This window comes from Pseudomonas sp. NY8896 (assembly GCF_039634505.1).
In genome coordinates this window covers 4,464,074-4,576,959 of record NZ_CP132350.1, presented here as the reverse complement: position 1 = coordinate 4,576,959, position 112,886 = coordinate 4,464,074, and the positions used below count along the sequence as shown (strand labels likewise).

103 protein-coding genes, 1 tRNA gene and 1 pseudogene (2 of these 105 running past the window's edge) are annotated in these 112,886 nt (G+C 62.6%); 51 read left to right on the top strand and 54 right to left on the bottom strand.

From position 1 onward, the window contains the following. Nucleotides 1-1,325, bottom strand: the 5' portion of a protein-coding gene (gene acnB / locus Q9451_RS20510; protein ID WP_041166454.1) for a bifunctional aconitate hydratase 2/2-methylisocitrate dehydratase. The gene continues 1,285 nt to the left of window position 1, outside the view; the window shows 1,325 of its 2,610 coding nt (coding positions 1-1,325); it begins with the start codon at nt 1,323-1,325; its stop codon lies off the left edge, out of view. Nucleotides 1,326-1,730: 405 nt separating this feature from the next. Here acnB and Q9451_RS20505 point away from each other — a divergent pair, with 405 nt between their 5' ends. Continuing rightward, entirely contained in the window at nt 1,731-2,210 is a 480-nt protein-coding gene (locus Q9451_RS20505; RefSeq protein ID WP_171577252.1) for a DUF1289 domain-containing protein, read from the top strand. 68 nt (nt 2,211-2,278) lie between these two features. Here Q9451_RS20505 and queD read toward each other — a convergent pair whose 3' ends face one another. The 3 genes from queD to Q9451_RS20490 form a co-directional block, all read right to left on the bottom strand. Further along, on the bottom strand, nt 2,279-2,635 hold the full coding sequence (gene queD, locus Q9451_RS20500) for a 6-carboxytetrahydropterin synthase QueD (protein WP_012271598.1): 357 nt from the start codon (nt 2,633-2,635) through the stop codon (nt 2,279-2,281). Between the two features lie 323 nt (nt 2,636-2,958). After that, nucleotides 2,959-3,609, bottom strand: coding sequence for a hypothetical protein (locus Q9451_RS20495; protein ID WP_012271599.1), 651 nt, complete (start codon nt 3,607-3,609; stop codon nt 2,959-2,961). Between the two features lie 80 nt (nt 3,610-3,689). Next, on the bottom strand, nt 3,690-4,769 hold the full coding sequence (locus tag Q9451_RS20490; protein WP_012271600.1) for a patatin-like phospholipase family protein: 1,080 nt from the start codon (nt 4,767-4,769) through the stop codon (nt 3,690-3,692). 164 nt (nt 4,770-4,933) lie between these two features. On the opposite strand from Q9451_RS20490, the gene Q9451_RS20485 reads away from it, so the two are divergent. From Q9451_RS20485 to Q9451_RS20465, 5 genes are all read left to right on the top strand, one after another. Next, nucleotides 4,934-5,242 (top strand): PepSY domain-containing protein, encoded by a 309-nt coding sequence (locus Q9451_RS20485; RefSeq protein ID WP_012271601.1) that lies wholly within the window; start codon nt 4,934-4,936, stop codon nt 5,240-5,242. Then, nucleotides 5,242-5,556 (top strand): PepSY domain-containing protein, encoded by a 315-nt coding sequence (locus Q9451_RS20480; protein ID WP_012271602.1) that lies wholly within the window; start codon nt 5,242-5,244, stop codon nt 5,554-5,556. The genes Q9451_RS20485 and Q9451_RS20480 overlap by 1 nt, the downstream gene beginning before the upstream one ends. Next, nucleotides 5,557-6,225 carry a response regulator transcription factor gene (locus tag Q9451_RS20475; RefSeq protein WP_012271603.1) on the top strand — a complete coding sequence of 223 codons (669 nt, stop codon included), beginning with the start codon at nt 5,557-5,559 and terminating at the stop codon, nt 6,223-6,225. Beyond that, the gene (locus Q9451_RS20470) at nt 6,222-7,541 is read left to right on the top strand and encodes a sensor histidine kinase (protein WP_012271604.1); all 1,320 of its coding nucleotides are present in this window, start codon (nt 6,222-6,224) and stop codon (nt 7,539-7,541) included. The genes Q9451_RS20475 and Q9451_RS20470 overlap by 4 nt, the downstream gene beginning before the upstream one ends. A gap of 253 nt (nt 7,542-7,794) precedes the next feature. Next, the gene (locus tag Q9451_RS20465) at nt 7,795-8,949 is read left to right on the top strand and encodes an HPP family protein (RefSeq protein WP_012271605.1); all 1,155 of its coding nucleotides are present in this window, start codon (nt 7,795-7,797) and stop codon (nt 8,947-8,949) included. Here Q9451_RS20465 and Q9451_RS20460 read toward each other — a convergent pair. Further along, nucleotides 8,923-9,789, bottom strand: coding sequence for a LysR family transcriptional regulator (locus tag Q9451_RS20460; RefSeq protein WP_012271606.1), 867 nt, complete (start codon nt 9,787-9,789; stop codon nt 8,923-8,925). The genes Q9451_RS20465 and Q9451_RS20460 overlap by 27 nt on opposite strands. A gap of 179 nt (nt 9,790-9,968) precedes the next feature. On the opposite strand from Q9451_RS20460, the gene Q9451_RS20455 reads away from it, so the two are divergent. Then, nucleotides 9,969-11,858: a propionyl-CoA synthetase gene (locus Q9451_RS20455; protein ID WP_012271607.1), complete on the top strand. Its 1,890-nt coding sequence runs from the start codon at nt 9,969-9,971 to the stop codon at nt 11,856-11,858. A gap of 65 nt (nt 11,859-11,923) precedes the next feature. Here the strand turns inward: Q9451_RS20455 and zapE are convergent, their stop codons facing one another. Both zapE and Q9451_RS20445 read right to left on the bottom strand, forming a co-directional pair. Next, on the bottom strand, nt 11,924-12,994 hold the full coding sequence (gene zapE / locus Q9451_RS20450; RefSeq protein WP_012271608.1) for a cell division protein ZapE: 1,071 nt from the start codon (nt 12,992-12,994) through the stop codon (nt 11,924-11,926). A 127-nt stretch (nt 12,995-13,121) separates the two neighbouring features. Further along, nucleotides 13,122-13,364, bottom strand: coding sequence for a hypothetical protein (locus tag Q9451_RS20445; RefSeq protein ID WP_012271609.1), 243 nt, complete (start codon nt 13,362-13,364; stop codon nt 13,122-13,124). A 259-nt stretch (nt 13,365-13,623) separates the two neighbouring features. Between Q9451_RS20445 and Q9451_RS20440 the strand changes: the two genes are divergently transcribed. Continuing rightward, nucleotides 13,624-13,698 (top strand) — tRNA-Gln (locus Q9451_RS20440). Nucleotides 13,699-13,848: 150 nt separating this feature from the next. On the opposite strand, the gene Q9451_RS20435 is transcribed toward Q9451_RS20440, so the two are convergent. The 3 genes from Q9451_RS20435 to Q9451_RS20425 are packed head-to-tail and all read right to left on the bottom strand — an operon-like array spanning nt 13,849 to nt 18,973. Further along, the gene (locus tag Q9451_RS20435; RefSeq protein ID WP_012271610.1) at nt 13,849-16,236 is read right to left on the bottom strand and encodes a response regulator; all 2,388 of its coding nucleotides are present in this window, start codon (nt 16,234-16,236) and stop codon (nt 13,849-13,851) included. Nucleotides 16,237-16,249: 13 nt separating this feature from the next. Further along, nucleotides 16,250-16,711, bottom strand: a complete 462-nt coding sequence (locus Q9451_RS20430) for a response regulator (RefSeq protein ID WP_012271611.1) — start codon at nt 16,709-16,711, stop codon at nt 16,250-16,252. Between the two features lie 15 nt (nt 16,712-16,726). Beyond that, the gene (locus Q9451_RS20425; protein WP_012271612.1) at nt 16,727-18,973 is read right to left on the bottom strand and encodes an ATP-binding protein; all 2,247 of its coding nucleotides are present in this window, start codon (nt 18,971-18,973) and stop codon (nt 16,727-16,729) included. Nucleotides 18,974-19,240: 267 nt separating this feature from the next. Here Q9451_RS20425 and Q9451_RS20420 point away from each other — a divergent pair, with 267 nt between their 5' ends. The 7 genes from Q9451_RS20420 (at nt 19,241) to Q9451_RS20390 (ending at nt 25,585) form a co-directional block, all read left to right on the top strand. Next, a complete protein-coding gene (locus Q9451_RS20420; protein WP_012271613.1) occupies nt 19,241-19,768 on the top strand; it encodes a spore coat U domain-containing protein in 528 nt (175 codons plus the stop codon). A 30-nt stretch (nt 19,769-19,798) separates the two neighbouring features. Beyond that, nucleotides 19,799-20,335 carry a spore coat U domain-containing protein gene (locus tag Q9451_RS20415; protein WP_012271614.1) on the top strand — a complete coding sequence of 179 codons (537 nt, stop codon included), beginning with the start codon at nt 19,799-19,801 and terminating at the stop codon, nt 20,333-20,335. 18 nt (nt 20,336-20,353) lie between these two features. Next, complete coding sequence (locus Q9451_RS20410; protein WP_012271615.1) at nt 20,354-20,887, top strand: spore coat U domain-containing protein; 534 nt, start codon at nt 20,354-20,356, stop codon at nt 20,885-20,887. A 3-nt stretch (nt 20,888-20,890) separates the two neighbouring features. Continuing rightward, on the top strand, nt 20,891-21,394 hold the full coding sequence (locus tag Q9451_RS20405) for a spore coat U domain-containing protein (protein ID WP_012271616.1): 504 nt from the start codon (nt 20,891-20,893) through the stop codon (nt 21,392-21,394). A 40-nt stretch (nt 21,395-21,434) separates the two neighbouring features. Beyond that, nucleotides 21,435-22,211 carry a molecular chaperone gene (locus Q9451_RS20400; protein ID WP_012271617.1) on the top strand — a complete coding sequence of 259 codons (777 nt, stop codon included), beginning with the start codon at nt 21,435-21,437 and terminating at the stop codon, nt 22,209-22,211. Nucleotides 22,212-22,319: 108 nt separating this feature from the next. Beyond that, nucleotides 22,320-24,617 (top strand): fimbria/pilus outer membrane usher protein, encoded by a 2,298-nt coding sequence (locus Q9451_RS20395; protein WP_012271618.1) that lies wholly within the window; start codon nt 22,320-22,322, stop codon nt 24,615-24,617. After that, the gene (locus Q9451_RS20390) at nt 24,614-25,585 is read left to right on the top strand and encodes a spore coat U domain-containing protein (RefSeq protein ID WP_012271619.1); all 972 of its coding nucleotides are present in this window, start codon (nt 24,614-24,616) and stop codon (nt 25,583-25,585) included. Before Q9451_RS20395 ends, Q9451_RS20390 begins: the two co-directional genes overlap by 4 nt. Nucleotides 25,586-25,651: 66 nt before the next feature. Here Q9451_RS20390 and Q9451_RS20385 read toward each other — a convergent pair whose 3' ends face one another. After that, entirely contained in the window at nt 25,652-26,800 is a 1,149-nt protein-coding gene (locus tag Q9451_RS20385; protein WP_012271620.1) for a M14-type cytosolic carboxypeptidase, read from the bottom strand. 271 nt (nt 26,801-27,071) lie between these two features. Between Q9451_RS20385 and Q9451_RS20380 the strand changes: the two genes are divergently transcribed. Together Q9451_RS20380 and Q9451_RS20375 are read left to right on the top strand one after the other, a co-directional pair. After that, nucleotides 27,072-28,034, top strand: coding sequence for an ABC transporter substrate-binding protein (locus tag Q9451_RS20380; protein WP_012271621.1), 963 nt, complete (start codon nt 27,072-27,074; stop codon nt 28,032-28,034). Nucleotides 28,035-28,048: 14 nt separating this feature from the next. Then, entirely contained in the window at nt 28,049-29,011 is a 963-nt protein-coding gene (locus Q9451_RS20375; protein ID WP_012271622.1) for an aliphatic sulfonate ABC transporter substrate-binding protein, read from the top strand. Nucleotides 29,012-29,033: 22 nt separating this feature from the next. Here the strand turns inward: Q9451_RS20375 and Q9451_RS20370 are convergent, their stop codons facing one another. From Q9451_RS20370 to Q9451_RS20355, 4 genes are all read right to left on the bottom strand, one after another. Continuing rightward, nucleotides 29,034-29,807 (bottom strand): helix-turn-helix transcriptional regulator, encoded by a 774-nt coding sequence (locus Q9451_RS20370; protein ID WP_012271623.1) that lies wholly within the window; start codon nt 29,805-29,807, stop codon nt 29,034-29,036. Between the two features lie 36 nt (nt 29,808-29,843). Beyond that, nucleotides 29,844-31,076 (bottom strand): MFS transporter, encoded by a 1,233-nt coding sequence (locus Q9451_RS20365; protein WP_012271624.1) that lies wholly within the window; start codon nt 31,074-31,076, stop codon nt 29,844-29,846. A gap of 140 nt (nt 31,077-31,216) precedes the next feature. Then, entirely contained in the window at nt 31,217-31,447 is a 231-nt protein-coding gene (locus Q9451_RS20360) for a hypothetical protein (protein WP_012271625.1), read from the bottom strand. Further along, nucleotides 31,440-32,222, bottom strand: a complete 783-nt coding sequence (locus Q9451_RS20355) for a VacJ family lipoprotein (protein WP_012271626.1) — start codon at nt 32,220-32,222, stop codon at nt 31,440-31,442. Before Q9451_RS20355 ends, Q9451_RS20360 begins: the two co-directional genes overlap by 8 nt. A gap of 167 nt (nt 32,223-32,389) precedes the next feature. Between Q9451_RS20355 and Q9451_RS20350 the strand changes: the two genes are divergently transcribed. Then, nucleotides 32,390-33,097 carry a response regulator gene (locus Q9451_RS20350; protein ID WP_345960718.1) on the top strand — a complete coding sequence of 236 codons (708 nt, stop codon included), beginning with the start codon at nt 32,390-32,392 and terminating at the stop codon, nt 33,095-33,097. Further along, complete coding sequence (locus Q9451_RS20345) at nt 33,094-34,449, top strand: ATP-binding protein (RefSeq protein ID WP_012271628.1); 1,356 nt, start codon at nt 33,094-33,096, stop codon at nt 34,447-34,449. The genes Q9451_RS20350 and Q9451_RS20345 overlap by 4 nt, the downstream gene beginning before the upstream one ends. Here Q9451_RS20345 and Q9451_RS20340 read toward each other — a convergent pair whose 3' ends face one another. Further along, nucleotides 34,450-34,914: a nuclear transport factor 2 family protein gene (locus Q9451_RS20340; protein WP_012271629.1), complete on the bottom strand. Its 465-nt coding sequence runs from the start codon at nt 34,912-34,914 to the stop codon at nt 34,450-34,452. A gap of 200 nt (nt 34,915-35,114) precedes the next feature. Between Q9451_RS20340 and Q9451_RS20335 the strand changes: the two genes are divergently transcribed. Next, nucleotides 35,115-35,588: a hypothetical protein gene (locus Q9451_RS20335; RefSeq protein ID WP_060514139.1), complete on the top strand. Its 474-nt coding sequence runs from the start codon at nt 35,115-35,117 to the stop codon at nt 35,586-35,588. A gap of 80 nt (nt 35,589-35,668) precedes the next feature. Here the strand turns inward: Q9451_RS20335 and dkgB are convergent, their stop codons facing one another. Beyond that, nucleotides 35,669-36,472 carry a 2,5-didehydrogluconate reductase DkgB gene (gene dkgB, locus Q9451_RS20330; RefSeq protein ID WP_012271631.1) on the bottom strand — a complete coding sequence of 268 codons (804 nt, stop codon included), beginning with the start codon at nt 36,470-36,472 and terminating at the stop codon, nt 35,669-35,671. 165 nt (nt 36,473-36,637) lie between these two features. Between dkgB and Q9451_RS20325 the strand changes: the two genes are divergently transcribed. Next, the gene (locus tag Q9451_RS20325; RefSeq protein ID WP_223296406.1) at nt 36,638-40,858 is read left to right on the top strand and encodes an NEL-type E3 ubiquitin ligase domain-containing protein; all 4,221 of its coding nucleotides are present in this window, start codon (nt 36,638-36,640) and stop codon (nt 40,856-40,858) included. Between the two features lie 46 nt (nt 40,859-40,904). Here the strand turns inward: Q9451_RS20325 and Q9451_RS20320 are convergent, their stop codons facing one another. Together Q9451_RS20320 and Q9451_RS20315 are read right to left on the bottom strand one after the other, a co-directional pair. Continuing rightward, nucleotides 40,905-41,399 carry a DUF934 domain-containing protein gene (locus tag Q9451_RS20320; protein ID WP_012271633.1) on the bottom strand — a complete coding sequence of 165 codons (495 nt, stop codon included), beginning with the start codon at nt 41,397-41,399 and terminating at the stop codon, nt 40,905-40,907. After that, nucleotides 41,383-43,035 (bottom strand): nitrite/sulfite reductase, encoded by a 1,653-nt coding sequence (locus tag Q9451_RS20315; protein WP_012271634.1) that lies wholly within the window; start codon nt 43,033-43,035, stop codon nt 41,383-41,385. Before Q9451_RS20315 ends, Q9451_RS20320 begins: the two co-directional genes overlap by 17 nt. 213 nt (nt 43,036-43,248) lie before the next feature. Between Q9451_RS20315 and Q9451_RS20310 the strand changes: the two genes are divergently transcribed. Continuing rightward, on the top strand, nt 43,249-44,325 hold the full coding sequence (locus Q9451_RS20310; RefSeq protein WP_012271635.1) for an ABC transporter substrate-binding protein: 1,077 nt from the start codon (nt 43,249-43,251) through the stop codon (nt 44,323-44,325). A gap of 268 nt (nt 44,326-44,593) precedes the next feature. On the opposite strand, the gene Q9451_RS20305 is transcribed toward Q9451_RS20310, so the two are convergent. Together Q9451_RS20305 and metH are read right to left on the bottom strand one after the other, a co-directional pair. Continuing rightward, nucleotides 44,594-44,812 carry a DUF2970 domain-containing protein gene (locus Q9451_RS20305; RefSeq protein ID WP_012271636.1) on the bottom strand — a complete coding sequence of 73 codons (219 nt, stop codon included), beginning with the start codon at nt 44,810-44,812 and terminating at the stop codon, nt 44,594-44,596. Between the two features lie 170 nt (nt 44,813-44,982). After that, nucleotides 44,983-48,690 carry a methionine synthase gene (gene metH, locus Q9451_RS20300; RefSeq protein ID WP_012271637.1) on the bottom strand — a complete coding sequence of 1,236 codons (3,708 nt, stop codon included), beginning with the start codon at nt 48,688-48,690 and terminating at the stop codon, nt 44,983-44,985. Between the two features lie 183 nt (nt 48,691-48,873). Between metH and Q9451_RS20295 the strand changes: the two genes are divergently transcribed. The 5 genes from Q9451_RS20295 (at nt 48,874) to Q9451_RS20275 (ending at nt 54,258) form a co-directional block, all read left to right on the top strand. Then, entirely contained in the window at nt 48,874-51,174 is a 2,301-nt protein-coding gene (locus Q9451_RS20295; protein WP_012271638.1) for a fatty acid cis/trans isomerase, read from the top strand. A gap of 107 nt (nt 51,175-51,281) precedes the next feature. Further along, complete coding sequence (locus tag Q9451_RS20290; protein ID WP_012271639.1) at nt 51,282-52,316, top strand: acyltransferase; 1,035 nt, start codon at nt 51,282-51,284, stop codon at nt 52,314-52,316. A gap of 58 nt (nt 52,317-52,374) precedes the next feature. Continuing rightward, complete coding sequence (nfuA, locus tag Q9451_RS20285) at nt 52,375-52,959, top strand: Fe-S biogenesis protein NfuA (protein WP_012271640.1); 585 nt, start codon at nt 52,375-52,377, stop codon at nt 52,957-52,959. Between the two features lie 207 nt (nt 52,960-53,166). Further along, a complete protein-coding gene (locus Q9451_RS20280; RefSeq protein ID WP_003250418.1) occupies nt 53,167-53,775 on the top strand; it encodes an SCO family protein in 609 nt (202 codons plus the stop codon). Continuing rightward, nucleotides 53,776-54,258 (top strand): copper chaperone PCu(A)C, encoded by a 483-nt coding sequence (locus tag Q9451_RS20275; RefSeq protein ID WP_012271641.1) that lies wholly within the window; start codon nt 53,776-53,778, stop codon nt 54,256-54,258. 47 nt (nt 54,259-54,305) lie between these two features. Here Q9451_RS20275 and Q9451_RS20270 read toward each other — a convergent pair whose 3' ends face one another. The 8 genes from Q9451_RS20270 to Q9451_RS20235 all read right to left on the bottom strand — a co-directional run bounded on the left by Q9451_RS20270 (nt 54,306) and on the right by Q9451_RS20235 (nt 59,923). Then, nucleotides 54,306-54,533 (bottom strand): hypothetical protein, encoded by a 228-nt coding sequence (locus Q9451_RS20270; protein WP_012271642.1) that lies wholly within the window; start codon nt 54,531-54,533, stop codon nt 54,306-54,308. A 72-nt stretch (nt 54,534-54,605) separates the two neighbouring features. Continuing rightward, nucleotides 54,606-55,439 (bottom strand): AraC family transcriptional regulator, encoded by an 834-nt coding sequence (locus tag Q9451_RS20265; RefSeq protein ID WP_012271643.1) that lies wholly within the window; start codon nt 55,437-55,439, stop codon nt 54,606-54,608. Beyond that, on the bottom strand, nt 55,436-55,750 hold the full coding sequence (locus Q9451_RS20260) for an AzlD domain-containing protein (RefSeq protein ID WP_012271644.1): 315 nt from the start codon (nt 55,748-55,750) through the stop codon (nt 55,436-55,438). Before Q9451_RS20260 ends, Q9451_RS20265 begins: the two co-directional genes overlap by 4 nt. Continuing rightward, entirely contained in the window at nt 55,747-56,439 is a 693-nt protein-coding gene (locus Q9451_RS20255) for an AzlC family ABC transporter permease (protein ID WP_012271645.1), read from the bottom strand. Before Q9451_RS20255 ends, Q9451_RS20260 begins: the two co-directional genes overlap by 4 nt. 111 nt (nt 56,440-56,550) lie before the next feature. Further along, nucleotides 56,551-57,246, bottom strand: a complete 696-nt coding sequence (locus Q9451_RS20250) for a hypothetical protein (protein WP_041166456.1) — start codon at nt 57,244-57,246, stop codon at nt 56,551-56,553. A 138-nt stretch (nt 57,247-57,384) separates the two neighbouring features. Then, nucleotides 57,385-58,467: a hypothetical protein gene (locus tag Q9451_RS20245; protein ID WP_012271647.1), complete on the bottom strand. Its 1,083-nt coding sequence runs from the start codon at nt 58,465-58,467 to the stop codon at nt 57,385-57,387. 38 nt (nt 58,468-58,505) lie between these two features. Beyond that, nucleotides 58,506-59,132 (bottom strand): LysE family translocator, encoded by a 627-nt coding sequence (locus Q9451_RS20240; RefSeq protein WP_012271648.1) that lies wholly within the window; start codon nt 59,130-59,132, stop codon nt 58,506-58,508. A gap of 2 nt (nt 59,133-59,134) precedes the next feature. Continuing rightward, nucleotides 59,135-59,923 carry a YqcI/YcgG family protein gene (locus Q9451_RS20235; protein WP_012271649.1) on the bottom strand — a complete coding sequence of 263 codons (789 nt, stop codon included), beginning with the start codon at nt 59,921-59,923 and terminating at the stop codon, nt 59,135-59,137. Nucleotides 59,924-60,083: 160 nt separating this feature from the next. On the opposite strand from Q9451_RS20235, the gene Q9451_RS20230 reads away from it, so the two are divergent. Then, nucleotides 60,084-61,004 (top strand): LysR substrate-binding domain-containing protein, encoded by a 921-nt coding sequence (locus Q9451_RS20230; protein WP_012271650.1) that lies wholly within the window; start codon nt 60,084-60,086, stop codon nt 61,002-61,004. Here Q9451_RS20230 and Q9451_RS20225 read toward each other — a convergent pair. After that, on the bottom strand, nt 60,985-61,881 hold the full coding sequence (locus tag Q9451_RS20225; protein ID WP_012271651.1) for a LysR family transcriptional regulator: 897 nt from the start codon (nt 61,879-61,881) through the stop codon (nt 60,985-60,987). The two genes, Q9451_RS20230 and Q9451_RS20225, sit on opposite strands and share 20 nt — an antisense overlap. A gap of 119 nt (nt 61,882-62,000) precedes the next feature. Here Q9451_RS20225 and Q9451_RS20220 point away from each other — a divergent pair, with 119 nt between their 5' ends. From Q9451_RS20220 to Q9451_RS20190, 7 genes and pseudogenes are all read left to right on the top strand, one after another. Further along, nucleotides 62,001-63,191: an MFS transporter gene (locus Q9451_RS20220; RefSeq protein WP_012271652.1), complete on the top strand. Its 1,191-nt coding sequence runs from the start codon at nt 62,001-62,003 to the stop codon at nt 63,189-63,191. 66 nt (nt 63,192-63,257) lie between these two features. Beyond that, nucleotides 63,258-65,618 (top strand): DNA polymerase II, encoded by a 2,361-nt coding sequence (locus Q9451_RS20215; RefSeq protein ID WP_012271653.1) that lies wholly within the window; start codon nt 63,258-63,260, stop codon nt 65,616-65,618. Nucleotides 65,619-65,697: 79 nt separating this feature from the next. Then, nucleotides 65,698-70,194 (top strand): NEL-type E3 ubiquitin ligase domain-containing protein, encoded by a 4,497-nt coding sequence (locus Q9451_RS20210; RefSeq protein WP_012271654.1) that lies wholly within the window; start codon nt 65,698-65,700, stop codon nt 70,192-70,194. A gap of 230 nt (nt 70,195-70,424) precedes the next feature. After that, the gene (locus Q9451_RS20205) at nt 70,425-70,976 is read left to right on the top strand and encodes a DUF4174 domain-containing protein (RefSeq protein ID WP_012271655.1); all 552 of its coding nucleotides are present in this window, start codon (nt 70,425-70,427) and stop codon (nt 70,974-70,976) included. A gap of 174 nt (nt 70,977-71,150) precedes the next feature. Next, nucleotides 71,151-71,591 carry a hypothetical protein gene (locus tag Q9451_RS20200; protein ID WP_012271656.1) on the top strand — a complete coding sequence of 147 codons (441 nt, stop codon included), beginning with the start codon at nt 71,151-71,153 and terminating at the stop codon, nt 71,589-71,591. Between the two features lie 73 nt (nt 71,592-71,664). Then, nucleotides 71,665-72,498: a DUF692 domain-containing protein gene (locus tag Q9451_RS20195; RefSeq protein ID WP_012271657.1), complete on the top strand. Its 834-nt coding sequence runs from the start codon at nt 71,665-71,667 to the stop codon at nt 72,496-72,498. Continuing rightward, nucleotides 72,491-73,186: pseudogene (locus Q9451_RS20190) on the top strand (putative DNA-binding domain-containing protein). The gene Q9451_RS20195 and the pseudogene Q9451_RS20190 overlap by 8 nt, the downstream one beginning before the upstream one ends. 32 nt (nt 73,187-73,218) lie before the next feature. Here Q9451_RS20190 and Q9451_RS20185 read toward each other — a convergent pair. The 3 genes from Q9451_RS20185 to Q9451_RS20175 all read right to left on the bottom strand — a co-directional run bounded on the left by Q9451_RS20185 (nt 73,219) and on the right by Q9451_RS20175 (nt 75,833). After that, nucleotides 73,219-73,701: a DoxX family protein gene (locus Q9451_RS20185; protein ID WP_012271658.1), complete on the bottom strand. Its 483-nt coding sequence runs from the start codon at nt 73,699-73,701 to the stop codon at nt 73,219-73,221. Between the two features lie 108 nt (nt 73,702-73,809). Continuing rightward, nucleotides 73,810-75,096 (bottom strand): HAMP domain-containing sensor histidine kinase, encoded by a 1,287-nt coding sequence (locus tag Q9451_RS20180; protein ID WP_012271659.1) that lies wholly within the window; start codon nt 75,094-75,096, stop codon nt 73,810-73,812. After that, nucleotides 75,093-75,833 carry a response regulator gene (locus Q9451_RS20175; protein WP_012271660.1) on the bottom strand — a complete coding sequence of 247 codons (741 nt, stop codon included), beginning with the start codon at nt 75,831-75,833 and terminating at the stop codon, nt 75,093-75,095. The genes Q9451_RS20180 and Q9451_RS20175 overlap by 4 nt, the downstream gene beginning before the upstream one ends. A 221-nt stretch (nt 75,834-76,054) precedes the next feature. Between Q9451_RS20175 and Q9451_RS20170 the strand changes: the two genes are divergently transcribed. Further along, entirely contained in the window at nt 76,055-76,330 is a 276-nt protein-coding gene (locus Q9451_RS20170) for a DUF2790 domain-containing protein (protein ID WP_012271661.1), read from the top strand. 10 nt (nt 76,331-76,340) lie between these two features. Continuing rightward, nucleotides 76,341-76,856, top strand: a complete 516-nt coding sequence (locus Q9451_RS20165; RefSeq protein ID WP_041166457.1) for a thioredoxin family protein — start codon at nt 76,341-76,343, stop codon at nt 76,854-76,856. Between the two features lie 17 nt (nt 76,857-76,873). Here Q9451_RS20165 and Q9451_RS20160 read toward each other — a convergent pair whose 3' ends face one another. Next, entirely contained in the window at nt 76,874-77,638 is a 765-nt protein-coding gene (locus tag Q9451_RS20160) for a hypothetical protein (RefSeq protein ID WP_012271663.1), read from the bottom strand. A gap of 64 nt (nt 77,639-77,702) precedes the next feature. Further along, a complete protein-coding gene (locus Q9451_RS20155) occupies nt 77,703-78,980 on the bottom strand; it encodes a bifunctional O-acetylhomoserine aminocarboxypropyltransferase/cysteine synthase (RefSeq protein ID WP_012271664.1) in 1,278 nt (425 codons plus the stop codon). 208 nt (nt 78,981-79,188) lie between these two features. On the opposite strand from Q9451_RS20155, the gene Q9451_RS20150 reads away from it, so the two are divergent. Further along, nucleotides 79,189-79,353, top strand: coding sequence for a hypothetical protein (locus Q9451_RS20150; RefSeq protein ID WP_012271665.1), 165 nt, complete (start codon nt 79,189-79,191; stop codon nt 79,351-79,353). Between the two features lie 20 nt (nt 79,354-79,373). Here Q9451_RS20150 and Q9451_RS20145 read toward each other — a convergent pair whose 3' ends face one another. The 3 genes from Q9451_RS20145 to Q9451_RS20135 form a co-directional block, all read right to left on the bottom strand. Further along, the gene (locus Q9451_RS20145; protein WP_345960717.1) at nt 79,374-80,462 is read right to left on the bottom strand and encodes a hypothetical protein; all 1,089 of its coding nucleotides are present in this window, start codon (nt 80,460-80,462) and stop codon (nt 79,374-79,376) included. 75 nt (nt 80,463-80,537) lie between these two features. After that, nucleotides 80,538-81,545, bottom strand: a complete 1,008-nt coding sequence (locus Q9451_RS20140; RefSeq protein WP_012271667.1) for a 5'-nucleotidase — start codon at nt 81,543-81,545, stop codon at nt 80,538-80,540. A 58-nt stretch (nt 81,546-81,603) separates the two neighbouring features. Beyond that, nucleotides 81,604-81,849 carry a hypothetical protein gene (locus Q9451_RS20135; protein WP_041166458.1) on the bottom strand — a complete coding sequence of 82 codons (246 nt, stop codon included), beginning with the start codon at nt 81,847-81,849 and terminating at the stop codon, nt 81,604-81,606. Nucleotides 81,850-82,232: 383 nt separating this feature from the next. On the opposite strand from Q9451_RS20135, the gene Q9451_RS20130 reads away from it, so the two are divergent. Beyond that, entirely contained in the window at nt 82,233-82,718 is a 486-nt protein-coding gene (locus Q9451_RS20130) for a hypothetical protein (protein WP_012271669.1), read from the top strand. 49 nt (nt 82,719-82,767) lie between these two features. Here Q9451_RS20130 and Q9451_RS20125 read toward each other — a convergent pair whose 3' ends face one another. Both Q9451_RS20125 and Q9451_RS20120 read right to left on the bottom strand, forming a co-directional pair. After that, nucleotides 82,768-83,259, bottom strand: a complete 492-nt coding sequence (locus Q9451_RS20125; RefSeq protein ID WP_012271670.1) for a DUF1543 domain-containing protein — start codon at nt 83,257-83,259, stop codon at nt 82,768-82,770. A gap of 37 nt (nt 83,260-83,296) precedes the next feature. Then, the gene (locus Q9451_RS20120; protein ID WP_012271671.1) at nt 83,297-84,187 is read right to left on the bottom strand and encodes a LysR family transcriptional regulator; all 891 of its coding nucleotides are present in this window, start codon (nt 84,185-84,187) and stop codon (nt 83,297-83,299) included. Nucleotides 84,188-84,281: 94 nt separating this feature from the next. On the opposite strand from Q9451_RS20120, the gene Q9451_RS20115 reads away from it, so the two are divergent. Then, nucleotides 84,282-85,457: an MFS transporter gene (locus Q9451_RS20115; protein ID WP_012271672.1), complete on the top strand. Its 1,176-nt coding sequence runs from the start codon at nt 84,282-84,284 to the stop codon at nt 85,455-85,457. Nucleotides 85,458-85,628: 171 nt separating this feature from the next. On the opposite strand, the gene Q9451_RS20110 is transcribed toward Q9451_RS20115, so the two are convergent. Next, nucleotides 85,629-86,252, bottom strand: coding sequence for a glutathione S-transferase (locus Q9451_RS20110; protein WP_012271673.1), 624 nt, complete (start codon nt 86,250-86,252; stop codon nt 85,629-85,631). Nucleotides 86,253-86,527: 275 nt separating this feature from the next. Between Q9451_RS20110 and Q9451_RS20105 the strand changes: the two genes are divergently transcribed. From Q9451_RS20105 to Q9451_RS20095, 3 genes are all read left to right on the top strand, one after another. Continuing rightward, nucleotides 86,528-87,250, top strand: a complete 723-nt coding sequence (locus tag Q9451_RS20105) for a hypothetical protein (protein ID WP_041166459.1) — start codon at nt 86,528-86,530, stop codon at nt 87,248-87,250. A 126-nt stretch (nt 87,251-87,376) separates the two neighbouring features. Next, nucleotides 87,377-88,297, top strand: a complete 921-nt coding sequence (locus Q9451_RS20100; RefSeq protein ID WP_012271675.1) for a LysR family transcriptional regulator — start codon at nt 87,377-87,379, stop codon at nt 88,295-88,297. A gap of 173 nt (nt 88,298-88,470) precedes the next feature. Further along, on the top strand, nt 88,471-89,247 hold the full coding sequence (locus Q9451_RS20095) for an SDR family oxidoreductase (RefSeq protein ID WP_012271676.1): 777 nt from the start codon (nt 88,471-88,473) through the stop codon (nt 89,245-89,247). A 51-nt stretch (nt 89,248-89,298) separates the two neighbouring features. On the opposite strand, the gene Q9451_RS20090 is transcribed toward Q9451_RS20095, so the two are convergent. From Q9451_RS20090 to Q9451_RS20065, 6 genes are all read right to left on the bottom strand, one after another. Continuing rightward, nucleotides 89,299-90,234 (bottom strand): cyclase family protein, encoded by a 936-nt coding sequence (locus Q9451_RS20090; RefSeq protein WP_012271677.1) that lies wholly within the window; start codon nt 90,232-90,234, stop codon nt 89,299-89,301. A 98-nt stretch (nt 90,235-90,332) separates the two neighbouring features. Next, entirely contained in the window at nt 90,333-90,875 is a 543-nt protein-coding gene (locus Q9451_RS20085) for a WYL domain-containing protein (protein WP_012271678.1), read from the bottom strand. A gap of 106 nt (nt 90,876-90,981) precedes the next feature. Next, a complete protein-coding gene (locus Q9451_RS20080; RefSeq protein ID WP_012271679.1) occupies nt 90,982-91,968 on the bottom strand; it encodes a zinc-binding dehydrogenase in 987 nt (328 codons plus the stop codon). Between the two features lie 158 nt (nt 91,969-92,126). Further along, nucleotides 92,127-92,534, bottom strand: coding sequence for an SRPBCC family protein (locus Q9451_RS20075; protein ID WP_012271680.1), 408 nt, complete (start codon nt 92,532-92,534; stop codon nt 92,127-92,129). Nucleotides 92,535-92,555: 21 nt separating this feature from the next. Then, a complete protein-coding gene (locus Q9451_RS20070) occupies nt 92,556-93,353 on the bottom strand; it encodes an SDR family oxidoreductase (protein WP_012271681.1) in 798 nt (265 codons plus the stop codon). 86 nt (nt 93,354-93,439) lie between these two features. After that, the gene (locus Q9451_RS20065) at nt 93,440-94,351 is read right to left on the bottom strand and encodes a LysR substrate-binding domain-containing protein (RefSeq protein ID WP_012271682.1); all 912 of its coding nucleotides are present in this window, start codon (nt 94,349-94,351) and stop codon (nt 93,440-93,442) included. A gap of 118 nt (nt 94,352-94,469) precedes the next feature. Between Q9451_RS20065 and Q9451_RS20060 the strand changes: the two genes are divergently transcribed. After that, a complete protein-coding gene (locus Q9451_RS20060; protein ID WP_012271683.1) occupies nt 94,470-95,480 on the top strand; it encodes an aldo/keto reductase in 1,011 nt (336 codons plus the stop codon). 46 nt (nt 95,481-95,526) lie between these two features. On the opposite strand, the gene Q9451_RS20055 is transcribed toward Q9451_RS20060, so the two are convergent. Next, nucleotides 95,527-96,435, bottom strand: a complete 909-nt coding sequence (locus Q9451_RS20055; RefSeq protein WP_012271684.1) for a LysR family transcriptional regulator — start codon at nt 96,433-96,435, stop codon at nt 95,527-95,529. A gap of 154 nt (nt 96,436-96,589) precedes the next feature. On the opposite strand from Q9451_RS20055, the gene Q9451_RS20050 reads away from it, so the two are divergent. Genes Q9451_RS20050 through Q9451_RS20040 form a run of 3 tightly spaced genes read left to right on the top strand, consistent with a single transcriptional unit; the run spans nt 96,590 to nt 100,188 of the window. Further along, nucleotides 96,590-97,894, top strand: a complete 1,305-nt coding sequence (locus tag Q9451_RS20050; protein ID WP_012271685.1) for an MFS transporter — start codon at nt 96,590-96,592, stop codon at nt 97,892-97,894. 30 nt (nt 97,895-97,924) lie between these two features. Next, nucleotides 97,925-99,166 carry a Zn-dependent hydrolase gene (locus Q9451_RS20045; RefSeq protein ID WP_012271686.1) on the top strand — a complete coding sequence of 414 codons (1,242 nt, stop codon included), beginning with the start codon at nt 97,925-97,927 and terminating at the stop codon, nt 99,164-99,166. Further along, nucleotides 99,166-100,188, top strand: coding sequence for a histone deacetylase family protein (locus Q9451_RS20040; protein ID WP_012271687.1), 1,023 nt, complete (start codon nt 99,166-99,168; stop codon nt 100,186-100,188). Before Q9451_RS20045 ends, Q9451_RS20040 begins: the two co-directional genes overlap by 1 nt. Nucleotides 100,189-100,274: 86 nt before the next feature. Here the strand turns inward: Q9451_RS20040 and Q9451_RS20035 are convergent, their stop codons facing one another. The 3 genes from Q9451_RS20035 to Q9451_RS20025 all read right to left on the bottom strand — a co-directional run bounded on the left by Q9451_RS20035 (nt 100,275) and on the right by Q9451_RS20025 (nt 103,906). After that, nucleotides 100,275-100,541, bottom strand: a complete 267-nt coding sequence (locus Q9451_RS20035) for a hypothetical protein (protein ID WP_071984352.1) — start codon at nt 100,539-100,541, stop codon at nt 100,275-100,277. Continuing rightward, entirely contained in the window at nt 100,538-102,274 is a 1,737-nt protein-coding gene (locus Q9451_RS20030) for an S-type pyocin domain-containing protein (RefSeq protein WP_012271688.1), read from the bottom strand. Before Q9451_RS20030 ends, Q9451_RS20035 begins: the two co-directional genes overlap by 4 nt. A gap of 207 nt (nt 102,275-102,481) precedes the next feature. Beyond that, a complete protein-coding gene (locus Q9451_RS20025; RefSeq protein WP_012271689.1) occupies nt 102,482-103,906 on the bottom strand; it encodes a PLP-dependent aminotransferase family protein in 1,425 nt (474 codons plus the stop codon). 325 nt (nt 103,907-104,231) lie between these two features. On the opposite strand from Q9451_RS20025, the gene Q9451_RS20020 reads away from it, so the two are divergent. Next, nucleotides 104,232-105,644, top strand: a complete 1,413-nt coding sequence (locus Q9451_RS20020; RefSeq protein ID WP_012271690.1) for an amino acid permease — start codon at nt 104,232-104,234, stop codon at nt 105,642-105,644. A gap of 3 nt (nt 105,645-105,647) precedes the next feature. Here the strand turns inward: Q9451_RS20020 and Q9451_RS20015 are convergent, their stop codons facing one another. From Q9451_RS20015 to aroQ, 3 genes are all read right to left on the bottom strand, one after another. After that, nucleotides 105,648-105,827, bottom strand: coding sequence for a hypothetical protein (locus tag Q9451_RS20015; protein WP_041166684.1), 180 nt, complete (start codon nt 105,825-105,827; stop codon nt 105,648-105,650). An 86-nt stretch (nt 105,828-105,913) separates the two neighbouring features. Beyond that, complete coding sequence (locus Q9451_RS20010) at nt 105,914-106,762, bottom strand: shikimate dehydrogenase (RefSeq protein WP_012271692.1); 849 nt, start codon at nt 106,760-106,762, stop codon at nt 105,914-105,916. Further along, nucleotides 106,759-107,208: a type II 3-dehydroquinate dehydratase gene (gene aroQ, locus Q9451_RS20005; RefSeq protein WP_012271693.1), complete on the bottom strand. Its 450-nt coding sequence runs from the start codon at nt 107,206-107,208 to the stop codon at nt 106,759-106,761. Before aroQ ends, Q9451_RS20010 begins: the two co-directional genes overlap by 4 nt. Before the next feature lie 206 nt (nt 107,209-107,414). Between aroQ and Q9451_RS20000 the strand changes: the two genes are divergently transcribed. The 3 genes in view from Q9451_RS20000 to Q9451_RS19990 are tightly spaced (at most 16 nt apart) and all read left to right on the top strand, a layout consistent with a single transcriptional unit that may run on beyond the window. Further along, nucleotides 107,415-108,668: a TolC family protein gene (locus Q9451_RS20000; RefSeq protein ID WP_012271694.1), complete on the top strand. Its 1,254-nt coding sequence runs from the start codon at nt 107,415-107,417 to the stop codon at nt 108,666-108,668. Beyond that, nucleotides 108,661-109,875 (top strand): efflux RND transporter periplasmic adaptor subunit, encoded by a 1,215-nt coding sequence (locus tag Q9451_RS19995; protein ID WP_012271695.1) that lies wholly within the window; start codon nt 108,661-108,663, stop codon nt 109,873-109,875. Before Q9451_RS20000 ends, Q9451_RS19995 begins: the two co-directional genes overlap by 8 nt. A 16-nt stretch (nt 109,876-109,891) precedes the next feature. Continuing rightward, nucleotides 109,892-112,886: the 5' portion of a CusA/CzcA family heavy metal efflux RND transporter gene (locus tag Q9451_RS19990; protein ID WP_012271696.1), read on the top strand. 152 nt of this gene lie beyond the right edge of the window; the window shows 2,995 of its 3,147 coding nt (coding positions 1-2,995); the start codon lies at nt 109,892-109,894; the stop codon falls past the right edge of the window.

The following is a 112,886-nucleotide window of genomic DNA, read 5'->3' as shown; positions in this document are numbered from 1 at the left end:
ATCACCAGGTCAGCGGAGAAGCCCAGGCACGCCAGGTCTTTCAGCTCGTCGCGGGTCATCGGGCCCGTGGTGTCCTGGGAGCCGACGGTGGTCATCTTCGGCTCGCAGTAGGCACCTGGGCGCACGCCCTGGCCTTCTGGCAGGCCGCAGGCACGGCCGACCATTTTCTGCGCCAGGGTGAAGCCCTTGCCGGAATCGGCAGGCTGCTCTGGTTTCTTGAACAGGTCGGAAGCACCCAGGCCCAGTTCGGCGCGGGCTTTTTCGGTCAAGCCACGGCCGACGATCAGCGGAATACGGCCGCCAGCGCGGACTTCATCCAGCAGCACTTCGGTTTTCAGCTCGAAGTTGGTGACCAGTTCGTCGCTGCCGTGACGGCGTACTTCACCTTTGTACGGGTAAACGTCGATGACGTCGCCCATGCCCAGGTTGGTGCAGTCGAATTCGATCGGCAGGGCGCCGGCGTCTTCCATGGTGTTGTAGAAGATCGGAGCGATCTTGGTGCCGAAGCAGAAGCCACCGGCGCGTTTGTTCGGCACGTACGGGATGTCGTCGCCGAAGAACCACAGTACCGAGTTGGTAGCGGATTTACGCGAGGAGCCGGTACCGACCACGTCACCCACATAGGCAACCGGGAAACCCTTGGCCTTGACGGCTTCGATCTGGGCCAGCGGGCCGACCGAACCAGGCTGCGACGGTTCGATGCCGTCGCGGGCCATTTTCAGCATGGCCAGGGCGTGCAGCGGGATGTCTGGGCGCGACCAGGCGTCCGGGGCTGGGGACAGGTCGTCGGTGTTGGTTTCGCCAGGTACCTTGAACACGGTCAGGGTGTACTTGTCGGCGATGGCCGGACGCGAGGTGAACCACTCGCCAGCAGCCCAGGATTCCAGCACGGCCTTGGCATGCGCGTTGCCGGCCTTGGCTTTTTCGGCCACGTCGTGGAAGGCATCGAACATCAGCAGGGTGTGCTTGAGCTGCTCGGCCGCGACGGCGCCCAGTTCGGCGTCATCCAGCAGTGCGACCAGCGTTTCGATGTTGTAGCCGCCCTGCATGGTGCCCAGCAGTTCGGTGGCGTGCTTGCGGTCGATCAGTGGCGACTTGGCTTCGCCCTTGGCGACGGCGGAGAGGAAAGCGGCCTTGACGTAGGCAGCTTCGTCGACCCCTGGCGGTACGCGGTTGGTGATCAGGTCTACGAGGAAGGCTTCTTCGCCGGCCGGCGGGTTTTTCAGCAGCTCGACCAGGCCTGCAGTTTGTTCGGCGTTCAGCGGCTGGGGCACGATGCCCAGGGCGGCACGCTCTTCGATGTGTTTGCGGTAGGCTTCAAGCACAGTTATTTCCCTCATCAGTGGTCCCTAAAGGGGGTCCGGGACGCTTATCCAGCATTCAATGCACCCATGCGCTGCCACGGCTTTGTGGGCCGCCCAGCCAGAGTCGCAAAGAATCCTTACAGAAGCTGCTTTCAAAGTTTTACGCCTGCAGAACGGGGGCTGATGAGGGTTGGCGCGGGCATGCGAGGGAAGCATGACCCGGGCCAACGCCGTTCTACCGGATTAACTGTGCTCGTGACGCTTTGAAAACAGCTTCCAACGGACATTGTTGCCTTTGAAAAGGCCGGATGATTCTACGGCAAAAAAAGCCCGAAGGTAAGGCGGTGAACATGACTTTAACGAGTGACCCTGGTTAGACAAAGGGCTAACATGGGCCTGTGTTCCACCGCCAAGCTGTTGTTTTTCATGTCCAACAAGTCCATCAAAACCCCTTGCGTCGGCCTGTGCTCCACGGTGTACGGAGACACGGTGTGCCGTGGCTGCAAGCGTTTTCACCACGAAGTGATCAACTGGAACGGTTACGACGACACGCAGAAGCGCGCCGTGTGGTTGCGCCTTGAGCAACTGCTGGTGCAGGTGATGATGGCCAAGCTTGAGGTGTTCGACAAAAGCCTGCTGCGCCAGCAACTGGAGCAGCGCTCGATCCGCTTTGTCGAGCAGCAGTCGGAATATTGCTGGGCTTACCAGCTTATCGCCCGCGGGGCGCGGATGATCCGTGACCTGGAGGCCTACGGTATGGTGCTGTTGCCGGAATTTCGCGACTGGGAACTGCCGCAGTTGCGCGATGCCATCGATCGCGAGTTTTTCCTGCTTTCAGAGGCGCATTATCAGCGCTACATCGCCCCCAGCTTCCTGCGCGATGCCTTGGCGACGGGGCAAGGTTGACGCTGAGTGGGTGAAGCTACCGGCCCCTTCGCGGGGTTACCCGCGAAGGGGCCGACGTAGAGCCTGAATCAGTCGCCGGTATACTCGCAACCGCTGGTGCAGGTTTCGTGGATGCGTACCTTCGACAGCTCTGGCATCAACGGCTTGACCTGGTCCCAGATCCACTTGGCGATTACTTCGCTGGTAGGGTTTTCCAGGCCAGGGATGTCGTTCAGGTAGTTGTGGTCCAGCTGCTCGTAGATCGGCTTGAAGATCGCCTTGACCTCGGCGAAGTCGCGGATCCAGCCAGTGTGCGGGTCGAGCGGGCCGGTCAGGTGCAGGCCGACCTTGAACGAGTGACCATGCAGGCGGCCGCATTTGTGCCCTTCAGGGACGTGGGGCAGGCGGTGGGCCGATTCGAATGTGAATTCCTTGAAGATTTCCACGGGTGGACCTGTATAGCTGGTGGGGTAAGGGCTTGAGCGGAAATTGGTATTTCAATGTACTGCTCAATGTACTGATTGGTCGTCGCTGGGGTGAAAGAGGTCATTCACTGAGTGATGGCCGGCTGGCGCCAGGCAACCAAATTGGGCGCTATCTTAACCTGTTTTTTAGGGGGGGCTTCACGGAATCTGCGATAGAAGGTATTCCGGCCGGTCGCATTTTCGCGGTTGCGGGGTAGGATCCTGGGTAGTAAGTGGAAGAGCTTGTGCCATTGTAAATACAATGAAAAAGCCCGCTTGCTGGCGGGCTTTTGAAGATGCTGTAATCAGCTCTGCGCTGGTTTTTCCGGGGCGGCCGGTTTCAGCAGATTCTTCAAGTGCTCTGCGGTGCCCTGAGAGAGTCCATGACCCTCCCCAAACGTCGATTTCACGGCGTTATCCGCAGCCAGCATACGCTCAATTTTACCTTTGCTTTCTTCCGCATTGCTGATGAGTTTCCCAAGTACATCAATCAGCGCATCGCTGGTGCGCTTGTACCTTTTGTATGCCCATTCTCTGGCAACGGACGAATCCGCCTCATTCAGTTCCTTTTTGGCTTCGTCATTCGCTTCTCGGGCGCTGCCCTCCTTCATCAGGAGTCTGGTTTCCGTTTGATCCGCACGTAAAATAGCCTTGCATTGATCAATAAATGCGATGGCTGCATCCTTTTCGGCAAGCCTGTGTTTCCAGGTTCGGCCCTCGAGGTTGGCAATTTCCTTGTCCAGATTGTCAATCACGGTATCGCTTCGCTTGAAGTACTCCGCGAAAGTGATTCCATCCTCTGACTGCGCTTTCATCTGTCGTTCAGCTTGGGTGACGGAAACCTGCACAGCTGCTGCCGCTACATCATGTTCTTTGCCACTTTCGTAATGGTTCCATCCGAACCAACCCGCCACCGCAATCGCTATCGCAGCGCCGATGCCCAATACCGCTTTCATCCCTCAGATCCCCTGATGCTGGCAAAACGACATATTAACACCGCGGAAGGGTCGGAACGGTAGTCGCGCAGGCATGGCCGCTACAAGGCTTGCAGGCGTTCACACAGCTGCCCGGTGGCAATCAGCTCCAGCAATTCGTCACCTAGCCGCTGGCTTTCGGCAATGGCCTTGTACCAATAGCGTTTGCGGCCAGGCGCATCGCCCATGAAGCGTTTGAAGTCGTTGCGATCGGGCAGCTTGCCGTAGGGCAGGGCGGCCAGGTACTGCGGGGAAGGGGTCATCAGCAGCACATTCTGCAGGCGAGTGGCATCGCCCTTGCGCCAGGGTAAGGCCTTGTCGAACCAGCCGGGTACCACCTTGTCGGTGAAGTGCGGGTACAGCACCAGGTCGTCGCCGCGATAGGGTAGGTCGAGGTGGTAGTCGAGCAGGCCGCCGTCGCGGTAAGTGCCGGCGCCAGCGCCGGGGATGTCTTTCACGCCCTGCATGACCATGGGGATCGAGCCCGAGGCGAGCAGGGCGTGGCGCAGGTTGGCCAGGCCCAGCGGCAAGTAGCGCGAGGGGAAATCGGTAAGCGCTTCGAGCGGTGGGGCGGCGCGCTCATCGTGCAGGATGACGCGCTCGAAGTGGCGGGCCAGGCGCGAACGGCCGAGCAGGTTGCTGGCGACCACCGAGCCCAGGCCCAAGCCCAGGCGCCCGCGATGGTCGTGGGCAAGCTGGCCATGGCTCTTCACCACCAGAATGTTCAGGTGATAGTGCGGGTTGGCCAGCAGCTGGCCGTCACGGTCCTGCAACAGGTCATCGAGCATTTTTTGGCAACTGCGGCTGATTTCGGCCGGGGTCACGCCCTTGGCGAAATCCTGCTCGGTGTACAGCTCGCCCAGGCGGCGGATACCTGCGACCGGGTCGTCGAGGCAGGCGCTGGCGAAGCGCCAGGCACCAATCGAGGCACCGATCAGCGCCCGCGGGCGCGGTGCCGAGGGCAGCCACTCACCGAACAGCGCCAGGTCCAGGCCTTGAATGCCCAGCGGCTTCGGCCCACCCGCCGCGCCCGGCAAGACCCCGACATCGGCGGCCTGCAGGCCACGCTCGCGGATATGTCGCAGGGCCCGTTGGCCAGCCTTGAAGGTGAGGGCGGGGTATTTGATGTGGATGGCGCTCATGCGGGGGATCTCTTGGGCAGTACGCGGTTCACTATAAAGGGTTTGAGGATGGCCCGGTCTTGACTTGCGCTATCATGCCGCCAGCTGTTTTCAGGTTGAATTAAGGACCAGTGGTTAATCTTAACCCCGTAGACAACTTGCACAGTTCTCAGGAGAGAAGAACGATGAAAACCTTGACTGCCCTGTTCACCGCCGCTGCCCTCGCTCTGGGCGCCAATGCCGCTTTCGCCAAGGATGTTCAACCCGACGAAGTGGTCAAACTGGTCAACGCCAAGACCATCAAGTCGCTGGACGAACTCAAGGCTGCCGCCGTGGCCAAGCACCCAGGCTCCACCGTCACCGATTCGGAACTTGAAGACGAATACGGCCGCTACATCTACAAGGTCGAGCTGCGCGACACGCAGAACGTCGAATGGGACGTGGCGCTGGACGCCAAGACCGGTGAAGTGCTGAAGGACGAGCGGGACAACTGATGATCCACTTACCGCGGCCGGCGCGTTACCTCGCGCTGGCGCTGCTGGCCGTGTGTTCGCTGGCCGCTGCCCGCGACCTCGATCAGGACGAAGCCCTGAAGCTGCGGCAGAAGGGCATTATCCTGCCACTCGAGCACTTGCTGGAAACCGCCTTGGGGCGTTACCCCGGGGCGCGTTTGCTGGAGGCCGAGCTGGAAGAGGACGACGATCGCTACGAATATGAAGTCGAGTTGCTGACGACTGAAGGTGTGGTGCGCGAGATCAAGCTCGATGCCAGCACCGGCGCCCTGCTCAAAGACGAGGAAGACGACTGAATGCGCCTGTTGCTTGTCGAGGACAATGTGCCGCTGGCGGATGAACTGACCGCCGGCCTGCAGCGCCAGGGTTATGCCGTGGATTGGTTGGCTGATGGCCGTGATGCGGTGTACCAGGGGCAAAGCGAACCGTACGACCTGATCATCCTGGACCTTGGCCTGCCTGGCTTGCCGGGCCTGGAAGTACTGGCCCAGTGGCGCGCCGCCGGCCTGGCCACGCCGGTACTGATTCTGACCGCGCGCGGCTCCTGGGCCGAGCGTATCGAAGGGCTGAAGGCCGGGGCCGACGACTACCTGAGCAAGCCCTTTCACCCCGAAGAGCTGCAACTGCGCATCCAGGCCTTGTTGCGCCGCGCCCGTGGGCTGGCCAACCAGCCGAAGCTGGAAGCGGCCGGCCTGCACCTGGACGAAAGCCGCCAGTGCGTGAGCCGTGATGGTGTGGACATCCAACTGACCGCCGCCGAGTTCCGCCTGCTGCGGTATTTCATGCTGCACCCGCAGCAGATACTGTCCAAAAGCCATTTGGCCGAGCACCTTTACGACGGTGAAACCGAGCGCGACTCGAACGTGCTGGAAGTGCACGTCAACCATTTGCGCCGCAAGCTGGGCCGCAGTGTCATCGAAACCCGCCGCGGCCAAGGCTACATCTATGCCGGGAGCGGCGAGTGAAGTCGATACAGGCGCGCCTGAGCCTGGGCCTGGTGGCCGTGCTGGTGGTGGTCGGCGTGGTGCTGGCACAATTGACCTTGTGGCTGTTCGAAGCCGGCCTGCAACGGTACCTGGAAAACGGCCTGCGCAAGGAAAGCGAGAACCTGTTGGTGGCATTGGTGCGTGGGCCTTCCGGCCTGCAGCTGGACGAGCGGCGTATTTCGGCTGCTTATCAACGGCCGTTTTCCGGTTACTACTTCCGCATCGATTTCGACCAAGGTACCTGGCGGTCCCGTTCGCTGTGGGACCTGGACATGCCCAAGCCCGCCGCGCCTGGGCTTTCCGATAGCCATGAACTCGGCCCGGAAGGCCAGCAACTGCTGGCCCTGCGTGCCGACTACCGGCGCCTGGGCCAGGATATTTCGATCAGCGTGGCGCAAGATTATTCGCCGGTGCGCGAAGGTTTCCGGCGCTTGCAGCAGATCGGCCTGGGCATGGGGTTGGTGGCACTGATTGTGGTTTTGGTGCTGCAGCGCATCACCGTTACCCGCTCGTTGCGGCCGCTGGAGCGGGCGCGACAGCAGATTGCCCAGTTGCAGCAGGGCAAGCGCTCGCAACTGGATGCCGAGGTGCCCAGCGAGTTGGCGCCGCTGGTGGGGCAGATCAACCACTTGCTCAGCCATACCGAAGACAGCCTGCGCCGTTCGCGCAATGCCCTCGGCAACCTCGGCCATGCACTGAAGACGCCACTGGCGGTGCTGCTGAGCCTGGCCTCCAGCGAACGCCTGAAAGATCTGCCCGAAGTCCGCGCGCAGATGCGCGAGCAGTTGGAGCAGATTCAGCAACGCCTGGCGCGCGAGCTGAACCGTGCACGGCTGGCAGGGGATGCCTTGCCGGGCGCGCAGTTCGATTGTGATGCCGAGCTGCCGGGGTTGCTGGGGACCTTGGGCATGATCCATGGCGAGGGTTTGCAATTGGCAAGTGATGTGCCGCCTGGGCTGTTGTTGCCCTGGGACCGCGAGGACTTCCTGGAGCTGCTGGGCAACCTGCTGGACAACGCCTGCAAGTGGGCTGACAGCGAGGTGCGCCTGGGAATAGCGCCGAGCGGCGAGGGCTACCGGCTGTGGGTCGATGACGATGGCCCCGGTATCCCTGAAGGCCGGCGGCAGCAGGTGCTGGAGCGTGGTTCGCGGTTGGACGAACAGGTGGACGGGCATGGGCTGGGGTTGGGCATCGTGCGCGATATCGTCGAGGCATGGGGCGGGCGACTGGCCTTGCTGGAGAGCCCGCTGGGCGGATTGCGGGTGAGCATCGACCTGCCGCGCAAGGCCCGATGATGCAGGCGCCGAAACCCTCTGTGGCAGCGAGCCCCCATGGCAATGTCAGTACTGCAAAAAAAATGCAGTACAGGCGCAGTTTTTTGAATTAGCCCAATCGCACCCCACCCGGCAAAATCCCCCTCACGAAACCCTGCGGTTTCCATCTCTCCATGGACGGAGCCCCTTGTGGTATTGCACGCGCAATACAAGGCCCAGGCCAGCTCGGCTGGGCTTTCTTTTTAATCAGAAAAACCAAAGACCCCGAATACCAATGTCTGCCTCGCGTTCCGAAAGCCGTCTGCAGCGCCTGTTGCCGGCGCCCCTGAATATCCCTCCCAAAGAATGGTTGCGTGCCGGTATCGGTGCGTTGCTCGGCTTGTTCCTCGCTGGCTGGCTGACCAGCATGGCCTATGGCCCTGGCATTGCCCTGCACCTGCTGGGCCCGCTGGCGGCCTCGGCGGTCCTGGTTTTCGCCGTACATTCCGGCCCATTGGCCCAACCTTGGCCGGTGCTGGGCAGCTACGCCTTGGCTGGCGCAGTTGGCCTTGCCATGCGCGAAGGTTTCGGTGCCGAGCTGTGGGTGGCGGCTGCGGCTCTGGGCATTTCGATCCTGATCATGTGCCTGTTACGCTGCCTGCACCCCCCAGGTGGCGGGGTGGCAGTGAGCGCGGTGCTGGCCGACTCCGGGTTGACCGCCATGGGCGATCACCTGTTGGAACCGGTGCTGCTCAATGCGTTGATCCTGGTGGCCGTGGCAATCGTCTACAACCGCCTGACCGGCGTGCGCTATCCGAAAGGCGCGGTGCCGCGCAAAGACCTGCACCACACCCATGACCCGCTGCCCGGCGAGCGCGTCGGCATTCGCAGTGAAGACCTGGACCAGGCGCTGGAGGAGCTTGGTGAGTTCGTCGACGTTACCCGTGACGAACTGGAGCGCATCATCCTCGCCACCGAGCAGCACGCCCTGCAGCGTAGCCTGGGCGGTATCACCGCGGCCTCGGTGATGTCCCGCGATGTACAGTTCGCCACGCCTGATACCACGCTGGAACAGGCCTGGAAAATGCTCGCCAGCCATCACCTGAAAACCCTGCCGGTACTGCAGCACGGCAAGCTGGTGGGCATCGTCAGCCTCAGCGACCTGGTCGGCCCGGCCATGCAGCGTGGCCGTTTCAGCTGGCGCGGTTTGTTTGGCCGCAAAGCGGTACGCATGGAGCAAGTGATGAGTCGGCGGGTAGTCAGTGTCAGCAGCCAGCACCCGCTGGAGCGGCTGCTGCCGTTGTTGTGCGAACAGGGCCTGCACTGCCTGCCGGTGCTCGATGCCGAGAAGCTGGTAGGGGTGATCACCCAGACCGACTTGATCGCCGGCCTCAAACGTCAGCTGCTTAGCAAGGCCGAGGCATCAGATAACCGGGTCCCAGCGTTGTGACCAATCGCTTGCGCCGGCAGCCACCAGCCGGCGCAGGATGGCGAAGGCCTGTTGCAGGGCTTCGCTGTCGCGTTTGCGCGGGTACACCAGGAAGGTTGGGTAAGTGAACTCAGGCGCCTGCGGTACCCGCTCGAACACCCCGCTGTCCAGGTAGGCCTGCACCACGCGTGTGCGGAAGTAGCCGCTGCCCCCCTGGTCAAGAATGAACTGCAGGGCCAATGGGCCGAGGTTGAAGCTCAGTGCCGGGCGTGCGCAGTCGGGCAGGGCCGCATCGTGCTGGCGGCGGAAGGCCTCGCCCCAGTCAATGTAGATATACGGTTCGGGCTGGGCGACCCGGCGCACACGGATCAGCTTTTCTTCCATCAATTGCTCCACCTGCAGGCCGGGGCCGTAGGTCGGCTGATAGACCAGCGCGGCGTCCAGCAGGCCCATCTCGACCTTGCGCAGCAGTGACTCACCGTCGCTGACCTCGCTGCGGATGGCATGGCTGGGCAGTTCACGGTGCAGGGCGCTGACCCAGTCGAGCAGCATCGGGTTGCCCAAACTCACCTCACCGCCCACATGCAGCACCTGCTGGCAGCCTTCAGGCAGCGGCAGGTCGCGGCGCGCTGCTTCCCAGGTTTGTACCAGCTGGTTGGCATAACTGACGAACGCTTCGCCATCGCTGGTCAAACTGGCGCCGTTGCGGCTGCGTACGAACAGCTGGCAACCCAGTTGCTGCTCCAGGCGCTGTACCCGCGCGGTGATCGCGGTCTGTGACACGAACAGGCGCTCGGCGGCGGCGACCAGGCTGCCGCAACGCACGATTTCCAGGAAGGTTCGGGCCTGATCGATATCCATGGGCTGCTCGGTGGCTGAGGGGTGGCCTATTCTAGAGGCTTTGCACCGTTATGGGGCGTTTTTGCGTTGTCTGCAAATTTGCAGGTCGGTTGTGACTTTAGTCCCATGGCGGCGTGGGTGTAGCGGTCCATACTCAGGTTTCGCCCTTCAATAACAACAAGTACCGGGTTTCTTTCGATATGAGCTACCAGCACAGCTACGCCCATTCCATTTCCGACCCTGCCGCTTTCTGGGCGGAACAGGCCGCACACCTGGCCTGGCACCGCAAGCCTGCCCTGACTTTGCAAGACCACGCCGACGGTACCCATAGTTGGTTCGCAGACGGCCGCCTTAACAGCTGCTACCTGGCCCTCGATTACCAGATCGAGCAAGGCCGTGGCGAGCAATTGGCGCTGATCTACGATTCGCCGGTGACGGGCGTGCAGCAGGCGTATACCTATAACCAGTTGCGCGATGAAGTGGCGCGCCTGGCTGGCTTGCTGCGCCAGCTGGGGGTGAGCAAGGGCGATGGCGTGATCATCTACATGCCCATGGTGCCGCAGGCAGCCATGGCCATGCTGGCCTGTGCGCGGATTGGCGCGGTGCATTCGGTGGTGTTCGGTGGCTTTGCCGCCAACGAACTGGCTTTGCGCATCGATGATGCCCGGCCCACGCTGCTGCTGACGGCCTCCTGCGGGCTGGAGTTCGATCGCGTGATTGCGTACAAGCCGCTGGTCGACCGCGCCCTGCAACTGGCCCGGCACCAACCGCGCAATGTGCTGGTGCTGCAGCGGCCACAGGTGCAGGCCGACCTGCAGCCAGGCCGCGACCTGGACTGGCAGGCGGCCTTGACCGGCGCCGAGCCGGTGGCCCCAGTCGAGTTGGATGCCGGCGACCCGCTGTACATCATGTATACCTCGGGTACCACCGGCAAACCCAAAGGCATCGTGCGGGAGAACGGTGGCAATGCCGTGGCGCTGTGCTATGCCATGCGCCATATCTATGGCATGCAGGCCGGCGATGTGTGGTGGGGCATATCTGATGTGGGCTGGGTGGTCGGCCATTCGCTGATCGTTTACGGGCCGTTGATGAGCGGCTGTACCACTGTGTTCTACGAAGGCAAGCCGATCCGCACCCCGGATGCCTCGGCCTACTGGCGGGTGGTGGAGCAATACAAGGTCAATGCGTTGTTCTGTGCGCCCACCGCCATGCGTGCCATCCGCAAGGAAGACCCGGAAGGCGAGCTGATCCGCAAACATGACCTCAGCTCGCTGCGCCAATTGTTCCTGGCGGGTGAGAAGCTCGATTCCAGCACCCACGAATGGCTGGAACGGGTCAGTGGCAAGCCTGTGCACGACCACTGGTGGCAGACCGAGACCGGCTGGCCGGTCACTGCGCCGTGTGTCGGGCTGGAGGGGAGCGCCGCGAAGCCGGGATCGAGCAACCGGGCGGTACCCGGCTACAACGTTCGCGTGCTGGACGACGAAGGCCGCTTGCTCGGGCCCAACCATCAGGGTTCGATCGTGATCGCCCTGCCATTGCCACCTGGTTGTAGCCAGACACTGTGGGGCGACCACGAGCGCTACCTGCAGGCGTACCTGCGCACCTACCCGGGGTATTACCACACCGGTGACGGCGGCTACCTGGACGATGACGGTTTCGTCTACATCATGGGGCGCACCGATGACGTGATCAATGTGTCGGGGCACCGGTTGTCTACCGGCGAAATGGAGGACCTGGTGGCCTGCCACCCGGCGGTGGCCGAGTGTGCGGTGGTTGGCGTGCACGATGAAATCAAGGGGCAAGTGCCGTTGGCACTTGTTGTGCTCAAGGACGGCGAGGGCATTGCCGAGGCGCAACTGCTGGTGGACCTGGTGGGCAGTGTGCGCGAGGCGATTGGCCCGCTGGCCTGTTTCAACCGGGTTCGGTTGGTGAAGCGGCTCCCCAAGACCCGCTCGGGGAAAATTTTGCGTGCGGTGCTGCGCAAGATCGCCGACGGGCAGGACTATGCGCCGCCTTCGACCCTGGATGACCCGGCGGTGCTGGGGGAGATCGAGGCGGTGCTGGCGGATTTACCCAGAGCCGGTTGATGCTTTGACATTACAGGCCTCTTCGCAGGTTTACCGGCGAAGAGGCCTGTTGAGGCGATGCAGTTTCAAGGGGCTATCTGGTGCAATTGCCCCAAGCGGCTGCGGGTACGCATCAGGTCGGCAAGCGGCCCGCCCAGGCTTTCTTCCAGTGGCCGTTTACCTATCACCACCACCTGCCGATCCTGGTCATACAACACATCCACCAGGTTGACGAAACGCTGCTGAGCCGCCAGCGAGCACTCCGCCAGGTCACCCAGCCCGTCGATGATCCATTCATCGTATTGCGCCGCCAGCACCAGGTAGTCAATGACCGCCGTGGCCTTCTCGCACAAGTCATCGAAGCCAAGCACCACCCGCCGGCCATCGATGGCCAGCGCACGCAGCGGGCGCTTGTTCACTTCCAGCATCACCGGCTGTTCGTTCGGCACGTTCAGCGCCTGGCGCTGCGCTGCATTCCCCGGCCAGACATAATGGCCCTGGGTAAAACGTTGATGCTCACGGTTGGCCGGCAAGCTGCGAAAGTCGGTGTCGCCGTCCACTTCGAGCACTTGCATCGAGCTGTTGATCAGGCGGATTACCGGGAGGAAGCGCTCGTGGTACAGCGGGTTGGGCAACAACCCTTCGGGCGCGTAGTTGGACGTCACCAGCAGGAACACGCCGCGTGCGAACAGGGCGTTGAACAGGCGTGTCAGCAGCATGGCATCGCCGATGTCATGCACGTGGAATTCGTCGAAGCACAGCACCTGGCAGCCACCCACCAGCTCGTCGAGGGTTGCGCCCAGCGCATCGTCCAGCGCCCGGTGGTGGTGCATGCCTCGGTGGAGGCGAGCAAAGAAGTCATGAAAATGCAGGCGGCGCTTGGCCTCGACCGGTACCACCTGGAAGAAACCGTCCAGCAGCCAGCTCTTGCCGCGTCCCACCGACCCGTAGAGGTACAGGCTGCGTGGCTGCCCTTGTTCGAGCAGTGCCAGTTGTTCGGCCATGCAGTGGATCACCCGTCGCTGGCCGTCACTAAGCTGATAACCCCGGCTTCGGGCTTTGTCCTCGAACCAATCGAGCAGTTCGCTCTCGTTGGCGGCAGTGCCGCGCAGGCGCTGGCCAAGCTGGCGCAATGGGGCAGGGATCCAGGCAGACAAAAGCAACGCTCCTTGGGCGATGGCGGGTCAGCGTGCAGCTTGCCCGAGGGCGGCCATTTTGACTAATACAGAAAGTGACCGGCAATGATCACTTCATGCGATACGTCTGGCCGCGCACCTGCATTGCCTAGGCTTTGCGCTCCAGCTGGCGCTCGATCATGTACTTCACCGCCAGGCGGCGCTCCTTGAGGTGGCGCAGGTCTTCGTCAACGAAGTTGCCGGCCGAGATCGACTCGGCAGCCAGCACCTGGTTGTCGATGTCCATGTACTCGTCCAGCAGGCGGTCCAGCGCCTTGTCCTGCTGGCGGCGTTGCTGGACGATTTCGCGCGGGTAGTGCAGGTCCTGGTAGAGGTCGTGGGAGACAGGCATGAGGTCCTCCTTGGTCGATGCAGTGGGCTCATCTGATTGGAAGGAAGGAATGCGATTCTGTTGAAGCGAAGCGGGAGGAAAGCGACGGATGGTCGATGGGCCAACGCCGAAATGACTAACCCGCTGTTTTTTAGCAATTTTTTTTCATCAGGGGGTTCACAGACCGAAAGTTTGTTGTTAAAGTGCCGCGCATTCCAAGACAACAACCCAGTTGTCACTCAGTTGGAATTGTCAGAGCAGCAAACACTGCATCCGATACAGGGGCGTCGCCAAGCGGTAAGGCAGCAGGTTTTGATCCTGCCATGCGTTGGTTCGAATCCAGCCGCCCCTGCCATTTTCCAGTTTCAAACGTCTATAACCCGGTGCTTCGAAAGATGAGCGCTGGGTTTTGTCGTTTCCGTATTTAATTTCGTAATGCGATGCCTGTAGAAGCGGCCTTGTGTCGCGATGGGCCGCTCCTGCACGGGTTTTGCGTCGTCTCAGGTTACCCGGCAATGCCCAGCATTTCGTTCAGTACCCTGGCCAGCTCATCGGCCTGCACCGGCTTCTGAATCACCAGGCTGCCCGGCAGCTCCAGCCCCTGCAGCTCGGCATACCCAGTAAGGAACACCACGGGCAGGCGCGGGTACCGCTCACGCGCCGCCAGCGCCAGTTGCGCACCGTTGAACTCGGGCATGGCGAAATCCGTCAGCAGCAGGTCGATCTCGTCATCCAGCAATGCCAATGCTTGCTCGCCGCTGTGCGCCTGGCGCACCTGATAGCCGTACTGGCGCAATACATCGCCAAGCATGTCGCGCACCAGGTGGTCATCGTCCACCAGCAGCACCGTGCGGTTACGGCCGCTCTCGCTGCTCGACTGGCTGAGCACCGCTGCGGCAGGTTCGTCCACCACTTCCTCCTTTACTGCGGGCAGGTACACCGCCACCTCGGTGCCGCGCCCCGGTGTGGTATCGATGCGCACGCCACCCCCGGACTGCTTGGCGAAGCCGAACACCTGGGCCAGGCCCAGGCCCGAACCTTTGCCGATGTCCTTGGTGGTGAAGAACGGCTCGAACACCTTGGCCAACACGTCGTCGCTCATGCCGCAGCCGGTATCGCGGATGCTCAGCATCACGTACTCGCCGGGGTCCGGGTCTTCTGGGCGATGCGGGCGCCCGTTGATACGGGTGTTGCGGGTGGTAAGGGTCAGCTGTCCGCCCTCGGGCATGGCATCGCGGGCATTGATCGCCAGGTTGAGGATGATCATCTCGGTCTGGGTCGGGTCGGTCATTGCCTGCCACAGGGCCTGGTCCAGGTCCAGGCGCACCGAGACGTTGCCACCCAGGGTACGGCGCAGCAGCTCTTCCAGGCCGGCCAAGGTGCGGTTGAGGTTAAGCGCTACCGGCTCCAGACGCTGGCGACGGGAGAAAGCCAGCAACTGCGAGGTCAGCTTGGCGCCACGCTCGCCCGCTTCGCGGATATGCGTGAGGCGTGTGCGGGCCTTGTCCAAGTCGGCCTTGGCCAGGTCACGCTCAAGAAAGCTTGCACCGGTGAGGATCACCGTGAGCAAGTTGTTGAAGTCATGGGCCACGCCTGCGGTCAGTTGGCCAACCGCCTCCAGCCTCTGCATCTGTTGCAAGGCAGCCTCGATGCGCTCGCGTTCGTTGATCTGCTCGCGCAGGCGGGCGTTGGCTTCAGCCAGGCCCAGGGCGGCTTCACGTTCGCTGGTGATGTCGCGTGCCACCACGTACAGCAGGGTGTCTTCCGGCACCACCACCCACGACAGCCAGCGCTGCTGGCCGCCGGCATGCAGGATGCGGCCGACAAAGCGGGCGCTGGTGCGGCCATGGGCGAGGGCGGCCAGTTCGGTGAGTAGCAGTTCCTGATCGGGCTCGGGCAGCAGGTGCAGCAGGGACGACTGGCTCAGGCGCTCGCGGGAGAAACCCAGGCTGGCCTCCCACGCGGGGTTCAGCGCGACCGGGGTCAGGTCCTTGTTCAGTACGGCCAGCAAGTCTTGCGACAGCTCCCAGGCGCGATCGCGTTCGCGCGTGCGTCGCTCGACCCGTTCACCGAGCATCTCGTTCAGCTGGCGCAGTGCCTGGGTGGCCAGGCGTTGCGTGTGGATGTCCTGCAGCACACCGGAAAAACGCACGCATTGGCCGTCGACGAACTGGCTCTGGCCACTGCTGAGCAACCAGCGCGGCTCCTGGCCATCGACTGGCGCGATACGAAACTCCACCCGGTACTGGCCACCGCTTTCGGGGCGCATGGCATATTCCACCGCGTCACGCACCATTGCCAGGTCATCGGGGTAGATGCCACCGAGGAACACCTCAAGGCTCATTTCGGTGCTGGTAGGCAGGCCGAACAACGTCTTGCAGCGGTCATCCCAAACCAGCAGGCCTTCCTGCGGGCGCAGGTCCCAAGTGCCCATGCCGGCAGCGTCGATGGCGATCCAAGCACGCGCCTCAACGTCGGCCAATGCTTCTTCGGCGCGGCGCCGGCGCTGGCGCTCCTGTACTTCGGTCAGCGCCCTGCGCACGGCCTTGGGCAGCAGTGGCAGGTTTTTTTTCAGCACATAGTCGGTGGCGCCCAGGCGGATCATTTCCACCGCGTGTTCTTCGCCGTAAATACCGGACAGGAAGATGAACGGGATGTCCGGTGCCAGGCGCTGGGCGATGGCCAGCACCTCGGTGCCGGACGAGCCTGGCAGCACACAGTCGCACAGGATCAGGTCGTAGTGGGCTTCGCGCAGGGCATGTTCGACGCCCGCATGGTCGAACACCAGCTGTGATTGCACTTGCAACCCGCTGCGTTCCAGGCGCAACAGGGTAAGCTCGGCATCCATCGAGCTGTCTTCGACCATCAGTAGTTTCAACGGCGTTTGTTGCATCGTTGCGGCGGCCTCAGTTACTACCGCGACGGTTTAGCCGCAGTGAGCCGGGTGGTGGTTCGTTGAGCACGGCCCAGAATACCCCGAGGTCCGAGATGGCGGCGACGAATTCCTTGAATTCCACTGGCTTGACCACATACGCGTTCACCCCCAGCTCATAGGCGCGCAGCAGGTCGGGTTCTTCGCGCGAGGAGGTCAACATCACGGTGGGTATGCTGCGCAGTTCGGCGGTGGCGCGCACAGCCTTGAGCACTTCCAGGCCATCGACCTTGGGCAGTTTCAGGTCCAGTAACAGCACGGCAGGGTTGCCGTCATCGCGCTCGGCATAGGCGTTGCGGCGCAGCAGGTAGTCGAGCGCGTCGGCACCGTCGCGCAGCACGATGACCTCGTTGGCCAATTGGCTGCGCTCCAGGGCCAGCAGGGTCAGTTCCAGGTCCCGGGGGTTGTCTTCGACCAGCAGGATGGGCTTGAGCATGATGGTAGCGATGCCTCAGGTAGCAGTGTTTCGGGGTAGGGTGAAGTGGAAGCTGGCGCCTTGCTCGATCTGGCCAGTGGCCCAGACCCGGCCATCATGGCGCTCGATGATACGGCGCACGCTCGCCAGGCCAATCCCTGTGCCTTCGAAGTCTTCCATGCGGTGCAGGCGCTGGAATACGCCGAACAGCTTGTTGGCATAGGCCATGTCGAAGCCCACGCCATTGTCGCGGATGCAGACCTCGGTTTCGCCAGGGTGCTGTACGGCACTGATCCCGATGCGGGCAGGGTTACGCCCGCGCGTGTACTTGATGGCATTGGCGATAAGGTTGTGCAATGCCATGTTGATGAACGCCGGGTCGCCGATCACCTTGGGCAGCGGGGCGATGTCCCAAACGATTGCGCGGCCTTCGTAATCTGGGGTCAATTCGCTGCGAATGGCCTCGACCAGTGCGTTGAGGTCGACGTCGGACAAGCGCAAGGCCGAGCGGCCCATCTGCGAGAAGTTGAGCAGGTTGTCGACCAGGCTGCCGGCAAAGTGCGCCGCTTCGCCGATGTGCTGCAAAAAGCGTTTGCCGCGCTCGCTCAGGTCTTGGCCTTCGATTTCGCCAAGCAGCTCGGTATAGCCGGCGATGTGCCGTAGGGGCGCGCGCAAGTCATGGGAAACACTGTAGGAGAACGCCTCGAGCTCTTTGTTCGAGCGGCGCAACTCGCCCGCCAGTTGCGCCAGCTCTTCGGCCTTGCGCAGGACGATGCCCAGCACCGCGGTGCGCAGTTCCATCACGCCCTCGATCACCAGCGGGTCCCAGGGCTCGCAATAGCCGCGCAGTTCTTCCTGCCAGCGTTCAAAACTGTGTCGTGGGTGGAGGTTGCCCTGTGGCCCCACCTGCTTGGTCGGCTGGCCGGCCCAGTTTACCGTACGCACTTGCTCGGGGCGGAACCACAGCAGGTAGTGCGAGTGGATTTGCGAGATGGCCACCGCCAGCACACCACCGGCATGGGTTGCCAGTTCGGGCAGGTCTGTGATGTCGCGGCGCAGGTTGTCACTTTGGAACACGCTGTCTTCGCCACGCTGGCCAAGCCAGTGCACCAGCGCGGTCACCTGGGCTTCGGGTGGGGTCTGGCCGATCAGGTCACAGCGTTCGGCCGAGATTACCGCCGCACCTTGGGCACCGGCAAAGGCCAACAAAACCTGGGGCAGTTCGCGCAGGCCGTCGCTGACGCTGTCGTGGTCAGCCATGGACGAGATCATGCGCACGATGTGTTGACGCAGTGCCAGCAACTTGCGCGTGCTGGCATGGGCCTCGCGGGACTCGATCTGCAACGACAGCACGCTGGCCAGCAGCTCGCAGGCTGTGCGGGTACGCAAGTCCACCGGGCGTGGCTGATGGTGGTGGCACGACACCAGCCCCCACAGCTCGCCATCGACCACGATCGACAGCGACATCGAGGCCAGCGTGCCCATGTTGCGCATGTACTGCAGGTGTATCGGCGACACGCTGCGCAGTGCAGCGAAGCTCATGTCCAGTGCCTTGCCGGTGCGAGGGTTGGCGGCCGGTAACAGGGGGGAGGACTGATAGTTGGCATCCTCGATCACGCGGATGCGGTTGATCCGGTACAGCTCGCGCGCCTGGCGCGGGATGTCCGCGGCCGGGAAACACAGGCCCAGATAGCTGGGGTAGCCAGGGTCGGCCACCTCCGCCAGCACCTGACCGTTGCCATCGGCATCGAACCGGTACGCCTTGACCCGCCCAAAGCCGGTGATGCGTTTGAGCTGCACCACCGTTTGTTGCAGCAGATCCTCAAGGCTTGTGGCCAGTTGCAGGCTACCGACGAAGTTGCGCACCAATGGGTAGTAGTCGCCTTGCCCGGCCAGCTCCGGTGGCAGGCGCGGGGGTTCGAACTCGGCAATCAGTACTTCGTCGTGACAGTGGGCCAGCAAGTGCAGCGGCTCACTGTGGGGCGCGCCTTGGCGCAAGCGCACGTCGCCGATGTGAAAGGGGAAAATTTCATCTTCGGGCAGCCGTGCGAGGTGCGCGTGCAGGTCGAAACCGTCGCTGACCAGATTGGCGAAGGGGCAACCGATCAGCTCCTGGGCCGGCAAGCCCAGCCAGTGCTCGACGTTTTCACTGGCCTGCAGCACGCGCAGGTCGGTGGCGTCCAGTACCAGCAGAAAGCCATGAGGCTGGATGCTGCTCGGCAGGTGGATCGGTTCTTGGGCACAGCGCTCCATGGCGTCTGCCAGCGTGTTGTCTGCAGTCATCGATGAAAGCGCTCCTGTCATGTCCGTCCATGTATGGCATAGGTGCCTGGGGCAGGATGAGACTGGTTCACCCTAACAGAAACCCGGCACATTTACCGGCTCTCGCCATTGGAGGCACGCCGATGCCCTGGGGTTCTGTGCCGTTCAGGCTTTTTTTGATGGGGCGCTATCGCTTTATCGCTAATACAAAAAAATGGCTTGATGCCACCACGGTTGCGCTGCCTCGCTGCTACGCTCAAACCAAGACGTTTCGACAAGGATAACAAGGTGACGGAGCGCTATCTGGCCGCGCTGTTGGGCCTGTTGTTCAGCGGCAGTACCGTGGCAGCGGATTTTCTCGTGGAAGTGCGGGTACTGGTGCAGCGTGGCTGCATGCTGGTCAACCAGACACGCGACGCGGGAGCCCAAGCCCTGGGGAGGATCGACCTGGGTGTGTCGGCACGCCTTGATGGCCCTGGCGCGCCCTTGAGCGGGGTACTGCTGAGCCAGCGCCCACCGCGACTTGAGTGCAACCCTGGCACCCCCTACCAGGTACGCGTCGATGGCGGCCAGCATGGTGGCGTCGGCGAATTGCGCTACCTGGCCAGCAGCGACCGCGCGGCCCGGCCCATTCCTTATCGCTTGTACCGCGATGCTGCCTGGCGCGAGCCTCTGGCGGTGGGGGTGGCCCAGTCGGCGCGGGTGCCGGACAGTGGCTCGGTTGAGCTGCCTCTGTACGCACGTATCGACAAACTGGCCTGGGTACCGAATGCAGGGCTGTATGCCGACCTGCTCAAAGTCACAGTCACCTGGTAGGGACGCCACCATGCACAAGGACGCCATGCCATGAACCGCACTTCGATCCTGTTGCTTACCCTCGGCCCGCTGCTGGTACCTGGTGGTGAGGCGCATGGCAGCACCACAGGTTTCATCCAGGCGCGGCTGGTGATCAGCGCGGCCTGCCAGATCAGCAGCAACGAGACACAACCGGCCGTGCTGGGCAACCCGGGGGTGCTGGATTTTGGCGAGCGCGGCCCGAACTGGGACCAGCCACTGCGCAGCCGGGTGGACGAAGTGGGCGGCGAGGGTAGCCTGCAGATCAGTTGCACGCCCGAAGTCCGGGCTTTCAATGTGCGCATCAATGGTGGCCTGAATGGCGACGACGGTATACGGCGTCTGAGCAATGGCCGTGAACTGATCCCTTATCAGCTGGCAGTCGACCCTGGCGGCAACAGCCGCTACGGCATCGGCCAGGCGCGCGCCTTCACCATTCGCAGCAGCCAGCAAGTGCCGATTCCCATCTACGGCGTGGTAGTGGCGCAGCCGCGCGCGCTGCCCGCCGGGCTTTACCGCGACACCCTCAGAGTGACCCTGGACTGGTAACCACGCAAGGAGACTCCGATGCGAACGAACCTTTCATGCTGCATGCTCGCAGGCCTTGGCCTGGCACTGGCTTCCCAGGCCCAGGCCGCCACGGTGACCGGGAACATCACCTCGACGCTGACCCTGATTGCCGCGTGCCAGGTCAACGGCAGTTCGGGCACTTCGGGGTTGAACTTCGGCGCTCTGAACTTTGGCACTCAGGATGCCCTGTTCACCACTGCCAATGCCCAGGTGCTGGGTGGTGGGGGCGGTGCCATGAGCATCCTGTGCTCGGCGGGTACGGTGCCTGCCATCAAAGTGCGCGCAGGGCTACATGACGGCCAGTCGAGCGGTGGCACGCGTGCGCTCGCCGATGGCGCTGGCAACTTCGTGCCGTACGACCTCTATACCGACTCCGGCCGTACGACGTTGCTGGCCATTGACGGCACCATCACCCTGCCAACCAGTACTGGCGCGGCCCAGACCGTCAACCTTTACGGCAAGGCCGTGGGCAAGGCGGGCCTGCCCGCAGGGGTCTACAGCGACACGATTTCGGTCGAGCTGTCGTTCTGAACCATGCGCGGTTGGCTGGCAAGTGGCCTGAGCGGAATCGGCATGCTGTTGGCCGCCCCGCTGGGGGCGGTGACCACCAGTACATTCACGGTGACGGCGCAGATTGTCGCCGGTTGCCTGGTGGTGGGGGGTGTCACCAGCTACGGCACGCTCGATTATGGCTCGCAGTCCGCGCTGTCCACGGGCTTGCTCAGCACGTCGTTGGGTGGCTCAACCGTGACCTTCCAGTGCACGCCAGGCGTGGCCATGAGCATGAGCCTGGATGGTGGGCAGAACAGTGCCAGCGGCACACGCAACCTGAAACGATCGAACGGCACGCAAGTGCTGGCCTACCAGTTGTACCGGGACGCGGCCTACAGCCAGAGCCTGGGAATCGGCCAGAGCGTGGCCGTGAGCTATGCCGACCCGACGGCGATCAAGCTGCCGGTGTACGGGCGGGTTCAGCTGACCGGCACGCTGCCGGCAGGGACCTACACCGATGTGGTGCAAGTGACGGTGACCTGGTGAACACCAGCGCCACCAACGACAAGTGTCTAAGGAGAGCTGCATGCGGGTAGGCGCGAAGTGGGCGCGAGGATTGATCGGATTGTGGTGGCTGGCAAGCTTGCCGGCCGGGGCGGCCACCTCGGTGTTGATCTGGCCGATCGACCCGGTGCTGGAGGCCGACCAGAAGGCGGGCGCCCTGTGGCTGGAAAACCGCGGTACTGCGCCGGCCAACTTGCAGGTGCGGGTATTCGCCTGGCGCCAGGGTGATTACCAGGAACAGTTCCAGGCGCAGCGTGAAATCATCGGCAGCCCGCCGGTCGCCAACATTGCCCCAGGGCAGAAGCAGCTGATTCGCCTGACCCGTACTGGCTCATCACCCGCCGGCCAGGAGCAGGCCTACCGCATCATCATCGACGAGATCCCGCCCGCCATCCCGGTCGATAAAGCCGACCCCGGCGCTACCGCGGCCATTCGTTTGCAAATGCGTTATTCGGTGCCGCTGTTCGTCTATGGCGAAGGGCTGTGGGGCAAGGCCGACCCTGACGGCAAGCGCAATGCCGAGGGTGTGGGCAAGCCGCAGCTCAGCTGGCGCCCGGTTACCGTGCAGGGCAAGCCTTACGTTGAACTGCGCAACACTGGCCCCGTGCATGCGCGCTTGACCGATGTAGTGGTGCAGCAAGGCAGCCAGAGCAAACCACTGGCCGAGGGGCTGCTGGGCTATGTGCTGCCGGGCGCCAGCATGCGCTGGCCTGCTCCCGAGGCGTCCAGCAGCGGTAGCGTGCTCAAGGGCAGGGTCAATGGGCAGGGTACGGCGGACGCTATTCGCCAAGGCCAATGAGCCAGCAAATGAATGCAGTGCAGGGGTCAGGGAGTACCCGGCAATGGTCGGAAACCGTGTGTGAAAAAGCTTTCGGCGACGACTCGCCGTTGGTGCCTGGGGCTGGTCATGGTCAGCCCAGGGCTGGCGTTGGCCGACGACCTGCCCCCACCGCCCACGGAGATGTCCGCCATCGCCGAAGCCACCCTGTACCTCGACCTGGTAGTGAACCAGATGCCCAGGGCTGAACTGGTCCCGGTGCAGCAGCGGGCCGGGCAGCTGTACCTGGACAGCGACATCTTGCGGTCAGCCGGTATTTCGTTGCCTGGCAGCCCCCAGGGCGAGGTGGCCCTGGAAAGCATCGCGGGGTTGCATGCCGACTACGACAGCCAGAACCAGCGCCTGCTGCTGCAGGTGCCGCCGGCCTGGTTGCCAGACCAGCAAGTGGGTGACCGCAACCTGTACCCGGCCAGTGATGCGCGCAGCAGTTTCGGCGCTTTGTTCAACTACGACCTGTACCTCAATGACACCGATGAAGGCGGTACCTACCTGGCCGCCTGGAACGAGCTGCGCCTGTTTGACAGCTGGGGCACTTTCTCCAGTACCGGGCAGTGGCGCCAGTCATTCAACGGCGCACAGGCGGATGATACGCGCCAAGGCTTCATGCGTTATGACACTACTTGGCGCTTCACTGACGAGCAGCGTCTGCTGTCTTATGAAGCCGGTGACTTCGTGACTGGCGCTTTGCCCTGGAGCAGCTCGGTGCGGGTGGGCGGCGTGCAGCTGTCGCGTGACTTCGCTGCGCGCCCCGACCTGGTCACTTACCCGTTACCGGCGTTCGCAGGCGAAGCGGCGGTGCCGACGTCGCTCGACCTGTTCATAAACGGTTTCAAGTCCAGCACTACCGAGCTGCAGCCAGGCCCGTACACCCTGACCAACGTGCCGTTCATCAACGGCGCCGGGGAGGCGGTGGTGGTCACCACCGATGCGCTTGGCCGGCAGGTGTCGACGACCTTGCCGTTCTATGTCACCAGCAGCCTGCTGCAGAAGGGGCTGACGGACTACTCGGTGGCCGCCGGCAGCCTGCGCCGTGATTACGGCGTGCGCGATTTCAGCTATGGGCCGGGTGTGGCCTCGGGCAGCCTGCGCTATGGGCTCAGTGACTTCTTCACCCTCGAAACCCACGCCGAAACTGCCGAGTCGCTGATGCTGGGCGGGCTGGGTGGCAACATGCGGCTGGGCAACTTCGGCGTGCTCAATGCCGCCCTGGCGCAAAGCCAGTTCGATGGCGAGAAGGGCCACCAGGTCGCCCTTGGGTACCAGTACAACAGCCAGCGCATCGGCTTCAGTTACCAGCGCCTGCAACGCCATGGTGACTATGCCGACCTGACCCGGGTCGACCTTCCGGACATGCAGTTGAGCAAGCGCAGCGAACAGGTCACCCTCAGCCTGAACCTGAACGAGTACGGCAGCATTGGCGCCGGCTACTTCGATGTACGCGCCGGTGACGGCACGCGTACCCGGCTGATCAACCTGAGCTACAGCAAGCCGCTGTGGGGCAGCAGCAGCGTGTACTTGTCGGCCAACCGCGAAGTGGGTGACAGCCAGTGGGCGGTGCAGGCGCAGTTGGTGATTCCGTTCGACTTGCACGGCACCCTGGCGCTGGGCATGGAGCGAAGTAAAGAAGGCGAGACACTGCAGCGGGTCAACTACAGCCACGCGGTGCCAGCGGGTGTCGGCGTTGGTTACAACCTGGGCTATGCCGCAGGCAGCGACCGGGATGCCTATCGCCAGGCCGACGTCACTTGGCGCCTGCAATCGGTGCAGTTGCAGGCGGGTGTGTATGGCAGTAGCGGTGAAATGACCCGTTGGGCTGACGCCAGTGGTTCTCTGGTGTGGATGGATGCCGGGGTGTTCGCAGCCAACCGCATCGATGATGCCTTCGTAGTGGTCAGTACCGCGGGCTACGCCGATGTGCCGGTGCGCTACGAAAACCAGGACGTTGGCCGCACCGATGCCAAGGGGCACTTGCTGGTGCCGTACAGCAGCGGTTACTACCGTGGCAAGTACGAAATCGACCCCATGGACCTGCCGCCGGATGTGCTGGCGCCAGACGTGGAGCAGCGTGTGGCGGTAAGACGGGGCAGCGGTTACTTGCTGGAGTTCCCGCTCAAGCGGGTCATGGCGGCCAGCGTCGAGCTGGTGGATGGCGACCAGCAGGTGCTCAAATTGGGTAGCCGTGTGACCCACACAGAAAGTGGCGGCCAGGCGGTGGTGGGTTGGGACGGGTTGGTTTACCTGGAGAACTTGTCGCCGCATAACCGCTTGCAGGTGGAAATTGAAGGCGGCGGGCATTGCGAGGTGGCATTCGACCTGCCTGAGTCACAAGGCTCGGTGCCCTTGATTGGCCCGCTGGTGTGCCGATGAATGCCTGGGTGCGTGGTCTGTGGGCGAGCGTGCTGCTGTTGCCGACGGGTACGGCCTGGGCGGTTTGTTCGTCGGTAGCCACGTTGCCGGCGGCGTTTGGCAGCCTCAATTCAACGCAGGTTCGCACCACGGTACAGACGGCTTCCACCCTTAACTCCGGTTTGCAGTGCACCGGCTCGCTACTCACCTTGCTCAGCAGCAATGATCATTTCTACGCAACCATCACGCCCGCCTCGGGCGGGCTGGTCGGTCCGACAGGCGATGTCATCTCTTACACACTGTATGCCGACAACAGCACCAACTACCCGATCACCCGCGGTCTGGCCTACGACTTCGCTCGCAACGGTATCATCGACCTGCTAGGGCTGCTCGGCGGCACCACGCCCAAAGCGGTGCCTATCTACATGCGTACCCAGATTGGCAGCAATGTCGCGGCAGGGGTGTACCAAGAGAACCTGACCGTGGCCTGGAGCTGGAACTATTGTTCGGGGATTGGCGCGTTAGGGATATGCCTTGGGCGTGACATCGGTTCAGGTAGCCAGACCTTGAACGTGAGCCTGACGGTGACCAACGACTGCCAGATCACCACCCCCAACATCAGCTTCGCCAGTGCGCCGGTGGTGGCAGGGTTCGGCACCGTGAGCCAGGGTATAAACGTGTCGTGCACCAAGGGCAGCAGCTACACGGTGGGGCTGGATGACGGGCAGAACGTGTCCGCTGGGCGGCGGCGGATGAAGTCGGCGGCCAACAACTACCTGGCCTATGACATTTTCAAAAGTGCTGGGACGGTGCGCTGGGGCGCGACCGGGGCTGCCAGGCGCTCCAGCACCGATGCCGACGTCAACCCCGGTGTGGGGACTGGTACGGGTAGCCAGGTGTTCAACTACAACGCCAAGGTCTATACCGACCAGGCGACACCGCCTGCAGCGACCTATACCGACAGTGTGATACTGGATGTGCAGTTCTGATGCAGCTCTGACGGAGCCTGATGCCTGCCGCTGACACGGCCCCTGTAGGGCCGCGTCAGCCTTGGCTCAGCGCAAATCGCCCACCATTTTTGCCAGGGTCTCCAGCACCGCCCCGGCCAGGGCCTTCGAGCGTGCCCCCGACCAGCCGGTTACCGCATCGGGCGCGTCGTCATGGTCCTTGAATGGCATCTCCAGCGTTAGCGACAGGCAGTCATGTGCCATGCCCACGGCATTGCAGGCCAGCGTCGTATTCGCCTGGCCAGGCTCGTTGCGGGTATAGCCGTGCACGGTCTGAAAGTCGCGGGTCACGCTGCACAAGGTATTGCGAAACTGCGCTTCGAGTTTTTCCAGTCGCGGGGTGTAGCCTGGGTTGCCCTCGCACGCGGCGGTGAACACGTGCGGAATCTCTTCGTCACCATGCACGTCGATGAACGCGTCCACGCCGTACTGCTTCATCTGCGCCTGAGCAAAGAACACCTCTGGGCTCAGTTCGATGCTGGCGTCCTGCCAGGCGCGGTTGAGGTCCTTGCCCTTGAAGTTGGTACGCAGGTGGCCGAGGAAGGCGCCGTCGGGGTTCATGTTGGGGATCAGGTAAAGGTCAGCCTTGGCCAGCAATTGCTTAACCACTGCATCGTTGGCCTGCAGGCGGTCGATCACGCCTTCCATGAACCATTCGGCCATGTGCTCGCCTGGGTGTTGCTGGGCAATCAGCCACAGCTTGCGCTTGCCATCTGCACCGTCACCGGCACGCAGCAGCGGGATATCGCGGCCTTGGACACTGCGGCCGCTGGCCAGCAACTCGACCCCCGGCAGTTGCCGTGCACGTTCGATCAGCTGGTTGTGTCGGGCGCGAGAGAAGGGCTCGAAGTAGGCGAACCAGATATGTTCCTGTTCAGCCTTTACCTCGAACGACAGCGCCGTACCGTCGAACCGGCTGGGCACGCGGAACCAGCTCTGCTGGTCGTAGCTGGCCACCGCGTTGTAGCCGCTCCACGCGTTCTTGTACGAGGAGCCAGACGCGTTGTCGAGGCTGAAGCGATGCACCTGCCCCGGGGTGAGCCCGCTGACCTTGAAATGGAACCATTGGTAGTGGCCGCTGTGGGTGTCCGGGCGGATGGCCAGGTGTACCTGGGCCGGGTTGCTGGCATCCAGCACCTGGATGTTGCCGGAATCGAAGTCGCAGTCGATCTGCAGGGGGGACAGCGTCACGGTCATGTGCCGGGCTCCTTTGCGGGTATTGTTGTAAGGGTACTGTACACGGCTTGGCAGGGTTGTTGCGTCTGTTTGCATGACATGGCGGTATCGGAATGTGACGGGACAAGTTCGTGCGCGCTTTTGTCGGGCAGGCTGTGATCGAGCTGCCGCGGCCAGCGTTGGTCAGATAAGTATCTATATTTTTTGCATATTAGCTTAGCTCTAAAATCAATTTCATTTATCTGGTTTGGCCCGTTACATTCAGCGTTCTCTTACCTGCAAGGAACTGCGGATGTCCATTCGATCTCGCCTGCTGCTGTTCGCAGCCGCTACGCTGCTGACCACCCAGGCTTTCGCCAGCGAACGCCTGACCCTGCGCATCGGCGACCAGAAAGGAAACATGCGTGCCCAGCTGGAGGCGGCCGATGCCTTGCGCGACTTGCCTTACGATATCCGTTGGGCCGAATTCCCCGCAGCCGCCCCCCTGGCCGAGGCACTGAACGCCGGGGCGATCGATGCCGGCATCATCGGTGACGCACCATTGCTGTTCGTGCTGGCCTCCGGGGCGCCGGTCAAGGCCATTGCCGTGGACAAGTCCGACCCCTACGGCACAGCGCTGCTGGTGCGCCCCGATGCAGCCTTGCAAAGCGCCGCCGAGCTCAAGGGCAAGCGCATCGCCACCGGCCGCGGCTCTATTGGCCATCACCTGGCGCTGAAGGCACTGGATCAGGTCGGCCTTAGCGAAAAAGACGTGGAGTTCCGCTTTCTCGGCCCGGTCGACGCCAAGATCGCCCTGGCCAACGGCTCGGTGGATGCCTGGTCGACCTGGGAGCCTTACACCGCTCTGGCCGAGCTGAGCGGCCAGGGCAGGGTGCTGGTCAACGGCCGTGGGCTGTCCAGTGGCAACAGTTTCCTGGCCGCTACCGACAAGGCGCTGGACGACCCGGCTCGGCACGCTGCACTGCAGGACTACCTGGCCCGCCTGGCGGGTGCCCAGGTGTGGGCCTACCAACACCTGGACAGCTACTCGAAAACCCTGGCGGCGATCATTGGTTTCCCGGAGGGCGCCGCGCGGCTGCAGTTTGAACGCCGTCAGTTGCACTGGCAGGTCATCGACGCCAAGACCATCAGTGAACAACAGGAAACCGCCGACTTCTACCACGCCCACGGCCTTATGAATCAGCGCCTGGACGTTGGCCCGACCTTCGCCACTGGCTTTACCGTGCCCGCCACTGACTCACTGGCCCAACATTGACCTGGAGACACCCCATGCTGCACCGCAAACGCCTGCGCCACCTGGCCCTGGGCCTGCTGCTCGGTGGCCTGCTGCCGTCGCTTGCCAGCGCCGAGCAGACCCTGCGCATCGGTTACCAGAAATCCTCCACCCTGCTGACCTTGCTCAAGGCACGCGGCACGCTGGAGCAGCGCCTGCAAGCCGAAGGCATTCGCGTCAGCTGGCATGAGTTCCCCAGTGGTTTGCCGTTGCTGGAGGCACTGAACCTGGGCAATGTCGACCTGTCGGCGGACGTGGCCGATACAGTGCCGGTGTTCACCCAGGCAGCCGGCGCCAAGCTCACCTATTTTGCCCGTGAGGCACCGTCCCCTTCGGCCCAGGCCATCCTGGTTCCGGCCGACTCGCCGCTCAGGACACTGGCCGATCTCAAGGGCAAGCGCGTGGCGGTGACCAAGGCGGCGGGTAGCCACTACCTGTTGATCCAGGCCCTGGCCAAGGCCGGCTTGAGTTTCAAGGACATCACCCCGGCGTACCTGATCCCTGCCGATGGCCGCGCGGCCTTCGAGAATGGCAAGGTTGATGCCTGGGTCACCTGGGACCCTTACGTGGCCAGTGCCCAGCGTCAGCAGAATGCACGCATTCTGGCCGATGGCAGCGAGCTGGCGAGTTACCAGCGTTACTATCTGGCCGGCAGCGACTACGCCACGGCGCACCCTGAAGTGCTTCAGCAGGTGTATCAGGCGCTGCGCGAGATCGGTACCTGGACCAAGGCCAACCCTGCAGCGGCGGCCCGGGTGCTGGGACCGTTGTGGGGCAACCTGGACAGCGCCACGGTGCAGCAGGCCAATGGCCGGCGCAGCTATGACGTGCAGCCGGTGCAACTGGACAACCTGGGTGAGCAGCAGCGTATTGCCGATGCCTTCTACCGTGAAGGGCTGCTGCCCAAACCGGTGGATGCGCGGGCGGTGACTGTGTTCGAGCCCCAGGCTGTTGACTGAGGATGGCTTTATAGCCTGCAGGCTATTTGAAGAACTGGCTCGGCGTAGTGCCGAACTGGCGCTTGAACATGCTGGCGAAGGCACTGGGGCTGTCATACCCCAGTGCGCCCGCCACATCGATGATCCGCTCGCCCAGGGCAATCCGTTCCAGCGCCTGCATCAGTCGCGCCTGTTGGCGCCACTGGCCGAAGGTCATGCCGGTTTCCTTGCGGAATAACCGTTGGATGGTCTTTTCGTCCACCCCCAGATACAGGCCCCAGTCGGCTACGGTGGCATTATCGTCGGGCCGTTCATGCAACGCCGAGCAGATCACCCGCAAGCGTTTGTCGCTGGGCTGCGACAGCTTCAGCGGCAAGGTGGGCAGTACGCAGATTTCGTCGAGGATCAGGCGCATCACCCGGGCTTCGCGCGAGTCCTCGGCAAACGGCGCGGTAAAGCCCACCGAGGCCTTGATCAGCTCACTGAGCAGCGGCGAAATGCTGATGGCCTTGCTCTGCAGGGGCAGGCCCGCCGCCGCGTCGGTGCGCACGAACACGCTGCGCATTTTCACATCACCGACACAGCGGATGGCGTGCACCTGGCCGCAAGGCATCCATACACCGCGGCTGGGCGGCACAGTCCAGCATTCGTTGCCGGACTCGACGATCATCAGGCCTTTGATGGCATAGATCAGTTGATGCTTGGCATGGTGATGGGGCTCGATGAACCAGTCGCTCGGGTAGTCCGTCGCGCGGCTACCCACTTCCCAGGTCCACCCATCGACCTCCACCAGCAATTCACGCTGCGGCTTTACCATCGTGTCCTCGTCTAGATGCAGCCTGGCAGCGCCACTTTAGCAGCAACGGCTGGGCCGGGCTTGTGAGCGGGTAGCCGGCAGCAGTGCGGTGGCCAGCCCCAGCAGCGGCAGGAAGGCGATGGCCTGGTACACCCACTCGATGCCATACCGGTCGGCCAGCTCGCCGAGGCCGGCGGCACCGATACCGCTGATGCCGAACATCAGCCCGAACATCACTCCCGAGACCATGCCGACCCGGCCTGGCACTGCCTCCTGGGCATACACCACCAGCGCTGCGAAAGCCGAGGACATCACCAGGCCGATGGCCACTGCCAGTACCGCTGTCCAGGCCAGGTTGGCATGGGGCAGGGCGAGTGCGAAGGGCGCCACGCCGAGGAACGAGACCCAGATCACTGCCTTGCGCCCGATACGGTCACCCACCGGGCCGCCGGCAAAGGTGCCCAGCGCCACGGCTGCGAGGAACACGAACAGGTACAGTTGGCTGTGTTGCACGCTCAGGCCGAAATGCTCGATGAGGTAGAAGGTGAAGAAGTTGGTGAACGAAGCGATGTAGACGAACTTGGCGAACATCAGCACGGCGATTACCACCACCGCGCGCCACATGGCGTTGCGCGACAACCCGGGCGCCTGCTGGCTGGCGAAGGTCTTGAGCCGGGCCTGGCCGTGACGCACGCTCCAGCCGGTCACCCGCAGCAGCACCATTACCGCCAGCGCGGCTGCGAGCATGAACCAGGCAATGGCTGGCTGGCCGTGCGGAATGACGACGGCGGCGGTGAGCAGCGGGCCGAGGGCCGAGCCGGTATTGCCGCCGACCTGAAAGGCGGATTGCGCGGTGCCGAAGCGCCCGCCGGAGGCCATCCTGGCCACCCTCGAGGCTTCGGGGTGGAAGGTCGCCGAGCCCACGCCGACCACGGCGGCCGCCACCAGCAGCATTTCATAGCTGCCGGCAAAGGCGAGCAGGGCGATGCCCACCAGTGTCACCAACATGCCGGCCGGCAGCAGGTAGGGTTGTGGGTGCTTGTCGGTGAACATGCCGACCCAAGGTTGCAGCAGCGAGGCGGTCACCTGGTAGATCAAGGCGATCCAGCCGATCTGGGCGAAGCTCAGCGCGAAATCGCTTTTCAGCATCGGGTAGATCGACGGCAGTACGGCCTGGATCAAGTCGTTGAGCAAGTGGGCGAATGCGGCGGCACCGACGATACGGACCGCGAAGCCCTGAGGCTGGTCGGCAGGCGTGGCGGTGGCCATGGAGGCGGTAGAGGTTGTCATGGGCAAGGTTCTTCTGTGGCAAGGGAGCAAGGCATTGCCGCCGCAGGTTAGCCAGTGCCTGGGTTGCCTGTCTCACGCCGAACAGGCAGCCACTGCCGCGTTTCGGGCATCCGTGCGGCATCCGTGCCCGTAAGGCCTTTTTACCGTTCGTGCCTTGCCATCCAGCGCAGCAACGCAGCGATCGGTACGCTGCGGTGAGCCTCGTGCCGGTAGGGCTCACCCTCGGCGGTATAGCGTTCGCGATAGCGGCTGAGGACCAGATTGCGGCCATCGGCAGACACCCGGGCCTCCAGTTCGTGCAGCAACAGCGGTTGCCGGGCGGCACCCTCCAGGCGCCGGAACAGCAGCATGGCGGCGTGGGCATCATTCATGGCCGGGTACCTGCGGGCACTTGGCTTGCCACGTACCAGGTTCGCCTGCCTTGCCTTGCGCCACCAGGTTACTGCGCTGTTGCGCGGTGTAATCGCGCATTGCCAGGTAGTAATCGGGCCAGGTGTGCAGCAAGTCGGTCACCGGTAGCGCGGCAGCGCGGCCGTCCACGACGTGCCCGGCAGTGGCCACGGTAGTGAGTGTATCGACTGTATCGCTGTGATCGCCGAACGGGTCCACTGCCATGCTCAAGACCGTGCCGGTGGCGTCACGCAGATTGTGCGAGCCCAGCAGCGGCAGCTCGACGATGGGGCCATTGCCGATGCCCCAAACGCCGAAGGTTTGGCCGAAGTCCGAGCGGTGTTGGCTCAGCCCCATCTTGCCGGACACATCGACCAACCCCGCCACACCGAGCGTGGTGTTGAAGATGAAGCGGGTAAGGCTGGTCATTGCCCGTTCGCCATTGCCTTGCAGCAGGTCGTTGGCGAACACCTTGGGCTCCCCGAAGTTACTGGCGAAGTTGTGCACGCCCTGCTGGGCAAAATCTGGCAGCGCAGTGTAGCCCCGGGCGACAGGGGTCAGCAGGTAGTCATCGACCGTGCGATTGAAGGCAAACACCACGCGGTTTGCGGGCTCCGCCGGGTCACTGACCTGATAGGCAACAGGGCCGCAGGCCATGCTGGCCGGGGCGCGCTGGCTGCAGCCTGCGGCCATGAGCAGCGACAATGCCAGCGCGGCAGAGCGCGCGGAGCGGGAGGTGGAGGATGAACGGGACATAGGTGCATTCCTGGCAAGAACTGGCGGCGATGCTGCCCGGTTTTTCTTGCCTGGGAATGTCTGGATTGTCTCTGCTCGGACACATTGTTACAGGGTTGAAATATATGACGGCCGCGTGGCGATGGCCGTAAAGTACCGCTTGGTTACTTTGTTTGCGGTGCTTTTTTGTGAGCCATTTGCTGATAGTCGACGATGATGTCGAGGTGCTCGACCTGTTACAGAAGTTTCTTCGCCAGCATGGCTACGAGGTAGGTGTGGCCTGTGATGGCAATGCGCTCTGGCAGGCGCTTGAGCGGCGCGTGCCGGACCTGGTCATCCTCGATGTGATGTTGCCTGGTGACAGTGGCCTGGTGCTGTGCCAGCGGCTGCTGGCCGATTACAAGGTGGCGGTGATCATGCTGACCGCCATGGGTGAGCTGAGTGACCGGGTGGTGGGCCTGGAGCTGGGGGCGGACGACTACCTGACCAAACCGTTTGCCGCCCGTGAACTGCTGGCACGGGTGAGGGCAGTGCTGCGCAGGGCCGGCGAGGGGGCGGGAGGTGCAACCAGCCATGCCTCGGCCCTCGAATTTGCCGGCTGGCAACTGGATGTGGTGCGGCGCGAGCTGCGCTCGCCGGAAAACGTCATGATTCCCTTGTCCAACGGTGAATTCGAGCTGTTGCTGGTGTTTGCCGAACATCCGCGCCGGGTGCTCAGCCGCCAGCAGTTGCTGGACCTGGCCCGTGGCGAAGCCTACGACGCCTATGACCGCAGCGTTGACGTGCAAGTGAGCCGGTTGCGCCGCAAGCTTGAAACCGACAGCGGCAATGAGCCGTTGATCCGCACCCTGCGCAACGTCGGCTACCTGTTCACACCCGTGGTCGCCAGGCGATGAGCCTGTTCGCCCGGCTGCGCCAGGCTGTGCCGCAGCCAAGAATCACCATTGCCCGCTGGATTGCCCTGACCACCTTGACGGCGATGTTGTTCCTGCTGCTACTCAAGATGCTGTTCAGCCTGCTGCTGAGCGTGTGGGCGCAACCGCCACTGCTGGAGAGTGGCGTGATCGAGAAAGTAGCAGCGGTGACTCGCATCCTCGATGCCGCGCCCGCAGCGCAGCGCAGCAATATTGCCGGCGCGGCGGGCGACGGTTCTTACTCCGTGCGCTGGCTGCAACGCCATGACGAAGCGGGCGTCCCGGTGTTGGTCGATGCCGAGTTCCGCGAGGGCACGCCTATTCTGCGCGCCTTGCTCAAGCGGCCGGATGCCAGGGTTGAGGCATTCGAGCCTTCCGACATGCCGGAATACGCCCCTGAGCGTGGCTATGCCCTGATGGTCGAGTTGAGCGACAAGTCCTGGGTGCTGTTTCGCGCTACTAGCCGAAGTTGGGGCCTGGATGAACTGCCGCGCAACCTGATCATCCTCGGCTTGATGCTGGCGTCCAGTTTTGCCGTCGCGTTCTTGGCAACGCGCTTTCTGGCCAAACCCTTGGAGCGCTTTACCGAAGGGGCGCGCAGGTTTGGCAAGGACTTCAACGCCCCACCCATCCCGGTGGTCGGCCCGCACGACCTGCGCCAGGCCATTCTGGCGTTCAATGCCACCCAGGCGCAGCTCAGGCATTACCTCAACGACCGTACCCAGATGCTGGCGGCCATCTCTCACGACCTGCGTGCACCGCTGACGCGCATGCGTTTGCGTGCCGAGTTCATCGAGGATGCCCAACTGCAGGCCAAGTTGTTCAAGGACGTCGATGAAATGCAGGCAATGGTCGACGCCGCATTGGTGTTCTTCCGTGATGATGCTCGGCTGGAGCCCACCACGGCATTCGACCTAGGCGAACTGCTGTTGACCGTGGTGGATGATTTCAAGGATGCGGGCGTAGAAGTTGGCCTCAGCGGGCCACGCCGCTGCGTGTACACCGGCAGGCCGGTGGGTATCAAACGGGTGCTGGTCAACCTGATCGACAATGCCGCGAAGTACGGGTGCGAGCCAACGGTGATGTTGATGGTAACCGCCAGGCAGATAGAAATAACCGTGCAGGATCGCGGACCGGGCATCGCGCCTGAACTGCATGAGCAGGTATTCGCGCCGTTTTACCGGATCGAAGGCTCACGCAACCGCGACACTGGCGGTGTGGGGCTGGGCCTGCCCGCCGCACGGGCCATCGTGCTGGAGCAAGGCGGCAGCCTGACATTGAGCAACCGCCCCGATGGCGGTCTGCAAGCCAAGGTCACACTGCCGCTGGGGTGATCAGAGGCCCAGTTCGCTCAGCCCGGGGTGGTCATCCGGGCGCCGCCCCAAAGGCCAGTGGAACTTGCGCTCGGCTTCGCTGATGGGGTGCTCGTTGATGCTCGAATGGCGGTTGCACATCAGGCCGTCGTCGGCAAACTCCCAGTTTTCGTTGCCATACGCGCGGAACCACTGGCCGCTATCGTCGTGGTACTCGTAGGCATAGCGCACGGCAATGCGGTTGCCGGTGAATGCCCACAGTTCCTTGATCAGGCGGTATTCCAGTTCATGGTTCCACTTGCGGGTCAGAAACGCCTGGACCTCGGCACGGCCACGGGGGAACTCGACGCGATTACGCCAGACCGTGTCGGGGGTGTAGGCGAGCGCGACCTTGGCTGGGTCGCGGCCATTCCAGCCATCTTCGGCAAGGCGAACCTTTTCGATGGCACTTTCCTGGGTGAAGGGGGGAACGGGGGGGCGGGGCATCAGGGTAACTCCCAAGGGTTGAAGGGGCACGTAGGAGCGTAGTGGTTCAACGCCGTGGCGAGAATGCCTGGGTTGGGGACTTCATAATTTCGCCAGGTGCAACGGTGATTTAGGTGCACAGTTCTTTCCCGAAGCCATTGCATTGGCGTGATGGTTTGGGCTTGGCTAGGGTCTTTGGATTGACCCATGAGGCGTTGAACATGAACAGGACGTCATTTGCAGCGGTAGGGCTGCTGATCATGAGTCTGGCTGCAAACGCCGAGGATGGCGAGCGTGAAGGAGATTACTGGTACGTGCAGACCAGCGCCTACACCAAGCACTGGAGCCATGACCCGGATCACAACAACCACCAGGAGCTGGTCGGCATCGAACGAGTCTATACGGATGGTTTGCTGTGGGGCGCGGCAACGTTCAAGAACTCGTTCTACCAGCGTTCGTACTATGCCTACCTGGGCAAAGTCTGGGAAAACGACCGTTATCCCGTGTACGTGAAGTTGAGCGGGGGGCTGATAGAAGGCTACAAGGGTGAGTACGACGACAAGATCCCGTTGAACCATTTTGGTATTGCGCCGGTGATCATTCCGTCGTTTGGCGTGCACTGGGGGCCGCTGGGGGCGGAATTCGTGGTGCTGGGGGCAGCGGCGGGGATGGTCAATGTGGGGGTGCGCTTTTGACTGGCCAGCCACTGCCAGCAACTGGTCAGCGCAAAACCCACAGGGCGAGCACCCGCGTGGTGCTCCCCCCCGTGCTGTCGTCAGTCCCAGATAGGCGCCAGTCCGTCAGGGCTGACTTCGCGTCCATTACGCTCGAGGGTGGCGATTCGTGCCATGTCGTCGGCGTCCAGCTTCAGGTCGCGGGCTAGCAGGTTGCTGGCCAGGTTCTCACGCTTGGTCGACGATGGGATCACGGCGTAGCCCAGTTGCAGTGCCCAGGCGAGGGCTACTTGGGCGACGGTGGCTTTGTGCTTGGCGGCGATCTCGGCCAGGGCCGGGTCTTTCAGCACTTTGCCGTAGGCCAGGGTCATGTAAGAGGTCACGGTGATGCCCTGTTCCTTCAGGAACGCGGTCAGCTTGCTGTTCTGCAGGTATGGGCTGAGTTCGATCTGGTTGGTGGCGATTTCGCCTTTGCCGACTACTTCAATCGCCTGGCGGGTGAGTTCGATGTTGAAGTTGGAGACACCGATCTGGCGGGTCAGGCCTAGTTTCTTGGCGTCGGCCAAGGCCGTCATGTATTCGGTAAGTTCAACGCCGTTGCCCGGCGCTGGCCAGTGGATCAGCAGCAGGTCGACGTAGTCGGTGCGCAGTTTTTCCAGGCTTTCGCGCAGGCTGGGTATCAGCTTGTCGGCGGCATAGTTGTCGACCCAGATCTTGGTGGTGATGAACAGCTCGCTGCGCGGTACACCGCTTTCGGCGATAGCCTGGCCAACATCGGCTTCGTTCTTGTAGATCTGTGCGGTGTCGATGACGCGGTAGCCCAGCGCCAGTGCCGATTTGACCGAATCGATGACGGCTTGGCCGGTCAGGCGGAAGGTACCGAGGCCGAATGAAGGAACGCTCATGGGGTTACTCCTGGAAAGTTGGGGAAGTTCGTGTGATGGCCAGTGTGCAGGTTTGGCAGGCAGTGAATAAGCGGCCGCTGCGTCAAAGTCATTTGATCGGGAGGCACGAATCGCCCGTCAAGCTGTGTCTCCATTACATAAGTATGGCCTGAACAGGTCGATAACTTGGTCAGCTACCGCTTTTATCAAGCGGACACACTGCCGATGGCTACTTCTGTAATACCTGCTGACTCCATCGATGCGCTGATTGCCAGCCGACTGCCAGGTTGGCTCAAAGGTGCTTCAGCCGAACACCTGGCTTTATTGCGTGTGGCGTTGCTGCGTCAACAAAAAGCCCAGGACGCCCTCAACGCCCGGCTGCAAGCCATCAGCCCCCTGGAAACCTTTGCCGAGTCGTTGCTTGCAAGCGCGCTCGCGGAGCACTCGATCACGCAGCTAGACCTGCACTTGGCCCAGGTCACCCTGGTGACCCGGCGACTGAACCCGCCGATAGCGCCCTCCTTGCCACTGTATTGGTCGCAAATTGTCAGCACCCAGGTGCTTCTTTCAGCGGCGCTGCATAACTTTCACGAAAATGAAACGCTGCCTGGCTGGTTCGCTACAGGGTCACAGTTGGTCGATGCGAGTGGGCAGGTGCTACCGCTGAGCGTGAAGGCATTCGTCGAGCTCTGCCGACGGCTCGATATCGGGCGGCAGTATCAAAACCACTTGAAATTGCACCTTGAAGGCGAGGTGATCACCGAAGTCATGGAGGAGGCGTCAAGCGCCAACCTGGACGCTGCGGCCATCCTCGCCAGGACCAAGGGTGAGATCGACGAGCAGACGTATCAACGTATTGCTCGCATTGTGAACGCAGCACCTTTGTCGCCCGCCGACAATACTGTGTTGAAGTGCCATACCTTGAGGCTGCTGGGCAAGCAGGTCGTTGGTGCACTTGTGATCGAAGTGCGTCAGCACGCTGAACTACTAGGAGTTATCGCGTGGTTTCCCGAGGACCCCTATGCCCCGGTGAGCGGGTATGCAACCTGGGAGCTGCTGTACACGGCGCTTGGCGTACGTTTGCGCAGCGAAGCGTATCGCAAGTACTTCCAGCGTTTTATCGCAGAGCGTGATCGGGTCGCCTTCCATACGGCCCTGAACTTGCAGCTCACGCAAGACGATACAGGTTCACCGCTTGAGCTGGATGGCCGCTGCTTTGTGGTCGAGGGGGGCGTGTTCGTCGCACTGCGCAAAGCCCGTCTCCACAAAATACTGGATGACGCTCGGGTTTTGGCGGTGTCGACAGAGGATGAGGATATCGCCGACCGCCACGCACGCTTACAAGGTTATCTGAACTTGGGGCTTAGCATTGCAGGCCTGGCCGCGCTGTTCGTGCCGGTGTTGGGTCAGGCCTTGCTTGGGCTGACGGCAGTGCAATTGGCGGACGAGGTGTACGAAGGCTACCAGGATTGGCAACTGGGCGACCGCAACGCCGCATTGGGGCACCTGTTCAACGTGGCCGAGACGGTGGCGCTGGGGGCGGTGACGGCCGCCGGCACGGCGGCACTCGGCAAGCTGGCCCAGCGAGTGGCACGCGTAGATGCCATGGTGCCGGTGAGTTTGGAGGATGGCCAGTTACGCTTGTGCGATCCAGCGCTGTCGGCGTATCAGCATGATGGCGTCAATTTGATCGTTGGGCAGGCGGCCACTGAAAATGGCCGAACGCTGAGGCGCCTGCACGATGCTACCTATGAGGTAAGCGAACACAGCGATGGCACATTGCGTATTCATCACCCCACGCGGCCGGGGGCCTATGTACCAGCTCTTGAACACAATGGTGCCGGAGGATGGGTGCATGAGTTTGAGCAGCCGCAGTGCTGGCAGGACGCCGCTTACATGGTGCGCCGCCTTGCCAGCCGCACGGCCCAAGTGTCCGACGAGGCGGCGTCTGTTGCGCTACAGGTCACCGGTTTCGATGCAGATTGCCTGCGCCGTTTGTTACTGGAAAATGCGCCACCCCCGGCACGCTTGCTCGACGCCCTTGAACGTCAGCAATTGCACCATGATTACCCGGCATTACGGGGCGGTGCTTTCGAGGAATTGTTCAATGAGCGGCAGGTCAATCCGCAGGCAGCGGACCACCTATTGATGCGGAACTTCCCAAGCCTTTCCCACCGCTGCGCATGGGAAATCGTTGAAGGGGCAAATAGCGACGAACTGGAAAGCCTGACCAGCGCAGGGCGGGTACCGTTGGCTTTGGCGGAGCGGGCGCGCTGGGCGGTGCGCGACAGCCGGATAGACCGTGCCTGCGCAGGTTTGCGCCAGGCCTCTGCCGCAAATGACGACAGCGCAAGGCTCGCGCGGGGGCTGATCGATGCCATCGCACCCTGGCCGGCTGGGGTCGAGGTTGAACTGCCTACCGCTGACCAGGGTGGGTTATTGCAAGCGTTAATGCGGCAGCTGGACAGCCGCCAGCTACAACTGCTCGGCGGTAGCCAAATGACGGAAAGCGCGCTGGGCGAGCGGCTTGGGCGTGAAGCGCTTGCTGACCGTGAAGCGGCGGCCCGTTTGATTGGGCTGGCCCGGGTGGGGCAGGGTATACGCCCTCCTGTGCGTTTATACGATGGGCGTTTGGGCTATCCGCTCAGCGGCCACCTGTCGGGGACGCGCCAGGCACTAAAGCGCACGTTGAATCACGTGTACCCGCTGATGAGCAACGAACAATTGGAGGCGTATCTGCAAGACCTGGCTCAACGGGGGATTGACCCGTGGAACCATGTCAGCCAGCTGTTACGGGCCAAGTTTAGTCTCAAGCAGGCATTGCAAAGCTGGCGGAATGAAACGGGGCTGAACATTATTCGCCGGTTGCGTCGCATCAAGGTTGCCAGGCGCATTATGGCGAGTTGGCAGCGCATGAACCCTGGGGAGTTGACGGGTGATTATCACCTGACGATCGCGGGTGACAGAGTGGGTGACTTGCCGTCCTTGCCCGAGAACGTGGCTTTTGACCATATCACGCACCTGACCCTACGTGATATGCGGATGGCGGCCCTTGACGCGGGTTTCCTTGCTCGCTTTAGCAAGGTGCGTAACCTGGATTTGCGTGGCAACCAGCTTACACGCCTTCCTGCAGGTATCGAGCAACTGGCCGAATTGAGGAACCTACGCCTTGGTGGCAATCGGATCGTTCTTTCCAGCGACGATAATCTTCGCTTGAGCCAGCTTGTGGGGCTGCGCCGTCTGGAGCTCAACGGCAACCCTGTGGGCCTGCTGCCACCCTTGACATCATTCCCCTTGCTGCGCCGTTTGTCCTTGCGCAACACAGGGCTGGGCAACTTGCCAGCTGAATTGGCCAGGCACGGAAATCTGGAGTTGCTGGACATGCGTGGCAACCAGATCCAGACGTTGCCTGAAGCGCTGTCCATGTTGCCGCTACGTTTGCTAGGGGGGCTGGAGCTGCACGACAATCCACTCTCGGATGAAACCCTCCAACGCTTGCAATTGGCCAGGGCCGCAGCGGGGGCATCTGAGCGTACGCAAGCGACTCACCTATCGATTGACGCCAGCGACGCAACCCCATGGTTGTCAGGGTTTACTGCGGCACAACGCGAAGTTCGATTGGCGCGTTGGAACCTGTTGCGCCAAGAGGACGGGGCGAGTGATCTGTTCCAATTTATCGCTGATTTGCAGGATTTGCGTGAATACCACGCACGCCCCCGTGACCTTCAAGCGCGCGTGTGGCATATCCTCGAAGCGTGCGAGCAGCACGCCGAAGTGCGTGCCAGCCTTTTCGAGCAAGCTAGCCGGCCGCGCAGCTGCAGTGACGAGTTGCTGCTGACGCTGAGCGAGCTGGAGGTTGGCGCGATGGCCTCCAGGGCTGCATCGGCCAGTAGTGGTTTGCAAAGGGAGCGGGCGCTGGTGATGCTGGGGCGTTCGTTGTCTCGTCTGGACAAGGTAAACGCGATAGCGGCACGGCATATCGCCCACTATTACTCGGACGATCCCGTCGAAGTTTACCTGGCCTATCGTGTCAAACTGGCTGAAAGCCTCGACCTCCCGGCGCAGCCTGAACATATGGCGTACGAGAGTGTAAGCGGGGTTAGCCATAAAGACCTGGAGTCGGCCCGCAGCGAGGTACTGCGGGAGGAGACGCCACAATCCTTGGCTCAAGCGCTTGCCGATCGATCCTTTTGGCAAGATTACTTAAGCAGTCACCAATCGGCGCGTTTCAGCCGCATGAACGAGCCGTTCCAGCAGCGCCTGGATACATTGCTCGAGCAATCGGAAGCGCTAAGCGATCATGACTACCTCATGCAAACCGAGCAGATCAGTGCAGAGCGTGAGGCAGCGCAACGCCAGCTTTTTCTTGAGTTGAGCCGCGAGGCCATTGAGCGCCAGGGCCTATGAACGAAACAGCCCGCCGAAAGGCGGGCTGTTCGCTGGGGCTGGACGATCAGCGGCGGCGGAACAGCGGCAGCGGCTCGTCAGTGGCGGCCTGGTAGGTCACCGAGAAGTCTTTCAGGCTTTGCAGCGCGTCTTCCGGGTCCTTGTCGGCACGGATGGCGAACGCATCGAAGCCGCAACGGGCCATGAAGAACAGCTGGTCACGCAGCACATCGCCGATGGCGCGCAGCTCGCCCTTGAACTTGTAGCGGTCGCGCAGCAGGCGCGCATTGGAGTAGCTGCGCCCGTCGGTGAATGCCGGGAAGTTCAGGGCGATGACCTGGAAGTGCTGCACGTCTTCGCCGATCTCTTCCGCTTCCTGGTCGCTGTCCAGCCACACACCCAGCCCGCCATCGCGGGCCTTGAGCACGTGGGCATGGTCGCGCCACATCTGCAGCGGGACGATGTAGTCGTCGCAGTTGGTCAGCTCGTCAAAGGACGTTTCCTTGGGCAGCAGGTGCCAGGTTTCGTCGACGATCTGGTTGTTCTTAATGATTCGCTGCATAGACGCGTTCCTTGAAGGGGTCGATGCCAATACGCTGGTAGGTGTCGATGAAACGCTCTTCCTCGGTACGTTGTTCGACGTACACGGCGATCAGCTTCTCGATCACATCGGCCATGGCATCCTGGGCGAAGGACGGGCCGAGGATCTTGCCCAGGCTCGCGCCACGCGCGGCATTGCCGCCCAGCGACACCTGGTAGAACTCCTCACCCTTCTTGTCCACACCGAGGATGCCGATGTGGCCCACGTGGTGGTGGCCGCAGGCGTTCATGCAGCCGGAGATGTTCAGGTCGATTTCGCCGATGTCGAACAAGTAGTCCAGGTCGTCGAAGCGGCGCTGGATGGATTCGGCGATCGGGATCGACTTGGCGTTGGCCAGCGAGCAGTAGTCACCGCCTGGGCAGCAGATGATGTCGGTCAGCAGGCCGATGTTCGGGGTAGCGAAGCCGCCCTCGCGCAGCTCCAGCCACAGCGCGTGCAACTGGCGCTGCTCGACGTCGGCGAGGATGATGTTCTGCTCGTGCGAGGTACGCAGGAAGCCGAAGCTGTAGCGCTCGGCCAGGTCGGCCACGGCGTCCAGCTGCTTGTCGGTCAGGTCGCCAGGGGCAACGCCGGTGGGCTTGAGCGACAGGGTCACGGCCACATAGCCAGGGCGCTTGTGGGCGCGGGTGTTGCGCGAGCGCCAGCGGGCGAAACCTGGGTATTCGGCGTCCTGGGCGGCGTAGTCGACATTGTCGAGGGCCAGGTACTGCGGGTCGACGAAATGGCGCGACACACGCTGCACTTCATCTTCGGTCAAGGTGGTGCTGCCGCCACGCAGGTGGACCATTTCGGCCTCGACCTTTTCGGCGAACACTTCCGGCGTAAGGGCCTTGACCAGGATCTTGATCCGCGCCTTGTACTTGTTGTCACGGCGCCCGTAACGGTTGTACACGCGCAGGATGGCGTCCAGGTAGCTGATCAGGTCCTGCCACGGCAGGAACTCGTTGATGAACGAGCCCACCACTGGGGTACGGCCCAGGCCACCGCCGACCAGCACACGGAAGCCCAGCTCGCCGGCAGCGTTGCGCACAGGCTCCAGGCCGATGTCGTGCACTTCGATGGCGGCGCGGTCTTCCTGCGAGCCGTTGATGGCGATCTTGAACTTGCGCGGCAGGTAGGCGAATTCCGGGTGGAAGGTGGTCCACTGGCGGACGATTTCGCACCATGGGCGCGGGTCGATGATTTCGTCTGCGGCCACACCGGCGAACTGGTCGGTGGTGGTGTTACGCAGGCAGTTGCCGCTGGTCTGGATCGCGTGCATCTGCACGGTGGCCAGCTCGGCGAGGATGTCCGGGATGTCTTCCAGCGCCGGCCAGTTGTACTGCACGTTCTGGCGGGTGGAAATGTGGGCATAGCCCTTGTCGTAGTCGCGAGCGATCTTGGCCAGGGTGCGGACCTGGGTGGCGTTCAGCTGGCCGTACGGCACGGCGACACGCAGCATCGGCGCGAAACGTTGGATATAAAGGCCGTTCTGCAGGCGCAGAGGGCGGAATTCTTCTTCGCTCAGCTCACCGGCCAGGTAGCGGCGGGTCTGATCACGGAACTGCTTGACGCGGTCCTCGATGATCCGCTGATCGTACTCGTCGTATACGTACATAAAAGTCCTGTCTCAGGCATGCAGCTATTCGCGCGCACGGCCGCGCACTCCGGTACGGAGCCGGGGAACGATATCAGGTTGCAGTTATGCGCTAAAGTGATGTTTTTGCATATGAAAAGAACCAAATGGACTATGTGAGACTGACTGCCATTTGTGCGCTGAGCGTAGCCAGGCGTTTATAATCCGGCGTTTGCTTCGCAGAGATGTGACCCCATGCTCAAGGCCCTGTGCCAAAGCTTGTGTCTTGCCCTGCCACTGACGGCAAGTGCGCAGCCGGCTTCGGTGGTGTTCCTCAACCCTGGGCTGTCCACCGAGACGTTCTGGACCAGCTATACCCGCTTCATGCAGGCCGCCGCGGATGAGCTGGGCATGACCCTGCGGGTGGAGTACAGCGAGCGCCGCGCCGACCTGGCGCTGAGCCAGGCCCGGGCGATTCTGGGTGGGTCGCAGCGGCCGGACTACCTGGTGCTGGTCAACGAGCAGTACGTGGCACCGGAAATCCTGCGCCTGTCACGTGGCACGGGTGTGAAGCTGCTGCTGGTCAACAATGGCCTGACCGCCAGCCAGGTCCGCAGCATCGAGGCCCAGCCCGACAAGTACGCCGAGCCACTGGGGACCTTGATGAGTAACGACGAGCAGGCGGGCTTCCAAATGCTGCACCAGATGGTCGCACAGTTGCCTCGCGACAGCTTTCCGGTGGACCTGGTGGCCTTTGCCGGGGTCAAGACCACCCCCGCCTCGCAGTTGCGTGAGGAGGGCATGCGCCGTGCGCTGGCCGACTTCCCCCAGGTGCGCCTGCGTCAGGTGGTGTACGGCGGTTGGAACCGCCAGCGCGCCTATGAACAGGCCCAGCAGTTGCTGGAGCGCTACCCGGCCACCCGGCTGGTGTGGTCGGCCAATGACGAGATGGCCTTTGGTGCCATGCAGGCGTTCGAGGAAGCTGGGCACACACCGGGGCGCGACGTGCTGTTCGGCGCCGTCAACAGTTCGCCCGAGGCCTTGCGGGCGCGTATCGATGGGCGCCTGAGCGTGCTGATGGGTGGGCATTTCACCCTGGGCGGTTGGGCGATGGTTATGCTGCACGATGACGCTCAAGGGCTGGCGTTGAACCGCGACGGGCTGCGCGAGCACAGTGCCCCGGTATTGCAGGCGATCGATCAGGCCAAAGCCAAGCGCTGGCTGAAACTGCTGGAACGGGACGATTACGGCGTCGATTTCCAGCGGTACAGCGCTGAAGGGCGGCCGCCGGGCTACCGCTACCCATTTCTTACGTCACCGGTCGAATATTGAAAGACCCTGCTTGAGTGAAGGGCATTGCTCGTCTTAACTGCTGGTGGTGAAGTGCATTCCCATAACCACTACAAGAGGCAATGCAATGGGAAACTCAACCAAGGTCCGCAAAGCTGACAGCAGCGTCGATGCCTGGGCGATCCTCTGCCTGATCGTTTTGGTGGTGGTCACTGCCGTGTATTGGGTCAGCCACCAGTAGACTTGTCTTCTAGACCGTGATGCAGCAAGCGCGCCTGCGGGGACGGAATCCCCGCAGGCGTTTTCACTTCTAACGGGCGGTAAGGTGCAGGGCCAGTTGCACCAGGCCGATCAATACCGCGATGAACACCAGGGTGAACAACGTCCCCAGCGCAATGAAATGGCTGGCCTTGCCGTGGGTGAAGTCGCGGGCGCGGTTCTTGCCGCTTTGCACGCCAAAGGCAGCGGCGAGGATGCTGTGCAGCATCTGCCAGAAGGTCGGGGGTTTGCCCTGGCTGGAATCGTCCATGTTGGCTCCTGGGAAATCAGAGGCAATCAGGGACAGTGTAGGCAATGAAAAAGGAACTGCCTGGACTGGCCTCTTCGCGGGCAAGCCCGCTCCTACAAGTACTGCACACGTTTCAAAAACGGTGCGGCCCCTGTGGGAGCGGGCTTGCCCGCGAAGAGGCCAGCGCGGCCTTAGCTGTCGTACCCGAGGTTTGGCGCCAACCAGCGCTCGCTGACGCTTACATCCTGGCCTTTGCGCGCGCTGTAGCGCTCGATCTGGTCCTTGTCAACCTTGCCCACGGCAAAATACTGCGCCTGTGGGTGGGCGAAGTACCAGCCGCTGACCGCCGCTGCGGGGAACATCGCGAAGTGTTCGGTGAGGAACACGCCGCTTGGCCCGGTTTCACCAATGGCAGTGCCATCGAGCAAACGGAACAAGGTCTCCTTCTCGGTGTGGTCCGGGCAGGCCGGGTAGCCCGGGGCAGGCCGGATACCGCTGTACTGTTCCTTGATCAGCGCCTCGTTGTCCAGGTGCTCGTCGCGGGCATAACCCCAGTGCTCTTTACGTACCTGCTCGTGCAGCCACTCGGCACAGGCTTCGGCCAGGCGGTCGGCCAGGGCCTTGACCATGATCGAGCTGTAGTCGTCGCCCTTGTCCTGGTAGGCCTTGGCCACTTCCTCGGCACCGATGCCGGCGGTGGTGATGAAGCCACCCACATAGTCGGTGACGCCGCTGGCTTTTGGCGCGACGAAGTCGGCCAGCGACCAGTTGGGCTTGCCGTCCGGCTTGATGGTCTGCTGGCGCAGGTGGTGCAGGGTGGCCAGCGTCTGGCCGTCCTCGCCGTACACTTCGATGTCGTCATCGGCCACCTGGTTGGCCGGCCAGAAGCCGAACACCGCGCGGGCGCTGATCAGCTTCTCGTCGATCAGCTTGTCGAGCATCTCGCGGGCATCCTGGTAAAGCGCGGTGGCCGCCTCGCCGACCACTTCGTCGGTGAGGATACGCGGGAACTTGCCGGCCAGGTCCCAGGAAATGAAGAACGGGGTCCAGTCGATGTATTCAGCCAGGGTGCGCAAGTCGATGTTTTCCAGCACCTTGACGCCGGTGAAGGTGGGCTCTACCGGCTGGTAGCCGGCCCAGTCGTACTGCGGTTTGGCGGCGATGGCCTGGGTGTAGCTGAGGCGTTCGGTGCGGGCGCTGCGGTTGGCGGTGCGCTCGCGCACGTCCACGTATTCCAGGCGGGTTTTTTCGACGAAGCCCGGCTTGAGCTCTTTGGACAGCAGTTGGGTCGCCACGCCGACCGCGCGCGAGGCGTCGGTGACGTAGATGACCGCGTCGTTGCTGTACTTGGGCTCGATCTTCACCGCAGTGTGCGCCTTGGAGGTGGTGGCGCCGCCAATCATCAGCGGTAGCTCGAAGCCCTGGCGCTGCATTTCGCGGGCGACATGGACCATTTCGTCCAGCGACGGGGTGATCAGGCCAGACAAACCGATGATGTCGCACTTCTCGTCGCGAGCGGTTTGCAGAATCTTCTCGGCCGGCACCATCACGCCAAGGTCGACGATGTCGTAGCCGTTGCAGCCCAGCACCACGCCGACGATGTTCTTGCCGATGTCGTGCACGTCGCCTTTGACCGTGGCCATCAGAATCTTGCCCTTGGCTTCGGGCTTGTCGCCTTTTTCGGCCTCGATGAACGGGATCAGGTGCGCCACCGCCTGCTTCATCACGCGAGCTGACTTGACCACTTGGGGCAGGAACATCTTGCCTGCGCCGAACAGGTCGCCGACCACGTTCATGCCGCTCATCAGCGGGCCTTCGATGACCTCGATCGGGCGTGCGCATTGCTGGCGGCACTCCTCGGTGTCCTCGACGATGTGCGCGGTGATGCCCTTGACCAAGGCATGCTCCAGGCGTTTGTCGACCGGCAGCGAACGCCAGGCTTCGTTCTCGACTTCCTTGGTGGCGCCGCCGCCTTTGTAGTCGTCGGCGATGGCCAGCAGTGCATCGGTGCCTTCCGGCGTGCGGTTAAGCACCACGTCCTCGACTTTTTCGCGCAGCTCGGCCGGGATCTCGTCGTAGATCTCCAATTGGCCGGCGTTGACGATACCCATGGTCAGGCCGTTGCGGATGGCGTGGAACAAGAACACCGAGTGAATCGCCTCGCGCACCGGGTTGTTGCCGCGGAACGAGAACGACACGTTGGACACCCCGCCCGAGCTCAGCGCATGAGGCAGGTGGTCACGGATGTAGGCACAGGCCTCGATGAAGTCGACGGCATAGTTGTTGTGCTCTTCGATACCGGTGGCGACGGCGAAGATGTTCGGGTCGAAGATGATGTCTTCCGGCGGGAAGCCCACTTCGTTGACCAGGATGTCGTAGCTGCGCTTGCAGATTTCCTTCTTGCGCGCAGCGGTGTCGGCCTGGCCGACCTCGTCGAATGCCATCACCACCACGGCAGCGCCGTAGCGCTTGCACAGGCGTGCGTGGTGCTTGAACTGCTCGACACCTTCCTTCATGGAAATGGAGTTGACGATGCCCTTGCCCTGGATGCACTTGAGGCCCGCTTCGATCACGTCCCACTTGGAGGAGTCGATCATGATCGGTACGCGCGAGATATCCGGCTCGCCAGCGATCATGTTGAGGAAGCGGACCATGGCGGCCTGGGAATCGAGCATCCCTTCGTCCATGTTGATGTCGATCACCTGGGCGCCGGCTTCGACCTGCTGCAGGGCGACTTCCAGGGCTTCGGTGTAGTTCTCTTCTCGGATCAGCCGGGCGAACTTGGCGGAGCCGGTGATGTTGGTGCGCTCGCCCACGTTGACGAACAACGACTGGCGGTCGATGGTGAACGGTTCCAGGCCCGACAGGCGGCAGGCCTTGGCGATTTCCGGGATCTCGCGCGGCTTGTACTTGGCCACGGCTTCGGCGATGGCCTGGATGTGCCCCGGGGTGGTGCCGCAGCAACCGCCGATGATGTTGAGGAAGCCGCTGGCGGCGAATTCTTCGACGACTTCGGCCATCTCGGCCGGGGTTTCGTCGTATTCACCAAAGGCGTTGGGCAGGCCGGCGTTGGGGTGGGCGGATACATGGGTATCGGCTTTGGTCGACAGTTCTTCCAGGTACGGGCGCAGGTCCTTGGCGCCGAGGGCGCAGTTCAGGCCCACGGAAATCGGCTTGGCGTGGCGCACCGAGTTCCAGAATGCTTCGGTGGTCTGGCCCGAAAGGGTACGGCCGGAGGCGTCGGTGATGGTGCCGGAGATCATGATCGGCAGTTCGACGTTGTCGTCTTCGAACACTTGCTGCACGGCGAAGATCGCCGCCTTGGCGTTGAGGGTGTCGAAGATGGTTTCGATCAGGATCAGGTCGGCGCCGCCCTCGATCAGGCCACGGGTGGCCTCGATGTAGTTTTCTACCAGTTCGTCGAAGGTGACGTTGCGGTAGCCGGGGTCGTTGACGTCCGGGGAAATCGAGCAGGTGCGGCTGGTGGGGCCAAGCACGCCGGCGACGAAGCGCGGCTTGTTTGGCGTCTCCAGGGTCTTGGCATCGGCCACCTGGCGCGCGATGCGCGCACCTTCTACGTTCAGCTCGTAAACCAGCGATTCCATGCCGTAGTCGGCCTGGGAAATCTGCGTGGCGTTGAAGGTGTTGGTTTCGAGAATATCGGCGCCGGCATCCAGGTAGGCTTTCTCGATGGCGGCGATCACGTCCGGGCGGCTGAGCAGCAACAGGTCGTTGTTACCTTTGACATCGCTTGGCCAATCGGCGAAACGCGTGCCACGATAGTCGTGTTCCTCGAGACGGTAGCTTTGGATCATAGTACCCATGCCGCCGTCGAGGATCAGGATGCGCTCTTTGAGGGCGTTCTGGAGTGCTTGGAGACGAGCGCTGCGGTCGGACATAGGAACTACCTGGTCGGGCAAATATCAGAAGGTGCGGAATCATAACAAACCTGCGCGGTTTTTAGGCGCATCGCCCATTTGCATGAAAAGTGCTCATGTTGGGCGGGTGTCGGTAACGCAGAGCACCCAAGGACGACCAGGCAACAAATCGTGATGGCTTTCAAGAACCAGGACTTTCCGCACATGGTGCATCGTATCCTTGCCGGCGCCTTCGCCCTGCTCATCAGCGGCGCGGTGTTCGGGCAAGCCCCCCAGTCGAGCCCGGCTATTTCCTACACCCGGGACATTCAACCGATCTTCACCGAGAAGTGCGTGGCCTGCCACGCCTGCAACGACGCCGCTTGCCAGCTGAAGCTGGAAAGCCCCGAAGGCGCGGTGCGCGGGGCCAGCAAGGTGCCGGTGTACCAAGGCGAGCGCAGCAAGGCGGTGCCCCCCACCCGGCTGTTCTATGACGCCCACAGCGAAGAGCAATGGCGCAAGAAGGGCTTCTACTCGGTGCTCGACAACCAGGGCAGCCAGGCCGCGCTGATGGCGCGCATGCTGGAGCTGGGTCACAAGACCCCGCTCACGCCCAACGCCAAGCTGCCCGAGGAGATCGTCCTGGGCCTGAGCCGCAACAACATGTGCCCGTTGCCCCATGAGTTCGACGCCTATGCCGGCGCCCACCCCAAGGAGGGCATGCCGCTGGCGGTAACCGGGCTGACCGACAAGGAATACGACACCATGCGCCGATGGCTGGCGGCCGGTGCGCCAGTGGAGTACCAGCCGATCCAGCCGAGCGCTGCCGAAGCCAGGCAGATCAGCGATTGGGAAGAACTGCTCAACCGCCCCGGTTCCACCGAGGCGCTGGTTGGCCGCTGGCTATACGAGCACCTGTTCCTGGCGCACATCTATTTCGTTGGCGGCGAGCAGGGCCACTTCTTCCAGTGGGTGCGCTCGCGCACGCCAAGTGGCAAGCCCGTCGACATCATTGCGACCCGTCGCCCCAACGACCCGCCGGGCACCGACTTCTACTACCGGCTGATCCCGGTACAGGGCGTGATCGTGCACAAAACGCACATCACCTACCCGATGGGGCCGCAGAAGCTCAAGCGGGTGAAGCAGTTGTTCTACGCCGGTGACTGGCATGCCGCCGCGCTGCCAGGCTACGGCCCGCGCCACCGGGCCAACCCGTTCGAAACCTTCGAGGCGATCCCGGCGGTGGCGCGCTACCAGTTCATGCTGGATAACGCCGAATACTTCGTGCGCACCTTCATCCGTGGCCCGGTGTGCCGCGGGCAGATTGCCACCGACGTGATCCGCGACAATTTCTGGGCGCTGTTCCAAGAGCCGGCCTTTGATCGCTACATCACCGATGCCAAGTACCGGGGCGAGGCTACGCCATTGCTGGCCATGCCGGGGCAGATCGATGATGTGGGCAGTGTGCTGAGCCTGTGGCACGCCTACCGCGACAAGCGCAACGAGTACGAGAAACTGCGCCGTGAAGCCTATGCCGACATGCCAGCACCCGGTTGGTCGACCTTGTGGGCCGGTAACGACAACGCGTTGCTGAGCATCTTCCGCCACTTCGACAGCGCCTCGGTGACCAAGGGCCTGATCGGTGATGTGCCGCTGACCGTGTGGCTGTTCGACTACCCGTTGTTCGAGCGCACTTATTATCAGTTGGCGGTCAACTTCGATGTGTACGGCAACGTTTCTCACCAGTTGCAGACACGCCTGTACTTCGACCTGATCCGCAACGGCGCCGAGGTCAACTTCCTGCGCCTGATGCCTGCCGACCAGCGCAAGGCGATCCTCGGCGACTGGTACCAGAACAGCGGCAAGGTGAAGATGTGGATGGATTACGAGGACATCGACACCGATACCCCGAGCGGTATCAAGCTTGATGCGCACAACCCCAAGCGTGACTTTGGCCTGAAGCTGCTGCAGCGCACCGGCAGCCTGAATGCCGCGCCGGACCCGATCAACCGCTGCCAGGGTGCGTTCTGCTCGCGGGCGCAGGTGAGCGAGGAGTTCCGCAATGCCGAGCAGTCGCTCAGCCGCCTGGTGTCGCGCCCGGCTGCCGGGCTGAAGGTGATCAACCAGTTGCCCGAGGCGACCATGTTGCGCATCGAAGGGCAGGGCGGGCAGCGCCAGGTTTACAGCCTGCTGCGCAACCGCGCGCATAGCAATGTGGCGTTCCTGTTGGGCGAGGCGTACCGCTACCAGCCAGGGCTGGACACGCTGACCCTGTACCCTGGGGTGCTCAGCAGCTACCCGAACTTCATCTTCAATATCCCGACCAAGGATGTGCCGGAGTTCGTCGAGGATATGGAATATGCAAAAGATGATGCGGCGAAGTTCGAGCGCATTGTCATGCGCTGGGGCGTGCGCCGCAGTCACCCCGAGTTCTGGCGCTATTTCCATGACTTGAACAGCTTCATCAAGGAGACCGAACCGGTCGAAGCCGGGGTACTGGACATGAACCGCTATGAGAACCTCTGATCGGGTCAGCTGATCTTTCCGAATACCCTGCGGTCGGAATCGGTGGGTGGTCCGGGGCTGCTATGCAGCCCGTAGGCCTCAATGCACCGGCAATCGCAGGGTATTTCATGCTGTATTCGCTTCAGGCACTGCGGGCGTTCGCCGCCTGGGTGGTGGTCTGCCACCATTTCATGCAGATCTTCTTCGACTTCCATGCCACAGGCCCCATCGGCCAACTGCTCACCGACCGTGGCGCCATAGGCGTCGACATCTTCTTCGTCATCAGCGGGCTGGTCATCTACCTGTCGACCCGCGACAAATCCATCGAGCCGCGCCAGTTCCTGCTCAATCGGGTTATGCGTATCGTCCCTGCCTACTGGTTCTACACAGCACTGATGGCCATGTTGCTGCTGGCCTTCAGCCAATGGATGCCACATCAGGAATTCGCCTGGCATCACCTGTTCCTGTCGCTGCTGTTCATCCCGGCGGAAAACCCCGGGGGTTATGGCCTGTACCCGACCCTGAACGTGGGCTGGACGCTGAACTTCGAGATGTTCTTCTACCTGCTGTTCGGCCTGGCGTTCCTGGTGCGGCAACGGCACCACCTGCTGCTGGTGAGCGCTGCACTGTTGCTGGTCAGCGAGGTGCTGGGCCGTGTGGGTGTGCTCAGCCATTTCTACAACAACGACATCATCTACGAGTTCCTGCTCGGCATTGGCCTGGGTGTGCTTCATCGCCGTGGCCTGATTCGCCAAGGGCGGTGGCTGCCGCTGGTGGTGCTGGGGGTGGCAGGCCTGGCCATCTATCACCTGGATGCGTCACAGCGGTTGCTGCACTGGGGCCTGCCAAGCGCGATGATCGTGCTGGCTTTCATTGCCTTGGAGCCCGTGTTCCAGGGCAACCGGTTGCTCAAGGCGCTGGGCGACTGTTCGTACTCGGTGTACCTGGTCCATGTACTGGTGCTGTACGCCGGCTGGTTCGCCAGCCAGCGCCTGCATTTGAACCCGTACCTGGTGTTCGCCCTGTGCGTGCCGTCCATTGGACTAATGTCGTGGTTCAGCTACCAGTGGCTGGAGCGCGGCCTGTACCGGCGCATGCAAGCCTGGCTGGCGGCGCCACGGGAGCGGGCGCCTGAATATGCGCTTTCCCGAGTCAAATACTAGGACTTTGTTCGAAGGCTGGGTTGGCGTACACTTGGCGGCAAGTCTGTGAGGAACCTACATGAGCGCTATAACCATTACCGACGCCGCCCATGACTACCTGGCCGATCTGCTTTCCAAGCAGAATACGCCTGGCATCGGCATTCGCATTTTCATCACCCAGCCGGGCACCCAGTACGCAGAGACGTGCATTGCCTACTGCAAGCCGGGCGAAGAGAAGCCTGACGACACCGCCGTGGGTCTGAAGAGCTTCACTGCTTACCTGGACGCAGTCAGCGTGCCATTCCTGGAAGACGCGCTGGTCGACTACGCCACCGATCGCATGGGTGGTCAGCTGACCATCAAGGCGCCGAACGCCAAGGTGCCGATGGTCAACGAAGACAGCCCGATCAACGAGCGCATCAACTATTACCTGCAGACCGAGATCAACCCCGGCCTGGCCAGCCATGGCGGCCAGGTGAGCCTGGTGGACGTGGTTGACGACGGCATTGCCGTGCTGCAATTCGGTGGTGGCTGCCAGGGCTGTGGCCAGGCCGACGTCACCCTGAAAGAAGGCATCGAACGCACCTTGCTCGAGCGTATTCCGGAGCTCAAAGGCGTACGTGACGTGACTGACCACACGCAGAAAGAGAACGCCTACTACTAAGGCTTACGCGCCTGCGGGGCGGCTCTCTTAGCAACAAAGTGTTACGGTTTCAACCCCTGCGACAACAGGCCGCAGCCCGTATTCAAAGGGCTGCGGGCCATCAGCGCCTTGGTCGGGTAGAACCCCTCTGGGTGTCATGCCAGAATGCCCCGGTTTTTCGACCGGCCCGTCCCGAGGGCCGGCACCTTCCCTGTAAAGGATGGTTTCATGAATGATCTTTTGACCCGGCGTGCGGTTGTCGCCGGCATGGGCGTTCTCGGGCTTGGTCTGCTCGCAGGCTGCAGCCCGGCCCGGGGGCTCGAGTTCAAGTACGGCAAGAACATGAGCAACGAAATCCTTGGGCGCAAGTTCAGCCTCAAAGACCCGCAAGGTAACGTGCGCACCCTGTCGAGCTTCTACGGCAGCATGCCGATGGTGTTCTTCGGCTTCACCCAGTGCCCGGCTGTCTGCCCGACCACGCTGGCGCGTGCGGCACAAATCCGCAAGTTGCTGCGCGGCCGTGATCGCGACCTGTTCCAGGTGGTGTTCATCACCCTGGACCCTGAGCGCGACACCCCCGAGGTGCTCGATGCCTATGTCAAGGCCTTCGACCCTACGTTCACCGCGCTGACCGGCACCCCCGAAGAAATCGCCGCGGTGGCCAAGGAATTCAAGGTGTTTTACGAAAAGGTCCCGGCCGGGGACACCTACACCATCTCTCATTCGTCCACCAGCTACGTCTACGATACACGTGGCACCCTGCGCCTGAGCCTGGGCCATTCCCTGAACGCCAAGGAATGCGCCGAAGACCTGGTCACCCTGATGGAGATCTGCTGAATGTCGATGCAACCGATCAAACGCGGCCTGGCTGCCCTGGCACTGATGGGCCTGGCCTTGCCGGCACTGGCCCAGACCACCGTGAGCGATGCCTGGGTCCGCGCCAGCGTGCCGCACCAGCAGTCCACCGGTGCTTTCATGACCCTGACCGCCAGCAGCGACAGCAAGCTGGTGAGCGTAGCATCGCCCGTGGCCAAGACCGTGCAGGTGCACGAGATGACCATGAACGGCGACGTGATGGGCATGCGTGAGGTCAAGGCCGTCGAACTGCCGGCCGGCAAGGCAGTGACCCTGGACCCGAATGGCCTGCATGTGATGCTGATGGGCCTGAACAATCAGGTGAAGGAAGGCGAAAAAGTACCGCTGACCCTGACCATCGAAGATGCCAAGGGTGGCAAGGAAACCCTGGACGTACAGGCTGAGGTGCGTGCGCTCAACGCCGAGGCGGGCGGTGGGCATGATCACATGCACATGAAGCACTGACAGATCAAAGGGCCGCGTTCAGCGGCCCTTTTTTTTAGCTGCGCCTTTCAGCTACGAAAGCGTGGCAGCGGCCTGTCGAGGGTCAGCGAGGTCAAGGTCTTGCGGACCTGGGCTTCGTCGGCCTCCAGGGCCTTGAGACTGGCGCGGATCTTGCCGGCAGCGGGCACATCGCCCTGCCGGTCGATCCAGTCGGCAATCTCCTTGCAGGCACTGCTCAGGCAGGCTTGGCGCTGGTTCATCAATGACAGCAGGGTGGTGAGATCTCTTTCAGACATGGCAGGATCCTCCATTCAGCCTTGTCAGTGTAGCAGCGGCTGGCCGGCTTGCCTGAGGCTGGATGTCGCAGCTCAGCCTTGCAGGCAAGCGCTGCGATAGGCCCCGGGTGTCACCCCGTATGCCTGCTTGAATTGCCGGCTCAAATGGCTCTGGTCGGCAAACCCCAGGTCGAACGCCACCTGCGAAGCAGCAAAGCCGCACTTCAACATTTCCCGCGCGCGGGCCAGGCGCCGCTGCTTCAGCCAGGCGTGCGGCGGCAGGCCGGTGGCCTGGCGAAACACCCGGGCGAAATGGAACGGCGACAGGTTGACCGCCGCCGCCAGCGCTTCGAGCGAGGGTGGGTCGGCCAGTTGGCTTTCCAGCAGTTCGCGGGCGCGGGCCACGGCCAGTGGCTCGTGGCCGGGGGCAGAGGGTTCAGCGCATTGCCCGTGTCGTTGCACCAAGGCCAGCACCGCCTGACGCCAGGCGGTCTGCTGTTGCAGGGCACTGGCGCCAGTTTCGGACAGCTGATGCAGCTGGCTGAAGGCGATCGCCAGGGCCGCGTCATGGATCACGCTGTCCTTGAAGCTCGGCATGCCATGGCGGCCCAGCTCCAATTCGTCGAGCACGCCCGTGACCCGCGCGTGCTCGGGGTAGAAGCCGCGGTAGCGCCACCCCGCTTCGTGGGCTGTGGCGCCGGTATGCAGCTCGTCGGGGTTGATCAGCACCATGCTGCCGACCGGCGCCAAGTGCTCGCTGCCACGGTGCCAGAAACGCTGGGCGCCGGACTCGATCACGGTGAACACATAGCCTTCGTGCACATGCGGGGCAAAGCGCTGCTGGAAATAGCGCGCGTGCAGCATCTCGACGTCGCCCAGGGCCGGCGCCTGCCAGAGGTGTGTCTGCTCGCGCAGGGGCGTGTTCATGCCAGCCAGCTGCGCAGGAGGAAGAAGATCAACATGCTCACCAGCATGCTGAGCAATACGCTGCGGGTCAATAACACCAGGGCGATGGCCACCAGTGAGCCCAGCAGGTAGGGGTTGGTCAGGCTCAGGTTGAGCTGGTGCTCGGGCATGAAAATGATCGGGCCGCAAATGGCGGTGAGCATACCCGGCACGGCAAAACCGAGGAACTGCCGGGCATTGGAGCTCAGGCGCAAGGGCAGGCGCGGCTCCAGGAATGCATAGCGGTTGAGGAACACGATGGCGCCCATGGCGAAAATCAGGATCCAGGTCATGCGCGGGCTCCGGTGAATTTCTGACAGATGAACCCGGCGCTCATGCCCAGCAGGCCTGCGGCGACCAGGGCGGTTTCCCAATGCCAGTAGCTGAACAGCACCGAGCAGAACAGCGACACGGCGACGCACACCACCGTGGCCAGGTTGCGCACCAGCGGTGCGATCAGGGCGACGAAGGTGGCGACGATGGAGAAATCCAGGCCGAACTGGTCCAGGTGGGGAATGCTCTGGCCCAGCAGGATGCCGGCCAGGGTGAACAGGTTCCAGGCGATGTAGAAGGTCAGGCCCACCCCAAGGGCATACCAGCGGTTGAACTGCTGCTGGTCGTACTGGCTGGTCAGGGCGAAGAACTCGTCGGTCAGCAGAAAGCCCAGGCCCAAGCGCCAGCGCAGCGGCTGGCTGGACAGTACCGGGCGCATCGACAGGCCATACAGCAGGTGCTGAGAGGTCAGCAGCAGGGTGGTGAGCAGGATCGACGCCAGGTTCGCGCCGCCCTTGAGCATGCCGATAGCCACCAGTTGCGCGGCACCAGCGAAGACGATGGCCGACAGCCCTTGCCCCTGCCAGGCGCTGAGGTTGGCCTCGATGGCCATGGAACCGGCCAGCAGGCCCCAGGGGGCGACGGCCAGGGACAACGGGAGAATGGCGATGGCGCCGTGGAGAAAAGCTTGGCGAGCGATGTGGGGCATGATGGCTGCAATGCTGTACTTGGCAGGCCAGCATGCCAGACGGAGCAGGGGATGGCTTGAACGATCTTGCTGGTCGACGCGGCTTCTACAAGGATCGCGGCCGGCCGAGGGCTATGGGTGGCTGGTCAGGTGCTGTTGCGCCGTCACGCAGCCGTTGATGTCCACGGCCTTCTGCAACAGGCTCAGGCGGTGCTGTGGGTCGAGGTCGCCAAGCAGGCGGTACACCTCGGCCTGGTAGTCGCGCTGGCGCCCCCACAGCATTTCCAGGCCTTGTGGCCGGCTGCGGTTGCAGGCCAGGCGGGTGGCCGGTTGCGGGTAGTAGGGGGCGTACACGGTGGCCATGTTGGGGATGGCCTCCAGTGCTGCGCGGTATTCGTTACTGGCGTTGTAGGGCCGGCACCAGGTGGCGATGGCTGGCGCGGGTGCGGCAAAACCCTGCTGGAGGCTGGCCTCGAGCAACGGGCAGGCGGCATCTGCAATTTGCGCGGCGGGCAGGTAGGTCATGTAGTACAGCGCCAGGCGGTACTGCGCGACCGGGTGGCCCAGCTCCACCGACTTTTTCAGCAGGGCGACCGCTGTCGGCAAGGTGTGGGCCATGGCCTGGCCCTGGCGGCTAAGCTCGGGGTCGTCGCCCACGGCGGTCCGCAGCGTGCTGGCACCGTCATCCTGGTTGTCGGCTTGCTCCAGCAGGGGTAAGGCCTGGCGGTAGAGCAGGTCGGCATGAGGGTCGATGTGCACTTCCAGCGCGTGCCCAGCCAGCGGTAACAGCGCGATCAACAGCGGGGGCAAGCGACGCATGCGGCTCACAGGCGAACCCCAGGGGCGGCCAGACAAGGATGGACGGCTTCGATGTTCATGGCGGTCAAGCGTACGCCTCAGGCAAATCGGAACGACGGCATATTCTAGCCACCCAAGGGGGCTGGCCGGAAGACCACTCGGCATCTGTCAGACGAGCTTGATTGGCGTAACCTTGCGCTGGGCGTGTTTTTCCTGGGCCAAGCCAAGCTTGGCGGTGATTACCTTGGCCAGTGCGTTGTTGCCCAGATCGTTCAGGTGCAGGCGATCGATGAACAGGTCTGCGCCGAACACGGGCGAGCTGTTGAGCATGCAGTTCATGTCGTAGCAGGGCACCGGGTCGGCCTGGCTCTTGATGCGGCGGAAAAACGCCGAGTGCAGTTGGCTGTCGAAGGCGCCTTCCAGCAGCCGGTCGAAGTTTGCCGGTTGTTGCTGCAGCGCGGCCAGCATGGCCTGCTCGCCAGCGGGCAGGGTATCCCGGCACCAGGGGAGTAACGGTTGCAGGATGAAAGTGAGGGTGGCGTGGCTGTCTGCCAGCAGCCGGTCCCATTGGCGCAAGGTACGGCCAATGTTGTCGGCGGCACGGGCCAGGCGCTTTTCCGGGGGCGACAGCGGCCAGCTGACCGGGGCTGCGACCGCAGGCGTGGCCAAGGCCTGGCCAATGCGCCGCCACAGCGACTGCCGACGCAACGGTGCGGTGGCCTGCATGCCTTCGCTGAAACTGTTGAGAAAGGCCTGGTAGGCCTTGGCGTGTTGTGGATCGTTGGGGCTGGCGAGAACTTCGCACAGGGCTTCGTGGGCCAGGCTGTTGAGGCCGCTGAGCACCACCACGTGGCCGAGCTGGCCAAGGCGGTGCTGGTGGGTCAGGAACATCAGCAGCTCCTGGCTGGCATTGAGCCCGCAGCCAGCCAGGCTCAGCCAGACTTCGCCGGTGAGCATCGACAGGTGCGAAGCCACCGTGTGTTCGTCGGAACTGGCGCCAATGCCCAGCGCCGTGGAGCCACCGACCAGCAGGTTGATGCGCGAAGCACCGCCGCGCTCGGCCGGCGAAAAGCGCTTGCCGGCGCAATGGCTGTAGCGCAGGCCGAGTGCGTCGGTGTTGATGGTGCCGGAGCGGTAGCCGGTTTCGTGCACATGCACGGTGTGTGGGGCACGCCGACTGCCCAGCAGCAGAAAACGCTGGTAGTCCTGCTGCAACGGCGAAGGAGACGGGCTCGTGTCAGTCGCGGTCATGCTCTCTCCTCCGGTTGTTCGGGTGCTGCGTTTCACGTTCAGGCCGCCAGCTCCTTGAGGTTGTACAGCAGGCCACCGGCGGCGATCAGCAGCAGGGCGACGCCCGAGGCCAGGCTGATGACGCGGTTGCTGCGCTGCGAGGCGATCTTGCCGATGGCGAAAATGTACAGGCTGAGCACGGCGAAATCGATGGCCACCCACAGCAATGACAGCACCACCATGCTCTTGCCGAACGACTCGGTGATCTGGATGAACTGGGGGAAGAAAGCGATGAAGAAAATGATGTCCTTGGGGTTGGAAATACCCACCATGAAACCTTGTAGCAGCCCGCCACGCCCGGCCTTTGGGGCCTCGCTCGCCGCTTCCTGGGTTGGTGACTGCAGGGCGTCCCTCAGCGTGCCCACGGCGATGTAGCCAATGAACAGGCAGCCCAGCAGGCTCATGGTACTGAGCCATGCCTTGTCGATGGCGGCGCTGGTGAGGATGATCCAGGCGGCGGCGCCGATCAGCACCAGTGACGCCCAGTTGGTGCCGACAGCGGTGAACATGGCCTTGCGTGAGCCGGAAGCAGCGGCCGTGTTGACGATCAGTGCCACCACCGGCCCGGGGGTGGCGATAAGGAGCAGGACGGTGAGGGCATAAGTGGCGGTGAGTGCGGTATTCACGGTCAGTTCTCGATCAGTATGTCGGGTGTCGCCAGGTGTGCGGCATGGGCGTGGAACGGGCAGCGCGCTGGATTGAGCGAGCCTGCCTCCTGCAGTTGATACTGCTTCCACTCGTAGTTGTCGGCGTCGCCGAAAGCGCCAAGGGTGTCGGGGACGACGCCGTCGTTGTAATGGTGCACGCGCTCACGAATGCGCTCGCGGATTCGCTTGCCACTCTCGGTATTGGCGTTGGCCACTTCGTCGAAGTTCGCCCGTGGGTTGATGACGAACGTGACGTGCTGGCCGAGGTTGCGGCTTTTCATTTGCTGATGGCCGGGGAAGTTCATGTTGATGAACAGCGGCATGCCGGCATAGCAGAACGACCAGCCCGAATCGTCAGGGTCGGTTGGAATGCCCTGTGGCCAAGGGTGTGGGTCGCGTGCATGCACCCCGCGCAGCACCTTCCAGGCCAACGCTTGCTGCTCGGCGAGGTTGCTGCCGGCTGGCGTTTCGAGAAACACCACCAAAGGGCTGCCGATGCGCTGCTTGGCGGTGATTTGTGTGACGGTGCGCACATAGTCGGCCAGGCCCTGCGCGATGTCATCGGCGAGTTGCTCGGCGCGGGCGAACAGAATGTGACAGGTTTCGCCGTTTACCGCCTTGCGGCCGAACAAGCAGGGGAATTCGGGGTTGGCGAGAACACTGCGAAAGTGTTCTATGGTTTTGTACGTCCAGTGTTGCATGTTAGGACCATGTTCCGCGGCTAGCTCTAGCGCATCCAGGCGATAGCAATTTCCATATCCCGTAAACATGATTTCCCCAGGCGTTGATTTAAGTGAACGTTCCAGTCACATGCAGGCAGGATCTTGGTTATGTTTGTTATTTACCTGCATTTTCCGAGACGCTTCTGACGTTGTAAAACGCGTGGAACTATGACCTACTATTAGTCTCACTCATGCTCGGGACGTCGCCATGTCGGAACGGATTCAGGCCTTGCACGCGCTGCGTGCCTTCGAGGTGGCCTCTCGCTATGGCTCCTTCACCCGTGCAGCTGAAGAGCTGGCCCTGACCCAGGGTGCGGTCAGCCACCACATCAAGACGCTCGAAGCCATGTTCGGCTGTGACCTGTTCGAACGTCGCGGCCCTAAACTGAGCCTGACCGAGCACGGCCGCCTGCTGGCGCAAGAGCTGAAAGTGGGTTTCAAGATCATCGAAAATGCCTGCGCGTTGCTGCGCCAGGACCGCTATGGCTTGCGCCTCAAGGCCCCATCCACGCTCACCGTGCGCTGGCTGCTGCGGGCGCTGGATGCGTTCAAGAAAATCGAGGACAACTGCAGTGTGCAGCTGTCCAGCGTGTGGATGGACATCGACAGCGTGGACTTCTATTCCGAGCCCTACGACTGCGCCATTCTTCTGGCCAATGGGCGCTTTCCCGCCGATATCGAGAGCTTCAAGCTGTTCGATGAATGGCTGATTCCGGTATGCCACCCCAATTACATGGCGCAGGCACAACCGCAACTGTCCGACCTGACCCGATGCGAGTTCCTGCACCCATCCCCCGACCGCCGTGACTGGCGGCGTTGGTTGGCGCGCATGGATGCGCTGGACATCAGCATTGACCAGGGGCAGGTGTTCGATACCCTCGACCAGGGCATTTCGGCCGCTCAGCAGGGCCTGGGCATTTCAGTGGTCGACCTGGTGCTGGCCAGTGCCGACCTGGCGGCCGGGCGCTTGGTCACACCATTCAAGCATGCGGTGGCCACGGGCGACGGTTATTACATGACCTGGCTCAAGGCCAGCCCAAAAGCGCGGCAGATGCACAAGCTGCGCGACTTCCTGCTCGGCCAGGTAGCGCCGCTGGCCTACAAGGACATCAACTACCTGTACGGTTGAACACCCGCTCGAGCATGAAATCGATGAACACCCGCAGCTTCGGCGGCATATGCCGCCCGGACGGCCACAGCAGGTAGAAGCTGCCGCGCTGTTCCATGAAATCGTCGAGTACGCTGACCAGCGAACCGTTGCCCAGTTCACGGCCTACGGTGAAGTCCGGCAGGCAGGTGATGCCGCGGTGGTTCACGGCAAAGCAGACGCGTGTCTCGACATGGTTGCAAACCATCGAAATGGGGATGTCGTAGGCGTGCTCGGGGTGCTCCTGGCGCAGCGGCCAGGTTTCCAGTTTGCCGTTGCTGGGGAAGCGGTAGTGCAGGCAGGTGTGCGTGGCCAGCTCGCGTGGGTGCAGGGGTGTGCCGCGTTCGCGCAGGTAGTCGGGCGAGGCCACCAGGCGGTGCTGGAAGTGCCCCAGGAACTTGGCATTGAGCCGTGAATCCACCGGCTGCCCGCCGCGCATGACCACATCGAAGCCTTCGCCGACGATATCCACCATACGGTCGGAGAAGTCCAGGTCCAGTTCCACTTGCGGGTACAGCGCCATGAACTCGGCCAGTGCCGGCATCACCAGCCCGGTCACCTGCGGCATGCTCACCCGCAGGCGCCCGCGCGGGGTTTCGCTGGCTTGCGACAGTTCCTGCTCGGTCGCCTCGATTTCGGCGAGGATGCGCCGGCTGCGGTCAAGGAACAACGTGCCCTCGGCGGTGAGGGTGATGCTGCGTGTGCTACGGTGGAACAGGCGTACGCCCAAGCGGTTTTCCAGGCGCGCCACGCGCTTGCCGACTGCCGAGGCACTGATCCCCAGTGACTGGCCCGCGGCGACAAAGCTGCGGGTTTCGGCCACTCGATTGAAGACCACGAAGCCGCTGAGGCTGTCCATGCTGCATACCTTATTGCGGACATTGGTGTCCTGGGTGAGTGGCATTGTAACCGTCTTTTTCCGTAATGCGTGGGTCTTGCAGACTGTTCCTCTCGTTTTCCTACGCAAGGCAAAAGCACATGTCCCAAACACCTTCCGCATCGTTGCTGGCAACCAGTAACGAACGCTTGCCGCTCAGCGGGCTGCTGGCGCTGGCCATGACCGGCTTCATCGCCATCCTCAGCGAAACCCTGCCGGCCGGCCTGCTCGACCAGATCGCCGAGGGTATGCACATCAGCCAGGCCATGGCCGGGCAATGGGTGACGGCCTATGCCCTGGGCTCGTTGCTGACCGCCATTCCACTGGTGACCTTGACCCAAGGCTGGTATCGGCGCCGGGCGTTGTTGCTGGCGATCGTCGGTTTCGTACTGTTCAACGGGCTGACGGCCGTGTCGAATTCCAACAGCCTGGCCTTGGTGCTGCGCTTTTTTACCGGCGCTGCAGCCGGGCTGGCTTGGGGTTTGATCGCCGGTCACGCGCGGCGCATGGTGCCGGTGGCACAGCAGGGGCGGGCCATGGCTTTGGCCATGCTCGGCCAGCCGATTGCCCTGTCGCTTGGCTTGCCGATTGCCACCTGGCTAGGTGCGGGGCTGGGCTGGCGCGCGACGTTCGTGGTGGTCACGCTGGTGGCGTTGCTGTTGGTGGTGTGGGTATTGCGGTCGGTGCCGGACTACCCTGGGCACACCGCCGGCAAGCGTCCAGCGGCCATGCAGGTGCTGCGCACACCGGGGGTGATGCTCGTGCTGCTGGTGATCCTCAGCTGGATCCTTGGCCATAACATTCTCTACACCTATATCGTGCCACTACTGGCGGCGGCTGGCATGGCGACGGACATTGGCCCTGTGTTGATGGTGTTTGGCCTGTCGGCCCTGGCCGGGATTGGCCTGGTGGGGTTGCTGGTCGACCGGCATCTGCGCACGCTGGTGCTATTGAGCCTGGCGGGTTTTGCCCTGGCTACGTTGGCTTTGGGGCAGGCGTCGTCGTGGCTGATGTACCTGAGCATCGCTTTGTGGGGCGTGACCTACGGCGGTGCGCCGACTCTGTTGCAGACCGCTTGCGCCGATGCGGCGGGCGAAGGCGGGGATGTGGCGCAGTCGATGCTGGTGACGGTGTGGAACAGCGCCATTGCCCTGGGCGGGATCATTGGCGGCTTGCTGTTGAGCGGCCCAGGAGTGGAAGGGTTTGGCGCGGTGGTACTGGGCCTGATCGCGCTGGCCTGGCTGTTGAGCTGGGCCGGGCGGCGCAGCGGGTTTGTGCCAGGAAGGCGCTAAAACACTCACCCCAGGCACGACAGAGGTAGAATCATCTCATCTACAGATGATTCAGAGGTCGACGCAGTGGAGTTGCAGCAGGGCTTTGTCCTGACCCGGCATTGGCATGACACGCCCGAAGGCACTTGCGTGGAGTTCTGGCTGGCCACCGATCAGGGGCCGCGGCAGCTGCGCCTGGCGCCCCAGGAGTCGGTGGCGTTCATCCCCCAGGCGCAGGCTGAGCATGCCCGTGTTCTGCTGTCCAAGGAGCCTGGCGTTCAGCTCAAGCCGCTGCGGCTGAAGGACTTCGACCAGCGCCCGGTGCTTGGCCTGTATTGCCGCCAACACCGGCAACTGATGCAGCTGGAGCAACGCCTGCGCAGCGCGGGTATCGAGGTGTACGAGGCCGATATCCGCCCGCCCGAGCGCTATCTGATGGAGCGCTTCATCACCGCCCCTGTGCAGTTCACCGGTCAGCCGAATGCCCAGGGCGTTTATTGCGACGCCCAGCTCAAGCCTTTGCCCGGCTATCGCCCACCGCTGCGTCTGGTGTCGCTGGATATCGAGACCAGCGAACGGGGAGAGTTGTACAGCATTGCCCTGGAAGGGTGTGGCCAGCGTCAGGTGTACATGCTTGGCCCGGCCAACGGCGACGCTGATGGCGTCGACTTCGCTCTGCACTATTGCGATGACCGTGCCGCGTTGCTCGACTGCCTCAACCAATGGATGGCCACGCACGATCCGGATGCGATCATCGGCTGGAACCTGATCCAGTTCGACCTGCGCCTTTTGCATGAACACGCCAAACTGTTGCAGGTACCGCTGGCATTAGGCCGCAACGGTGCCCCCATGACCTTGCGCAGCCACGCCGGGGGCGGCCATGTATTCGCCGACGCACCGGGGCGGCTGTTGATCGATGGCATCGAAGCACTGCGCTCGGCGACCTGGAGCTTTCCGTCGTTCAGCCTGGAAAGTGTTGCGCAGACCCTGCTCGGAGAAGGCAAGGCCATCGACACGCCGTACCAGCGCATGGATGAAATCAACCGCCGTTTCGCCGAAGACAAACCGGCACTGGCACGCTACAACCTCAAGGACTGCGAGCTGGTCACCCGCATCTTCGCCCATACCCGCCTGCTCGAGTTCCTGCTGGAGCGTGCTTCGGTCACCGGGCTGGCGGTAGACCGCAGCGGTGGTTCGGTGGCCGCTTTCTGTCACCTGTACATCCCGCAGATGCACCGTTTGGGCTTTGTCGCCCCCAACCTCGGCAGCCGCCCCGATGAAGCCAGCCCCGGTGGCTTTGTCATGGATTCGCGTCCAGGCCTGTACGACTCGGTGCTGGTGCTGGACTACAAGAGCCTCTACCCGTCGATCATCCGTACTTTTCTGATCGACCCGGTTGGGCTGGTCGAGGGGCTGCGCTTGCCCGACGATGAGCATTCGGTGGAGGGCTTTCGCGGTGGGCGTTTCTCGCGCAGCCAGCATTGCCTGCCGGCCATTGTCGAGCGTGTCTGGCAGGGCCGGGAAGCGGCCAAGCGTGAGGGCAATGCGCCGCTGTCGCAGGCACTGAAGATCATCATGAATGCCTTTTATGGGGTGTTGGGGTCGAGCGGTTGCCGTTTCTTCGACCCGCGCCTGGCCTCGTCGATCACCATGCGCGGTCACCAGATCATGCGCCAGACTCGCACGCTGATCGAGGCCAGGGGTTATGAGGTCATCTATGGTGACACCGACTCCACCTTCGTCTGGCTCAAAGGTGCCCATGACGAAGCAGCCGCGGCGCAGATCGGCCGCGAACTGGTGGCTCAGGTCAACCAGTGGTGGCGTGAGCACCTGCGCCAGCAGATGAACCTGCAAAGCGCGCTGGAGCTGCAGTTCGAGGTGCATTATCGGCGGTTTCTGATGCCTACCATTCGTGGTGCCGATGAGGGTAGCAAGAAGCGTTATGCCGGCTTGGTGCAGCGTGCCGACGGCAGCGAGGATGTGGTCTACAAGGGCCTGGAGTCGGTGCGCACCGACTGGTCGCCACTGGCGCAGCAGTTTCAACAGGCGCTGTTTGGGCGAATCTTTCGCGGCCAGCCGTACCGCGACTATGTGCGCCTTTACGTGCAGCAGACCCTGGCGGGCGAACTGGACGACCTGCTGGTGTATCGCAAGCGCCTGCGCCGGCCGCTGGCTGACTACCAGCGCAACGTGCCACCTCATGTGCGTGCCGCACGCCAGGCCGATGAGTACAACAGCAGCCTCGGCCGCCCCCGTCAGTACCAGCGCGGTGGCTGGATCAGTTACGTCATTACCACCGCCGGCCCCGAGCCGATGGAGAACCTGCAATCGCCGATCGACTACGAACACTACCTCAGCCGGCAGTTGCAGCCGGTGGCCGATGCCATCCTGCCGTTCGTTGGCGATGACTTCGCCACCTTGACCGGTCGCCAGTTACAACTGTTCTGACCGCAGGCGTTAGTTATCTAGCGCCCGACGTAAAGCATGCTGCTTAGCCTTGCCTCTTTTCATGAAGAGGCCTCAGGCAATGGACACTACTCCGCTATCAAGCGCACAGGCAGCCATCGATGCTTTCCAGGACGGCATCATCGGCAAGCGCCTGCCACTCTGGTTGCGTCAGGCACCCGCCGAGCAACTGCCAGAGATCAGCATGGCATTGGCAAATAGCCTGCGCTGTCGTGAGCAAGTGAATGCGCTGCTGCGGGGCATCGAAAGCATCGACAGTTTCGTTGCAGCGGGCCTGGAAAAGGCCCTTGGCGAGCGTTACGGGATTGTTCGTAACGCGCGCGCGCTCAGGTTTCTGGAGGGCCGTCGGGAACCTGTGATCAACAGTCAGCCGGTTGGCGCGCACCTTACCGAAGTGGTCTACGAAGAAAAGCCGCTGCTCGAGGTGGTCCTGCGCAACTTCACTGCCGAGCAGGCCCAGGCGGGTGGCCAGCCGCGTGGTAATCGCCTACTGGTTTCGCGTCAGGGCAGGGGCGCACCGCCCACCAGCATCGAACTTGCCACGCTGTGCCGTGAGCTGGATTTGGGGGCGTGTTATCAACGTCACCTGGATTCCATTCTGAAGCCCGCGGGTGATGCCAGGCGCGTGGAGTCTCAGCTTGGGGATACCAGCCGCTACGCCATGCTGGTGGACGCCTATAAAGCCAGGCAGGAGGGAAAGCTGGATGACAGCGAGCTCAAACTGATGGTGACTGTGTGCGCGGATGGCAAGCTGCTGCGTCTGGCGGGGGACCGTGTTGAAGCCAGGCAACTGAAGCTGCTGGGTTGCCTTATCGAGCAGGTGATCGTGTTCGAGGTAATTGACCAGGGCGTTCTTTTCAATACCACGCGCCGGGTATTGCTCTATGTGCCTGGGGATCCGGTGTCACCTTGGAGCGTATTTGACAGCATCGACAAATTGAACCGGGAACTGGGTCGCCGCTTTCGAGACAAGGCCTATCAGCGTTTCTTCAGCCGCTTCGTGCTGCGCCGTGACAGCCAGGCGTTTTTCGCTCAGGTCATGGCGCTGTTCGATGATCTGGCGGTTTGGGCATTCCGTGATCTCGAGCCGCGTTTGCACCCTTACCCGCAACCGTTGTTCAACAGCCTGGCACAGGCACGTATGCGCCAGATCAAGGAAGATGCAGCGATGATCGCGGTACCTGTGGCACGGCTTGATCGTGAGGTTCAGCGCCAGCATGACGAGCGCCTGGAGGCCGAGGGGTGGGCAGTGCTCAACCTGGCCAGCTTCTTTGTGCCGGGCCTTGGCGTGGCGCTGCTTGCCGTGACGGCTTGGGAGCTGCTGGGCGAGGTCTACCATGGCTTCGAGGCATGGCAGGAAGGGGATCGCCAAGCGGCACTCGATCATTTGACCCATGTCGCCACTGACCTTGCCGTGCTTGCGACCACGGTTGCGGGGGTTGCCGTGGCACGACGGATTTGGGCGCGCTCCGCGTGCGTTGATGCCATGTTGCCGGCTCGGCTGGAGGACGGCACTGTCAAACTCTGGCAACTCGATTTGACGCCGTTTCAAAGCCAGGCCCCCGTTGCGGCCACCGGCCAGGACGCATTGGGCATTCGGCGCCTGGATGGGCAGGCCTGGATCGAAATGGACGGGTATGACTACCGCGTGATGGCGCCGGCTGGCGACGGTCAGTGGCAACTGTGCCCCGTCGACGGCCACGGGCCGATGCTACGTCACAATGGTGCTGGCGCTTGGCGATTGTGGAGCGAGCAACCGAGTCAGTGGGCCGATAGATACCGCATGTTCCGGCGCTTTGGCGGGGCATTCAGCAGGCTGGGTGACGAAGAGATCGACCAGGTCCTGCTGCTTCATGACCTTGATGGTGACGATGTGCGTAGCTTGCATGTACATGCCCAGGCGCCAAGCCCAGGCATGCTTGACAGTGTGCTGCGGGTCAAGCTCGATCAGCGCATTCGCAGCATGATTGGTTGTCTGCGCAGTGGCATGCCGGTAGAGGATGTAACCGTGCTTGAACATGCGCGGCGGTTGCCAGGTGCGGATGGCCTGCCAGATCAGGCACTGGCTGAGTTGGCATGGACGCAGCGCCGAACACTATTGCATCACCTGTACGAAGCGCTGCAGCCTACCGACAGCCCTGGCAGCGCAGCCCTACGCCGGGTTTTTCCAGGGTTGCACGTGCGCGCTGCACAAGCGTTGGTAAAAGCCGCCAATGGTGTCGAGCGCAAGCGTCTGCTCTCTAGCGGCAGGGTTGCGCTGGGGCTGGCCGAAGCGGCCAGGGGCAGCCTGTCGGCTATGCGTCAGGTCCGGGTACTTGAAGCGCTGTACCTGGATACGCCACAGAATGCAGACCTGGCTCGGGTGGCCCTGGGCCTCTTGCGGTACCTGCCTGGAAGCGAACAAGGTGTGCGCTGGCGCTTGTACGAAGGTTACCTGGATGGGCCGATGCTGGCGCAAACCGAACAGGGGCAGCGAGCGTTCGATCTGGTGCACTTGAATGGCCGTTTCCAGTTGCTTGATGACCAAGGCAAGGCGCTCGGGGCGCCGGGAGAGTTGTTCGACGTCATGGCGCTAGCCTATACCGATGAGCAACGTGAGGCGATGAGGGTCGGCGAGCCGTTCTCGCACAACCTCAGGGTGCTGCTGGGGCGCGAAGCAGTCAGCCGCCGTGATGAGATCGCTCGTCTGCTCGGCGCGGTACGCCCGGGCGCTGTTCGAATGCCCCTGCGCTTGGCAGATGGGCGTTTGGGCTACCCGCTGGGTGGCGCTGGCGTGAGTGGTTTCGCATCGAGAGGCAGAGCCCTGAGAGCAACGCTGCGGGATCTCTTTCCTTGGTTGAGTGATGTGCAGATCGAGACCCTCGTCGATGAGGCCAGGCGTTCAGGGCATCAACTTGAACGGGTACTGAGCGACCTGAGCAATGAGCTCACGGTACTGCGCAACACGCTGGATACCTGGGTGGCACAGGGACAGGGCGAAGCCAGGGAGGATCGAGATGCCTTGCGCCAGACCTTGTTCAATTGCTGGAGACGGTCGGTCGGTGTTGGGGCGTTGCAAATCGATGCGCAACAAAACCTGCATGCCATCTTCTGCAATTTCAGATTGGACGGCTTGCCCAGCATGCCTGCGCAAGTCAGCTTCAGAGGCGTTACCAGCCTATCGATGTTGCACCTGAATCTCCTGGAAGTACCCAACAGTTTCCTGCTGGCTTTCCCCAACCTGCAAACCCTTGACCTGGGCGGCAACCTGTTGACGCGCCTACCACAACCGCTGCTGCAAATACCGCAACTACGGCATCTGAGTCTGACCCATAACCGGATTCGTCTGAACATGGAGCAAACCGCCACGTTGGCCAGTTGTACGAGCCTGGAGTCTCTCGACCTGTCCCACAATCCACTGGGGCGCCCGTTTCCGCTGGCCGGTTTGACCGAACTGCGATGGCTGAACTTGCGCGACACACACATCACGCAATTCCCCGCAGGCGTGTTCGAGCGTGCTCAGCTGGTATCCGTTGACTTGCGGGAGAACCGCATCAGGCATATTCCGGAGCAGTTTTTCCAGATGCCCGTATGGCGTCGGCGGCGGATCCGCCTGAGCGCGAACCCGTTGGGCGAGGCCCAGATGGGGCGTTTGCGAGCCTCGCTGAGGAGCGACGTTCCTGTGGTCGACGAGGAGCAAGTGTTTCTGCGCCTGCAGCACGCGCGTGAAGTCTGGGGCGATGCGGTGGCCCCGGAGCATCGCGGCTTGATGCTTGCGGCCTGGGACTCGCTGGATGAACGGCAAGATGCCGGGCGCTTTTTCCGTGTCCTTGGGCAGCTTTTGCTGTCCGAGGACTTTCGTGTCAACGCGCGGGCATTGGGCAATCGGGTAATGGCGTTAGTGCAGGCGATGGCCATGACGCCGGAATTGCGCCAGAACTTGCTGTCCGTGGCCAATGATGAGTGGGGGTGCCAGGACGGTGCAACCTGGTGCTTGAGCAACCTCGAACTGAACATGCTTGTCTGGCAGGTAGAACATGCCGCTGGAGAACATAGCGAAGGCGCCTTGCTTGGCCTGGGAAGACGCTTATGGCGCCAGGATGCAGTCGACAGGTTCGCCAGCCGATGGGCAATCCAACACGCCAGGGCGCTGGAAGGCAGCGAAGTGGGGTTGGCCTTCAGGATCGGGCTAAGGGAGCGGCTTGACTTGCCCCTGCAGGTGGGGGAAATGAGCTTCCAGGCTGTTTCAGGCGTTTTGGACGCGGACCTGGCAGAGGCAGAAGCCGCTGTGCGGAACGCGGAAACCCCGGATGAGATCGCACGTTCAATGGTTGATCGTGAATTTTGGCAGGCGCACCTGGAGCGTACCCATCCTGACCAATTCGCTGCGGTCGACTTGCCCTTCAGGCGACAGCTTGAAACGGTACTTGACGATGAAGCGCTCCTGGAGGGCGCAAAGATCGAGCAGGCGGATGCCATTCGAGATGCGCAGCGTGCTGCACGCAGGGGGCTGATGCTGGACATGACGATTCGTGCGATGGAAGCGGGGCCCGAGGAGCTAGGCATACCGGTGCGTTGACCACAACTCAGGGTAAGGGTTTACCTGGCCCTGACCAAGGCGGCTTTGGGCTATGCTCAGTCTGGGTGACGGTGGATTGTGCCAACGCCGTTGCCCTGGCTTCAGGTAGCTCGGAAATCGACAGTTACTTTTGCACCCCCCCGTTCTTGTGTGAAGTGGTTTAGGCTCCTTGTCGGATTTTTCTCCGTGATCTGTAGTCATTGGTATATCGAGACAATAAGGAGATACGCATGCTCGTCCGGTCACTGACCCTCGCAACCTTGCTTGCTGTTGCCGGCCCCCTGTTTGCCGCAGACAGTGATGCGCCTTTAGCCAAGGAACTGGGTAAGGCCAGGCCGTTGGTGGTTATCGCCCCGAGCAGTGCCGACCCGACCTTGCGCGGGTTGAACAAGGCGCTCGAGGATCCGGCCACCCAGGCAGCCTTCAAGGAGCGCAACCTTGTGCTGTACAGCGTCGCCAACATGATGGGCAAGCGCGAGGACAAGAACCTCGAACAGCAGACCACCATGGCCCTGATTCGTGAACTGAAGCTGGGGGCGAGCAAGGGCACCAAGGTGATCCTGGTCGGCAAGGATGGCGAGCGGCACATGCTCAAGGACGACGACACTGGCGAGGCCATCGACCCGCAGGTGATCTTCAAGGCAGTCGATGAACTGCCTGCCAGCGAAAAGGCGGTGGCGGCGCCCGAGCCCGTAGCAGCGGCACCGGAAGCCAAGGCCAAGGACACCAAGCCGGCCAAGCCAGCCAAACCGGCGGCCCCGCCCAAACCGCTGGAAGACTGAACACGCATCATGGCCCCAAGGCACGTTGGGGCCAGCTGCCAGGTGTTGTGTATCCCACTGTATCTGCGCGCACGGCAGACCTACTGCCATACAAAAGCGCGCCCCACACGATACATCCACGACAAACCGCAACGGCCTAATGGCTCCACTTTCCAACCACTGTGGAGCTACATCATGACTCAAGCAAAAACTACCCTCGGCCTGCTCGGCGCCGCCCTGATCGGCAGCATGGCACTGAGCAGCAGCGCGTTTGCCGTCGAACCATTGGCCCAGGGTTACCAGCTGGCATCGGCCAAGGTGGCCGGCGAGGGCAAGTGTGGTGAAGGAAAATGCGGCGCCAGCGGCAAGGTCACCCAGAGCGAAGGCAAATGCGGCGAAGGCAAGTGCGGTGACGCCTCGTTCGCCAAGACCGACAGGGACCACGATGGCAAGGTTTCGCGCGAAGAGTTCGTGGCGGTGGCCAAGGACCGTGCGGGCGACTTCGACAAGATCGACAGTAACCTTGATGGCTTCATCTCCGAACAGGAAGCAGCGGATCACCTGAAGGCGATTTACCAGGCCAACGGCAAGGCCATGCCTGAAGGGCTGTTCAGCCACTTGAACAATAAGTCCTGACCTTATCCCTTGATGTGATGCAACGCCCCTCCTGCTGGTCAGGCGGGGCGTTGTGCCTGTTGGAGACCTGTTTATGCTTCCCGCACTGTTGAATACTGGGTTGGGCTTGCGCCGTGGCCTGTTGCCGGAACTGCTCGCCATGGCGCCGGGTGCAGTGGACTTTCTCGAATGCGCGCCGGAAAACTGGATTGCCGTGGGCGGTGCCTACGGTAAGGGGTTGGCCGAGTTGGCGGAGCGTTTTCCCATCACCTGCCATGGGTTGTCGTTGTCGTTGGGGGGGAGTGCGCCGCTGGACTGGCAGTTCCTCGACCAGATCCGGCAGTTTCTCGATCGCCACCAAGTGCGCTTGTATAGCGAACACCTGAGCTACTGCAGTGATGACGGGCACCTGTACGACTTGATGCCCATCCCGTTCACCGATGAAGCGGTGCACCATGTGGCGGCGCGCATACGCCGGGCGCAGACGCACCTGGAACGGCGTATCGCTGTCGAGAACATCAGCTACTACGCCGCCCCTTACGCTGCGATGAGTGAACTTGAATTTATTCGTGCAGTACTCGATGAAGCCGACTGTGACCTGCTGCTGGACGTCAACAATGTATTCGTCAATGCCTGCAATCACGGCTATGACGCCCGGGAATTCCTTGAAGGCTTGCCCCGGGCGCGGGTGACCTGCATGCACATTGCCGGTCATTACGATGAGGCCCCGGACCTCAAGGTCGACACCCATGGGGCGCCGGTCAAGGAAGATGTCTGGGCACTGTACGCGTTCGCCTGTGAACGCTTTGGGGTGCAGCCGACCGTGCTCGAACGTGACTTCAACCTCCCCCCACTGGCACAGCTGCTGGAGGAGACAGCACGTATCCGTGACATGCAGCGTAGCTGGGGAGGGCAGAGGCATGAATGAGACCTTGCGCGAACAGCAATACGCCTTGGCTCGCCACCTGCGCGACCCGCTGCGCAATGCTCCGCCACCTGGCGCGCAAGCACGGCGCCTGAAGATTTACCGGGAGTTATTCTATGGCGCCATCGAAGGCTTGCTGGCCGGCAGCTTTCCTGTCATGCGCCAGGCCCTGGGCGAGCAACGTTGGCATGTGCGGGTGCGTGATTTCTATGCCAACTACCGTAGCCAGACACCGTTGTTCACCGAGATTGCAGAGGCGTTCGTCGATTACTTGCAAGGCGTGCAGCCGGATGCGCCCTAGCAGTTGGAACTGGCGCATTACGAGTGGATCGAGACGCAGCTGTACCTGAGCGATGCCGAGGACCCGCTGCATGATCCTGCGGGTGACCTGCTGGCTGGCGAGCCGCTGTTGTCTTGCGTGGCGCGGGTGCTGGCCTACCGGTGGCCGGTTGAGCGCATCAGCGCCGATTACCAGCCAACGGTTGCGCCAGAGGCGCCGACCTTGCTGCTGGTTTATCGCGATGCGGGGTTGCAGGTGCGCTTTGCGCGGTTGGCACCGATGGCGTATCGGTTGCTGGTGGAGCAGGGGCGTGGACGGGAGCGGTTGCAGGCGTTGGGTGGGGATCTGGAGCAGGGGCTGGCGTTGCTCCAGGGGATGCGCGAAGCGGGCATCATTGTCGGCACGGTTTGAGGGCATTGGGGGCGCAAAACGCCTCCGCGATACTACTTGCTGAACCGCATCCTGAGCCAATGATCCAGGCTCAAGCGCCCGGCGCCCTTGAGCAGCAGAGGCAGCAATGCAACCAAGTAGATCAGCGGCAATTTGTAATTGCCAAAGCCCTGGTCGGTAATCGCATACCCCTGCGCCAGCTCAGCCAAACCTGACCAGTGCGCCGGCCAATGCACCGCCGCAATCGCTACTACGGTCACGACCATCAAGCCAAAGGAAGCCAGCCGGGTACCCAGGCCCAACAACAGCAGCAACGGCAGCACCAGCTCCGCCCACATCGACAGCTGCCAGTTCAGCTCGACTGGTAGCAGGTTGAAGGGGAATGGGAAGCGGGTTTGCAGGTCGGCGAACCAGTTGCTGCCATTGAACTTCTCCCAGCCGGATTCAAAAAACTCCCAAGCCAGGAACAGCCGTAACGGCAGGTCGGCGCTCCAGCTGCCGATGTGGTCGAAGGTGGTCAGGGTAATGGCTTTCATCAAGGTGGCTCCCGGGGCTAGTTGTGTGACCGGGAGTGTGTGGTTGTGGGGTGTCTGCAGTGTGTCGGCGGTGCGGGGGTTGTGTATCGGATTGTAGGTGCGCGCTTTTCAGTTGAGCTCGATCCGTGCGCACAGCCCGCCACTTTCGCGGTTGCTTAGGGTCAGTCGCCCCCCCATGGCCTGGATCAGCTGGTGGGCAATGGCCAGCCCCAAACCGGTGCCACCCGTACTGCGATTACGCGAACCCTCCACCCGGTAGAACGGCTTTAGCACTTCATCCAGTTCGCCACTGGGTATCCCAGGCCCGTTGTCGAGCACACGGATCACGGTCATGCCGCCCTCGCGGCACACTTCCAGTTCGGCAGCACCGGCAAACTTGAGCGCGTTATCCACCAGGTTCACCAGCACTCGGCGCAGGGCATGCGGGCGGGTTTCCAGCAGGCTGCCGGTGCTGCCGTGGCGCGCCACCTGGGCGCCGCTGTCCTGATAGTCGAATACCAGGCTGTCGAGGAAGGCATCAAGGTTGACCCTGCAAGGGGCTTCGGTGCTGGTATCCATGCTGCGGGCATACGCCACGCCTTCGCGCACCAGGTGCTCCATTTCGCCTAGGTCGCTCCACAACTTGTCCTTTTCCACCCCCTCGTCCATCACCTCGACGCGCAGCTTCATGCGGGTGATCGGCGTTTGCAGGTCGTGGGAAATGGCCGCCAGCAACTGCATGCGTTCCTTGAGGTGGGCAGCGATGCGCGCCTGCAGGGCGTTGAAGGCCACCGCCGCGTAGCGCACCTCGCGGGGGCCGCTTTCATCCAGTTGCACACCGGGGCGGTCCGGGTCGAGGTTGTCCACCGCCCGGGCCAGTCGGGTGAGCGGGCCGATGGCCAGGTGCACTGCCAGCCAGGTACACAGCAACAGCACAGCCAGCTGAATCAGCAGTACCACGGGTAGCCAGCGTGCCACCGGCACCGGCGACGGGGTCACGTCGATGGTCAGTGGCGCACCGTCGGCCAGGTTCAGGTGTGCCTGGAAGTGCGCATTCGGTCCGGGGATTTCCTGGAAGGTCAGGCGATAGTCGCTGCCAATGGCCTTGACGATCGACTCGGCGGCCATCGGCGGGTCGCTGCTGGTCATTGCTTCGCCTGTCTGGCCCTGGTCGAGGCGGTAGCGATAGGTGCGCCGTTCCAGGCGTGGCAGCCAGGCAGCACGTTCGGCTGCGGGAAGGCGGTCGAGGATGGCGACCGAAGTGGCCACGTCCTGCTCCAGGTTGTTGAGCATCATCGAGCGGCTACTGATATAGCGCTCGTAGGCCTGCAGGCCGAACGACAGGCCGTAGGCCAGCACCAGGCCGGTGAAGAAGATCAGTGCCAGGCGCGAGGCCAGGGTACGAGGCCATTTCATGACAGCGACTCGAGCAATTGCACCGGCAGCGAGAACACATAGCCCTCGCTGCGCACGGTCTTGATACAGCTGGGCTCGCGGGCATCGTCGCCCAGGCGTTGGCGCAGGCGGCTGACCAGCAAGTCGATGGAGCGGTCAAAGATGTCGGCCTCGCGGCCTTGGGTCAGGTTAAGCAGTTGTTCACGGCTGAGCACCCGCTGCGGGTGGTCGAGGAACACCCGCAACAGGCGGTATTCGGCGCCGCTCAGGGCCACCAGGGTACCTTCGCTGTCGAGCAGGTGGCGCGCGGTGGTGTCCAGGCGCCACTGGCCGAAAGCAAGCAGGCGGCTGCTTTCGCTGATGGTCAGGTTGGGCGGCAGCATGCGCGTGCGGCGTAGCACGGCGTTGATACGGGCGAGCAGTTCGCGGGCCGAGAACGGCTTGGTCAGGTAATCGTCGGCGCCCATTTCCAGGCCGATGATCCGGTCGGTTTCGTCGTTGCGGGCGGTCAGCATCAATACCGGGGTGTTGCGGTGCTTGCCGGCACGCAGTTCACGGCACAGCAGCAGGCCATCGTCGCCGGGCATCATGATGTCGAGCACGATCAGGTCGACGCTGTTGGCTTCGAGAAAGGCGCGCATCTGCCGGCCGTCGGCGACGATGCTGGTACGCAGGCCGTTCTTCTTCAGGTAGTTGCCGACCAGTTCGCGGATTTCGCGGTCGTCGTCGACGATCAGGATGTGATCGACGTGTTCCATGCGCTGCGTTCCTGTGCAAAGAGGGGATGGGCGCAGTGTACCGAGCGCGTTCGCGCTTGCCTGCGGGGGTTTGTATTGCAGTGTATCTGCCATGGGTACAGATACAGCAGAAAGCACATCACCGTGTTGGGCGACACATACGGGATACCTGGCAGGCGTGAAATGGCTCTCGACCGGGGAACAACACTCCCCACACCCAAGTGTTACTCAGGAGAGATGCCATGAACGTCAAGACTTTCGCCAGCGCCAGCCTGTTCGCCGTGCTCAGCTTCGGTGCCATCGCTGCCCAGGCCGCCGCTACCCCGATGCACGATGGCGGGGCCATGCAGTACCGCTACGGCGAGCACCTGGATGTGAAGAAAGTGCTGTCGGTGCAGGATGATCAGAGCAATGCCTGTGGGCTGGTGAACACCCGCATGGACTACCTTGACTCCCATGGTCAGCCACAGAGCGTGCAGTACCGTACCTACGCCACCGGCGGTTGCCATGACAATTGATCGCCGCCTGATGTTGAAGGTGGGTGGTGTTGCCCTGGCGCTGACGGGGCTGGGCCTGGCCGGGCACCTGATGGCACGCGACAGCTACGGCGCCATGCCGTCGCTGTCGGGCGCCAGCCAGTGGATCAACTCGGTGCCACTGGATGGCCCGGCGCTCAAGGGTAAGGTAGTGCTGGTGGACTTCTGGACCTGGGACTGCATCAACTGCCAGCGCAGCCTGCCGCATGTCAACGAGTGGGCGCGGCGCTATGCCGACCAGGGGCTGGTGGTGGTTGGGGTGCACACGCCAGAGTACGACTACGAGCATGATGTCGCCACCTTGCGGGGCAAGGTGGCCAGCCTGGGGATTGCCTACCCGGTGGCGGTGGATAACGACTACAACGTGTGGAATGCCTGGGGCAACCAGTTCTGGCCGGCCCATTACTTTGTCGACCGCAAGGGGCAGGTGCGCCATGTGCACTTTGGCGAAGGGGATTATGGCGGGCAGGAACAGGTGATACAGGCTTTGCTGGATGAAAAAGGGTGATCGGCCTGCATGGCCAGTCAGCGCCGCCGCAGCACAGTGGCCAACCCGACGGTCAGCACCACGGCGCAGAGCATGGCCAGGCTGATCGTGATGGCCATGCCCAAGGTTTCGAGCAGCCCCGCCAACACCAGATAAAACGCAATGACCCCCACTGCGCCGATCGCATTGCCCCGCACCATCGCCGCCATTGCGGCCCGCCCGCCCTGCACATGGGCGAACACCACCAGCGGCCAGGCAATCACCGGGATCGGCGCCAGCATGCCGCTGGTCGCCGGGCCCAGCCAACTGGCCAGGCGGGTGATGACCATCAGCAGGCAAGTGGCAGACACCATGCGCAGGGGGATCTCCCAGTAGCGGTGCCGGGGGCGGGCCAGGGTATCCGGCGTGGGCTCGCGGCCGCTGGCGTCGATCAACACGCAGATCAGCGCCAGCGCCACGGCAATCGACAGGTACAGGCTGCCCCAGTGGGTAAACGCATAGGCGGCCAGGCCATAGCACAGCAACGCCAGCAGGACGGACGCAGCGATGCCGAGGCGGCGGGTGGCCAACAAATAGAAGGTGTAGGTGGTCTGCACCGCTGCCAGGCCACCCAGTGCACCGGGTATCGCCCCCAAGGCAAAAGCCGGGCCCTGTTCCAGGCAGAGAAAGGTGATCACCAACGCCGAGGTGATCGGCAGGCCGGACAGCAGCCCACCCAGCAGGCCGCCCCAGCGCCGGGAAGCAAGCGAGATGGCCCACATCAACAAAGGAGTGACCGTCAGTTTCAGGTAAAACAGGGTCATTGCGGGTGTATCCAGGCTAATTGAAGGCGCGCCCGCCGTCGGCATTGGGTGGGGCGCGGATACGTCAGGCGCGGCTGGCCTCCAGGGCCTGGGCCAGGTCGGCGATGATGTCGTCGCTGTGCTCGATGCCGATCGACAGGCGCACCATGTCCCGTGGCACGCCGGCCTTCTCCAGCTCCTCGTCGTTGAGCTGGCGGTGGGTGGTGGAGGCGGGGTGGCAGGCCAGAGACTTGGCGTCGCCGATGTTCACCAGGCGCACCACCAACTGCAGCGCATCGATGAAGCGTGCGCCGGCCGCCTGCCCGCCCTTGATGCCGAACGACAGGATTGATGCCGGTTTGCCGCCGGTATAGCGCCGGGCCAGTTCATGCTCGGGGTGGTCGGGTAGCCCGGCGTATTTCACCCAGGCCACCTGTTCGTGGGCCTGAAGGTACTGGGCGACCTTCAGCGCATTTTCGGTGTGGCGTTCCATGCGCAGGGCCAGGGTTTCCAGGCCTTGCAGGATCAGGAAGGCGTTGAACGGTGACAGCGCGGCGCCCGTGTTGCGCAACGGCACCACGCGGCAGCGGCCGATGAAAGCGGCAGGGCCGAAGGCTTCGGTGTAGGTGACGCCGTGGTAGGACGGATCGGGGGTGTTGAGCAAGGCGAACCGTTCTTTGTTGTCGGCCCAGGGGAACTTGCCAGCGTCGATGACGATGCCGCCGATACTGGTGCCGTGGCCGCCAATGTACTTGGTCAGCGAGTGCACGACGATGTCCGCGCCGTGCTCGAACGGTCGGCACAGGACCGGGGTGGCCACGGTGTTGTCGACGATCAGCGGCACACCGTGACGGTGGGCGGCCTCGGCCAGCGCGGCAATATCGACAATGTTGCCAGCGGGGTTGCCAATGGACTCGCAGAACACCGCCTTGGTGCGTGCGTCGATCAACGCTTCGAGGGCGGCGATATCGTCATGGGCGGCGAAACGGGTGTGGATGCCCATGCGTGGCAGGGTGTGGGCCAGCAGGTTGTAGGTACCGCCGTACAGCTTGGCCACCGAGACGATATTGTCACCGGCTTCGGCGACGGTCTGGATGGCGTAGGTGATGGCCGCCATACCCGACGCCACCGCCAGCGCGCCCACCCCGCCTTCGAGGGCAGCCATGCGCTGCTCCAGCACATCGTTGGTAGGGTTCATGATGCGCGAGTAGATATTGCCGGCCACCTTCAGGTCGAACAGGTCGGCGCCGTGCTGGGTGTCGTCGAAGGCGAAGGAGGTGGTCTGGTAGATCGGTACGGCCACCGCCCGGGTGGTCGGGTCGGGGCTGAAGCCCGCATGGATGGCAAGCGTTTCCAGCTTCATGCAATCGTTCCTTGAGCGTGGGTGGAAGCGTTCGAGCATGCGTCGGCGGGCGGGCGTGGGTCAAGGACGTCGTGGTTGTGCCCGTGCGCCTGCGCCGACTGTAAAGATAGGCAAAGTTTCCCCGGGCCATCATGCCGCCGCTCTAGAATCCGCCCGCTGCCAAGCCGGCCAACGGCGGGCAGCGGATCTAGCCTAGTGGAGCGTTGCTATGAAGTTGAAACACCTTTTCCGCGCAGCCCTGGTGGCGGCGCTGGTATCCGCCTTGTCGGGTTGCTGGATGTTCATGCCGCCGGGTGGCGGCGGTGGTCATGGTGGTGGAGGCCACGGTGGCGGTGGTGGCTTTGGCGGCCACCAAGGTGGCGGCCCGCGCTAAGCGGCCCCCGCACGCAGCGGTCACCTGTTTCCATGCGCTGCCACCGCGTTGGCCAGCAGTTTGAAAACCCTGAGTGGGCTCATTTCGATGGGCTGGTCGGCGGGCTGCGCATTCGGCGATACCCACGCCTCGTCGGAGTGTGAGTACACCGAGCTGTAGTGCATATCGTCCAGGCTTACCCCGGGGGCGCTCCAGGACAGCATCAGGGCGAGCAGCAGATGCTCTCGCAGACCTGCGCGTGGTACGTGGTCGGCCGACTTGGCGAGCGCAGCGAACATCCTGTGTAGAAATGCCCCCAAGTGCTCGACTTCTTCAGGTGTAGCCCGTGCTGCACTGCCACGGTACAGCGAGACGTGGCAGATCGACTTGTCGCTGACCTCCTCGGGTAGCGGAACCAGGATATCGGTCGGCATCTCCGGTATTTCGAAGCTGAGCAAATGGTCGAATCGATCGTCGCGCTCAGGCGTACGGTAGTAATCGAAGTACTGAGGCTTGAAGCCATGTTCCCTGGCGGTGGTCAATGTGACGTCGATGATGAAACCCAGGCGTTGCAGACCCTCAAGCATGTAACGGATGCCTTCGTCGAGCACTTCGCGATAATTGCGGTTGCGCTCACCTTGAGCGTTGAAAATGTGCCCTTCGACATCCCGCACATCAGCCAGCAAGTTGCGCAATACGTCACGCCGGCCTGCATAGAAATACTGCCAGGCGTGCTCCCAATGCACCTGTTCGATGTCCACGGCAGGTTGAACGTGAGTGGGTAGCGCCGATTGTTTGGCCTGCAGCGCGTTGATCTGTTTCTTCAGTTCTTCAATCTGTGCTGTCAGTGCCCTTTCCTGGGTCGACAGGCCTTCACGCATGCCCAGGCGCAGTGTGTCGATACGCGTCTGCCCTGCAACTGCGTACTCGAAGCGTGCCACTGCTGGCCGATAGTCTCCCAACACATGTTCGCACCAGCGTGCGAAGGTCGCGTGCTCGCCATTCGCCTTGGGCAAGCGTTTGCTTAACTTGTTCAGTGTGCTGTCGTCGAATTCGCTGCAATCAAGCAAGACGTCGTAGCGTTTCAGGATGTTCAACTGAACCTGTTGAACGAGGGCGTCGCGATCCATGCCTAGGGGCTCCGTGGCGGTAGAGAGGGCTGCGCAGCACAGCACGGGCAGTTTACGTTGCCGGTAAATTGATGGCTACTGGCTATCGTGCTGTAGGTGTTCAGCTTGCACCGTTTCGGCGGGTGGCACGGCGGCCTGGGAACGCTGCAGCGTAGCGTTCTTGTTCGCCACGCCGAACGGCACATGTACCATCGGCAGATTCCCCGCTGGCGATTGCAAATGCGTGCGCTGGTCGTCGAAGAACACATGCGGTTTGAGGATCGACAGCACCCTGGGTTTCTCCATCCCACCCAGAAAGAAGCACTCATCTGGCGACACGCCCCAATCCTTCAAGGTGGTCACCACCCGCTCATGGGAAGGTGCATTGCGCGCCGTGACGATGGCAATGCGCAAAATTCGCTTGTACGTCGGGTCCTCGGCCAGCTTGCGATCTTCGAGCATGCGTATCAGCGAAAGCTTGCGGTACAGGTCCGCCAACGGCCCAGGCGAATGCGGGGTGCCCTTGTGCACGCGCTCATGTTCCTGAAAGTCGTCCAGGTTGTCGTTGCGCTTGTACACGCTCTCTGCCTCGTCGTCGGCGATCACGCCATCGAAGTCGAAGGCCACCCGTAGCTCTGTGTCGATTTCATCGTCGTAGATGCGTGTAGGCAGCACGCGCCCGGCCGGGTAGTTGGCGTCGATGGCTTTTTGCACGTCTTCCTCATTGGCACTGAGGAACAGCGAGGCATTGAATGCCGGGATGTATTCGTAAGGCGAGCGGCCCGACATGAACGCCGCGCGGGTGATGTCCAGCTGATAATGGTTGATCGAGCGAAACACCCGCAGGCCGGTTTCGGGCGAGTTGCGCGAGAGCAGTACCACCTCCACTGGCAATTGCTCGGGGAAGGCTTGATTGATGCTCAGGAAGCGGCGAATGAAAGGGAACGCCACACCTCGGGGAAACGGCTCGTCCAGGTTTTGCTCCTGGTGTTGGCGATAGGCCTCGACACCTTCGGACTTGTAGATGTCGTCCGAGACAGTGAGGTCGAACAGCGCACTCGAGGCAACGCCGATGACCAGTTTTTCTTCAATAGGGTAGGGCATGAGTTGCTCCTGCAAGTGGCCTGAAAGCGAGTGTATGCGCACGCTGCGTCGAAAGCCCTCAGGCCTCCGGCGCCAGCCCGAGCAGTACTTGAATCTGGTGTTGCAGCTGGCTTACATGTTCGCGCTCCGTGCGCAGAGCCGCGTGCAGCGTGCTGTTCTCCTGCCTGTGGATACGTGCGGTGTGTTCCAGTTCACGGTCGCTTTGCAGCAGGCTCCATATCTCGCCTTGGCGGACAAGTTGGAGACACACCAGCAGCAGAGTAATGCCGCAGACACCCAGCAGGGCGATTTCGATTGCTTCCATGTAACGTTCCTCGGGAGTGGTCATCAGCTGGTAAGCAAAAAGATATGTCGCCAATAATTACATGTCGATAGTGATGACTTATACAGGTAAGAGAATGGTGCAGGTTCAGCGGGACTCGCCCTGGCGCGTCATGACGCAGCGGAAGGCAATTTGATATCACTCAGTGCAAGCGATGCCACGGTGGACAAGGCTTTGCCAGCATTGAGGGTGCCGTGAGCAGACGGTGCACGCCTTCACCAAGATGTGACTGGCTACTTTACATATCTGGCTTGGTCAGCCTTGTCAGATACCTGGCCAATTTCTCAATTCCATAACTCATCAGTGGATCCGGTGATGCCATTTTGATAGCTTCCCCCGCTTTATCGCAGTATCCGGATAGATTGATGAACCAGCCACACGAACACAGCACTCTGACGCCTTCCAGCGAGGCGGATGTGGACAGGGTGATCGAGAACACTATTGAGGCAGACGCTTTGACCCGGCAGGCCACCGAGCAAGGCGCGTTGCTGGCCAGTATCGAGGTGCTGAACAAGAAGCTGGTGGCAAGTACCCTGGCCCGGGTGCAGAAGGAAGGGGCGATTCGCAAGAGCCTTGAGCAGCATCAGCAGCAACTGGCAGCCAGCAACCTGGCCCGGGAAGGCCTGTCCACCACAATGACCACGGCGTTGAAGAAGCTCGCACTGGCAACCAGCGCTCAGGCAGACCGTGTGGACAGCGTGGAGTCACGGCTAGCAAGCCTGGCTGAGCGTCAATGTGAATGCGAACAGCAGCCAGCGCCCGGTTGGCCAGCGTATCTGGAACGGCACACCGTGTCGTTGCTGGCCTTGGCCGTGGCGGTCTTTACGCTGGGGCTGCACCTGCTCGGTTAACGCGGACCGGCATCGCGCAGGGTGGCTTGGCCCTGGCGTTCTATTGCCGTCAGATCAGGATGTAGTCGCTGCGTACCACCAGCGGCTCATGCGGCCCTTCGACCAGGTGCACAAACTGCCCGTCCACCTGATCGATCGCCAGGCAGTCATCGACATCGAGCAGGGCATCGGTGTGCGGCTTCAGCCAATGCGCTTGCATCCGCTGCTTGCCCAGGGCCTTGGCTGCAGCCTTGTTGTGGGCGGCAACCAGCAGGAAGCGGTGCGCCTCGCCGAACACATCGCGTTCATACCCGCCGAGGTTGATGAAATACAGGCGCAGAGCGCCGCGTGCGGGTGAGCCCGGGCGCAGTTCAATGCGCTGGCCGTCTACGCCGTGCACTTCCAACCACGAATCGATGTGCAAGCCTTGCGGGCTACCGAACCACGCCTTGCGCAGCTGCGGGTAGGCCTGTTCGAAGGTATCGGCCTGGGCGAATACCACGTCGTGGACTTCAATCTTGGCGCCGGGGTGGCGGCCTCCGAGCATGACGACGTAAAGCATGGGCGATCCTTTGCAGGGTTGATGTAAGCGTGCGGCATTAGGACAGGTGCTGTATCAGAAAGTCCACAAAAACCCGCACTCGCGCGGGCATCGCCGGGCCACCGACGAACACTGCATGGATCGGCTCGCGGTCGTCAGGGTTGTATGCCTCGAGCAACGGCACCAGCCGCCCACTGGCCAGGTCATCGACCACGGTGAAGGTGCCGATCCGCGCGATGCCGGCACCCAGCCTGGCCAGTTGCGCCAAGGCTTCACCGCTGCTGCATTCGATATTTCCCGCCACCCTCAACGAGAACGTTTGCCCGTCGCGACGAAACGGCCAGTCGGGGGCGGCGCGGCGGAAGTTGAAGCGCAGGCAGTTGTGCCGGGCCAGGTCTTCAGGCTCAAGCGGGGTGCCGCAGCGTTGCAGGTAGTCAGGTGAGGCAACTACCACCTGGCCGGTTTCGCCAATGGTACGGGCGCTCAACGAGCTGTCCGGAAGGTGCCCGAAACGCAGCGCCACGTCGGCCTGGCCGCCGAGAATGTCGGCTACCTCGTCGCTGAGGGTCAGGTCGACCAGCACCTGCGGGTAGCGCGCGCTGAAGGCTGCCAATAGCGGCACGACGGTCAGCCGGGCATGGCCCAGCGCAGCGCTGACCCGCAAGCGCCCGCGTGGCACGCCCTGGTCAGTGATGGCCTCTTCGACTTCGAGCATGTCTGCCAGCACCCGCCGCGCGCCGCGCAAGTACGCCTCACCCTCGGGGGTGAGGGTGATCGCCCGGGTGGTGCGCAGCAGCAGGCGAGTGCCCAGGCGCTGTTCGGTGCGGGCGAGGATGCGGCTGACCGCGGAGGGCGTCAGGTTCAGTGCCCGCGCGGCAGCCGATAGGCTGCCCTCGTGTGCCACCCTGGCAAAAACCTCCATCTCTCCAGATCTGCCACTGAAGTCCATTTGTGCCTCACAAGCAAAGGTGGTTCGCAAAAAAGCAGTCTAGTGCGACTTTGAAACAGATCGTAGCATTCGCGGCATAGATAAGGAGCTTGCCATGCGTATCAATCCACCTCTCGTCGCACTCGCCATCGGTGCCTTTGGCATCGGTGTCACGGAGTTCGCCCCCATGGGCATGTTGCCCAGTATCGCCACCGACCTTGGTGTTTCCATTCCTGCTGCCGGGCTGCTGGTCAGTGCCTATGCCATTGGCGTGCTGATCGGCGCGCCTTTGATGACCCTGGCCACGGTGAAGATCCCACGGCGTTACCTGTTGATCGGGCTGATGGCCATTTTCACCCTGGGTAATTTGATGTCGGCCCTGGCCAGTGACTACGCCAGCTTGCTGGTGGCCCGCGTGGTCACCTCGCTCAACCACGGTGCTTTCTTCGGCATCGGCTCGATCGTCGCGGCCAGCGTGGTGCCGCCCGAGAAGCGCGCTGGGGCCGTGGCAGCCATGTTCATGGGCTTGACCCTGGCCACCATCGGCGGAGTGCCGTTGGCGACCTGGTTTGGTGAAATGCTGGGCTGGCGCACGGCGTTCTGGGGTATAGCCGGGCTTGGCCTGGTGGCGATGACCACGCTCTGGTACGCGCTGCCCAATGTGGCCGCGCCCAAGGGGGATGGGGCCCTGGCCGAAATCCGCGTGCTAGGCCGTGGGCCGGTGCTGGCGGCGTTGTTGCTGACCGTGGTGGGTTCCAGTGCGATGTTCACGGTGTTCACCTACATTGCGCCGATCCTGCAAAGCGAAGCGGCGGCGTCCACCACCTTCGTGACGGCCATGCTGGTGTTGTTCGGTGTCGGCCTGACCCTGGGCAACGTGTGGGGCGGCAAGGCGGCGGATCGCTCGATCGATCGCACGTTGATCCTGTCGTTGGCCGTTTTGATTGCCGTGTTGCTGGTGTTCCCGCTGGTGCTGGACTGGCCGCTGCCGACGGCTCTGGCGATCCTGGTCTGGGGAGCAGCGAGCTTTGCTTTGGTTCCACCCCTGCAGATGCGGGTGATGGAAGCGGCCAAAGATGCGCCCAACCTGGCATCGGCAGTCAACATTGGCGCGTTCAACCTGGGTAACGCGATTGGCGCGGCACTGGGTGGCGCGGTGATCAATGCGGGGCTGGGTTACCCGGCGATTTCCCTGGCGGGCGCGGCGATGGCGGCGTTGGGGTTGGTGATGGTGCTGCTGTTTGCCTGGCGTGGGCGAGTAGTGGCTGCAGCGGGGCAGGTGGCGCTGTAGCACGCTGAGTTCGCGCCCCTACCGCGACACAAGGTCGCTTCCACAAGTGCAGCGCAAGCTCCAGGTGCTGCGCGGTCTCTGTGGAAGCGGCCTTATGTCGCGATGGGCTGCAAAGCAGCTACCGCCCCTGTACACACCCACCCCGCCCGCCGATAAAAGTCGTTGTTGGCGTTACGGCGTACCATTGCGGCCATGCAGGTGATAGGCCGGGCGCTCGCTCAGGCGTTCGTAGTAGTCGCGCACTGCCGGCAAGTGCGGGTGCTCGAATGGCGTTTCGAACCAGCGATTGACCGACAGGCCGATAGGGATGTCGGCCAGAGTGAACTGGCTGCCGGCCACATAGGCACCGGTGCCGGCCAGCTGACGGTCGAGGATGTGCATGTAACGCGACCACTCCGCGCAACCGGCCGCAAGCGCCTGTGGGTCTTGGTGGGCGGGTGAATGCCTGACCAGCGACATGAACGCGTAGCTCCACGAACGGTTCAGGTCCGAGGCCTGCCAGTCGATCCACTGGTCGATCCGGGCCCGCGCCTGCGCTTCGCTTGGATAGAACGCGGTGGCGCCGTAGCGGTTGGCCAGGTAGCGGATGATGCTGTTGGACTCCCACAGCGTAAAGTCGCCATCCTGGATCACCGGGACCATGGCATTGGGGTTCAGTGCCAGGAACTCGGCGTTGTCGGTGGGCTGAAAGCCTGACCCCCAATCCTCACGCTCGAACGCGACCTCGAACTCGGCACAGGCCCACAAAACTTTCCGCACGTTGATGGAAGAGGCTCTGCCCAGTATCCGTAGCATGGTGTTCGTCCTTGTGTAGGGGAGGTTGATCGTCCGCCACTGCCGTGCAGTGGTCAAGGGGCCGAACAGCGACGGAACCGCCCTTCGTAATGTTCTTGTAGTCCATTTCCGAAAGTAACCCTTTTCACCCCCTTGGCTATTGTGGAGGTAGCCGGAGCACCCTAGTCTCCGCACGCCCGCAACCCACCAAGCCCGGTCAGGCTTGCCTGGGGGGCGTGAAGTTGGCACCCTTGGGCGGTTTTGAACGTCTGTAACACGACAGAAGGAAGTATGCATTGAGCTGGGACAAGGTGGGGAAGCTTCTCGTCGCCGTGCTGATTGGCCTGATGGTCCTGTTGGCCGCCTACGCGTTGCTCAGGGGCAACCCGCGCTTGGAGGCGTCACTTACCTATGCCTACCTCACTTACCCCAGCCAGTTCAGCGAGCGTATCAGCAAGGCCAGCGAACAGCTCAAGTACGAACAATTGCAGGGGCGCATCAACAACATCGAACAGGGCGAACTGAGCCATGACCAGGTCGAGCGGCTGATCGAAATGGCTCAGGCACCGTATGCCCAACTGTTCGCCAAGCCGTTCGAAGCCGGGCTGGTCGACCACCGCACCGGCTTGCTCATCGAGCTGCGCAACAGTGGTGACGCGCAGGTACGCCAGGTGAAAATCCGCCTGCCAGCCAAGGGCCTGGTGCAGGTGCGCGATGCTGCCGGCAACGACACGCTGCTGGAAACCGCAACCGCCCAGGTGGAGATCCCGGCCATAGAGCCAGGCGGTACGTGCAAGGTGTGGGTGTATTTCGACGCAGACTATTCACAGATCCGCCAGGGCGGGGTCAGCATCAGCCACGCCAACGGTGCCGCCAATGTGCAGGTGTACCACGAGGTCATCGGCTTCCCGGCCTTGGTGGCCCGCTACAGCCGCGAGCTGATGGTGTTGCTGGGGGCGCTGGCGGCCACCGTGCTGGGGTTGGGCTACGCCTGCCTGGCACGACGTACTACGCGGTAAGCGCCTGCAGAAAAATGCGGGCATGCGTGTGCTGCAATCAAAGGTTATTTGCTGCAAACGCAACGCTGCCCCATTGACCACCCTTTATAGTGCTCGGCATTACAAGAGCCATGCCGAGCCTGCCTGATGATCCCTTCCCTGGACTCCATTTTTTCTCGCCTGCGCCTACGCCAGTTGCGTCTGTTGATCGAGCTGGACCGTTGCGGTTCGCTGCACAAGGCGGCCGAAGCCATGGCCATCTCCCAGCCCGGTGCCACAAAGGCCTTGCGCGAGGTGGAAGAAGTGCTGGGCGTACCGTTGTTCCAGCGCTTGCCTAGTGGTTTGGTGGCCAACGATGTGGGCCGTTGCGTGGTGCGCTATGCGCGGCTGATTCACAGCGACCTGGGGCATTTGCGCGAAGAAGTGCTGGGCATCGTACAAGGCCAGGGTGGGCGGCTGGCGGTGGGCTGCATCATGGGCGCTATGCCGGCGCTGGTCAGCGCCTTGGGGCGCTTGCGCCGCAAACAGCCACAGTTGGCCGTGGAGATCGCCGAGAACACCAGCGCCAATCTGCTCGCTCAGCTGGATGAGGGGCGGCTCGACCTGGCCATCTGTCGACCGGGCCTGGGCCGTAACGCTGCGGAATATGCCTTTGTCGAACTGGCTCATGAGCCACTGGCGGTGGTCGCGCACCCACAGCACCCACTGGCTGGGGCGATGGCCCTGGAGATCGGCGAGCTGAGCCAGTACCGTTGGGTTGTCTACCCGGCCAACATGCCCATGCGCCAGGCGCTGGAGCGCGAGTTGAGCGAGGCCGGAGTGCAAGTGCCACGCTATCCGCTGGAAACCTTCTCCACCTTCGCCACCTTCATGCTGCTGGAAGATGATCCGAGCCTGGTGGCGGTCATCCCCAGTGCAGTGGCGGCCTTCGCCGAACAGCGTGGGTTGCTGGTGTCGCTGGCGGTGCAGCTGCGGGCGTTGAGCGAGCCGTTCGGCATCGTGCACCGGGTAGCGGCGCCATTGTCGCCAGCGGCGCGGTTGCTGGTAGAGGAGTTGGTAGCTGGTTGACGCGCCACAGTGCCCATCCACCCACGACCCGTTGTTGCAGCGCTGGTGGGGATAAGCAATGGTTATTGGTAGATCAGCTCTTTTCATTATCGGTGGCCGTGACCGGCGTTCTAGATTGTACCGGCACGGCCTGCCTGCAACCCTGTAACTGCATTACATCTAGGAGCAACCCAATGGATCTAGGTATTACCGGCCGCTGGGCCATCGTCTGCGCGGCCAGCCAGGGCCTGGGCAAAGGCTGCGCCGAGGCGCTTGGCAAAGAGGGCGTCAACCTGGTCATCAATGCCCGTACCGACGCCACCTTGCAGCAGACCGCCAATGAGTTGCGCGCGGCTAATCCGGGCATCGAGGTGCGTACCGTAGCCGGTGATGTAGCCGATGCCGAGGTACGTCAGGCGCTGCTGGCGGCCTGCCCGCAGGTCGATATTCTGGTCAACAACGCCGGTGGCCCGCCACCGGGGGACTTCCGTGACTGGGGGCGTGAAGACTGGCTGAAGGCGTTGGACGCCAACATGCTCACCCCCATCGAGCTGATCAAAGCGGTGGTCGATGGCATGGCCGAGCGGGGGTTCGGCCGGGTGGTGAATATCACTTCAGGCGCGGTGAAGGCACCGATCGACATACTGGGCCTGTCCAATGGCGCCCGCAGTGGCCTGACCGGCTTCATCGCCGGACTGGCCCGGCAGCAGCGCCTGGCGGGCAGCAACGTGACGCTGAACAACCTGCTGCCTGGGGCATTCGACACGGCGCGTCTGCAAAAGACGTTGAAGGCGGCAGGCGGTGATGTGCAAGCCACTGCCCAGGCGCGGCGCAAGGCCATTCCGGCGGCACGCTTTGGTGATGCCGGGGAGTTCGGCGCTTATTGCGCGTTTCTGTGCAGCGCGCAGGCCGGGTACATCACCGGGCAGAACCTGCTGATTGATGGCGGGGCGTATCCGGGTACGTTCTGAAAGCTGGGGCTGTAAAGCAGCCCCAATATTCAGATTGAATCAGCCCGGTGATCAGTGAATCGCCACCGGGTTGATATTGACTTGAGTCGAGCCCTTGTACAGCGGCTGACCCAGCACGAACAGGAACTCGAACGCCTTGTCTTTCACCAGCGCGCGCGTGTCGATCAATTCCAGGTTGTAAATGCCACGCTTGGCCAGCATGAATTGGTTGACCGGGAACTCTTCACCGGTCGGGTTGGGGTATACCTCGGAGGCCCAGGTATCGCCACCGAAGGCGACGATGCCCTGATCCGCCAGCCATTCGGCAGCCGGTAGGTCGATGCCTGGCTCGGTGGCGAGGAACTGCTGGTTATCCTTGCCGACCAACTCCAGCCAGCCGGTGTTGAACAGCACCACATCACCCTTGCGCAGGGTAATGCCTTCTTTCTTCAGCACCGCCTTGATGTCTGCGACGGTAAACGCGGTGCCACCCGGTACGATGGCCTTGCCGAAGTAGGCCGTCATGTCCAGCACCACACCACGCGTGACCATGGGCGGTACTTTCTCCACGCCGAGCTTGGTCACGCCTTCGACGGTGACGAAATCCGCAGCCTTGTTGCCGTTGTAGTAGACGTTGTCGATGCCGATATGACCGATGCCGTTGAGCTGGGTGCCAACGCCGGTCCAGCCGTTGACCAGTTCATCGTTGAAGCTGAACTTGTTGCGGCCGAGGGTCTGGCCGGCCTGCTCGCCGGGCTGGATGTTGTACAGGTGAAAGCTGCGGTGGCGGAACGCCGGCAAGTCCTTGCTCACGGGTACGGCCAAGGGGTAGGTCTTGCCGGTCTTGACCAGGCCGACGGCCTGCTTGACCACGTCTGGGGTGAGCAGGTTGGCAGCGCCGATTTCATCCTGCTTGCCGTACGGCGAGTGCTGCCAGTCGGTGGCAAGGGTAGCCTGGGCAGTGGTCGCCAAGGCGACGGCCAGCAGCAGGGGCTTGAAGCGTTTCATCGTGTACTCCTGAAAGTGATGCGTTGTCAGGAGCGAATTCTGCGCAGGGCCGGCACCGGGAAAAAGCGCTCGGCAGGACAATGATATTTGCCTGCCGGTCAACAACCGCCATCGTGCAGCGCCAGGCTCTGGCGCAGCTGTTCCAGCATGGCCACGCGCAGCGTCTTCGGGGCCTGCACGCGGATCGAACCCGCTTGCGACAGCAGCCAGCCCATCAGTGCCCGGTTGTCGTCGACGGTGGCCACCAATGCCGCGCCGCCGCTCGCTTGCGGGGTCAGCTGCATGTCTGCGGACAGCGGGGATTCTTTCAGCAGGCGCGCCAGTGTGTCGTCCACCCAGGCGTGCAGTTCAACCTGTGCCGGGGGTGTCAGTATGTCCGGTTGCAGTGGCTGCGCATCGACCAGGCTCATGCTCGGTTGCCAGTACCAACCGTAGGGCATGCCTTTGCTGTTGCACTGCAGCGGGAACAGCGCAGCGAGCTCGACCAGGTCGCGCTCGACGGTACGTTTGCTGGTGGTATGACCCACGGTTGTCAGGGCGGCCTGCAACTGGGTAGAGCTCATGCCCGGATGGCGGCCGGGCAGCAACTTGAGCAACTGCCACTGGCGGGCAATAGTGTGGCGGGTTGGGTGGCTGGGCAAAGGGCTCGTCCTTGAGGGCAGGCACCAAGCCTGCCTGAGTAATGGCGTTTAGCTATTGCCCAGCATACCTTGTCACAGAATGGGATCCAAGTTGCGCGGATGCCCTTCAGCCGAGGCGCGTCACCCATTTGCCTGCGCCTTGGCCTTCTTTCAATTGCCGCAGTGCATCGGGCAGCGTGGCGAAGTCGAACTCACGGCGTTGAGGCGCGATCAGGCTGCCATTGGCGACAGCCTGCAACAGCTGTTCACCGGCCATGCGCAGGGCCTGGCGATCTGCCAGGCGGCCATGGGCATGCACGCTGTTCAGCGCCACTTCATGCAGCGAAATGGCTGTGCTGAAGGCGGCTGTTGGCGCGCTTTCCTGGCGGTCCTGGATGCACACCAGGTGCCCGTTGTAGCCCAGCAGGTGGGCGAGGCTGCCTGCGTGGGCGCCACTGACGGTGTCGAACAGGGCATGCAGCGGGCGCTCACCCAGGGCGACCTGCAACTGCTGTTGCCAGTCGGCGTCGTGGTAGTCGAACACGCCGCTTGTGCCCAGCGCCTTGAGCGCCGCGTGGTGGCGCTGGCTGGCTGTCGCCCATACGCGCAGGCCACGTTGTGCGGCCAACTGCGCCAGGTAGAAGCCCACCGCACCACCGGCACCAATCACCAGCACATCGCGGCTGGTGCCTGCCGGTATCTTGGCCAGGGCCTGCCAGGCGGTCAGCGCGGGGCAGGGTACGGCGGCGGCGGCGCTGTCGCTGAGTGCGCTGGGGATGTGCATCACCAGGCTGGCATCGAGCAGGCAATGCTCGGCGAAACTGCCGTCGCGAGCCAGCGACTGATGGTAAGCCACGCGGCTGCCCAAGGGCAGTTCGACGCCTGCGCCAGCGGCGACGACCACCCCGGCGCCATCCACACCCGGTACTGTGCCTTGCTGCCAGGCCGGATGGCCCCATTCGCAGATTTTCCAGTCCACCGGGTTGAGGGCTATAGCTCGGTTGGCCACCAGCACTTCGCCGGGGCCGGGTTGCGGCAGGGGTTTGCGCAGCAGCTGCAGGCCTTCGAGGCCGGCGTTCGGGGTCCAGCCCCAGGCTTGATAATCAGTTGGCATGGTGCGGGTCCTTGTGAGACGAGTATGGGCGGCAGGCTAGCGCAGATGAGGCGGGGGATACAGGCGGGGGTGGGACAAGGTGTTTTGACGGGGGGGGCAAAAGCGCTTTGCCCCCACCCTCGAATCTTGCAAGGGGATGAGGTACCTGGGGGACTCGCTTAGCCCAGGGTTTTCGCCAAGGCTTGCAGGCCACCTTCGTAGATGCCTTTGAACAGTGCCTCAGCCTCGGCCTCACTGACACCGGCCGGGGTGAATTCGCCGAACCACTCCACCAGGCTGCCTTGGCCGTCGGCCTTGACTCGCAGGGTCGATCGGTAGTCGGTCACCGGAAACGGGCTGCTCAGGATCGTGTAGCTGTAGCTGCGCGCGTTGTCGTCAAAAGCTGTAAGGCGCTCGACGATGCTGTTGCCGTCCGGGTCTTTCAGCGAGCGCACACGGCCGCCTTCGCTGGAGATGCTCTCGGGGATGAACGGCAGCCAGTCCGGCAGGCTGTCGAAACCGCCGATCAATGCCCAGACGTGTTCAGGGCTGTGTTGGGCTTGCAGGGAAGCGTAGGCAGTTGCCATAGGGTAATGCTCCAGTTGAGTTCAGATAGCAAGGCTGTCGACCACACCGCCGTCGACCCGCAGGGCCGCGCCGGTGGTGGCGGAGGAGTAAGGCGAGGCGAGGTACACCGCGAGGTGGGCGACTTCGTCGACATCGGCGGCGCGCTGAATGATCGAACTTGGCCGTGCGGTACGTACGAAGTTGTCGGCCTCTTCACGAATGCTGCGCCCGGACGCCTGTGCCGCATCGGCTACCAGCGCGGCCACGCCATCGGTGAGGGTCGGGCCGGGCAGTATCGCGTTCACGGTAACCCCGGTGCCGGCCAGGCGCTTGGCCAGGCCATGGGAAACGGCCAAGTTGGCGGCCTTGGTAACACCGTAGTTGATCATGTCCGCAGGGATGGCGATGCCCGATTCCGAGGAAATGAACAGGATCCGCCCCCAGCCTTTCTCGACCATCCCCGGTGCATAGTGGCGGGCCAGGCGCACGCCGCTCAACACGTTGGTATCGTAGAAGCGCGCCCACTCACTGTCGGCCACGTCGAAGAAGTCGACGTCGTCGTAGATGCCCAGGTTGTTGACCAGGATGTCGGCCCGTGGGTGGGCGGCAAACAGGGTGTCGGCACCGGTGGCGGTGCCCAGGTCGGCGACCACGCCGTGAATCTGCCCACGGCCGCCTTGTTGGCGCAGTTCGGCCAAGGCTGCATCCAGCGATTTCTGGCTGCGGCCGGCAATGACCACGTCGGCGTTGGCGCCGGCCAGGCCGCGGGCGATGGCCAGACCAATACCGCCGGTAGAGCCGCTGATGATGGCGGTGCGCCCGCCGAGGTCGATGTTCATGGAATGGCTCCTGTGGGTGAGTTGTATCGATGAGAGCCATCCTAGTAAAGCCTACTCAGACTGTAAAAGACGTAATTCGACTGAGTTCAGACCTCTATGGACTTATTCGCCTGCGCCAGCACGCGTTCACGGAAAATGCCCACGATCGGCCGCAGGTCGACCTGGTGCCAGGCGGCCCACAATTGCACGCTGGGTTGGAACCAATCCAGCTGACGCAAAACCACGGTTGGCCCGGCACTGGCCGTCAGGCTGCCCTGCACCATGGCCAGGCCCAGGCCCGCGGACACCAGGCCGAGCACGCTCAATGGGTCGGTCGCTTCAAGCGACAAGCGCGGGGTAAAACCGGCATCACCGCAGCGGGCGATGAAGTCGTCGCGCTTGTTCACCTGGTCGGGCTGGCCCCCGGTGATGATCCATTCCTGCTCGTGCAGGTCGGCCGGGGTCAGTTCCGCCTTGCTGGCCAGAGGGTGCGAGGCTGGGATGGCCAGCAGCATTGGGTCATCCAGTACTGGCTGCGCACGCAAGTCGGGGTCGTGCTTCGGCGGCGGCTCGCACACCAGGGCAATGTCCAGGCTGCGCTGGCGCAGGCCTTCGAACTGCTCGCTGGGGATCATGTTGTACAGCGCAATGTGAATGTTCGGGCGTTCGCCACGAATGGCCCGCACTGCGCCAGGCAGCACACCAGCGTGGATGGCGTGGTTGACGTAGCCGATGCACAAGCCGCCTTCCTCGCCACGGCCCAGGCGCTTGCCCAGCGACTCCAAGCGCTCGGCATGCTTGAGCAGGCCGCGCGCCTCGGCCAGGAAGGTGCGCCCGTCGTTAGTCAGGTACAGCCGCTGGTTGCGCCGTTCGAACAGGGCCAGGCCAAGGTTGTCCTCCAGCTGGGCGATCTGCCGGCTGAGGGGCGATTGGGAAATATGCAGCTGCTCGGCGGCTCGGCCGACATTCTCGCATTCGGCGACGGCCACGAAGTAGCGCAACTGACGCAAATCCTGCATGAGACCTCCAGGGACTTAACTGTGACGAATTATGACTTGGACGGTCTGGATTTGGCCAGCCTAGGATGTGCTCACGTCGTCGGTTGATGACCTTACACACCCTTTCTGGAGACATGCCATGAGCTTGAAAGACCTGATCGCCAACCCCCTGGGCTTTGGTACCGCGCCACTGGGCAACATGTTCCGCAACGTGCCAGATACCGAAGTGCAAGCCTCGGTGGACGCGGCCTGGAACAACGGTGTGCGCTACTTCGACACTGCGCCTTTCTACGGTGCCGGGCTGTCGGAAATCCGCCTCGGCAAGGCCCTGGCCCAGCGCCCGCGCCATGAATACGTGCTGAGCAGCAAGGTTGGCCGCGTCATCCTCGACGCACTGGAAGACCCGGCTGCTCGTGAGCTGGGCGAGAAGAGCGGCCTGTTCGAGCACGGCAACCGTAACCGCATCGTCAATGACTACAGCGCCGATGCCACCCTGCGCTCGATCGAAGACACCCTCAAGCGTATGGGTACCGACTACCTGGATATCGTCTGGATTCACGACATCGCCCAGGACTTCTACGGTGACGAATGGCTGAGCCAGTTCGAAATCGCTCGTACCGGTGCCTTCCGCGTGCTGACCCGCCTGCGTGAAAAAGGCGTGATCAAGGCATGGGGCTTGGGCGTGAACCGCGTCGAGCCGATCGAGCTGACATTGGACCTCGAAGCAGCACGCCCGGACGGCTTCCTGCTGGCGGGTCGCTACAGCCTTCTGGACCACGACCGTGCGTTGCAACGGGTAATGCCAGGTGCATTGGTGCAAGGCCTCGGCATTGTCGTCGGCGGCCCGTACAACTCCGGCGTGATTGCCGGGGGAGAGCACTACGAGTACCAGAAGGCCAGCCCGCAAATCCGTGCCCGTGTCCAGCGCCTGAACGAAGTGGCGGCGCGCCATGGGGTGGACATCAAGGCTGCGGCGTTGCAGTTCTCGCTGGCGCACCCCGCGGTAGCGGCGGTGATCCCAGGGGCGACCCGGCCACAACATGCCGACCAAGACCTGGCGGCGTTCAATGCGGTGATTCCGGCCGCGTTCTGGGCCGAGCTGCGTGAGCTGGGGCTGATCGCCCAGCAGGCACCGGTACCTGAAGCCTAATCGCGAAAGGGGGAGGGCTTTGCCCTCCTATCGCCAGCGAAGCCTGTTAACCGAGACTTTGCTGCAATGCCTCGATAAACACCTCTTCCGCCCGACTGAAGCGCTGCTCTCTGTTCCAAAGCAGGTGAATATCCACATCGGCAATCCCTTCCTGCGGCGGCAACTTCCACAGCAACCCCGCCTCTACATCAGGCGCCACCACGTGCTCGGGCAGGCAGCCGATGCCAAAGCCGGCGATCACCAGCCGGCGTACTTCCTCCAGGCTTGGCGATGACGCCACGATGCGCCCGGCAAAGCCCTGCTGGTCGCGGAAAATGGTCAGCGGCGACAACATACCGCCAATCTGGTCGCTGGTAAAACTGACGAAATTCTCCCGTTGCAAGTCGCCTTCGGCCTGGCCGAACAAGGCATGGTGTTTGCCGCAGAAAAACGCATAGCGTTGACGCAGAAACAAACGCTGCTCCAGGCGTGGTTGTGCACGCCGGTTGAGGCTAAGGCCCGCTGTGGCGGTTTTCTCCTGCAGGGCTGCGACGATGTCGGAGCTGCGCATCACGTCGATTTCCAGCTCCACCCGTGGGTGCTGGCGATGGAAGTCGGCGAGGAAGTCGTCGAAGCGCTCGCTGACGATGCGGCTGATCATCAACAGACGCACCTTGCCTACCAGTTCGTCCGCCGGTTGCTCCAGCAAACCGCCGATCTGCGACATCTGCCCATACACCTCGCCAGCCAGCTGGAACAGCTGCTCGCCCATTTCCGTCAGCACGAAACGCGGCCCACGTCGGGCGATAAGCTGGCGGCCAAGCTGCTCTTCAAGGCGCTTGAGCGCCTGGCTCACGGCCGGCTGGGTGAGGTGCAGGCGGGCGGCGGCGCGGCTGATGGACAGTTCCTGGCCGATGACCCGGAAGGTGCGCAGCAGGTTCCAGTCGAGGCGGTCGTTGAGCAGACGGTCGGACATGGCGAGGCTCGATGATAAGCGTGGCTAATAGTACGAATAATAAATAGAAAATTGACTAATCATAGCCCTGAGCCGATAAATCGCAGGCCAAGCGCCACGAGAGCGCGACCATGACCCAGCAACTCCTGCCAGAACAACAAGCAAAGGAGCCCCCATGAAGCCCACCGCTTCCGCCCAGCCACGCCGTGCCGCCGCTGCCGCGTTCATCGGCACCATGATCGAGTGGTACGACTTCTACATTTACGCCACCGCCGCCGCCCTGGTGTTCGGTGCCTTGTTCTTCCCCTCCGACGACAGCCTGTTCAGCACCATGGCCGCGTTCGGCACCTTCGCCGTGGGCTTTTTCGCCCGGCCGTTGGGTGGCATTGTCTTCGGCCACGTGGGCGACCGTATCGGCCGCAAGAAGTCGCTGGTCATCACCCTGCTGATGATGGGCATCGTCACCGTGTGTATCGGCCTGCTGCCGACTTACGCGCAGATCGGTGCCACCGCACCGGTGCTGTTGATCCTGCTGCGCATCGTCCAGGGCATCGCCGTGGGCGGCGAGTGGGGTGGGGCGGTGCTGATGGCCGGCGAGCATGCGCCCAAAGGCCGGCGCAACTTCTTCGCTTCGTTCGCCCAACTGGGCAGCCCGGCGGGCCTGATTCTGTCGCTGCTGGCCTTCGGCGCGGTGACCCGCCTGCCTGAAGACGAGCTGATGAGCTGGGGCTGGCGCGTGCCGTTCCTGGCCAGCGCGTTGCTGCTGCTGGTGGGCCTGGCGATTCGCCTGGGGGTGAACGAGTCGCCCGAGTTCATCGCCAGCCGCGAACAGGCAGAGAAGGCCCGGCGCAAAGAGCAGGCGCCGGTTTTCGAAGTGCTGCGCACCGCCTGGCGCCCGCTGTTGTTGTGCATCGGTGCCAACACCTTGGGCATTGCCGGGGTCTATTTCACCAACACCTTCATGATCAGCTACACCACTCAACAATTGCACCTGGAGCGCTCGCTGATACTTGAGTGCCTGTTCTTCGTGGCGATCATCCAGTTCTGCGTGCAACCGCTGGCTGCCTGGCTGTCGGAGAAGATCGGTGCCACGCGCTTCCTGGCCCTGGTCGCGTTGCTGGCGATGGCCTCGCCGTACCCGATGTTCGTGCTGGTCAGCTCGGGCCAGGGGCCGTTGATCGTACTGGGCATCGCCCTGGCTGCAGCCTGCATGGCCTCTTTCTACGCGGTGATAGCTGGCTATGTCAGCGGTATGTTCGAAACCCGCGTGCGCTATACCGCCATTTCCTTGGCCTACCAGGTCTGCGGCGCCATCGCTGGCGGCCTTACCCCGCTGATCGGCACCTGGTTGGCTCACACCTTCAGCGGCCAGTGGTGGCCGATGGCCGTGTTCTACACCCTGATCGCCACCGTCTCGCTGGTCTGCGTGCTTGCCCTGGCGCGCCAGTATGCCCGTAGCCAGCGCCTGGAACTGGCCTGATCGAACTGTTTTACTCTGGAGTACCCGCACATGTTGAAAAGCAATGGCGAACGCCTGTGGGCGAGCCTGATGGCCATGGCCGAAATCGGCGCCACCGCCCGTGGCGGCAGCTGCCGCCTGGCGCTCAGCGACGAAGACAAGGCTGGCCGTGAACTGTTCAGCCACTGGTGCCGTGAAGCCGGCCTGACGCTGACGGTGGATGCCATCGGCAACCTGTTCGCCCGCCGCCCTGGCAGTGACCCGGATGCGGCGCCGGTGATGATTGGTAGCCACCTCGACACCCAGCCCGAAGGCGGTCGTTTCGATGGCGTCTATGGCGTGCTGGCCGGGCTTGAAGTGGTGCGTCGCCTCAACGATCTGAACATCCAGACCCGCAAGCCGCTGGAAATCGCTGTATGGACCAACGAAGAAGGCGCGCGCTTCACCCCGGCCATGTTCGGCTCGGCGGTGTTTACCGGCAGCCTTGCGCTGACCGAGGCGCTGGCTATCCGCGATGCTGATGGCATCAGCGTGGCTGACGAGCTGCAGCGCACTGGTTACGCCGGCCAGCGCCCGCTGGGTGGCCAGGTGGATGCGTATTTCGAGGCGCATATCGAGCAAGGCCCGATCCTTGAAGACAACGCCAAGGCCATCGGCGTGGTCAGCGGTGGTCAGGCTATCCGCTGGCTGGACGTCACTGTCGAAGGTATGGCGGCACACGCCGGCACCACGCCGATGCCGCTGCGCAAGGATGCCTTGTATGGCGCGGCGCGGATGATCCAGGCGGTTGAGCAACTGGCAGCGGACTTCGCGCCCGAAGGTTTGACCACTGTTGGCGAACTGTCCATTGCCAAGTCTTCACGCAATACCATTCCTGGCCTGCTGCAGTTCACGGTCGACTTGCGCCACCACCGCGACGAAGCCATCGAGGCGATGGAGCGCGACTTGACCTTGAAGCTGCAAGCCATTGCCAGCCAGCGTGGTCTGCAGGTGCGTATCGAGCGGCACTGGGTCAGCCCGGCCACCCCGTTCGACGCCGACTGCGTGGCTGCTGTGCAGCAGGCCGTGGATGGCCTGGGCTATGCCCAGCAATCGATCGTCAGCGGTGCCGGCCACGATGCCATCCTGCTGGCCCGCTACTGCCCGACGGCCATGGTGTTCATCCCCTGTGTCGGCGGCCTGAGCCACAACGAAGCCGAAGACGTGTTGCCCAACGATGCCCGTCAGGGTGCCGATGTACTGCTGAACGCCGTGCTGGCCCGTGCGGGCCGTGTCGAACAAGGAGAAGCCTGATGCGTTGCTACTTCCACCCCGAACAACTGCTGCACCACCCGCGCAGCTACTACTCGCGCGGCGCCATGCGCACCCCGCAGGAAGTCCCCGAGCGCGCCCAGCGGCTGTTGCAGGCCGCCAAGGACCTGGGCTTCGACATCCGCCAGCCCGACGATGCCGGCCTTGAACCGTTCAGGGCTGTGCACGGTGAGGCCTATCTGGCCTTCCTCGAAGAGGCCCATGCACGCTGGAAGGAAGTGCCCGAGGACTGGGGCGACGAGGTCATGTCCAACATCTTCGTGCGTGAGCCCAACGCCTTGCGTGGCATTCTCGCCCAGGCCGGGCGCTACCTGGCGGATGGCAGCTGCCCTGTGGGCGAAAACACCTGGCGCTCGGCTTATTGGTCTGCGCAAAGCGCGGTGGCCGGGGCCAAGGCCATCCTCGACGGCGAACCGGCTGCCTATGCGCTGTGCCGGCCACCGGGGCACCATGCGCGCTTCGATGCGGCGGGCGGGTTCTGCTACATCAACAACGCGGCTGTAGCTGCCCAGGCTTTGCGCAGTCGTTATAGCCGCGTGGCGGTTCTTGATACCGACATGCACCATGGGCAGGGGATTCAGGAGATTTTCTACGATCGCCGTGATGTGCTGTATGTGTCGGTGCATGGTGACCCGACCAACTTCTACCCAGGCGTGGCTGGGTTCGCGGACGAGCGGGGCTGTGGTGAAGGGGAGGGGTACAACCTGAACTTGCCGATGGCGCATGGGGCCAGTGAGGCTGATTTCATGGGGCAGTTGGACGTTGCGCTAGCTGCAGTGAAGGACTTTGGTGCTGAGGCGCTGGTGTTGTCTTTGGGGTTCGATATCTATGAGCTCGACCCGCAGAGCAAGGTGGCAGTGACGACTGAAGGGTTTGCTGCGTTGGGGGAGCGGATTCGTGCGTTGCGGTTGCCGTGTCTGATCGTGCAGGAAGGCGGGTATCACCTGGACAGCCTGGAGGTGAATGCGCAGGCGTTCTTTGCTGGTAAGGCGGACTGGCGTTAGGTGGTGAGCGCCGGCAGACCCATTGTCACTGCCGGCGCCTCTGATGAAACTCATCTTATCCTGCAAGGCCCTAAGTTCAGAGCGCCTCACAATTCATATTTTTTTTGAGCCAGGAATTCTGGCTCTCGCCAATTCTGGCCCTTGATGTAGCCATTACCGCCATATTGTATTAAGCCTTCTTCAAGCATTTTGCTTACTAAGTTCATGAGTTGTAGGCAGTCACCAATATTTGCCCAGCTATTTCTATTGTACAAGTTGTCGAGCCGGGGATGAGAAATGCCATCTCGCCTCACAAGCCATAAAATGACGTCTGTAGGGCTTTCGTTAATTACTATTTCGCTGACGGTATTCATTGATTTTCTCGCGCAGTCTGCCGGTCGTCTGCCTCAATGGCTTCTGGTGTGTATAATAGCTCAAGTTCTGAAGTGAGTTGGTAGTCCTCCAGTGTTGCGGCATGTGTATTATTCCATGCTTCGCCACGATCTTCAGGCCTAATTTTATCTGGGATTTCAAGCGCCCGGAAGCGCTCAAGTTCTCTTATTTCATGTGTGTAGAATCGCTTGTCAGTGTCAGTTGCTTCTAATTGACCTTGTAGTATTTTTTTCAGCCTATCGATCATGATCTTGTTCGCATCGGAGGGTTCGAAACGACTTGTGTGTAGCTTGACTAGCTCAATGCCATCAGCTGTGATCTTAGTCTTCCTCCAATCCAGTCGTTCGATAGGTCCCCCAGCTTTATCCGGGTTGTAGGGTCGTCCACTGTAAGTCCCTTTGGTTGTCGCGCCGGGGTAGGGAGAGTTGAAGACAACGTACAGTGGCGGTAGGCCAGATTCTGGCGGGAAGCAGTAAATGCAGTCTTTGAAGTCCTCCGGTTCCAGCGCGGGTAGAGGGGAGGCTTCGATGTGCAGTGGATTGAGTGTCACGCCACGATAGGGGTAGGAAGGTATCTGCGCGCCAGGTTTAGTTGTCGAAGTGTCGCCGGGTGTGTGGGCGGGTAACGTTAGCTTGATTGGAAACTTTTGCGAAGGTACGGAAATGTAGCTGTTCGTCGCCTCGTCGAAGTAGAGGGGGCGTAGAGGTACTCTGCTTTCGAGACTTGCTGTCTGCTGGTTTTTGATGAGTGTATAGATGTCATTCCTCGTATAAATCCGATAGGTTGACTCCGCTACACCATGGCTGAGGGCTTTCTCGTACAGCTGATCGGGTAGGTCCGGTATTAATGAATCGGCTGGGAGGCTCAGTGTTGTTTCATGATAGAGATCACTGTTGCCGAGTTCGGAAGAATAGAGCAGAGCACCGATGCCAACGTTGAATAGCCGGGATGCAGCAGCGCCGGCTGCCCTTGCCAGCAATTGTCGGCCTGATCGCAAAGTTGTTTCTAATTGGCGATTATGGTAGTGGCTATTGCCTATTGCGCCCAAGGTTGTTGAGAGTTGAATTGAAGGTGTTATGCTAAAGGTTATGGTATTGCTTTCCGAGGTGATTTTTTCAGTAGGTGCAAGTTTTGAGTTGACAGTAGTTATTTTGCGATGGATTATTTTCAGACTCTGGCCTAGCAGGATTTCAATCTGCGCTGCAGTGATGCTTCGCATAAGGGCAAACAGGAAGCCCTGTGCGATGTAGAACTCTTTTCCAACGTTGATGTGAGGGTCTATATAGGTATAAAAGAGGTAGGCTGGTGTAAGCCCGGGGGCATACACATGTATTCCTGAGAAGTCGTCAGTGGGTAGGCGCTTGTAGATGATTTTTTCTTGAAGATCTAGAAGAAATTGCCGCTTGGCCTGCAGTCTGATTAGTTCGTCAGTGTGACGAGCGTCAATTGCTGAGTAGTGGTTGTCCAGATATTGCTTCAGGCCAGGTGGGGCGGAGGGGCGAGTTGCTTCGATTTTGTTTATAATCTTTTGTGCTTTAGCTTCGGCATCCCTGCTGTCAGCACCGATACTGAAAAATGCCGCACTATCTGGTGGTACGAGTGGAAGGGTAAAAGGCTCAGCCCAATTCAAGAGGTATTCAAAGTCATACCGGAATGGAGCTGGTGAATAAATTTCACCAATTTCTGAAGCTGTCATGGTCGTGCGGGAGGTCATTTCACTCTCCTGATCACTGGGTTCGGGAGAGTGAAATGTTCTAGAGTAAAGTCGGGCTTGCTAAGATGGAATTGTTTCGTTAAGCCGCGGATATGGGCGTGCCGCCTCAAAAGTTTGGTTTGGCCTACTCCCGTCACGGGCCTGATAGGAACTCGATTTGACTGGCGCCGAAAATGCCAAGGCGAACATCCCGGAACAACACCGCCCCTACATCCCACCCCGCCGCACATGCTTGACGAAGACCTTCTCCAGCAACTCCCACATCGCCGGATCGGTACTGAACGCCACATTGAACCGCATCCACCCGGTGGCCTTGGCATCGACCATGAACAACTGACCAGGCCCGAGCATGATGCCTTTTTCCAGCGCGTCATCCAGCAACGCCGCGCTGTCGGGAATCGCCGGGTGGCGAGTCCAGATGTACATGCCCTCATCCGATTCGGTGAACAGTTCAAAGCCCAATCGATGCAAATGCCGGCCAACTTCCTGATGGGCTTCGGCTAGGCGCTGGCGCAGGCGCTTGAGGTGCTTGCGCCAGCGGCCGTCGATGATCGCCGCGTACACCACACGCTCCATTACCTGCGAGGTGGTCAGGCCCGAGCGCATTTTCAGGTGCAGCAATTTCTGCATCAGTTCGGGGTTGGCCAGCATGTAGCCGACCCGCACGTTGGGTGAAATGCTCTTGGAGTAACTACCCACGTACACCACCTGTTGCAAGTGGTCGAGGCTGGCCAGGCACGGTTGCGGCTCGGTGACCATGTCGGCGTACAGGTTGTTCTCCACAAGGCGGAAACCGTGCTGGCTGGCCAGTTGCAACAGCCGGTGCAACTGCGGCAGTGGGGTGCGCGAGCAGGTCGGGCTGTGCAGGTGCGGCTGGGTGAAGAACGCGGTTGGGCGGTGGTGGGTAAGCAGCTGCTCCAGCTGGTTCAGGTCGTAGCCGGCGGGGGTGCGCGGCACGCCGACCAGGGTGGCGCCCTGGGTGCGCAGGATGCTCATCAGGTTGGGGTAGCCGGGGTCGTCCACCAGCACCACGTCGCCAGGGCGCACCAGCGTGCGTGCGGCCAGGTCCAGGGCCTGGCTGGCGCCGTGGGTGAGCATCAGCTGCGCCGGGTTGGCGACGATCGACAGCTCCTGTTGCAGGTTCTGCGCAGTCAGTGCACGCAGCTCCATCAGGCCCATGGGGTCGCCGTAGCCCGACAGCTCCAGGGGGCTGCCGGCTACCTGGCGCAGGCCACGGCGCAGGCCGTCTTCGTACATCCAGTCGTTGGGCAGCCAGCCGCACCCCGGCTTGTACGGCAGTTGGCGGATTTCGAAGATCTGCTGCAGGTACCACTCGGAGTTGAACGTTGGTCGACTGGTGTCGGCCTCGGCGTTGTGCTGCTCCAGCAGTTCGCCCGCCGCACGGTTGACGAAGAACCCCGCATTGCCACGGCTCACCAGCAGCCCTTGGGCGACCAGCCGGTCGTAGGCCTCGACCACGGTGAAGGTGCTCACCGAATAGCTCGCGGCAAAGGCGCGGATCGACGGGACCTTGGCGCCTGGCTTGAGGGTCTGGTTGTCGATCAGCTCGCGCAGCCCGTCGATGATCTGGTTGACCAGCGGGGTTGAGGAGTCTGGATGTAATTCGAACATTCGTGGCCTTCAGGGTGCGTATCGCCTGGCGTTTGCAGGGTGTACTGCAAGGGCGACCTGTACAGTGCAGTGCGAGATTCATGCCACTGTGCATGGCTCTCTGCGTCGGACATTTTTACATTAGGTGTCGGATATCGCCACATAAAGCATGTTCAGTTCGCGCCAGGCAGTCGCCCTGGGGCGCGTCAGCAGGCCGCCATGGAGGGCCTGCGTGTGTTTGTTCACACCATCCTGCCCGCATTAGCACTGATGTACAGGTGAAATCGCCAGCCATCGGGGTTTCACAGTTTTCCTTGGATAAAAAGAAGCACGGGGTACACAACTGATGGACGCAACATCCACAACCACCACCGCGAAAAGCGGGCACGAGAGCAAGCTCAGTGCCTCGCTGAAGTCGCGCCACCTGACGATGATGTCGATCGCCGGGGTTATTGGCGGCGCCTTGTTCGTCGGTTCCGGCAGCGTGATCCACAGCGCCGGCCCAGCCGCTGTCCTGGCCTATCTGGCAGGCGGCATCCTGGTGGTGCTGATCATGCGCATGCTGGGTGAAATGGCGACTTCCTCGCCAGACACCGGCTCGTTCTCCACCTACGCCGACCGCGCCATTGGCCGTTGGGCCGGTTTCACCATCGGCTGGCTGTACTGGTGGTACTGGGTCATCCTCATGGCCTGGGAAGCCTATGTGGCGGGCAAGATCCTGCATGGCTTCTTCCCTGACGTCAGCGTCAACGTGTTCGTGCTGGCCACGACCCTGCTGCTGATCACCGTCAACTTCTTCAACGTCAAGCACTACGGTGAGTTCGAGTTCTGGTTCGCCTTGATCAAGGTGATTGCGATTGTCTGCTTCCTGATCGTGTGTACCGCTGCCGTGATGAACGTCTGGCAGTTCGGTGAGGTGCGTGGCATCAGCCATCTCACCGCCGAAGGCTTCATGCCCAATGGCATCACCACCGTGATCGGTGCCCTGCTCGGGGTGATGTTCGCCTTCCTCGGCGCCGAAATCGTCACGATCGCGGCCTCCGAAGCCAAGGACCCTGCGGCGCAGATCGTCAAGGCGACCAACTCGGTGGTTTGGCGTGTGTGCCTGTTCTACGTCGGCTCGATCTTCCTGATCGTCTGCCTGGTACCGTGGAACGACCCGCACCTGGGCGTCTCCGGCTACGGTGCCTACCGCCGTACCCTGGAACTGCTGGGCGTGCCGTATGCCGAACTGCTGATGAACTTCGTGGTGCTGACCTCGGTGAGCAGCTGCCTGATCTCCGGCCACTACACCGCCTCGCGCATGCTGTTCTCCCTGGCCCAGCGTGGCGACGCGCCGTCGTTCTTCAAGATCACCCGCGCCGGCACCGGTGTACCGGTGTACGCGATCATGGGCTCGTGCGCCGTGGCCGTGGTGTGTGCGCTGATCAACTTCAGCGAGACCCTGCGCCCGAAAGACGTACTGGACACCCTGATGAACACCACTGGCATGATCGCCCTGCTGGTGTACCTGGTCATCGCCTTCTCGCAACTGCGCATGCGCCGCAAGCTGATTGCCGAGGGCAAGGAAGTACGCCTGAAGATGTGGCTGTTCCCGTGGCTGACCTACCTGGTGATCGCGTTCATCGTGGCCGCTCTGGTAACCATGGCCTTCATGCCTGACTACCAGATCCTGGTGATCTCTACCGGCATCGCTGCGGCGATCGTGGTGGCGATGGGTGTGGTGCACCAGATCCGCTCTGGTAGCAAGCAGCACTAAGCGTCACTCGCGTTTGGAAACGGCCGGCTCCCTTGGGGACCTGGCCGTTTCGCGTTGTTGAGCCTGGGGTTTTTCTGCAGGCATGTGGAAGCGCTGGTTCATCCACGGAGAGCCGAGCAGGGCGGCGGCGGCGATCAGGGCCAGGATGGCGAGGGCGATGGAGGTCTTCATGGACGTGCGCATAAAGGGACTGACTTCAAGCATAGGCGGTCAGTTCCGGCCTCATCGCCGCTACAGTTCAGCGTTCGCGGGCTTGCCGCTGATAACCGTCAGGTGAAGCTGGCGAAATGCGCCTGCATCCGTGCCGCATCCGCCTGTTGCCCGCTGAACAGCTCGAACGCCTTCACCGCCTGGAACACGGCCATGTTGCTGCCATCCAGGGTGCGGCAACCCAGTGCCCGGGCCGCGCGCAGCAGTTCGGTCTCCAGGGGGAAGTAGATGATTTCCGCCACCCACAGGCGTGCATGCAGCAACGCTACCGGCAGTGGGGTGCCTGGTAGCTTGGCCATGCCCACCGGGGTGGTGTTGACCAGCCCGTCCGCTTCGGCCAATGCCGTGGCCAGGTCCGTGCCGACCACGGCACGACCGGCGCCGAAATGAGCGTTCAGGTTGTCTACCAATGCCTGTGCACGGGCAGCGTCCACTTCGAACAGCACCAGCCGCTCGACCCCTTCACCCAGCAGGGCATGGGCCACGGCCGAGCCTGCACCGCCAGCGCCCATCTGCACCACCTGGCGCCGCGCGACGTCGGGCAGGCCACGGCGCAAGCCCTCGGCAAAACCCAGGCAATCGGTGTTGTGGCCGACCCGCTTGCCGTCCTTGAGCACCACGGTGTTCACCGCACCGATGCCACGGGCTTCGTCGGACAGCTCGTCGAGCAACGGCAGAATCGCCTGCTTGAACGGGTAGGTGATGTTGAGCCCGGTAAAACCGGTGTGCTGCGCGGCGTCAAGCAGGCCGGGCAGGGCGCTGTCGTCCAGTTGCAACTGGTCGGCATCGATCAGGCGGTACAGGTAACGCAAGGCCTGCGCGTCGCCTTCGTGTTCGTGCAGGGCGGGGGTGCGCGACAGCTGGATGCCGCGGCCGATCAGGCCGGCGAGGATGGCTTGTTGGCTCATGCCGTGCGCTCCTGGAACATTTCGGCGAAGTGGCTCAGGGCCATGCGGTAGCCATGGCTGCCCAGGCCGCAGATGACACCGACGGCGATGGAAGAGACGAACGACAGGTGACGGAACGGCTCGCGCTTGTGCACGTTGGACAAGTGCACTTCGATGACCGGCAGCTCGCTGGCCACCAGGGCATCGCGGATGGCGACCGATGTGTGGGTCCAGGCGCCAGGGTTGATCACGATACCGGCGCAACGGCCACGGGCGGCGTGGACCCAGTCGATCAGTTCGCCTTCGTGGTTGGTTTGGCGGAATTCGATTTCCAGGCCGTGGGCATGGGCAGTATCGGCACACCCTTGAGCCAGGTCGGCAAGGGTTTCATGGCCGTATTGGGCAGGCTCGCGGGTGCCCAGCATGTTCAGGTTGGGGCCGTTGAGCACGAGAATAAGGGGCTTCATGACGGGCATCACTTTGTTGTTGTTGGATGCGCTTAGTTTTGTACTGACTGGTTAGTTCCGTCAATTGGACAGCCACTTCGCACCGGGAAAGTGGGCGATTATCGAACTGCGTTGGTGATTACAAAATTGTAATGTTGCCGCCACCGCCCCGATAACCAACCCTTTCTACAGTCCCTCGCCAACGCTTCGCCGAGAGGACTTGATTCGTGCCCATCCCCCGCAAGATCGCCTTGCTCTGCCTGTTGCTGGCCGGTGCCACCAGCGCCCAGGCCAGCCAGAGCCTGAGCCTGCCCCAGGCGCTTGCCGCCGCCTTTGCCCAGAACCCGGAGCTGGCTGCGGCCGGCCGCGAAATCGGCATTGCCGAAGGTGAACGGCGCCAGGCCGGGTTGCTCCCCAACCCCGAGCTGGCCTGGGAAGTCGAGGACACCCGCCGTGACACCAGCACCACCACCGTCACCCTCAGCCAACCGCTGGAGCTGGGCGGCAAGCGCGGGGCACGTATCGCCGTGGCCGGTGCTGGCCAGGCCATTGCCCAGCTCGACCTGGAGCGCCAGCGCAACGGCCTGCGGGCCGATGTGGTGCAGGCCTTTCATGCAGCCTTGCGCGCGCAGACCGCGCTGGAGCTGGCGCAGCAGTCGCAGGCACTGACTGAACGCGGGCTGCGGGTTGTGCAAGGGCGGGTCACTGCGGGCCAGTCATCGCCGGTAGAGGCCACCCGTGCCCAGGTGCAGCTGGCCCAGGCCCAGGCCGAAGTGCGCCGCGCACGCACCCAGCGCAGCGTGGCCTACCAGGCGCTGGCCCGCCTGACCGGCAGCCCGCTGGCAGGTTTCGACCAGCTGCAGGCCGCCAACCTTTCGCCGGGCGTTGCGCCCAACGCCGACGCTTTGCTTGAGCAGGTCGAACAGACCGTCGAATGGCGCCTGGCCGCTGCGCAGGTCGAGCGCGGCGATGCTTCCCTGGGTTCGGAAAAGGCCCAGCGTATTCCCAACCTCACCGTCAGCCTTGGCAGCCAGTACAGCCGTGAGGACCGTGAGCGGGTGAACGTGGTTGGCCTGTCCATGCCGTTGCCGTTGTTCGACCGCAACCAGGGCAATGTACTGGCCGCTGCGCGCCGTGCCGACCAGGCGCGTGACCTGCGCAACGCCGTGGAACTGCGCCTGCGCAGTGAAACCCGCAGTGCCGTGAGCCAGTGGGCCACGGCGATGCAGGACGTGCAGGCCTATGACCGCACCATCCTGCCCGCTGCGCAGCAGGCCGTGGATACCGCCACTCGCGGTTTTGAAATGGGCAAGTTCGCCTTTCTCGATGTACTCGACGCCCAGCGCACGCTGATCGAGGCCCGCGGGCTGTACCTCGAGGCGCTGGCCTCGGCGACCGATGCGCGCGCGCAAGTCGAGCGGATCTACGGCGACCTCGATGGCCTGAGCAACACACCGAATAGCAGGAGCAACAATGACTAACCCACGCAAGCTAGCCCTTCTGGCCGCCGCCGTCGCCGCACTCGGCCTTGGCGGCCTGGCCTGGACCGGCAACCTCGGCCAGGCGTCGAAAGCCGAAGCCCGGCACGACGATCATGGCCAAGACAGCCACGGCCACGCCGCAGAGCAGGCCACTGAGGGCCATGCCGAGGAGGGGCACGCTGAAGAAGAAGGCCAGCTGCACCTGTCCATCGCCCAGATCGAAGCCGCCGGCGTGCAACTGGCTGCCGCAGGCCCCCGTGAGTTGGGCATCGCCATCAGCTTCCCAGGTGAAATCCGCTTTGACGAGGACCGTACCGCCCACGTCGTCCCCCGTGTGCCGGGCGTCGTCGAGGCGGTGCACGCCGAGCTGGGCCAGGCGGTCAAGCGCGGCCAGGTGTTGGCGGTGATCGCCAGCCAGCAGATCTCCGACCTGCGCAGCGAGCAGCAGGCCGCCCAGCGTCGTCTGGAGCTGGCGCGGCTGACCTTCCAGCGTGAACAGCAACTGTGGCAGGAGCGCATCAGCGCCGAGCAGGATTACCTGCAGGCGCGCCAGGCATTGCAGGAGGCCGAGATCGCCTTGGCCAACGCCCGGCAGAAGGTCGCCGCCGTGGGCCCGGCCGGTGCCGGTAACCGCTATGAGCTACGTGCGCCATTCGATGCGGTGGTCGTGGAAAAGCACCTGACTGCAGGCGAAGTGGTTGACGAGACCAGCAACGCTTTCACCCTGTCTGACTTGAGCCGTGTGTGGGCCACCTTCGCCGTGGCCCCGCGTGACCTTGGCAAGGTCGTGACTGGCCGCGATGTCACGGTCAGTGCGCCGGACCTGGGCGCCCAGGTCGAGGGCAAGGTCAACTACGTCGGCAGCCTGCTCGGTGAGCAGAACCGCGCCGCTACCGTGCGCGCCACCCTGGCCAACCCCAACGGGGCCTGGCGCCCAGGGCTGTTCGTCAACATTGCTGTCAGCGTCGAGCGCTTCAAGGCCGCCGTGACGGTGCCGGAAAACGCCCTGCAAACCTGGGAAGAACAGACCGTGGTGTTTGCCCGCACCGAGGAAGGCTTCGAGGCCCGCCCGGTAACGACTGGCCGCCGCGATGCTGGCCAGGTAGAGATTCTCAGCGGCCTGGCCGCCGGTACTCAGGTAGCGGCCGCCGGCAGCTTTGTCCTCAAGTCGGAGCTGGGCAAAGGCTCGGCCGAGCACAGCCATTGATCACGGGGACACCTGCATGTTCGAACGCCTGATTCAATTCGCCATCGAGCAGCGCCTGGTGGTGATGCTGGCCGTGGTCCTGATGGCCGCGGTGGGTATCCACAGCTACCAGAAACTGCCGATCGACGCTGTGCCGGACATTACCAACGTCCAGGTGCAGATCAACACCGCCGCCCCCGGTTATTCGCCGCTGGAGACCGAGCAGCGCATCACCTTTGCCATCGAAACCGCCATGGCTGGCCTGCCTGGGCTGAAGCAGACCCGCTCGCTGTCGCGTTCGGGCTTGTCGCAGGTTACGGTGATTTTCGATGATGGCACCGACGTGTTCTTCGCCCGCCAGTTGGTCAACGAGCGCCTGCAAGTGGCTCGCGAGCAATTGCCCGAGGGGATAGAAGCGGGCATGGGGCCGATCTCCACCGGGCTGGGGGAAATCTTCCTGTGGACGGTGGAAGCCGAGGAGGGGGCGCTCAAGGAAGACGGCACACCCTACACCCCAACCGACCTGCGGGTGATCCAGGACTGGATCATCAAGCCACAGCTGCGCAATGTGCCGGGGGTGGCCGAGGTCAACAGCATTGGTGGCCATGCCAAGCAATACCTGATTGCGCCGGAGCCCAAACGCCTGGCGGCCTACAAGCTCACCCTCAATGACCTGATCGCGGCGTTGGAACGCAACAACGCCAACGTCGGCGCCGGTTACATCGAGCGCAATGGCGAACAGTTGCTGATTCGCGCACCGGGCCAGGTGGCGTCGGCCGAAGACATCGCCAACATTGTCATCTCCAGCGTCGATGGCACGCCAATCCGTGTCAGCCATGTTGCCGAGGTTGGCCTGGGCGAAGAGCTTCGCTCGGGTGCGGCCACCGAAAATGGCCGGGAGGTGGTGCTGGGCACGGTGTTCATGCTGATTGGCGAGAACAGCCGCACGGTGTCCCAGGCGGTCGCCGCCAAATTGGTCGAGATCAACCGCAACCTGCCCAAGGGGGTGGTGGCGGTGACCGTGTACGACCGCACCAACCTGGTGGAAAAAGCCATCGCCACGGTGAAGAAGAACCTGATCGAAGGGGCCATCCTGGTCATTGCCGTGCTGTTCCTGTTCCTGGGCAACATCCGCGCCGCACTGATCACCGCAATGGTCATCCCGCTGTCGATGCTGTTCACTTTCACTGGCATGTTCAGCAACAAGGTCAGCGCCAACTTGATGAGCCTAGGCGCGCTGGACTTCGGCATCATCGTCGACGGTGCGGTGGTGATCGTGGAAAACGCCATCCGCCGCCTGGCCCATGCCCAGCAACGCCATGGCCGCATGCTGACCCGCAGCGAGCGCTTCCATGAAGTGTTCGCCGCCGCCCGCGAGGCGCGCCGGCCGCTGATCTACGGGCAGTTGATCATCATGGTGGTGTACCTGCCGATCTTTGCCCTGACCGGTGTCGAGGGCAAGATGTTCCACCCCATGGCCTTTACCGTGGTCATGGCCTTGCTCGGCGCCATGATTCTTTCGGTCACGTTCGTGCCGGCGGCCATTGCCCTGTTCGTCACCGGCAAGGTCAAGGAAGAAGAAGGCCTGGTGATGCGCACGGCGCGCCAGCGTTATGCACCGGTGCTGGCCTGGGTGCTGGGCCGGCGCAAGGTGGCGTTTGCCGCCGCTGCCGCCCTGGTGCTGTTGTCCGGGGTCATGGCCAGCCGCATGGGCAGCGAGTTCATCCCCAGCCTCAGCGAGGGCGACTTTGCCTTGCAGGCCCTGCGTGTGCCGGGTACCAGCCTGTCGCAGTCGGTGGACATGCAGCAGCGCCTGGAGCAGGCGATCATCGCCCAGGTGCCGGAGGTGGAGCGGGTGTTCGCCCGTACCGGTACTGCCGAAATCGCCTCTGACCCGATGCCACCGAACATCTCCGACGCCTATGTAATGTTGCGCCCGCGCGAGCAGTGGGTAGATCCGGGCAAGCCGCGTGACGAACTGATCGCCGAGGTGCAACGTGCTGCCGCCAGCGTACCGGGCAGCAACTACGAGCTGTCGCAGCCGATCCAGTTGCGTTTCAACGAGCTGATTTCCGGGGTGCGCAGCGATGTGGCGGTGAAGTTGTTCGGTGATGACATGGATGTGCTCAACCGCACCGCCGCGCAAATCGCCAGCAGCCTGCAAGGTGTCGCGGGTGCGTCCGAGGTGAAGGTGGAGCAAACCACCGGCCTGCCGGTGCTGACCATCGACATCGACCGCGACAAGGCGGCGCGCCATGGCCTGAACGTGGGCGACGTGCAGGACGCCATCGCCATTGCCGTGGGTGGCCGCACGGCAGGCACACTGTATGAAGGCGACCGGCGCTTCGACATGGTGGTGCGCCTGCCCGAAACCTTGCGCACGGATGTGGACGGGCTTTCCAGCCTGCTGATTCCGGTACCGGCCAGTGCCACTGCGGGCGCTGCGCAAATCGGCTTTATCCCGCTGTCTCAGGTGGCCACGTTGAACCTGCAACTGGGGCCTAACCAGGTCAGCCGCGAGGATGGCAAGCGGGTGGTGGTGGTCAGCGCCAACGTTCGCGGGCGTGACCTGGGCTCGTTCGTGGAGGATGCCGAACAGACCCTGATCCAGCAGGTGCAGATTCCACCGGGTTACTGGACACGCTGGGGTGGGCAGTTCGAACAGTTGCAATCGGCAACCGAGCGCCTGCAGGTGGTGGTGCCGGTAGCCTTGCTGCTGGTCATGGCACTGTTGCTGATGATGTTCAATAACCTCAGGGATGGCTTGCTGGTGTTCACCGGTATTCCGTTTGCCCTGACCGGTGGGGTGCTGGCGCTGTGGTTGCGGGACATCCCGTTGTCCATCTCGGCGGGTGTGGGTTTCATTGCCCTGTCGGGGGTGGCGGTGCTCAACGGGCTGGTGATGATCGCCTTTATCCGTGGCCTGCGCGAAGAAGGGCGCCCGTTGCGGGTGGCGGTAGAAGAGGGCGCCTTGACGCGCTTGCGGCCGGTGCTGATGACCGCGCTGGTGGCTTCGCTGGGGTTCATTCCAA

Coding starts and splice junctions, on each gene's coding strand:
- Q9451_RS20505 (WP_171577252.1), top strand. CDS start 1,731: ATGTCCAACAAGTCCATCAAAACCCCTTGCGTCGGCCTGTGCTCCACG.
- Q9451_RS20495 (WP_012271599.1), bottom strand. CDS start 3,609: ATGAAAGCGGTATTGGGCATCGGCGCTGCGATAGCGATTGCGGTGGCG.
- Q9451_RS20490 (WP_012271600.1), bottom strand. CDS start 4,769: ATGAGCGCCATCCACATCAAATACCCCGCCCTCACCTTCAAGGCTGGC.
- Q9451_RS20485 (WP_012271601.1), top strand. CDS start 4,934: ATGAAAACCTTGACTGCCCTGTTCACCGCCGCTGCCCTCGCTCTGGGC.
- Q9451_RS20480 (WP_012271602.1), top strand. CDS start 5,242: ATGATCCACTTACCGCGGCCGGCGCGTTACCTCGCGCTGGCGCTGCTG.
- Q9451_RS20475 (WP_012271603.1), top strand. CDS start 5,557: ATGCGCCTGTTGCTTGTCGAGGACAATGTGCCGCTGGCGGATGAACTG.
- Q9451_RS20465 (WP_012271605.1), top strand. CDS start 7,795: ATGTCTGCCTCGCGTTCCGAAAGCCGTCTGCAGCGCCTGTTGCCGGCG.
- Q9451_RS20460 (WP_012271606.1), bottom strand. CDS start 9,789: ATGGATATCGATCAGGCCCGAACCTTCCTGGAAATCGTGCGTTGCGGC.
- Q9451_RS20455 (WP_012271607.1), top strand. CDS start 9,969: ATGAGCTACCAGCACAGCTACGCCCATTCCATTTCCGACCCTGCCGCT.
- Q9451_RS20445 (WP_012271609.1), bottom strand. CDS start 13,364: ATGCCTGTCTCCCACGACCTCTACCAGGACCTGCACTACCCGCGCGAA.
- Q9451_RS20435 (WP_012271610.1), bottom strand. CDS start 16,236: ATGCAACAAACGCCGTTGAAACTACTGATGGTCGAAGACAGCTCGATG.
- Q9451_RS20430 (WP_012271611.1), bottom strand. CDS start 16,711: ATGCTCAAGCCCATCCTGCTGGTCGAAGACAACCCCCGGGACCTGGAA.
- Q9451_RS20425 (WP_012271612.1), bottom strand. CDS start 18,973: ATGACTGCAGACAACACGCTGGCAGACGCCATGGAGCGCTGTGCCCAA.
- Q9451_RS20415 (WP_012271614.1), top strand. CDS start 19,799: ATGAACCGCACTTCGATCCTGTTGCTTACCCTCGGCCCGCTGCTGGTA.
- Q9451_RS20410 (WP_012271615.1), top strand. CDS start 20,354: ATGCGAACGAACCTTTCATGCTGCATGCTCGCAGGCCTTGGCCTGGCA.
- Q9451_RS20405 (WP_012271616.1), top strand. CDS start 20,891: ATGCGCGGTTGGCTGGCAAGTGGCCTGAGCGGAATCGGCATGCTGTTG.
- Q9451_RS20400 (WP_012271617.1), top strand. CDS start 21,435: ATGCGGGTAGGCGCGAAGTGGGCGCGAGGATTGATCGGATTGTGGTGG.
- Q9451_RS20395 (WP_012271618.1), top strand. CDS start 22,320: ATGGTCAGCCCAGGGCTGGCGTTGGCCGACGACCTGCCCCCACCGCCC.
- Q9451_RS20390 (WP_012271619.1), top strand. CDS start 24,614: ATGAATGCCTGGGTGCGTGGTCTGTGGGCGAGCGTGCTGCTGTTGCCG.
- Q9451_RS20385 (WP_012271620.1), bottom strand. CDS start 26,800: ATGACCGTGACGCTGTCCCCCCTGCAGATCGACTGCGACTTCGATTCC.
- Q9451_RS20380 (WP_012271621.1), top strand. CDS start 27,072: ATGTCCATTCGATCTCGCCTGCTGCTGTTCGCAGCCGCTACGCTGCTG.
- Q9451_RS20375 (WP_012271622.1), top strand. CDS start 28,049: ATGCTGCACCGCAAACGCCTGCGCCACCTGGCCCTGGGCCTGCTGCTC.
- Q9451_RS20370 (WP_012271623.1), bottom strand. CDS start 29,807: ATGGTAAAGCCGCAGCGTGAATTGCTGGTGGAGGTCGATGGGTGGACC.
- Q9451_RS20365 (WP_012271624.1), bottom strand. CDS start 31,076: ATGACAACCTCTACCGCCTCCATGGCCACCGCCACGCCTGCCGACCAG.
- Q9451_RS20360 (WP_012271625.1), bottom strand. CDS start 31,447: ATGAATGATGCCCACGCCGCCATGCTGCTGTTCCGGCGCCTGGAGGGT.
- Q9451_RS20355 (WP_012271626.1), bottom strand. CDS start 32,222: ATGTCCCGTTCATCCTCCACCTCCCGCTCCGCGCGCTCTGCCGCGCTG.
- Q9451_RS20345 (WP_012271628.1), top strand. CDS start 33,094: ATGAGCCTGTTCGCCCGGCTGCGCCAGGCTGTGCCGCAGCCAAGAATC.
- Q9451_RS20340 (WP_012271629.1), bottom strand. CDS start 34,914: ATGCCCCGCCCCCCCGTTCCCCCCTTCACCCAGGAAAGTGCCATCGAA.
- Q9451_RS20335 (WP_060514139.1), top strand. CDS start 35,115: ATGAACAGGACGTCATTTGCAGCGGTAGGGCTGCTGATCATGAGTCTG.
- dkgB (WP_012271631.1), bottom strand. CDS start 36,472: ATGAGCGTTCCTTCATTCGGCCTCGGTACCTTCCGCCTGACCGGCCAA.
- Q9451_RS20320 (WP_012271633.1), bottom strand. CDS start 41,399: ATGCAGCGAATCATTAAGAACAACCAGATCGTCGACGAAACCTGGCAC.
- Q9451_RS20315 (WP_012271634.1), bottom strand. CDS start 43,035: ATGTACGTATACGACGAGTACGATCAGCGGATCATCGAGGACCGCGTC.
- Q9451_RS20310 (WP_012271635.1), top strand. CDS start 43,249: ATGCTCAAGGCCCTGTGCCAAAGCTTGTGTCTTGCCCTGCCACTGACG.
- Q9451_RS20305 (WP_012271636.1), bottom strand. CDS start 44,812: ATGGACGATTCCAGCCAGGGCAAACCCCCGACCTTCTGGCAGATGCTG.
- metH (WP_012271637.1), bottom strand. CDS start 48,690: ATGTCCGACCGCAGCGCTCGTCTCCAAGCACTCCAGAACGCCCTCAAA.
- Q9451_RS20295 (WP_012271638.1), top strand. CDS start 48,874: ATGGTGCATCGTATCCTTGCCGGCGCCTTCGCCCTGCTCATCAGCGGC.
- Q9451_RS20290 (WP_012271639.1), top strand. CDS start 51,282: ATGCTGTATTCGCTTCAGGCACTGCGGGCGTTCGCCGCCTGGGTGGTG.
- nfuA (WP_012271640.1), top strand. CDS start 52,375: ATGAGCGCTATAACCATTACCGACGCCGCCCATGACTACCTGGCCGAT.
- Q9451_RS20280 (WP_003250418.1), top strand. CDS start 53,167: ATGAATGATCTTTTGACCCGGCGTGCGGTTGTCGCCGGCATGGGCGTT.
- Q9451_RS20275 (WP_012271641.1), top strand. CDS start 53,776: ATGTCGATGCAACCGATCAAACGCGGCCTGGCTGCCCTGGCACTGATG.
- Q9451_RS20270 (WP_012271642.1), bottom strand. CDS start 54,533: ATGTCTGAAAGAGATCTCACCACCCTGCTGTCATTGATGAACCAGCGC.
- Q9451_RS20265 (WP_012271643.1), bottom strand. CDS start 55,439: ATGAACACGCCCCTGCGCGAGCAGACACACCTCTGGCAGGCGCCGGCC.
- Q9451_RS20260 (WP_012271644.1), bottom strand. CDS start 55,750: ATGACCTGGATCCTGATTTTCGCCATGGGCGCCATCGTGTTCCTCAAC.
- Q9451_RS20255 (WP_012271645.1), bottom strand. CDS start 56,439: ATGCCCCACATCGCTCGCCAAGCTTTTCTCCACGGCGCCATCGCCATT.
- Q9451_RS20245 (WP_012271647.1), bottom strand. CDS start 58,467: ATGACCGCGACTGACACGAGCCCGTCTCCTTCGCCGTTGCAGCAGGAC.
- Q9451_RS20235 (WP_012271649.1), bottom strand. CDS start 59,923: ATGTTTACGGGATATGGAAATTGCTATCGCCTGGATGCGCTAGAGCTA.
- Q9451_RS20230 (WP_012271650.1), top strand. CDS start 60,084: ATGTCGGAACGGATTCAGGCCTTGCACGCGCTGCGTGCCTTCGAGGTG.
- Q9451_RS20225 (WP_012271651.1), bottom strand. CDS start 61,881: ATGGACAGCCTCAGCGGCTTCGTGGTCTTCAATCGAGTGGCCGAAACC.
- Q9451_RS20220 (WP_012271652.1), top strand. CDS start 62,001: ATGTCCCAAACACCTTCCGCATCGTTGCTGGCAACCAGTAACGAACGC.
- Q9451_RS20210 (WP_012271654.1), top strand. CDS start 65,698: ATGGACACTACTCCGCTATCAAGCGCACAGGCAGCCATCGATGCTTTC.
- Q9451_RS20205 (WP_012271655.1), top strand. CDS start 70,425: ATGCTCGTCCGGTCACTGACCCTCGCAACCTTGCTTGCTGTTGCCGGC.
- Q9451_RS20200 (WP_012271656.1), top strand. CDS start 71,151: ATGACTCAAGCAAAAACTACCCTCGGCCTGCTCGGCGCCGCCCTGATC.
- Q9451_RS20195 (WP_012271657.1), top strand. CDS start 71,665: ATGCTTCCCGCACTGTTGAATACTGGGTTGGGCTTGCGCCGTGGCCTG.
- Q9451_RS20185 (WP_012271658.1), bottom strand. CDS start 73,701: ATGAAAGCCATTACCCTGACCACCTTCGACCACATCGGCAGCTGGAGC.
- Q9451_RS20180 (WP_012271659.1), bottom strand. CDS start 75,096: ATGAAATGGCCTCGTACCCTGGCCTCGCGCCTGGCACTGATCTTCTTC.
- Q9451_RS20175 (WP_012271660.1), bottom strand. CDS start 75,833: ATGGAACACGTCGATCACATCCTGATCGTCGACGACGACCGCGAAATC.
- Q9451_RS20170 (WP_012271661.1), top strand. CDS start 76,055: ATGAACGTCAAGACTTTCGCCAGCGCCAGCCTGTTCGCCGTGCTCAGC.
- Q9451_RS20165 (WP_041166457.1), top strand. CDS start 76,341: ATGTTGAAGGTGGGTGGTGTTGCCCTGGCGCTGACGGGGCTGGGCCTG.
- Q9451_RS20160 (WP_012271663.1), bottom strand. CDS start 77,638: ATGACCCTGTTTTACCTGAAACTGACGGTCACTCCTTTGTTGATGTGG.
- Q9451_RS20155 (WP_012271664.1), bottom strand. CDS start 78,980: ATGAAGCTGGAAACGCTTGCCATCCATGCGGGCTTCAGCCCCGACCCG.
- Q9451_RS20150 (WP_012271665.1), top strand. CDS start 79,189: ATGAAGTTGAAACACCTTTTCCGCGCAGCCCTGGTGGCGGCGCTGGTA.
- Q9451_RS20145 (WP_345960717.1), bottom strand. CDS start 80,462: ATGGATCGCGACGCCCTCGTTCAACAGGTTCAGTTGAACATCCTGAAA.
- Q9451_RS20140 (WP_012271667.1), bottom strand. CDS start 81,545: ATGCCCTACCCTATTGAAGAAAAACTGGTCATCGGCGTTGCCTCGAGT.
- Q9451_RS20135 (WP_041166458.1), bottom strand. CDS start 81,849: ATGGAAGCAATCGAAATCGCCCTGCTGGGTGTCTGCGGCATTACTCTG.
- Q9451_RS20130 (WP_012271669.1), top strand. CDS start 82,233: ATGAACCAGCCACACGAACACAGCACTCTGACGCCTTCCAGCGAGGCG.
- Q9451_RS20125 (WP_012271670.1), bottom strand. CDS start 83,259: ATGCTTTACGTCGTCATGCTCGGAGGCCGCCACCCCGGCGCCAAGATT.
- Q9451_RS20120 (WP_012271671.1), bottom strand. CDS start 84,187: ATGGACTTCAGTGGCAGATCTGGAGAGATGGAGGTTTTTGCCAGGGTG.
- Q9451_RS20115 (WP_012271672.1), top strand. CDS start 84,282: ATGCGTATCAATCCACCTCTCGTCGCACTCGCCATCGGTGCCTTTGGC.
- Q9451_RS20110 (WP_012271673.1), bottom strand. CDS start 86,252: ATGCTACGGATACTGGGCAGAGCCTCTTCCATCAACGTGCGGAAAGTT.
- Q9451_RS20100 (WP_012271675.1), top strand. CDS start 87,377: ATGATCCCTTCCCTGGACTCCATTTTTTCTCGCCTGCGCCTACGCCAG.
- Q9451_RS20095 (WP_012271676.1), top strand. CDS start 88,471: ATGGATCTAGGTATTACCGGCCGCTGGGCCATCGTCTGCGCGGCCAGC.
- Q9451_RS20090 (WP_012271677.1), bottom strand. CDS start 90,234: ATGAAACGCTTCAAGCCCCTGCTGCTGGCCGTCGCCTTGGCGACCACT.
- Q9451_RS20080 (WP_012271679.1), bottom strand. CDS start 91,968: ATGCCAACTGATTATCAAGCCTGGGGCTGGACCCCGAACGCCGGCCTC.
- Q9451_RS20075 (WP_012271680.1), bottom strand. CDS start 92,534: ATGGCAACTGCCTACGCTTCCCTGCAAGCCCAACACAGCCCTGAACAC.
- Q9451_RS20070 (WP_012271681.1), bottom strand. CDS start 93,353: ATGAACATCGACCTCGGCGGGCGCACCGCCATCATCAGCGGCTCTACC.
- Q9451_RS20065 (WP_012271682.1), bottom strand. CDS start 94,351: ATGCAGGATTTGCGTCAGTTGCGCTACTTCGTGGCCGTCGCCGAATGC.
- Q9451_RS20060 (WP_012271683.1), top strand. CDS start 94,470: ATGAGCTTGAAAGACCTGATCGCCAACCCCCTGGGCTTTGGTACCGCG.
- Q9451_RS20055 (WP_012271684.1), bottom strand. CDS start 96,435: ATGTCCGACCGTCTGCTCAACGACCGCCTCGACTGGAACCTGCTGCGC.
- Q9451_RS20050 (WP_012271685.1), top strand. CDS start 96,590: ATGAAGCCCACCGCTTCCGCCCAGCCACGCCGTGCCGCCGCTGCCGCG.
- Q9451_RS20045 (WP_012271686.1), top strand. CDS start 97,925: ATGTTGAAAAGCAATGGCGAACGCCTGTGGGCGAGCCTGATGGCCATG.
- Q9451_RS20040 (WP_012271687.1), top strand. CDS start 99,166: ATGCGTTGCTACTTCCACCCCGAACAACTGCTGCACCACCCGCGCAGC.
- Q9451_RS20035 (WP_071984352.1), bottom strand. CDS start 100,541: ATGAATACCGTCAGCGAAATAGTAATTAACGAAAGCCCTACAGACGTC.
- Q9451_RS20030 (WP_012271688.1), bottom strand. CDS start 102,274: ATGACCTCCCGCACGACCATGACAGCTTCAGAAATTGGTGAAATTTAT.
- Q9451_RS20025 (WP_012271689.1), bottom strand. CDS start 103,906: ATGTTCGAATTACATCCAGACTCCTCAACCCCGCTGGTCAACCAGATC.
- Q9451_RS20020 (WP_012271690.1), top strand. CDS start 104,232: ATGGACGCAACATCCACAACCACCACCGCGAAAAGCGGGCACGAGAGC.
- Q9451_RS20015 (WP_041166684.1), bottom strand. CDS start 105,827: ATGCGCACGTCCATGAAGACCTCCATCGCCCTCGCCATCCTGGCCCTG.
- Q9451_RS20010 (WP_012271692.1), bottom strand. CDS start 106,762: ATGAGCCAACAAGCCATCCTCGCCGGCCTGATCGGCCGCGGCATCCAG.
- aroQ (WP_012271693.1), bottom strand. CDS start 107,208: ATGAAGCCCCTTATTCTCGTGCTCAACGGCCCCAACCTGAACATGCTG.
- Q9451_RS19995 (WP_012271695.1), top strand. CDS start 108,661: ATGACTAACCCACGCAAGCTAGCCCTTCTGGCCGCCGCCGTCGCCGCA.